Source organism: Hyphomonadaceae bacterium BL14, assembly GCA_027627705.1.
Classification (GTDB): domain Bacteria; phylum Pseudomonadota; class Alphaproteobacteria; order Caulobacterales; family Maricaulaceae; genus Oceanicaulis.
Window position 1 is genome coordinate 284,547 of sequence record CP091242.1, and the last position, 114,377, is coordinate 398,923.

Annotated in this window: 104 protein-coding genes and 2 tRNA genes (2 of these 106 cut by a window edge); 74 read left to right on the top strand and 32 right to left on the bottom strand. The window is 66.1% G+C overall.

All coding sequences use genetic code 11. The features are described from left to right. On the bottom strand, positions 1 to 115 hold the 5' end (the start) of the coding sequence (locus L2D00_01290; protein ID WBQ13333.1) for a hypothetical protein. Its footprint begins 359 nt before the window's first position; 115 of the gene's 474 nt are visible here — the first part of the coding sequence; its start codon is at positions 113 to 115; the stop codon falls past the left edge of the window. Between the two features lie 441 nt (positions 116 to 556). Here L2D00_01290 and L2D00_01295 point away from each other — a divergent pair, with 441 nt between their 5' ends. The 3 genes from L2D00_01295 (at position 557) to L2D00_01305 (ending at position 3,479) form a co-directional block, all read left to right on the top strand. Next, a complete protein-coding gene (locus L2D00_01295) occupies positions 557 to 1,084 on the top strand; it encodes a hypothetical protein (GenBank protein ID WBQ13334.1) in 528 nt (175 codons plus the stop codon). Between the two features lie 108 nt (positions 1,085 to 1,192). Next, a complete protein-coding gene (locus L2D00_01300; GenBank protein WBQ13335.1) occupies positions 1,193 to 2,116 on the top strand; it encodes an SDR family NAD(P)-dependent oxidoreductase in 924 nt (307 codons plus the stop codon). A 160-nt stretch (positions 2,117 to 2,276) separates the two neighbouring features. Next, on the top strand, positions 2,277 to 3,479 hold the full coding sequence (locus L2D00_01305) for an acetyl-CoA C-acyltransferase (protein ID WBQ13336.1): 1,203 nt from the start codon (positions 2,277 to 2,279) through the stop codon (positions 3,477 to 3,479). A gap of 104 nt (positions 3,480 to 3,583) precedes the next feature. Here L2D00_01305 and L2D00_01310 read toward each other — a convergent pair whose 3' ends face one another. Together L2D00_01310 and L2D00_01315 are read right to left on the bottom strand one after the other, a co-directional pair. Next, positions 3,584 to 3,754 carry a hypothetical protein gene (locus tag L2D00_01310; GenBank protein WBQ13337.1) on the bottom strand — a complete coding sequence of 57 codons (171 nt, stop codon included), beginning with the start codon at positions 3,752 to 3,754 and terminating at the stop codon, positions 3,584 to 3,586. Positions 3,755 to 3,847: 93 nt separating this feature from the next. Next, positions 3,848 to 4,690 carry a ferritin-like domain-containing protein gene (locus L2D00_01315; protein ID WBQ13338.1) on the bottom strand — a complete coding sequence of 281 codons (843 nt, stop codon included), beginning with the start codon at positions 4,688 to 4,690 and terminating at the stop codon, positions 3,848 to 3,850. Positions 4,691 to 4,828: 138 nt separating this feature from the next. On the opposite strand from L2D00_01315, the gene ychF reads away from it, so the two are divergent. Continuing rightward, complete coding sequence (gene ychF / locus L2D00_01320; GenBank protein ID WBQ13339.1) at positions 4,829 to 5,926, top strand: redox-regulated ATPase YchF; 1,098 nt, start codon at positions 4,829 to 4,831, stop codon at positions 5,924 to 5,926. A gap of 6 nt (positions 5,927 to 5,932) precedes the next feature. Here ychF and alr read toward each other — a convergent pair whose 3' ends face one another. After that, positions 5,933 to 7,039 carry an alanine racemase gene (gene alr / locus L2D00_01325; GenBank protein ID WBQ13340.1) on the bottom strand — a complete coding sequence of 369 codons (1,107 nt, stop codon included), beginning with the start codon at positions 7,037 to 7,039 and terminating at the stop codon, positions 5,933 to 5,935. Positions 7,040 to 7,046: 7 nt separating this feature from the next. Continuing rightward, entirely contained in the window at positions 7,047 to 8,543 is a 1,497-nt protein-coding gene (locus L2D00_01330) for a replicative DNA helicase (protein WBQ13341.1), read from the bottom strand. Between the two features lie 357 nt (positions 8,544 to 8,900). On the opposite strand from L2D00_01330, the gene L2D00_01335 reads away from it, so the two are divergent. Further along, positions 8,901 to 9,458, top strand: coding sequence for a sigma-70 family RNA polymerase sigma factor (locus tag L2D00_01335; GenBank protein WBQ13342.1), 558 nt, complete (start codon positions 8,901 to 8,903; stop codon positions 9,456 to 9,458). Then, the gene (locus L2D00_01340) at positions 9,451 to 9,828 is read left to right on the top strand and encodes a hypothetical protein (GenBank protein WBQ13343.1); all 378 of its coding nucleotides are present in this window, start codon (positions 9,451 to 9,453) and stop codon (positions 9,826 to 9,828) included. The genes L2D00_01335 and L2D00_01340 overlap by 8 nt, the downstream gene beginning before the upstream one ends. On the opposite strand, the gene L2D00_01345 is transcribed toward L2D00_01340, so the two are convergent. Both L2D00_01345 and L2D00_01350 read right to left on the bottom strand, forming a co-directional pair. Then, entirely contained in the window at positions 9,819 to 10,229 is a 411-nt protein-coding gene (locus L2D00_01345; GenBank protein WBQ13344.1) for a SufE family protein, read from the bottom strand. The genes L2D00_01340 and L2D00_01345 overlap by 10 nt on opposite strands. Before the next feature lie 74 nt (positions 10,230 to 10,303). After that, positions 10,304 to 11,521 (bottom strand): NADP-dependent isocitrate dehydrogenase, encoded by a 1,218-nt coding sequence (locus L2D00_01350; protein WBQ13345.1) that lies wholly within the window; start codon positions 11,519 to 11,521, stop codon positions 10,304 to 10,306. A 123-nt stretch (positions 11,522 to 11,644) separates the two neighbouring features. Here L2D00_01350 and L2D00_01355 point away from each other — a divergent pair, with 123 nt between their 5' ends. From L2D00_01355 to lpxB, 16 genes are all read left to right on the top strand, one after another. Next, positions 11,645 to 12,430 (top strand): RNA methyltransferase, encoded by a 786-nt coding sequence (locus L2D00_01355; protein ID WBQ13346.1) that lies wholly within the window; start codon positions 11,645 to 11,647, stop codon positions 12,428 to 12,430. Between the two features lie 195 nt (positions 12,431 to 12,625). Further along, positions 12,626 to 13,474 (top strand): 30S ribosomal protein S2, encoded by an 849-nt coding sequence (gene rpsB / locus L2D00_01360; protein WBQ13347.1) that lies wholly within the window; start codon positions 12,626 to 12,628, stop codon positions 13,472 to 13,474. 110 nt (positions 13,475 to 13,584) lie between these two features. Beyond that, positions 13,585 to 14,517, top strand: coding sequence for a translation elongation factor Ts (gene tsf, locus L2D00_01365; GenBank protein ID WBQ13348.1), 933 nt, complete (start codon positions 13,585 to 13,587; stop codon positions 14,515 to 14,517). Between the two features lie 168 nt (positions 14,518 to 14,685). Further along, positions 14,686 to 15,375, top strand: coding sequence for a UMP kinase (gene pyrH, locus L2D00_01370; protein WBQ14480.1), 690 nt, complete (start codon positions 14,686 to 14,688; stop codon positions 15,373 to 15,375). 34 nt (positions 15,376 to 15,409) lie between these two features. Then, entirely contained in the window at positions 15,410 to 15,967 is a 558-nt protein-coding gene (frr, locus tag L2D00_01375) for a ribosome recycling factor (protein WBQ13349.1), read from the top strand. 31 nt (positions 15,968 to 15,998) lie between these two features. After that, a complete protein-coding gene (gene uppS / locus L2D00_01380; protein WBQ13350.1) occupies positions 15,999 to 16,715 on the top strand; it encodes a polyprenyl diphosphate synthase in 717 nt (238 codons plus the stop codon). Next, the gene (locus tag L2D00_01385; protein ID WBQ13351.1) at positions 16,712 to 17,560 is read left to right on the top strand and encodes a phosphatidate cytidylyltransferase; all 849 of its coding nucleotides are present in this window, start codon (positions 16,712 to 16,714) and stop codon (positions 17,558 to 17,560) included. The genes uppS and L2D00_01385 overlap by 4 nt, the downstream gene beginning before the upstream one ends. Next, positions 17,557 to 18,738, top strand: coding sequence for a 1-deoxy-D-xylulose-5-phosphate reductoisomerase (dxr, locus tag L2D00_01390; protein ID WBQ13352.1), 1,182 nt, complete (start codon positions 17,557 to 17,559; stop codon positions 18,736 to 18,738). The genes L2D00_01385 and dxr overlap by 4 nt, the downstream gene beginning before the upstream one ends. A gap of 45 nt (positions 18,739 to 18,783) precedes the next feature. Then, positions 18,784 to 19,971, top strand: a complete 1,188-nt coding sequence (locus tag L2D00_01395) for a site-2 protease family protein (GenBank protein WBQ13353.1) — start codon at positions 18,784 to 18,786, stop codon at positions 19,969 to 19,971. Positions 19,972 to 20,010: 39 nt separating this feature from the next. Continuing rightward, the gene (bamA, locus tag L2D00_01400) at positions 20,011 to 22,413 is read left to right on the top strand and encodes an outer membrane protein assembly factor BamA (GenBank protein ID WBQ13354.1); all 2,403 of its coding nucleotides are present in this window, start codon (positions 20,011 to 20,013) and stop codon (positions 22,411 to 22,413) included. Positions 22,414 to 22,459: 46 nt separating this feature from the next. Beyond that, positions 22,460 to 23,014: an OmpH family outer membrane protein gene (locus tag L2D00_01405; protein ID WBQ13355.1), complete on the top strand. Its 555-nt coding sequence runs from the start codon at positions 22,460 to 22,462 to the stop codon at positions 23,012 to 23,014. A gap of 7 nt (positions 23,015 to 23,021) precedes the next feature. Continuing rightward, entirely contained in the window at positions 23,022 to 24,047 is a 1,026-nt protein-coding gene (lpxD, locus tag L2D00_01410) for a UDP-3-O-(3-hydroxymyristoyl)glucosamine N-acyltransferase (protein WBQ13356.1), read from the top strand. Next, a complete protein-coding gene (gene fabZ / locus L2D00_01415; GenBank protein WBQ13357.1) occupies positions 24,044 to 24,499 on the top strand; it encodes a 3-hydroxyacyl-ACP dehydratase FabZ in 456 nt (151 codons plus the stop codon). Before lpxD ends, fabZ begins: the two co-directional genes overlap by 4 nt. Positions 24,500 to 24,504: 5 nt before the next feature. After that, positions 24,505 to 25,293, top strand: coding sequence for an acyl-ACP--UDP-N-acetylglucosamine O-acyltransferase (gene lpxA / locus L2D00_01420; protein WBQ13358.1), 789 nt, complete (start codon positions 24,505 to 24,507; stop codon positions 25,291 to 25,293). A 1-nt stretch (position 25,294) separates the two neighbouring features. Further along, positions 25,295 to 26,167: a UDP-2,3-diacylglucosamine diphosphatase LpxI gene (gene lpxI / locus L2D00_01425; GenBank protein ID WBQ13359.1), complete on the top strand. Its 873-nt coding sequence runs from the start codon at positions 25,295 to 25,297 to the stop codon at positions 26,165 to 26,167. Beyond that, positions 26,160 to 27,341, top strand: a complete 1,182-nt coding sequence (gene lpxB / locus L2D00_01430) for a lipid-A-disaccharide synthase (protein WBQ13360.1) — start codon at positions 26,160 to 26,162, stop codon at positions 27,339 to 27,341. The genes lpxI and lpxB overlap by 8 nt, the downstream gene beginning before the upstream one ends. 42 nt (positions 27,342 to 27,383) lie before the next feature. Here the strand turns inward: lpxB and gltA are convergent, their stop codons facing one another. The 4 genes from gltA to L2D00_01450 form a co-directional block, all read right to left on the bottom strand. Then, positions 27,384 to 28,688, bottom strand: a complete 1,305-nt coding sequence (gene gltA, locus L2D00_01435; GenBank protein WBQ13361.1) for a citrate synthase — start codon at positions 28,686 to 28,688, stop codon at positions 27,384 to 27,386. A gap of 63 nt (positions 28,689 to 28,751) precedes the next feature. Beyond that, entirely contained in the window at positions 28,752 to 30,149 is a 1,398-nt protein-coding gene (gltX, locus tag L2D00_01440) for a glutamate--tRNA ligase (protein ID WBQ13362.1), read from the bottom strand. A gap of 142 nt (positions 30,150 to 30,291) precedes the next feature. Beyond that, the gene (locus L2D00_01445; GenBank protein ID WBQ13363.1) at positions 30,292 to 30,852 is read right to left on the bottom strand and encodes a YceI family protein; all 561 of its coding nucleotides are present in this window, start codon (positions 30,850 to 30,852) and stop codon (positions 30,292 to 30,294) included. A 122-nt stretch (positions 30,853 to 30,974) separates the two neighbouring features. Further along, complete coding sequence (locus tag L2D00_01450; protein WBQ13364.1) at positions 30,975 to 32,150, bottom strand: deoxyguanosinetriphosphate triphosphohydrolase; 1,176 nt, start codon at positions 32,148 to 32,150, stop codon at positions 30,975 to 30,977. Between the two features lie 89 nt (positions 32,151 to 32,239). On the opposite strand from L2D00_01450, the gene L2D00_01455 reads away from it, so the two are divergent. After that, the gene (locus L2D00_01455) at positions 32,240 to 32,569 is read left to right on the top strand and encodes an iron-sulfur cluster assembly accessory protein (GenBank protein WBQ13365.1); all 330 of its coding nucleotides are present in this window, start codon (positions 32,240 to 32,242) and stop codon (positions 32,567 to 32,569) included. Between the two features lie 17 nt (positions 32,570 to 32,586). Then, positions 32,587 to 33,258 (top strand): nitroreductase, encoded by a 672-nt coding sequence (locus tag L2D00_01460; protein ID WBQ13366.1) that lies wholly within the window; start codon positions 32,587 to 32,589, stop codon positions 33,256 to 33,258. Here the strand turns inward: L2D00_01460 and L2D00_01465 are convergent. The 4 genes from L2D00_01465 to L2D00_01480 form a co-directional block, all read right to left on the bottom strand. After that, positions 33,255 to 33,752: a hypothetical protein gene (locus L2D00_01465; protein WBQ13367.1), complete on the bottom strand. Its 498-nt coding sequence runs from the start codon at positions 33,750 to 33,752 to the stop codon at positions 33,255 to 33,257. The genes L2D00_01460 and L2D00_01465 overlap by 4 nt on opposite strands. A gap of 102 nt (positions 33,753 to 33,854) precedes the next feature. Then, a complete protein-coding gene (locus L2D00_01470; protein WBQ13368.1) occupies positions 33,855 to 35,909 on the bottom strand; it encodes a S9 family peptidase in 2,055 nt (684 codons plus the stop codon). Between the two features lie 81 nt (positions 35,910 to 35,990). Then, complete coding sequence (locus L2D00_01475; protein WBQ13369.1) at positions 35,991 to 37,178, bottom strand: hypothetical protein; 1,188 nt, start codon at positions 37,176 to 37,178, stop codon at positions 35,991 to 35,993. Between the two features lie 107 nt (positions 37,179 to 37,285). Continuing rightward, the gene (locus L2D00_01480) at positions 37,286 to 37,507 is read right to left on the bottom strand and encodes a hypothetical protein (GenBank protein WBQ13370.1); all 222 of its coding nucleotides are present in this window, start codon (positions 37,505 to 37,507) and stop codon (positions 37,286 to 37,288) included. Between L2D00_01480 and L2D00_01485 the strand changes: the two genes are divergently transcribed. Both L2D00_01485 and L2D00_01490 read left to right on the top strand, forming a co-directional pair. Beyond that, a complete protein-coding gene (locus tag L2D00_01485) occupies positions 37,502 to 39,736 on the top strand; it encodes a TonB-dependent receptor (protein ID WBQ13371.1) in 2,235 nt (744 codons plus the stop codon). The two genes, L2D00_01480 and L2D00_01485, sit on opposite strands and share 6 nt — an antisense overlap. Positions 39,737 to 40,062: 326 nt before the next feature. Next, complete coding sequence (locus tag L2D00_01490; GenBank protein WBQ13372.1) at positions 40,063 to 42,516, top strand: TonB-dependent receptor; 2,454 nt, start codon at positions 40,063 to 40,065, stop codon at positions 42,514 to 42,516. 125 nt (positions 42,517 to 42,641) lie between these two features. Here the strand turns inward: L2D00_01490 and aceB are convergent, their stop codons facing one another. Together aceB and aceA are read right to left on the bottom strand one after the other, a co-directional pair. Continuing rightward, a complete protein-coding gene (gene aceB, locus L2D00_01495) occupies positions 42,642 to 44,240 on the bottom strand; it encodes a malate synthase A (GenBank protein ID WBQ13373.1) in 1,599 nt (532 codons plus the stop codon). 90 nt (positions 44,241 to 44,330) lie between these two features. Continuing rightward, on the bottom strand, positions 44,331 to 45,626 hold the full coding sequence (gene aceA, locus L2D00_01500; protein WBQ13374.1) for an isocitrate lyase: 1,296 nt from the start codon (positions 45,624 to 45,626) through the stop codon (positions 44,331 to 44,333). A gap of 137 nt (positions 45,627 to 45,763) precedes the next feature. On the opposite strand from aceA, the gene L2D00_01505 reads away from it, so the two are divergent. The 3 genes from L2D00_01505 (at position 45,764) to L2D00_01515 (ending at position 48,844) form a co-directional block, all read left to right on the top strand. Further along, complete coding sequence (locus tag L2D00_01505) at positions 45,764 to 47,164, top strand: short-chain fatty acyl-CoA regulator family protein (protein WBQ13375.1); 1,401 nt, start codon at positions 45,764 to 45,766, stop codon at positions 47,162 to 47,164. A gap of 66 nt (positions 47,165 to 47,230) precedes the next feature. Further along, positions 47,231 to 48,367, top strand: coding sequence for a hypothetical protein (locus tag L2D00_01510; protein ID WBQ13376.1), 1,137 nt, complete (start codon positions 47,231 to 47,233; stop codon positions 48,365 to 48,367). Positions 48,368 to 48,370: 3 nt separating this feature from the next. After that, complete coding sequence (locus L2D00_01515) at positions 48,371 to 48,844, top strand: hypothetical protein (protein WBQ13377.1); 474 nt, start codon at positions 48,371 to 48,373, stop codon at positions 48,842 to 48,844. 10 nt (positions 48,845 to 48,854) lie between these two features. Here L2D00_01515 and L2D00_01520 read toward each other — a convergent pair whose 3' ends face one another. From L2D00_01520 to L2D00_01535, 4 genes are read right to left on the bottom strand one after another with little or no spacing between them, the layout of a single operon-like run. Beyond that, entirely contained in the window at positions 48,855 to 50,225 is a 1,371-nt protein-coding gene (locus L2D00_01520; protein ID WBQ13378.1) for an amidase, read from the bottom strand. Beyond that, positions 50,225 to 51,628, bottom strand: a complete 1,404-nt coding sequence (locus tag L2D00_01525) for a phenylacetate--CoA ligase family protein (GenBank protein WBQ13379.1) — start codon at positions 51,626 to 51,628, stop codon at positions 50,225 to 50,227. Before L2D00_01525 ends, L2D00_01520 begins: the two co-directional genes overlap by 1 nt. A gap of 30 nt (positions 51,629 to 51,658) precedes the next feature. Further along, the gene (locus tag L2D00_01530; GenBank protein ID WBQ13380.1) at positions 51,659 to 53,032 is read right to left on the bottom strand and encodes an MmgE/PrpD family protein; all 1,374 of its coding nucleotides are present in this window, start codon (positions 53,030 to 53,032) and stop codon (positions 51,659 to 51,661) included. Continuing rightward, a complete protein-coding gene (locus L2D00_01535) occupies positions 53,029 to 54,414 on the bottom strand; it encodes an MmgE/PrpD family protein (protein WBQ13381.1) in 1,386 nt (461 codons plus the stop codon). The genes L2D00_01530 and L2D00_01535 overlap by 4 nt, the downstream gene beginning before the upstream one ends. A 64-nt stretch (positions 54,415 to 54,478) precedes the next feature. On the opposite strand from L2D00_01535, the gene L2D00_01540 reads away from it, so the two are divergent. From L2D00_01540 to L2D00_01570, 7 genes are all read left to right on the top strand, one after another. Further along, positions 54,479 to 55,753: a hypothetical protein gene (locus tag L2D00_01540; protein ID WBQ13382.1), complete on the top strand. Its 1,275-nt coding sequence runs from the start codon at positions 54,479 to 54,481 to the stop codon at positions 55,751 to 55,753. After that, a complete protein-coding gene (locus tag L2D00_01545; GenBank protein WBQ13383.1) occupies positions 55,750 to 56,496 on the top strand; it encodes a GntR family transcriptional regulator in 747 nt (248 codons plus the stop codon). The genes L2D00_01540 and L2D00_01545 overlap by 4 nt, the downstream gene beginning before the upstream one ends. Positions 56,497 to 57,046: 550 nt before the next feature. Further along, positions 57,047 to 57,880: a hypothetical protein gene (locus tag L2D00_01550; protein ID WBQ13384.1), complete on the top strand. Its 834-nt coding sequence runs from the start codon at positions 57,047 to 57,049 to the stop codon at positions 57,878 to 57,880. Then, the gene (locus L2D00_01555; GenBank protein ID WBQ13385.1) at positions 57,810 to 59,339 is read left to right on the top strand and encodes a DNA polymerase Y family protein; all 1,530 of its coding nucleotides are present in this window, start codon (positions 57,810 to 57,812) and stop codon (positions 59,337 to 59,339) included. The genes L2D00_01550 and L2D00_01555 overlap by 71 nt, the downstream gene beginning before the upstream one ends. Continuing rightward, on the top strand, positions 59,339 to 62,620 hold the full coding sequence (locus tag L2D00_01560) for an error-prone DNA polymerase (protein WBQ13386.1): 3,282 nt from the start codon (positions 59,339 to 59,341) through the stop codon (positions 62,618 to 62,620). Before L2D00_01555 ends, L2D00_01560 begins: the two co-directional genes overlap by 1 nt. Before the next feature lie 106 nt (positions 62,621 to 62,726). Beyond that, entirely contained in the window at positions 62,727 to 63,614 is an 888-nt protein-coding gene (locus L2D00_01565; GenBank protein WBQ13387.1) for a DUF1838 domain-containing protein, read from the top strand. Between the two features lie 213 nt (positions 63,615 to 63,827). Beyond that, the gene (locus L2D00_01570) at positions 63,828 to 66,290 is read left to right on the top strand and encodes a TonB-dependent receptor (GenBank protein WBQ13388.1); all 2,463 of its coding nucleotides are present in this window, start codon (positions 63,828 to 63,830) and stop codon (positions 66,288 to 66,290) included. A gap of 121 nt (positions 66,291 to 66,411) precedes the next feature. On the opposite strand, the gene aroC is transcribed toward L2D00_01570, so the two are convergent. Together aroC and L2D00_01580 are read right to left on the bottom strand one after the other, a co-directional pair. Continuing rightward, positions 66,412 to 67,503 carry a chorismate synthase gene (gene aroC / locus L2D00_01575; protein WBQ13389.1) on the bottom strand — a complete coding sequence of 364 codons (1,092 nt, stop codon included), beginning with the start codon at positions 67,501 to 67,503 and terminating at the stop codon, positions 66,412 to 66,414. A gap of 63 nt (positions 67,504 to 67,566) precedes the next feature. Beyond that, complete coding sequence (locus tag L2D00_01580) at positions 67,567 to 68,136, bottom strand: J domain-containing protein (protein WBQ13390.1); 570 nt, start codon at positions 68,134 to 68,136, stop codon at positions 67,567 to 67,569. Positions 68,137 to 68,228: 92 nt separating this feature from the next. Here L2D00_01580 and pdxH point away from each other — a divergent pair, with 92 nt between their 5' ends. The 3 genes from pdxH (at position 68,229) to murD (ending at position 71,296) form a co-directional block, all read left to right on the top strand. After that, a complete protein-coding gene (gene pdxH, locus L2D00_01585; protein WBQ13391.1) occupies positions 68,229 to 68,897 on the top strand; it encodes a pyridoxamine 5'-phosphate oxidase in 669 nt (222 codons plus the stop codon). 63 nt (positions 68,898 to 68,960) lie between these two features. Continuing rightward, a complete protein-coding gene (locus tag L2D00_01590; protein ID WBQ13392.1) occupies positions 68,961 to 69,941 on the top strand; it encodes a DUF1499 domain-containing protein in 981 nt (326 codons plus the stop codon). Positions 69,942 to 69,967: 26 nt separating this feature from the next. Next, positions 69,968 to 71,296 (top strand): UDP-N-acetylmuramoyl-L-alanine--D-glutamate ligase, encoded by a 1,329-nt coding sequence (murD, locus tag L2D00_01595; protein WBQ13393.1) that lies wholly within the window; start codon positions 69,968 to 69,970, stop codon positions 71,294 to 71,296. On the opposite strand, the gene L2D00_01600 is transcribed toward murD, so the two are convergent. Continuing rightward, positions 71,293 to 72,522, bottom strand: coding sequence for a threonine synthase (locus tag L2D00_01600; protein WBQ13394.1), 1,230 nt, complete (start codon positions 72,520 to 72,522; stop codon positions 71,293 to 71,295). The two genes, murD and L2D00_01600, sit on opposite strands and share 4 nt — an antisense overlap. A 69-nt stretch (positions 72,523 to 72,591) precedes the next feature. Beyond that, positions 72,592 to 73,119 (bottom strand): hypothetical protein, encoded by a 528-nt coding sequence (locus L2D00_01605; protein WBQ13395.1) that lies wholly within the window; start codon positions 73,117 to 73,119, stop codon positions 72,592 to 72,594. Between the two features lie 211 nt (positions 73,120 to 73,330). Here L2D00_01605 and L2D00_01610 point away from each other — a divergent pair. Beyond that, positions 73,331 to 73,406 (top strand) — tRNA-Lys (locus L2D00_01610). Between the two features lie 69 nt (positions 73,407 to 73,475). Here L2D00_01610 and L2D00_01615 read toward each other — a convergent pair. Then, positions 73,476 to 74,174, bottom strand: a complete 699-nt coding sequence (locus L2D00_01615) for a hypothetical protein (GenBank protein WBQ13396.1) — start codon at positions 74,172 to 74,174, stop codon at positions 73,476 to 73,478. Positions 74,175 to 74,404: 230 nt separating this feature from the next. Between L2D00_01615 and L2D00_01620 the strand changes: the two genes are divergently transcribed. From L2D00_01620 to L2D00_01715, 20 genes are all read left to right on the top strand, one after another. Then, a tRNA-Met gene (locus L2D00_01620) sits at positions 74,405 to 74,481 on the top strand. A gap of 259 nt (positions 74,482 to 74,740) precedes the next feature. Beyond that, a complete protein-coding gene (locus L2D00_01625; GenBank protein ID WBQ13397.1) occupies positions 74,741 to 74,881 on the top strand; it encodes a hypothetical protein in 141 nt (46 codons plus the stop codon). Further along, positions 74,878 to 76,110 carry a TIGR03862 family flavoprotein gene (locus L2D00_01630; protein ID WBQ13398.1) on the top strand — a complete coding sequence of 411 codons (1,233 nt, stop codon included), beginning with the start codon at positions 74,878 to 74,880 and terminating at the stop codon, positions 76,108 to 76,110. The genes L2D00_01625 and L2D00_01630 overlap by 4 nt, the downstream gene beginning before the upstream one ends. A 200-nt stretch (positions 76,111 to 76,310) precedes the next feature. Then, on the top strand, positions 76,311 to 76,787 hold the full coding sequence (locus L2D00_01635; protein WBQ13399.1) for an A24 family peptidase: 477 nt from the start codon (positions 76,311 to 76,313) through the stop codon (positions 76,785 to 76,787). A 58-nt stretch (positions 76,788 to 76,845) separates the two neighbouring features. Continuing rightward, on the top strand, positions 76,846 to 77,205 hold the full coding sequence (locus L2D00_01640) for a PadR family transcriptional regulator (protein ID WBQ13400.1): 360 nt from the start codon (positions 76,846 to 76,848) through the stop codon (positions 77,203 to 77,205). After that, a complete protein-coding gene (locus L2D00_01645; GenBank protein WBQ13401.1) occupies positions 77,186 to 77,692 on the top strand; it encodes a hypothetical protein in 507 nt (168 codons plus the stop codon). Before L2D00_01640 ends, L2D00_01645 begins: the two co-directional genes overlap by 20 nt. Positions 77,693 to 77,917: 225 nt before the next feature. Beyond that, positions 77,918 to 80,701: a hypothetical protein gene (locus tag L2D00_01650; GenBank protein WBQ13402.1), complete on the top strand. Its 2,784-nt coding sequence runs from the start codon at positions 77,918 to 77,920 to the stop codon at positions 80,699 to 80,701. Positions 80,702 to 80,831: 130 nt separating this feature from the next. After that, positions 80,832 to 83,372 carry a TonB-dependent receptor gene (locus L2D00_01655; protein ID WBQ13403.1) on the top strand — a complete coding sequence of 847 codons (2,541 nt, stop codon included), beginning with the start codon at positions 80,832 to 80,834 and terminating at the stop codon, positions 83,370 to 83,372. 153 nt (positions 83,373 to 83,525) lie between these two features. Next, positions 83,526 to 84,320 carry a hypothetical protein gene (locus L2D00_01660; GenBank protein ID WBQ13404.1) on the top strand — a complete coding sequence of 265 codons (795 nt, stop codon included), beginning with the start codon at positions 83,526 to 83,528 and terminating at the stop codon, positions 84,318 to 84,320. Continuing rightward, complete coding sequence (gene gspD / locus L2D00_01665; protein WBQ13405.1) at positions 84,317 to 86,275, top strand: type II secretion system secretin GspD; 1,959 nt, start codon at positions 84,317 to 84,319, stop codon at positions 86,273 to 86,275. Before L2D00_01660 ends, gspD begins: the two co-directional genes overlap by 4 nt. Beyond that, positions 86,272 to 87,753 (top strand): type II secretion system ATPase GspE, encoded by a 1,482-nt coding sequence (gene gspE, locus L2D00_01670; GenBank protein WBQ13406.1) that lies wholly within the window; start codon positions 86,272 to 86,274, stop codon positions 87,751 to 87,753. Before gspD ends, gspE begins: the two co-directional genes overlap by 4 nt. Then, entirely contained in the window at positions 87,740 to 88,966 is a 1,227-nt protein-coding gene (locus L2D00_01675) for a type II secretion system F family protein (GenBank protein ID WBQ13407.1), read from the top strand. Before gspE ends, L2D00_01675 begins: the two co-directional genes overlap by 14 nt. A 21-nt stretch (positions 88,967 to 88,987) precedes the next feature. Continuing rightward, positions 88,988 to 89,431, top strand: a complete 444-nt coding sequence (gene gspG, locus L2D00_01680) for a type II secretion system major pseudopilin GspG (protein WBQ13408.1) — start codon at positions 88,988 to 88,990, stop codon at positions 89,429 to 89,431. Next, positions 89,428 to 89,925 (top strand): GspH/FimT family pseudopilin, encoded by a 498-nt coding sequence (locus L2D00_01685; protein WBQ13409.1) that lies wholly within the window; start codon positions 89,428 to 89,430, stop codon positions 89,923 to 89,925. Before gspG ends, L2D00_01685 begins: the two co-directional genes overlap by 4 nt. Then, positions 89,915 to 90,283, top strand: a complete 369-nt coding sequence (gene gspI / locus L2D00_01690; GenBank protein ID WBQ13410.1) for a type II secretion system minor pseudopilin GspI — start codon at positions 89,915 to 89,917, stop codon at positions 90,281 to 90,283. The genes L2D00_01685 and gspI overlap by 11 nt, the downstream gene beginning before the upstream one ends. Beyond that, entirely contained in the window at positions 90,280 to 90,912 is a 633-nt protein-coding gene (gspJ, locus tag L2D00_01695) for a type II secretion system minor pseudopilin GspJ (protein WBQ13411.1), read from the top strand. Before gspI ends, gspJ begins: the two co-directional genes overlap by 4 nt. Continuing rightward, positions 90,909 to 91,883: a type II secretion system minor pseudopilin GspK gene (gspK, locus tag L2D00_01700; GenBank protein ID WBQ13412.1), complete on the top strand. Its 975-nt coding sequence runs from the start codon at positions 90,909 to 90,911 to the stop codon at positions 91,881 to 91,883. The genes gspJ and gspK overlap by 4 nt, the downstream gene beginning before the upstream one ends. Then, positions 91,880 to 93,100: a type II secretion system protein GspL gene (gene gspL / locus L2D00_01705; protein WBQ13413.1), complete on the top strand. Its 1,221-nt coding sequence runs from the start codon at positions 91,880 to 91,882 to the stop codon at positions 93,098 to 93,100. Before gspK ends, gspL begins: the two co-directional genes overlap by 4 nt. Beyond that, positions 93,097 to 93,600 carry a type II secretion system protein M gene (locus L2D00_01710; GenBank protein WBQ13414.1) on the top strand — a complete coding sequence of 168 codons (504 nt, stop codon included), beginning with the start codon at positions 93,097 to 93,099 and terminating at the stop codon, positions 93,598 to 93,600. Before gspL ends, L2D00_01710 begins: the two co-directional genes overlap by 4 nt. Next, on the top strand, positions 93,600 to 94,349 hold the full coding sequence (locus L2D00_01715; protein WBQ13415.1) for a type II secretion system protein N: 750 nt from the start codon (positions 93,600 to 93,602) through the stop codon (positions 94,347 to 94,349). The genes L2D00_01710 and L2D00_01715 overlap by 1 nt, the downstream gene beginning before the upstream one ends. A 213-nt stretch (positions 94,350 to 94,562) precedes the next feature. Here L2D00_01715 and L2D00_01720 read toward each other — a convergent pair whose 3' ends face one another. Then, a complete protein-coding gene (locus L2D00_01720) occupies positions 94,563 to 95,039 on the bottom strand; it encodes a tryptophan-rich sensory protein (GenBank protein ID WBQ13416.1) in 477 nt (158 codons plus the stop codon). 162 nt (positions 95,040 to 95,201) lie between these two features. Here L2D00_01720 and L2D00_01725 point away from each other — a divergent pair, with 162 nt between their 5' ends. Then, positions 95,202 to 96,233 carry an endonuclease/exonuclease/phosphatase family protein gene (locus tag L2D00_01725; GenBank protein WBQ13417.1) on the top strand — a complete coding sequence of 344 codons (1,032 nt, stop codon included), beginning with the start codon at positions 95,202 to 95,204 and terminating at the stop codon, positions 96,231 to 96,233. Between the two features lie 831 nt (positions 96,234 to 97,064). Further along, positions 97,065 to 98,636, top strand: coding sequence for a hypothetical protein (locus L2D00_01730; GenBank protein ID WBQ13418.1), 1,572 nt, complete (start codon positions 97,065 to 97,067; stop codon positions 98,634 to 98,636). A 160-nt stretch (positions 98,637 to 98,796) separates the two neighbouring features. Here L2D00_01730 and L2D00_01735 read toward each other — a convergent pair whose 3' ends face one another. From L2D00_01735 to L2D00_01745, 3 genes are all read right to left on the bottom strand, one after another. After that, positions 98,797 to 100,341 (bottom strand): GNAT family N-acetyltransferase, encoded by a 1,545-nt coding sequence (locus tag L2D00_01735; protein WBQ13419.1) that lies wholly within the window; start codon positions 100,339 to 100,341, stop codon positions 98,797 to 98,799. Continuing rightward, positions 100,338 to 101,183 carry an N-carbamoylputrescine amidase gene (gene aguB, locus L2D00_01740; GenBank protein WBQ13420.1) on the bottom strand — a complete coding sequence of 282 codons (846 nt, stop codon included), beginning with the start codon at positions 101,181 to 101,183 and terminating at the stop codon, positions 100,338 to 100,340. Before aguB ends, L2D00_01735 begins: the two co-directional genes overlap by 4 nt. 122 nt (positions 101,184 to 101,305) lie before the next feature. Then, positions 101,306 to 101,899, bottom strand: a complete 594-nt coding sequence (locus tag L2D00_01745) for a tetratricopeptide repeat protein (protein ID WBQ13421.1) — start codon at positions 101,897 to 101,899, stop codon at positions 101,306 to 101,308. Positions 101,900 to 102,134: 235 nt separating this feature from the next. Here L2D00_01745 and coxB point away from each other — a divergent pair, with 235 nt between their 5' ends. From coxB to L2D00_01785, 8 genes are all read left to right on the top strand, one after another. Then, positions 102,135 to 103,001 (top strand): cytochrome c oxidase subunit II, encoded by an 867-nt coding sequence (gene coxB / locus L2D00_01750; GenBank protein ID WBQ13422.1) that lies wholly within the window; start codon positions 102,135 to 102,137, stop codon positions 102,999 to 103,001. 11 nt (positions 103,002 to 103,012) lie between these two features. Beyond that, the gene (gene ctaD, locus L2D00_01755) at positions 103,013 to 104,632 is read left to right on the top strand and encodes a cytochrome c oxidase subunit I (protein WBQ13423.1); all 1,620 of its coding nucleotides are present in this window, start codon (positions 103,013 to 103,015) and stop codon (positions 104,630 to 104,632) included. 27 nt (positions 104,633 to 104,659) lie between these two features. Then, a complete protein-coding gene (cyoE, locus tag L2D00_01760; GenBank protein ID WBQ13424.1) occupies positions 104,660 to 105,694 on the top strand; it encodes a heme o synthase in 1,035 nt (344 codons plus the stop codon). A 4-nt stretch (positions 105,695 to 105,698) separates the two neighbouring features. Further along, positions 105,699 to 105,869 (top strand): hypothetical protein, encoded by a 171-nt coding sequence (locus L2D00_01765; GenBank protein ID WBQ13425.1) that lies wholly within the window; start codon positions 105,699 to 105,701, stop codon positions 105,867 to 105,869. Further along, positions 105,866 to 106,444, top strand: coding sequence for a cytochrome c oxidase assembly protein (locus L2D00_01770; protein WBQ13426.1), 579 nt, complete (start codon positions 105,866 to 105,868; stop codon positions 106,442 to 106,444). The genes L2D00_01765 and L2D00_01770 overlap by 4 nt, the downstream gene beginning before the upstream one ends. Before the next feature lie 95 nt (positions 106,445 to 106,539). Then, on the top strand, positions 106,540 to 107,418 hold the full coding sequence (locus L2D00_01775; protein ID WBQ13427.1) for a cytochrome c oxidase subunit 3: 879 nt from the start codon (positions 106,540 to 106,542) through the stop codon (positions 107,416 to 107,418). Between the two features lie 79 nt (positions 107,419 to 107,497). Continuing rightward, a complete protein-coding gene (locus L2D00_01780; GenBank protein ID WBQ13428.1) occupies positions 107,498 to 107,824 on the top strand; it encodes a DUF983 domain-containing protein in 327 nt (108 codons plus the stop codon). Beyond that, positions 107,821 to 108,537 (top strand): SURF1 family protein, encoded by a 717-nt coding sequence (locus tag L2D00_01785; protein ID WBQ13429.1) that lies wholly within the window; start codon positions 107,821 to 107,823, stop codon positions 108,535 to 108,537. The genes L2D00_01780 and L2D00_01785 overlap by 4 nt, the downstream gene beginning before the upstream one ends. A gap of 89 nt (positions 108,538 to 108,626) precedes the next feature. On the opposite strand, the gene L2D00_01790 is transcribed toward L2D00_01785, so the two are convergent. After that, positions 108,627 to 108,836 (bottom strand): cold-shock protein, encoded by a 210-nt coding sequence (locus L2D00_01790; GenBank protein WBQ13430.1) that lies wholly within the window; start codon positions 108,834 to 108,836, stop codon positions 108,627 to 108,629. 198 nt (positions 108,837 to 109,034) lie between these two features. Here L2D00_01790 and L2D00_01795 point away from each other — a divergent pair, with 198 nt between their 5' ends. The 4 genes from L2D00_01795 (at position 109,035) to L2D00_01810 (ending at position 113,078) form a co-directional block, all read left to right on the top strand. Continuing rightward, the gene (locus tag L2D00_01795; protein ID WBQ13431.1) at positions 109,035 to 109,760 is read left to right on the top strand and encodes a TlyA family RNA methyltransferase; all 726 of its coding nucleotides are present in this window, start codon (positions 109,035 to 109,037) and stop codon (positions 109,758 to 109,760) included. Positions 109,761 to 109,850: 90 nt separating this feature from the next. Next, complete coding sequence (locus L2D00_01800; GenBank protein WBQ13432.1) at positions 109,851 to 110,795, top strand: hypothetical protein; 945 nt, start codon at positions 109,851 to 109,853, stop codon at positions 110,793 to 110,795. A 69-nt stretch (positions 110,796 to 110,864) separates the two neighbouring features. Then, positions 110,865 to 111,473: a TetR/AcrR family transcriptional regulator gene (locus L2D00_01805; protein ID WBQ13433.1), complete on the top strand. Its 609-nt coding sequence runs from the start codon at positions 110,865 to 110,867 to the stop codon at positions 111,471 to 111,473. Positions 111,474 to 111,545: 72 nt separating this feature from the next. Continuing rightward, positions 111,546 to 113,078, top strand: coding sequence for an acyl-CoA carboxylase subunit beta (locus tag L2D00_01810; protein WBQ13434.1), 1,533 nt, complete (start codon positions 111,546 to 111,548; stop codon positions 113,076 to 113,078). A gap of 134 nt (positions 113,079 to 113,212) precedes the next feature. On the opposite strand, the gene ettA is transcribed toward L2D00_01810, so the two are convergent. Beyond that, positions 113,213 to 114,377: the 3' portion of an energy-dependent translational throttle protein EttA gene (ettA, locus tag L2D00_01815; protein WBQ13435.1), read on the bottom strand. Its footprint extends 500 nt past the window's final position; 1,165 of the gene's 1,665 nt are visible here — the last part of the coding sequence; its start codon lies off the right edge, out of view; its stop codon occupies positions 113,213 to 113,215.

A 114,377-nucleotide genomic window follows, 5' to 3' on the forward strand; every position in this document is an offset into this window, starting at 1 on the left:
AATCGCCCTGGCCCAGGCTCTGGGCCTCGGCCGGCGTGCTGCTGCCTGCGGTGGCGAGACCCGCCGCAGCGATGGCTGCGGCAACGGCGAGACCGGCAGCGGTCAGTGTGTTCATCGGGCGCTCCTGTCTGTCAGCGCGTCAGAATCTGGCGGGCGCGCAGGCTTTGCGGCCGCCGGGATGAGAGCGTGCGAGCGTCAAAATGAACGCCCGGTGAACGCGCAACGCGTCTTTTGTTTGTGTGGCCCTGCCTTGCCGCGTGTGTTCGTCATCGCGAACCGTCCAGGCAGGCAGGTGCCGCCGTCCACGCCCGGGCGTGCGCCGCGCGCCTGTCATGCAGCCGACGGTCTGATCACTGCTCAGAGCGGCGGCGCTGATGGCGGTGACGCGCGCCCGCTTGCCCCTGAACTTCAATGATATCGAGCGTCGGTCTCATAGTTGCAGCCGGCTAAACTGCACGCTCTCAGAGTGAATTAGCATGTTGTTAACTCCAAGACCATTACCAGTACCTGTATATAGTGAAATACTTCACTAAACGCGTTCATGGGAGGGGTTTCCATGCTGACCACCACGGACAGATCACGCTTCGCACTCAAGAATCCGGCGGCCCTGGGGGCCTTGCTGGTTTATGACTGGCGCTCTCGCGGCCTGCTCACGGACGCCGAAGTGATGGCCGGCGCGGTATCCCATCCCGTCACCACCAGCCTGATGCGCCAGCTGCAGCGTCAGGGTCTGATCCGCGCCCTGCATGGCGTGCGCGCCCAGGGCGGCCGCATGCGGCTATGGCTGTTGTCTGACGTGATGCGGGTGCAGGCGGTGCTGGATTTGCGGACCGCCACTGAGGCACCGCTGGGTGCCTGTATCCAGGCACTGGTCACGTTCGAGGATGCTGTCAGTGCCGTGCTGGATGACTGGCGCGCGCATGTCGGGGTGCGGTCTGCTGCCACGTCGCCGCTGACGGCGCGCAAGGGCGTGCTGGCCGACCGTGACGGTCTGGCCGGCTTCGTGTCGGCCTCCATGCGCAATTTCGTCACGCGCCACGCCTTCGACAGCGTGCGCCAACCCGATTTCCTGATGCAGGCCTGATCGTCAACGATCCGGACATGGCGCGCCAAAGGTGATGTGCGCCATTGCAATACGCGCCCAAACCGGGTCGCATGCCGCCTTCTCTGACAGGTAGGCGAGGACGATTTCATGGGCGATATCCGCTTTGACGGCCGGGTGGCCATAGTCACGGGCGCAGGCACAGGGCTGGGACGCAGTCATGCGCTGGAGCTGGCGCGGCGCGGCGCGAAACTGGTGGTCAATGATCTGGGCGGGTCTGTGGATGGCACGGGCGGCTCAATCAGCGCGGCCCAGACCGTCGCGGACGAGATCACGCAAGCGGGCGGCGAGGCGATCGCCCACGGTGCCAATGTAACCAGGGCCGACGAGGTCGCCGACATGGTGGCGGCGGCGCAAGCGCGGTGGGGCCGGATCGACATTCTGGTCAATAACGCGGGCATCCTGCGCGACAAGAGCTTCTCCAAAATGACGCTGGACGATTTCCGCGCGGTGGTGGACGTCCATTTGATGGGCTCGGTCACCTGCACCAAGGCGGTGTGGGACATGATGAAAGAGGCCGGTTATGGCCGCATCGTCATGACCAGCTCGTCGTCCGGCATTTACGGCAATTTCGGCCAGTCCAATTACGGCGCGGCCAAGATGGCGCTGGTCGGCCTGATGAATGTGCTGCATCTGGAAGGTGCCAAAAACAATATCCGCGTCAACACGCTGGCCCCCACGGCCTATACCCGCATGACCGAAGGCCTGATCCCGGAAGAGGCGGGCAGGCTGATGACGCCCGAAAGCGTCACGGCGGGGCTGATCGTGCTGGCGGGCGAGGATGCCCCGAGCCGGACGATATTGTGCGCCGGAGCAGGCGGATACGCCGCCACCCGCATCTATGAAACCGACGGGATTTTCCTGGCCCCGGAAGACCAGACGCCGGAGCAGGTGGCGAAAAACCTCGACCGCATCACCGATCCCAAGGGCCAGGAGCCCTATGAGCAGGGCGGTCAGCAGACCATGAAATTCCTCACCAAGGCGGCGGCGCAGGCGGGGATCAAGCTGGGTTAGCCCCGCACTGACCAGTCATGGATCACGCCCCAGGCCAGCTTGCGCTGGTCTGCGGCGCGCCACGCCGCCCATCGAAACACTTTGATCGCAAAGCCCCACGGTCTAAGACGGGGCGAATGCCCGGCTTGCAGGCCGGCCCATCCATTCAGGGAGAGACCCCATGCGTGAAGCCCTTATCGTGTCCACCGCCCGCACCCCGATCGGCAAGGCCTATCGCGGCGCGTTCAACGACACCCAGGCCCAGGCGCTGGGCGCCCATGCCATCAGCCACGCGGTGCAGCGCGCCAAGATCGATCCGGCCGAGATCGACGATGTGGTGATCGGCGCGGCCATGCAGCAGGGCTCCACCTTCCAGAATATCGCGCGCCAGGCCGCGATCCGCGCCGGCCTGCCTACCGCCGTGTCGGGCATGAGCGTGGACCGCCAGTGCGCCAGCGGCATGATGGCCATCGCCATCGCCGCCAAGCAGATCATCTCAGACGGCATGACCGTCACCGTGGGCGGCGGGCTGGAATCCATCTCGCTGGTCCAGAACGAGCACATGAATATCCACAAGGCGTTCGACCCGTGGATCAATGAGCACCGCCCCGACCTCTATATGAGCATGCTGGAGACCGCCGAGATCGTGGCCCAGCGCTATGGCGTCAGCCGCGAGGCGCAGGACGCCTACGCCGTGCAGTCCCAGACCCGCACCGCCGAGGGGCAGGCCGCCGGGCGCTTTGACGCCGAGATCGTGCCGATGACCACGAACATGCTGGTGAAGGACAAGGCCACCGGCGAAATCTCCAGCCAGGAAGTCACCCTGTCAAAGGACGAGGGCAACCGCCCGGGCACCACGCTTGAAAACCTGCAAAGCCTGAACCCGGTCTTCGCCCACGGCCAGCAGGTCAAGGAAGGCAAGTTCATCACCGCGGGCAACGCCTCCCAGCTGTCGGACGGCGCCTCGGCGGCGGTGCTGATGGAGGCCAAAGAGGCCGAACGCCGCGGCCTCGCCCCGCTGGGCCGCTATGTGGGGATTGCCGTGGCGGGCCTGGACCCGGACGAGATGGGCATCGGGCCGGTCTACGCTGTGCCGAAACTCCTGAAAGCCAATGGTCTCAAGATGGACGATATCGGCTTGTGGGAGCTCAATGAGGCGTTCGCCGTGCAGGTGCTCTATTGCCGCGATACGCTGGGCATCCCGGACGAAAACCTCAACGTCAATGGCGGCGCCATCTCCATCGGCCACCCCTATGGCATGAGCGGCGCGCGCATGGTCGGCCACGCCCTGATCGAAGGCAAACGCCGCGGCGCCAAATACGTCGTGTGCACCATGTGTGTCGGCGGCGGCATGGGCGCGGCGGGTTTGTTTGAGGTGTTGTAGACGATAGGTTGCGCCTGACCATGAAAAAGCCGGCGAGATTCACGCCGGCTTTTTTCTTGTCCTGCGTCCGGAGGCGCTTCGAGGCGAACCGCCCTTTAAGCGTCTTAGCTGACCGCAGCAACCCCGTCTTCGCCCGCCGGTCCATCCGCTTCGGTCAGCAGATCCTCCATCACCTCGCCGGTGCGGGTGATGTCGTGGCCGATGCCCTGAATGGTGTTGCACCCCGCCAGCGCCAGCGCGGCGGCGAAGATCAGGAGAGGGGAGAGGGTTTTCATGGCGGCGGGACTCCTCAAGCGAATCGGTTCGCGCCCAGTTTATCCGCGGGTCCGGACCTGCGCAGCCTGAATTGAATGCCTGTCCCTGCCGCGTCAGTCCATCAGGCCCGCCAGCGGGGCGTACCAGTCTTCGGGCAGGTTGGCGCGGTCGCGGGCGGGGATGTTGAAGGGCGGCTTGAGGGCGCCGCGAAAGTACGTGCGTACGAGGGCGTGAAAACGTGCGCGCGGGTCATGGCCTTCGGCGGCTGCCAACGCATCGAACCAGCGCCGGCCGGCGGCGACATGGGCGACTTCTTCTGAATAGATGATCTCCAGCGCGCCTGCGCTGGCCTCGTCCCCAGCGGCGCGCAGGCGCGTGATCATGACCGGCGTCACGTCGAGCCCGCGCGCTTCGAGCACCATGGGCGCGATGGCCAGGCGCGCGGGCAGATCGTCTTTCGTGGCCTCCGCCGCGCTCCACAGCCCGTCATGGGCGTTGAGATCGCCATAGGCGCCGCCCAGCGCGGCGAGGCGATCCGTCAGCAGGCCGAAATGGCGCGCCTCGTCGTCGCCGACGCCGATCCAGTCGCTGATGAAGGCGGGGCGGTCGCATGCCGGGATGCGCGCATCGCCGCCAAAGCGCGCCACCAGATCGAAGGCGAGATCGATGGCGTTGAATTCGATATGGGCCACGGCATGCAGGAGGGCGAAGCGGCCGGCTTGCGATCCGAGCTTGCGCTTGGGCACGGAAGAGGGCGGGGCGAGGACGGGCTTGTCCGGCCGGGCGGGGCGGTCCGGCGCCAGACCCGGCGCGCCGCATGCCGGCAGAGCCAGGACGCCGGCGCGCCAATCAGCCGCCACACGCCGTGCGCAGGCGGCCTTGGTGGCGGGATCGGCTGTCATCAGCACGCTCAGGGCGGCGGTCTGGACGCAAGGGGCGGGGGCGGACGCGGTCATGCCGGGGCGTCTGTGCCACGGGGAGCGGGATACGGGCAAGGCGTGTGGTCTGCCTTCAGGGGCGCCGCGCACCCTTCCCCTTGGCGAGCGCGCAGCCTATACGGCGCGCCACAGCCGGACGGTGCGAAGGAGAGTGTCATGGGATTCAAATGCGGCATCGTGGGTCTGCCCAATGTGGGTAAATCCACCCTGTTCAATGCCCTGACCCAGACGGCGGCGGCGCAGGCGGCCAATTATCCCTTCTGCACGATCGAGCCCAATGTCGGCGAGGTCGCGGTGCCCGAGCCGCGCCTGATGAAGCTGGCCGAGATCGCCAAGTCCGCCAGCATCATCCCGGCGCGCATGAGCTTTGTGGACATTGCCGGCCTGGTAAAGGGTGCCAGCCAGGGCGAGGGGCTGGGCAATCAGTTCCTGGCCAATATCCGTGAGGTGGACGCGGTGGTGTATGTGCTGCGCTGTTTTGAGGATGACGATGTCACCCACGTGTCCGGCAAGGTCGATCCGCTGTCCGATTTCGAGGTGGTGGAGACCGAGCTGATGCTTGCCGATCTCGACAGCCTGGAAAAGCGCCGCGCGAATCTCGAGAAAAAGGCCAAGACCGGCGACAAGGACGCCAAGGAGACGCTGGTGCTGATCGAGCTGGCGCTGGCGGAACTCAATGAAGGCCGCCCGGCGCGCAAGGCCCAGGTGCCCGCCGACCAGCGCCGCCAGTGGCGCATGATGCAGCTGCTGACCGCCAAGCCGGTGCTGTTCGTGGCCAATGTGGATGAAGACAGCGCCGCCACCGGCAATGCGCATTCACGCGCCGTGGAAGCGCGGGCGACTGAGGAAAGGGCGGCCTGTGTCGTGATCTCCGCCAAGATCGAATCGGAACTGGCGCTGCTGGACGCGGACGAGCGCGGCGAATACCTCGCTGAGCTGGGCCTGGAGGAGCCGGGCCTGAACCGCCTGATCCACACCGGCTATCAGCTGCTGGACTTGCTGACCTATTTCACCGTGGGCCCGAAAGAGGCGCGCGCCTGGACCATCCGCAAGGGCTGGACCGCGCCGCGGGCGGCGGGCGTCATCCATGGCGATTTTGAGCGCGGCTTCATCCGCGCCGAAACCACCGCCTTTGCCGACTATATCGCCCATGGCGGCGAGGCCGGCGCGCGCGAGGCCGGCAAGCTGCGTCAGGAAGGCAAGGAATACGTGGTCCAGGACGGCGACGTGATGCTGTTCAAGTTCAATGTCTGAACCTGCCTAAAGCGGGCCCTCATAGACCCGCGCCGGGCGCGCGCTCAGCCCCGTGAGAAGTTCATAGGGCAGGGTGCCGGCCAGGCGCGCGGTTTCTGTGAGGTCCGCGCCGAGGAAGACCGCCGGGGCGCCGGCGCGCAGCTCGGCCTCGCAGGCGCTGACATCGAGCACCACCAGATCCATGGATACCCGGCCCAGGATGGGCGCGCGGACGTTCCCGATACGGGCAAAGCCCTGGCCTGACAGGGCGCGCGGCAGGCCGTCGCCATAGCCCACCGCCGCCGTGGCGGTAAGTGTGTCGTGTTCGGCGGTGAAACTGGCCCCGTAGCCGATGCTCTCGCCGGCCAGAACCGCGCGCACCTGCAGGATCGGCGCTTCGAGGCGCACCACTGGCGCGAACGGGTGGGATGCGTCCAGGCTGGCGCTGGCGCCATAGAGGCCGATGCCGGGGCGCACCAGGTCAAAATGATAGTCCGCGCCCAGCATCACCCCGCCGGTATTGGCCAGACTGAGGCGGGCGTTCGGCAGGCGTTCGGCCAGCGCCATGAAGCGTGTGCGCTGGGCGGCGTTCATCGGGTGGGCCGGATCTTCCGAGCACGCCAGATGGCTCATGATGAGGCGCAGATCGAGGTTTTCAAGCACGCCCGGCGCGGCGATCAGCGCGTCGAGATCGCGCGCGGGAAAGCCCAGCCGGTTCATGCCGGTGTCGAGATGCAGGGCGCACGGTCCGGTGGGGCCTTGGGCGAAGTCGCAGAGCTCGCGCGCCTGGTTCAGTACGGCGCCCAGGCGCTGGTCGACATAGAGCTGGCGCGAGGCCGGGTCATAGCCGTTGAGCACCCAGATGTCGGCCTCGCCGCCGCCCAGCGCCTGGCGCAGTTCGGCCCCTTCTTCCGGCGTGGCGACAAAAAAGGTGCGGCAACCCTCGCGCGCCAGGCGCGGCGCCATGGCGCTGGCACCCAGCCCGTAGGCGTCGGCCTTGATAGAGGCACCGGCTTCGGCACCGCCGGCCAGCTTGCGCAGGGTCTGGAAATTGCGCGCCAGCGCGTCGCGATCGATGATCAGGCGTGAGCCCAGCCCGGCGGGCGGCGCAGCGGCGGGTGTTGCATCAGCCATGGCGCGCTTACTCGAAATCGCGCCGGCCGGATGTGTCCAGATCGGAGAATTTGGTCCGGTCGGGGTCGAAATGCACTTTCACGGCACCGATGGGGCCGTGGCGCTGCTTGGCGATGATCACATCGGCCTCGTTGCGTACCTGACGCATCTCGTCTTCCCAGGCCAGATGCTGCTCGGTGCCTTCCTTGGGCTCCAGGCGTTCGAGATAATAGGACTCGCGATAGACGAACATCACCACGTCGGCGTCTTGCTCGATGGAGCCGGATTCGCGCAGGTCCGACAGCTGGGGCTTCTTGTCGTCGCGCTGCTCGACCTGGCGTGACAGCTGGGACAGGGCGATCACCGGCACATTGAGTTCCTTGGCCAGCGATTTGAGCGCCATGGTCACTTCCGACACTTCCTGCACCCGGTTGTCGCTGCGGCTGTTGGAGCCCGACACCAGCTGGAGATAGTCGACGATCACGCAATCAAGCCCGATTTGCGGATTACGCTTCAGGCGGCGCGCACGTGCGGCCAGCGCACCAATGGACAAACCGCCGGTATCGTCGATGTAGAGCGGGATGGAATTGATGTCGGCCACAGCGTCGCGCAGGTCTTCAAACTGCGCCGCGTCGATCTTGCCCTGGCGAATGTGATAGCCGGATATGCCGGTATAGTCGGCCAGAAGACGCGTCGCGAGCTGCTCGCTGGACATCTCCAGAGAGAAAAAGGCGACCACCCCGCCATCAGTGGTGCGGCGTACGCCGTCGCTGCCGGTCTCGGTGCGGTGGGCGCGGGCCATGGAGAACGCGATATTCAGCGCCAGCGAGGATTTGCCCATGGAGGGGCGGCCCGCCAGAATGATCAGATCGGAGCGGTGCATCCCGCCCAGCTTGCCGTCCAGCGATTTGAGCCCCGAGGATATGCCTGACAGCCCGCCGCCACGCTTGTAGGCGGCCTGGGCCATGGCCATGGACTGGGCGAGCGCCTCGCTGAAGGGCTGGAGCGTGCGCGAGGCGCCGCCCGATTCAGCCAGCTTGAACAGGCGCTGCTCGGCGTTTTCCAGGAGCGAGATGGCGGTGAGCGAGTCGCTGGGGCGGCTGGCGTCATAGGCCACCTCGCCGCCAAACGCGATCAGCGCGCGGCGCACGGCCAGATCATAGATGACCCTTGCATACTCCGGTGCCGAGGCGGAATCGGGTGCCTCGCTCATCAGCCGGGCGAGGTAATTGACCCCGCCCACGGCGGCCATGCCCGGCTCGCCCTCGAAATGGGAGCGCAGGGTTACCGCGTCGGCCAGCGTGCCGGCATTGATCATCTGGGCGGCGCGCCGGTAGATCGCGGCGTGCAGCGGATCGTAGAAATGCTCAGGGCGCAGCCAGTCGCTGACCCGGTTATGGGTCTCGTTGTCGTACAGCACGGCCCCGATGAAAGCCTGCTCCGCCTCGATATTACGCGGCGGACCGGCGTTCTCGGCTTGAGCGGCAAGGGCGTATGAGGGGGCGTCGGCAGCGTCAGCGGTCATGGCCCCATGCTAACGGGGCGGGGCGGCCCCGTCATGGTTTGCGTGCGGATAATCCCCCGTCAATTGGAGCGATGTGGAAAAGTCGGGGGCGCTTGAGCAGCAAAGAGACAAGTCTGACCCAAACCATTGCCTTCCCGGGCGGCGTAGGCGACCCGGGACCGATCCACAGATCCTGACCACCGTCGAGGTGGCTCAGATGTGCCGGGATGGGTCCCGGATAACCGCTTCGCGGCTTCCGGGAAAACAGGTGTGGTAAGGAGGTGGCGCGCGATGCTGTAAAAACCAGCAGCGCACATTGAACCCAATTCGCGCGGGGGGGCACCTTCCTTACATTCGCAGTCCCAAAAGGCACCTTTCATGTCCGTTTCCCAAGCCGAGCGCACGCTGGACGCGTTTCTGGCCGCCGCCGCCCGCACCGGGCAGGCGCGCGCTCAGGACGCGCTGGCCCGGCGCTGGCAGCCGCGCCTGATCGCCCATGCCTGGCGGCTGACGGGCGATACGGAGCTGGCGCGTGAGGCGGTGCAGGACGCCTGGGTGGAGATCATCACCGGGCTGCACCGGCTGCGCGAGGACCGCGCATTTGCCCTGTGGGCCTGGCGCATCACGACGCGGCGCTGCGCCAAATTGATCGGCGGGCGTCAGGCGACCCGGCGGCTACAGGCGGCGGCTTTGGCCGAACCGCCCCCGGCACCGGCCATCGACCCTGAACGCGGCGCCGACGCGGCGCGCATTGCTCAGGCCATGCAGACCCTGCCGCCGGCCCAGCGCGCGGCCATGTGGCTGTTTCATATCGAAGACTTAAGCGTTGCGGAGATCGCCGTGGCGCTGGACGTTCCGGCGGGCACGGTCAAGACCCGCCTCATGCACGCGCGGCGCACGCTGCGCGACACCCTCACAGGAGGAGACGATGTCTGACATCGACCGTCTGATCGAAGAAACCCTCGACCATGAAGACGCCGAACTGCGCCGGGCACTGGGCGAGGAGCCGGGCTTTATCGCCAGCGCCTTCGGCATGCTGCGCGGACCCGGCGCCTGGCCCCGTCAATATATGTTCGCCGCCCAGGGCGTGATGTTTTTCGTCAGCGTCTGGTTCGCCTGGGCGTTTTTTCAGGCCGAGACAGTGTTGGAGGCGCTGCGCTGGGGCTTGCCGTCAGCCGTGCTGATGCTGGGCGCGCTGGTGGTGAAGACGTCCATGGCGGCGTTTCTGACCGAGCACCGCCTGGTGATGGAAATCCGGCGCCTAGAGCTCAGGATCGAACGGATGCGCAGCTCAGGTCAGGCCTGAACCGACGCCTGGATGCGCGCGACCATGGAGGACAGCCCGTTGGAGCGCTGGGGCGAAAGGTGCTCGGCCAGGCCGATGCGTGCGAGCACGTCTTTGGGATCAATCGCTTCGGCCTCCTGCGGGCTGCGCCCGTCATAGAGGCGCACCAGAAGCGCGACCAGGCCCCGGACGATATGGGCATCGGACTCGCCACGCAGTCGCAGGCGGCCGTCGGCGTCGCGCTCCAGCACCAGCCAGACCTGGCTGACGCAGCCCTGCACCTTGGTCTGCTCGCTGCGCTCGTCCGGCGCCAGCGGCGGCAGGGCCTGGCCCAGATCGATCAGATAGCGGTAGCGCTCTTCCCAATCGTCCAGGAAGTCGAATTCCTCGACCAGGGCTTCGATGTCGTCATTCACGCTCATGGCACACAGACCTAGACCGTCCCGCCTGCGCGGCGATAGCGCCAGGCGCAGGCGGTGACGGAAAGGGCAGGTCTCTAGTCGTTCATCGCCTTGGCGAAGCGTTCGCCGACCGTGTCGAGGAAGCCTTCGGTGGACAGCCAGCCCTGCTGGTCGCCGACCAGGAGGGCGAGGTCCTTGGTCATGTAGCCGGACTCAACGGTCTTGATGACGGTCTGCTCCAGCTTGTCGGCGAAATCCATGACCGCCTGATTGCCGTCCATCTTGCCGCGGAAGTGCAGGCCGCGCGTCCAGGCGAAGATGGAGGCGATGGAGTTGGTGGAGGTCTTCTCGCCGCGCTGGTGCTGGCGGTAGTGGCGCGTCACCGTGCCGTGAGCGGCCTCGGCTTCGACGGTCTTGCCGTCCGGCGTCATCAGCACCGATGTCATCAGGCCCAGCGAGCCGAAGCCTTGCGCCACCGTGTCGGACTGCACGTCGCCATCGTAATTCTTGCACGCCCAGACGAAGCCGCCCGACCATTTGAGCGCCGAGGCGACCATGTCGTCGATCAGGCGGTGCTCATAGGTGATTTTCCTGGCTTCGAACGCGTCCTTGAATTCGGCCTGGTAGACCTCCTCGAACAAATCCTTGAAGCGGCCGTCATAGGCTTTCAGGATCGTGTTCTTGGTGGACAGATAGACCGGCCAGCCGCGCTCCAGCCCGTAACGCAGCGAGGCACGGGCAAAATCGCGGATCGAGTCGTCCAGATTATACATGCCCATGGCCACGCCCGCGGACGGGAATTTGTAGACCTCGTGGGTCACCGGCTCGGAGCCGTCTTCCGGCGTGAAGGTCAGCGTCAGCGTGCCCGGTCCGGGCACCAGCATGTCGGTGGCGCGGTACTGGTCGCCAAAGGCGTGACGGCCGATCACGATGGGGCGGGTCCAGCCGGGCACCAGGCGCGGCACGCTCTTGATCACGATGGGCTCGCGGAACACCACCCCGCCCAGAATGTTGCGGATCGTGCCGTTGGGCGAGCGCCACATTTTCTTGAGGCCGAACTCCTCCACCCGCTGCTCGTCCGGGGTGATGGTGGCGCATTTCACGCCCACGCCGTAATGCTTGATCGCCTCGGCCGATTCCACCGTGATCTTGTCGTCGGTCTCGTCGCGCTTCTCGATGGACAGGTCGTAGTATTTCAGGTCGATATCGAGATAGGGCAGGATCAGCTTGTCCTTGATCAGCGCCCAGATGATGCGGGTCATCTCGTCGCCGTCGAGTTCAACGACCGGGGTGTCGACTTTGATCTTGGCCATGGGGATCTCTTCTGCTTGGCGTGGGGCGCGCTGCGTCCGCAACGAGGCGGCGGCGCGCAATGGGGGGTGGACGAATGCTGCGGCGGTGTCTAGCACCCCGGCGCAGCCATAGAAAGGGTGCCCATGAACCCCGCCGGGCCTGAGTTTGAGACGGTCAGCGCCGAGACGGGCGCGCCCGCGCCTGTTTTCATCCTGGTCGCCCCGCAGCTGGGCGAGAATATCGGCGCGTGCGCGCGGGTGATGGGGAATTTTGCGATTCCCGACCTGCGCCTTGTGGCGCCGCGCGATGGCTGGCCGAACCCGGCGGCCCAGACCATGGCGGCGGGCTCGCCGGTGCTGGAGCGCGCGGCGGTGTTTGACACGCTCGACGACGCCGTGGCCGATTGCCAGGCGCTCTACGCCACCACGGCGCGCCCGCGCGGCATGGTCAAGCCGGTGCTGACCGGGCGCGAGGCGATGACGCGCGCGCGGACTCATATAGACTCCGGCGAGCGCGTGGGCGTTCTGTTCGGGGCGGAGAAGTCCGGCCTGCCCAATGAGGCGGTGACGCGGGCGAACGCCATTCTGACCCTGCCGGTGGACCCGGGCTTCGCCTCGCTCAATCTCGCCATGGCGTGCGGCGTGGTGGCCCATGAATGGCGCGCCGGCGAGCCGGTGCCGGCCCCGTTCGAGGCTCTGCCTGACCGCGCCTCCGCCGCCGAGATGGAAGGGCTGTACGGCCATCTGCAGGACGAGCTGGACCGGGCGGGCTTCTTCTATCCGCCGGAAAAGACGCCGCTGATGATGCAGAACCTGATCAATATCTTCGCGCGCGGCGGGCTGACCGAACAGGAAGTGCGCACGCTGCGCGGCGTTATCAAGGCGCTCACCATCGGGCGGGGCAAAGCGCGGGTGGTTCGAAAAGACTAGGCCCGGGCCGCGCAGCGCGCTTGCAGCGCCGCGCGCGGCCCCGTATAAGCGCGCGCGATCCCGCACGTGGGGCTCGGCGCGCCATGGGGTGCGTCGCTCCGGTGCCGTGACCGGGTTTTGGCTGTCCATTCAAGCGGACAGGCAGACCGGCTCGGCTCCGCCCCGCGGAGGCCAACCGGAAAAGGACCGATCACAATGGCTCTTCCTGAATTCTCCATGCGTCAGCTGCTTGAAGCCGGCGCACACTTTGGACACCAGACCCACCGCTGGAACCCGAAGATGCAATCATTCATCTTCGGCGAACGCTCGGGCATCCACATCATCGACCTGTCCCAGACCGTGCCGCTGCTGCACCAGGCTCTGGTCAAAGTGCGTGAAGTCGCCGCTGGCGGCGGCCGTGTGCTGTTCGTCGGCACCAAGCGCCAGGCGTCCGAGCCGGTGGCCCAGGCCGCGCAGCGCTGCGCACAGTACTATATGAATCACCGCTGGCTCGGTGGCACGCTGACCAACTGGGCGACGATCTCGCGCTCCATCGCGCGTCTGCGCGAACTGGAAGGTCTGCTGGACGCCGACGGCGGTCCCCAGGGCCTGACCAAGAAAGAAACGCTGATGCTGACGCGCGAGCGCGAAAAGCTCGAGCGTTCGCTGGGCGGCATCAAGCAGATGGGCGGCACGCCGAACCTGATGTTCGTGATCGACACCAACAAAGAGGCGATCGCGATCCAGGAAGCCAAGCGCCTGGGCATCCCGGTGGTGGCCATCGTCGACACCAATTCCGACCCAGACGCCATCGACTTCCCGATCCCGGGCAATGATGACGCCGCCCGCGCCATCGCGCTGTATTGCGACCTGATCGCCGACGCGGTTCTGGACGGCATCACCGACAGCCAGGCCTCGTTCGGCATGGATCTGGGTGCCAGCGAAGCGCCGAGCGCGAATGCGCTGGGCCTGGACGAAATGAAGACCGAAGCGCCTGCGGCCGAAACGGCTGAACCCGACGCCCCTGCGGCGCAAGAGGCAGAGGCCGGCGCCAAAGCCGAGTAGGCCTGGCGTCAGACCCACGACACAGCCGGCCGGGGCGATGCTCCGGCCGGTGCCACATAACAGACGTCCGCCCCCAAGGCGCGCGCAACGCGACGTAAGGAGACCTCCCCATGGCCGAGATCACCGCCGCCCTCGTCAAAGAGCTTCGCGAGAAGACTGGCGCAGGCATGATGGACTGCAAAAAAGCCCTGTCGGAAACCAATGGCGATCTGGAAGCCGCGGTTGACTGGCTGCGCACAAAAGGCCTGTCCAAGGCCGCCAAGAAAGCTGACCGCGTGGCCGCTGAAGGCCTGGTGGCCGTGACGGCGCACGCGCGCGGTGCCGGCATGTCGGCCGCTGCGGTGGAGGTGAATTCCGAAACCGACTTCGTGGCGCGCAATGCCCAGTTCCAGGCCGCCGTGGCCGAGATCGCGGGCCTGGCGGTTGACGCCAGCGACGTGGCGGGCCTGCAGGCTGCGGCCACCAAGTCGGGTGCCAGCGTGTCCGACATGCTGACCAATCTGATCGCGACCATTGGCGAGCACATGTCGGTGCGCCGCATGGCGACCCTGTCTGTGGATGCGGGCGTGGTTGCGCACTACGTGCACAACGCTGCGGCCGACAATATGGGCAAGATCGGGGTTCTGGTGGCGCTCAAATCCACCGGTGACCAGGGTGTGCTGAACGAGCTGGGCCGGAAGATCGCCATGCACGTGGCCGCGACCGCTCCGGCGGCGACCACCGAAGCGGAAGTCGACGCCGATCTGGTCGCACGCGAGCGCGAGGTTTTCGCCGCGTCTGCGCGCGAATCGGGCAAGCCGGACAACATCATTGAAAAGATGGTCGAGGGCCGCATCCGCAAGTTCTTCGAGGAAGTGGTGCTGCTCAAGCAGTCCTTCGTGCTCGATCCTGACAAGACGGTCGCCGAAGCGGTGAAAGCGGCCGAAGCGGACGCGGGTGCCCCCATCGAGCTCACGGGTTTCGTGCGCATGGTGCTGGGTGAAGGCGTCGAGAAAAAGCAGGACGACTTCGCCGCGGAAGTCGCGGCGATGACGAAAGGCTAGATGGCTTCAGGGCCCGGCGGACCGCTCCGCCGGGCCCTGATCTGTCATCGGGACGTGCAGGCGCATCAGGGAGGGCGAAACGTGAGCGAGACATGTGACGAACGGTCCCGTCCGGTTCCGCAAGGGCCCTACAAGCGCGTGCTGCTGAAAGTCTCCGGTGAAGCCCTGATGGGCGCGGAACCCTATGGCATCGACATGAACACCGCCGAACGCATCGCGCGTGAGGTTGGTGAGGCTGTTGAGGCCGGATACGAGCTGTGCCTGGTCATTGGCGGGGGCAATATCTTCCGCGGGCTGCAGGCCGCCGCCAAGGGCATGGAGCGCGCCGCTGCCGACTATATGGGCATGCTGGCCACAGTCATGAATGCGCTGGCGATGCAGACGGCACTGGAGCGTGTGGGCGTTTCAACGCGCGTCCAGTCGGCCATTCCCATGACCACGGTATGCGAGCCCTATATCCGCCGGCGCGCCGTGCGCCATATGGAGAAGGGCCGGGTGGTGATCTTTGCCGCCGGTACCGGAAACCCGTTCTTCACCACCGATACGGCTGCCGCGCTGCGCGCTGCGGAAATGGGCTGTGATGCCCTGTTCAAGGGCACCGGCGTGGACGGGGTCTATGATATGGATCCGCGCGGGCATCCTGAAGCCAAGCGGTTTGAACGGCTGGATTATATTGACGTTCTGGCCCGTGACCTCAAAGTGATGGACGCCTCGGCCGTGACGCTGATGCGCGACAACCAGATCCCCATCGTGGTGTTCAATATCCGCGAGCAGGGTGGGCTGGCCCGTGTGCTGGCTGGCGAGGGCACCTGTACGGTCGTGGGCCCGCTGGACGGCACCGCCCGCAAAAGCCGGTAGAAACGCCCGGCAGAAACGCATTTAGGAGACGAGCATGTCCGCTTTCAGCCTGAAAGATATCGAAAAGCGCATGGATGGCGCGGTCGAGGCGCTCAAGAAAGAGTATGCCGGGCTGCGCGCCGGCCGCGCCAGCGCGGGTCTGCTCGATCCGGTCAAGGTGGATGCCTATGGCTCGCTGACCCCGATCAACCAGGTCGGTACGATCGGCACGCCCGAGGCGCGCATGCTCTCGGTCCAGGTCTGGGACCGCAACCTGGCCGGTGCCGTGGACAAGGCCATCAGAAATGCGGGTCTTGGCCTCAATCCGGTCATGGAAGGCGCGATGATCCGCATTCCGATCCCGCCGCTCAACGAAGAGCGCCGGGCCGAACTGGCCAAGACGGCGGGTGCCTATGCCGAGCAGGCGCGAATCGCGGTGCGCAATGTGCGCCGCGACGGCATGGACGCGCTGAAGAAGGCGGAGAAAGACGGCGATATGAGCGAGGACGAACAGAAAAAGTTTTCCGACCTGGTTCAGAAAGCCACCGATAACCGCATCGGCGAGATCGACGCGCTGTTGTTGACCAAGCAGGAAGAAATCACGCAGGTCTGAGCCCAGCGCCAGACTCAAGGAGGCCGCCGACATGGCGCAGCCCGACGCCGCCGACCGGTCGCCGCGCCATGTGACCATTATTATGGATGGCAATGGCCGTTGGGCCGCAGCCCGCGGCAAACCGCGCGCATTCGGCCATCAGGCCGGGGTGGAGGCTGTGCGCGAAACCGTCCGCGCCGCCGGCGATCTGGGCCTGACCCATCTCACCCTGTTCAGCTTTTCCACTGAAAACTGGCGCCGTCCGCGCGCCGAGATCGACACGCTGTTCGATCTGTTGCGCCGGTTTGTGACGGCTGATCTGGAACGCCTGCATGGCGAGGGCGTGCGGATTCGCGTCATTGGGCGGCGCGACGGCCTGTCCGACGACCTGGTCAAGACCATCGACCGGGTCGAGGCGCGCACCCGTGAGAACGACCGCTTTCATCTGACCATCGCCTTCAATTATGGCGGGCGCGACGAGCTGGTGCGCGCCGCGGCGCGTGCGGCGGCGGCCTGCGGCGGGGATTTGTCGGCGCTGACGGAAGCCGACTTCGAAAAGCACCTGGACACCGCGGATCTGCCTGTTCCCGACCTGGTGATCCGCACCAGCGGCGAGCGGCGCCTGTCCAATTTCCTGCTGTGGCAGACTGCCTATGCAGAGCTGGTGTTCATGGATGTGCTGTGGCCTGATTTTGGCGAAGAGCATCTGCGGGCGGCCCTGGATGAGTTCGCGCGCCGGGAGCGCCGCTTCGGAGCTGTGCGCGCATGACCGAGCCGCCTGCCCCCCGCAGGAATGGCGCGCCGGGCGATCCGGTCTTTCTTCGGCGGGTCCTGTCGGCACTCGTCCTGGCCCCGGCCGCTCTGCTGCTTGTCTGGGCAGGCGGCACGGCCTTTTCCATCTTCATTGCTGCCTTTGCCGCCGCCATGGCGTGGGAATGGGTGCGCATGTCCGACCGGACCGCGCCGCCACGCGCTTTTGCCATCGCCACCGGCACAGCCGTGGGCGCGGCCTTGCTGGCCGGTCAGGCGGAGCCGGGCTGGACGGCGGCCTGGATTGCAGGCGGGGCCGTGTTCGCCGGGCTCGACCGGCGCCGGCGCGGGCGTGCTTATGAAGCGGTGGCGGGAGTGGCGTATATTGCACTGGCGGCGGCCGTGCTGGTCTCTCTGCGTGAGGGCGGGCAGGGCGGCCAGGGCGGGCTGATCGCCGTCCTGTTCCTGCTTGCGGTGGTGTGGGCGGCGGACACGTTCGCCTATCTGGCCGGCAGCTGGATCGGCGGCCCGAAACTCCTGCCTGCGGCCAGTCCGAACAAGACCTGGGCGGGCCTGGCCGCCGGTCTCGCCTTTGGTATCGCCGCCGGGGCCGGGGTGGCGCAGGTGCTGGGGTTTGATCCGGTCTATGCCGCGATGATCGCAGCGCCCACCGCACTGGCGGCGGTGCTTGGCGATCTTGTGATGTCGCTGGCCAAGCGGCGGTTCGGCGTGAAAGATGCCGGGACGCTTATCCCCGGTCATGGCGGTGTACTGGACCGGGTGGATGCATTGATGATGGCGGTTCTGTTTGCGGGTGCCTGGCGCGCCGCAGGACCCGATGGCTGGCCGGGGGCAGGACTATGAGCGCACGCGCGATCACGCTTCTGGGCGCGACAGGCTCGGTGGGCCGCGCGACGCTGGACCTGATCTCGCGTGCGGATGCGGGTGCCTATGAGGTCGTGGCGCTGACCGCCAATGGCAATGCTGTGGAGCTGGCCAAGCTGGCGCGCCAGTTCGGGGCGCGCTTCTGCGCCGTGGCTGATCCGCGCGCCGGCGCGGCGCTGGGCGAAGCGCTGGCCGGCAGCGGCATCCAATGGGGTGCCGGGCCGCAGGCCGTGGCGGATGCTGCCGCCATGGAGGCGGGCTGGGTGATGGCCGCGATCGTCGGCGCGGCGGGGCTGCAGCCGACGCTGGCCGCGGTGCGCCGGGGTGCCTGCGTGGCGTTTGCCAATAAGGAAGCGCTGGTTTGCGCGGGCGTGTTGATGCTGGAGGAGGCGGCGCGCAGCGGTGCGACCCTGCTGCCGGTGGATTCAGAGCACAATGCGATCTTCCAGGCCTTCGATCCGGACCAGCGCAGCCATATCCGGCGCATCATCCTGACCGCCTCGGGCGGCCCGTTCCACAATGCGAGCCTGGAGACCATGCGCGCAGCTGGACCGGCGCAGGCGGTAGCCCATCCTACCTGGACGATGGGGGCCAAAATCTCGGTGGACAGCGCCACCATGATGAACAAGGGCCTGGAGATCATCGAAGCCTGCCATCTCTTCGCCCTGCCGCAAGAGCAGGTGGATGTGCTGGTCCATCCCGAATCCATCGTGCATGGCCTGGTCGAGTACGCGGATGGCGGGCTGCTGGCCCAGCTCGGCTGCCCGGACATGCGCACCCCCATTGCGCACGCGCTGGCCTGGCCCGAGCGCATGGACACACCGGTGGACCGGCTGGATCTGGCGCGGCTGGGATCGCTGAGCTTTTTTGCGCCGGATCCCGTGCGTTTTCCCGCGCTGGGCCTGGCGCGTCAGGCGTTCATTTCAGGCGGCACAGCACCCGCCGTGCTGAATGCGGCGAACGAAGTGGCGGTCGCGGCTTTTCTTGCTGGACGGATCGGCTTTCTTGACATCGCCTCGGCGGTCTCGGAGGCTCTGGACGAGGGCGCGCGCGCCGTTGATGCCGGTACCGCGCCGGCATCCATTGATGCGGTCGTGCACGCAGACGCGCATGGACGGCGCCTTGCAGACGCAGCGGTGCGCCGTCTGGCGCGATAGCTGCACGACACGCCGGCAAACCGCCGGATAAGAGGAAAACGAACCATGACGGAGATGTTTGGCGCAGGGCTTCTGTCCATCGCGGCATTTGTTGCGGTGATTTCGTTTGTCGTGGTCATTCACGAGATGGGTCATCTCTATGCCGGGCGCCTGTTTGGCGTGCATGCCGAGGTGTTTTCCATTGGTTTTGGTCCCACCCTGCTGCGCTGGCGCGACAAGACGGGCACGGCCTGGCGCATCGCAGCGCTGCCGCTGGGTGGTTATGTGCGGTTTCGCGGTGACGAGAACGCGGCCAGCGCGCCGGACCATGAGGCGCTAGAAGCGCTGCGCGCCAGCCGTGTGGACGCGGACAGTGTGTTTCATTTCAAGCCGGTCTGGCAGCGCGCGGTTATCGTGGCCGCTGGCCCTGTAGCCAATTTTCTGCTGGCGATCGTCGTCTTCGCGGCTCTGGGCATGGCTCGCGGGGAAGTCATTACAGCGCCGGTGGTGGGCGGCGTGCAGCCGGGTTCGCCGGCTGAAGTGGCCGGGTTTGAGGTTGGCGATCAGGTGGTGTCGGTCAATGGCAGCGAAATACGCAGCTTCACCCAGATCAGCCAGGCGGTCATGGTCCGGCCCGGCCAGACGGTCCGCTTTGTGGTCGAGCGCAATGGCGAGCAGGTGATTGTGGACGCGACACCGCGCCGCGAAGTGCGGGCTGACGGACTGGGCGGCGAACGGGCCATGGGCTTTCTGGGCGTCAGCTCCGGCGTCGGGCAGCGCGAACAGGTGCGCTACTCGCTTCTGGAAGCACCGGTGTATGGCGTGACGCGGACGTGGGACACGGCGTCAATGATCGGCGAATACATGGTGCGCCTCGTCACAGGGCGCGCGTCGCTGGAAATGATTAACGGCCCCATCGGGATCGCGACCACGGCGGGGCAGGTTGCCAACGTGTCTGTTGCCGCGCCTGAGGGGGCCCAGGTGGCGTTGAACCAGCGCATCTGGGCGATGCTTTTGTCACTCGCTGCCCTTTCCGCGGTTATCTCCGTGGCACTGGGTTTAATGAATCTCCTGCCCATTCCGGTTCTCGACGGCGGCCACCTCGTGTATTACGCCTACGAAGCCGTGACCCAGCGCGCGCCGAGCCAGGCGGCGCAGGAGATCGGGTTCAAGATCGGAGTCGGCTTCGTCCTGACCTTGTTGGTCGTGGCCACCTGGAATGATTTGAGTTATTTGCGTGGCCTGTTTTTCTGATCGGGAAAGCAGGCGGCCGCCGAGGGGACGAGGCTTTTTATGAATCGAATTCTTCTCGCTATTGCGGCGTTGTGGATTGGTCTGGCCCTGACGGGTGGCGCCATGGCGCAGGACTCAGTCCAACCGGTCCCGTCGGGTGCTGAAGCGGCTGCGGCCCAGCCGGAGCTGCAGGCCACCGCCCAGCGCCCCGTGCTGCAGATTCTGGTGCGCGGCAACCAGCGGGTCGAAGCCGCCACCATCCTGTCCTATGTCCTGGTTCAGCCGGGCGAGGTGCCCAACCCACGCCTGATCAATCTGTCGATCCAGACGCTGTTCGCGACCAATCTGTTTTCCGACGTCGACATTGCGGTCGATGGCGCGACCATGGTGGTGCAGGTCGAAGAGAACGCGATCATCAATCGCGTGGTGCTGGAAGGTAACCGCGCCATTCGCGATGACCGGATCACCGACGAGATCGAGCTGCAGCCGCGCGCGATTTTCACCCGGGCCCGCGTTCAGGCCGACGTGCAACGCATTCTGGAAGTCTACCGCCGCGCCGGGCGCTTTGCCGCCAGCGTGACGCCCCAGATCGTGGAACTGCCGCAGAACCGGGTCGATCTCGTCTTTGAAATCTCCGAAGGCCCGGTCACCGGAGTGCGCAGAATCGCTTTTGTAGGCAATGAGCGCTATCCCGAGCGCCGCCTGCGCGGAGAGATCGTCACCACGGAAGCGCGCTGGTGGCGGTTCTTTTCCTCCAACGACAATTACGATCCTGACCGGATCGAGTTTGACCGCGAGCAGCTGCGCGAGTTCTATAATGATCGCGGGTATGCGGACTTCCGCGTCACCTCGGTGGTGGCCGAACTGACGCCGGATCAGCGCGACTTCTTTGTCACCTTCACTATGGACGAAGGCCAACGCTACCGGTTCGGCGAGATTGAGGTGGATACCGCCATCGAGGATCTCGACACGGACTTCCTGGCCAGCGCGGTGCCAACCCAGACTGGCGACCTGTATGTGGGCAGCCTGATCGAGGACTCGATTGAAACGCTGACCTTCGCCGCGGGTGCCTCGGGCTACGCCTTCGTCAATATCACCCCGCGCGTGAACGTGAATCGCGAGAGCCAGACCGTCGACATCACCTACTCGATCAGCGAAAGCCCGCGGGTATACATCGAGCGCATCGATATTGTGGGCAATACGCGCACGCTTGACCGCGTGATCCGCCGGGAGATGGACATTGTCGAAGGCGATGCCTTCAACCAGGCGCTTGTCAACGTGTCCCAGTCGCGTGTGCGCCGTCTGGGCTTCTTTGAAGACGTCAATATCGAGCCCTTCCAGGGCAGCCAGGCTGACCGCGCGCGCGTTCAGGTGTCGGTGACAGAGCAGCCTACCGGGGAGCTGGCGTTTGGCGCGGGCTTCTCGTCCACCGATGCGTTCCTGATCGACTTCTCGATTTCGGAGCGGAACCTGCGCGGCCGCGGACAATTCCTGCGCCTGCGCGTGTCGGCCAGCTCACGGCGCGAACAGGTGGATATCCGCTTCACCGAGCCGCGATTCCTTGACCGCAATCTCGCTGCCGGTTTTGACCTCTTCACCGTGCGCTCGGACTTCTCGCGCGAAGCGTCGTTCGAAACCCAGTCCACGGGTCTCAGCCTGCGGGCCGGCTTCCCGCTGACGCGCGCGGTGCAGGCGGGCCTGAACTACACGATCCGGACCGACGAGGTGACAACCTTCACTGGCGTGACCGAATCTATCAGCCGTGCCGCGGGTTCGCGTACGACATCCCTGCTGGGATACTCGCTGAACTGGAACCGGGTAGATGACTTCAATAACCCGAGGAACGGTTTCCAGCTCGCTTTCAACCAAGATTTCGCCGGAATTGGGGGCGATGTTCGCTATGTCCGCTCAGAGCTTCAGGGCGGCGTATACAGGAACATCTTCCGTGACGACGTGGTGCTCAGCTTCACCGGCACGGCCGGCTACCTCTATTCGTGGGGCGGCGACGTGGCCCGGATCAACGACCGTTTCTTCAAGGGCGGCAACTCGTTCCGTGGCTTCGAGACGGCAGGCATCGGCCCGCGCGTCGTACGCCGCGGACTGGACTCTGAAGGCAATGAGCGTTTGTTCGCCGGCGATGCGCTGGGGGGCAATCTCTACGCCATTGGTGCGTTTGAGCTGGCCTTCCCGCTGGGCTTGCCCGAGCAGTATGGCATCCGGTCCAGCCTGTTCACCGAGTTTGGCACCATGGGCCTGTTGCCCGACGAAGACTCGCTTGCAGACGATGGCTCGGCGACGGCGGTCTTCACGGTTGACGAATTGGCGCCGCGTGCCTCGGCCGGCCTGTCCATTTTCTGGGACTCGCCGTTCGGACCCGTGCGCTTCGACTTCGCCCACGCGTTCGTCAAGGAAGAGTACGATCGCGGGCGCTTCTTCCGCTTCAGCACAATGACAGGGTTCTAAACCTATGAAACATATTAATTTCCGCCTTTCTGGCGCCCCGCTGCGCATGGTCGCCGCGCTCGTGCTCGCCGTCGCTGCGTCTTCAGCGGCCTCTGCGCAGATCCTGGTCGTCGACCAGGAGCGCGCTCTGAACGAGAGCGCCGTGGGCCAGCACATCGCTGCCCAGCTGGAGCGCATCGGCACCGAGATGCAGGCCGAAATCCAGCCTCAGCAGGCAGCTGTGCGCGCCGAAAGCGAAGCGCTCAACACCGAAGCGTCCGCCATGACCGAGGAAGCGATCCGTCAGCGCCCCGATCTGCTCGAGCGGATCCAGCAGCTCCAGGTCGACATGCGCAACCTGGAAATCGAGGGGCGCACCCGCCAGCAAGAGCTCGCGGCCACCGAACAGGCGGCGCTGCAGCCGGTGATCCCGATCCTCCAGGAAATCATGCAGGCGGTATTGGCGGAGCGTAACGCTTTGGTTCTGCTGGACCAGTCGGTCACGGTGATGACCTCAAACAGCGTCGACATCACCGATGTCGTGATCGAGCGCCTGAACGCGCGCATTACGACGACGCCGGTCAACCGGGTCCGCGCCCCGCAGCGCAACCAGAACCAGTAGTCCGGTCGTGGGGGCCGATCCGCGCTTCTTTGAGCGGCTCGGCCCGCTGACCGCGGGCGATCTGGCAGCGAACATCGGCGCACGGTGCGCCGGAGACGCTGCTGCTTTGGTGAGCGATGTCGCCGAGCCTGCGGCGGCGGTTGCAGGCGCGCTGGTGTTTCTCACCCGTGCAATCGCCCAGCCCATTTCGGTGCCAGGGGTCGTGGTGATCGCGCCAGAGGCGGCGGCGGGTGGAACAGACGCGGCTGCAGTGCTGGTCCATGAAGCCCCGCGTGCGGCATTTGCCCGGGCCGCAGCGCTCCTTGTGATCCAGCGGCGCCATGACGGAACGGACCTGATCGCCGCGTCGGCACAGATTGATCCGGCCGCCCGAATTGCGCCGGGTGTGATCATCGGTCCTGATGCCAGTATTGGCGCTCATGCCGAGATCGGGCCCGGTGTGGTGATCGGGCCGGGCGTGGTGATTGGTGCCCATACCCGCATTGGCGCACGCGCCGCCGTGCAATGCGCGCTCATTGGTCAGCGCTGTGAAATCTCTGCGGGCGCTGTTGTGGGCGAGGCCGGATTTGGCCTGGCGTACGAAGCCGGCTCGATCGTGACGCTGCCACACCTGGGCCGCGTCATCATCGAGGATGAAGTGACCATCGGTGCCAATTCCACCATCGACCGGGGCATGCTGCGCGATACCGTGCTGGGCAAGGGCTGCCGGATCGATAATCTTTGCCATATCGGCCACAACGTCACGGTCGGCCACCATGCGGTCATGGCCGCGTTTGCCGGTGTGTCAGGCAGCGTGGATATCGGGCCGGGCGCGCAGTTCGGCGGCCGCGTGGGCATCGCAGATCATCTCACGATCGGTGCCGGCGCGCGTCTGGCGGCGGACGCGGCCGTGATGCGCGATGTGCCTGCGGGCGAGACCTGGGCCGGATCGCCGGCCCAACCGCTCAAGAGCTTTATGCGTGAAACCGCATGGCTGCGCCGCCAGAGCGGGCGCAAGGCCAAGAAGGCTGGATCGGGAGAGGGCGCACCATGAGCGCGCAAGACATGATCACGCCGGACGAGATTTTGCGCCGTCTGCCGCACCGTCACCCGTTTTTGCTGGTGGACCGGGCCGAGCGCTATGTTCCGGGTGAGTCAATTCTGGGGATCAAATGCGTTTCGGCGGCTGATCCGTATTTTCCCGGGCACTTCCCGGGCAATCCCGTGATGCCCGGCGTGCTGATCATCGAGGCCATGGCCCAGACCGGCGCGATATTGATGTCCAAGACGCTGGATGCCGATATCGCCAATACGGTGATCTATTTCATGGGTGTGGATCATGCCCGCTTCCGCAAGCCGGTGCGGCCGGGTGATCTTCTTGAGATGCCGGTGGAAGTGACCGCCAGCCGGCGCGGCGTCTTCAAGTTCAAGGGTGAGGCCCGCGTGAACGGCGTGAAATGCGCCGAGGCCGAGTTCGCGGCGACATCCGCCCCGAGGGAGGCCTGACATTCATGGCGCAAATTCACCCTACCGCCCTGATCGACCCGTCCGCCAAGATCGGTGCGGATGTGGAGATCGGCGCCTATTGCGTCATCGGACCGAATGTGGAGATCGGCGCGCGCACGCGCCTGCATTCCCATATATCGGTGCAGGGCTGGACCAGGCTGGGAGAGGACTGCGTGCTGCATCCTTTCGTGGCGCTGGGCGAGCCGCCACAGGACTTCAAATACACGGGCGGCGAGGTCCGGCTCGAGATCGGTGACCGCAATACGCTGCGCGAACAAGTGACGATGCATCTGGGTACGCCCACGGCCCGTGGAATCACGCGTGTTGGGTCCGGCGGCTATTTCATGGTGGGGGCCCATGTGGCCCATGACTGCATTGTCGGGGACAATGTGGTGTTCGCCAATAACGCGACGCTCGGCGGTGAATCCACGCTGGGCGATTTTGTCATCATGGGCGGGTTGTCGGCCCTCCACCAGAAATGCCGGATCGGCAAATACGCCTTTGTCGGCGGGGGCGCGGCGGTAACGGGCGATGTCATCCCCTATGGCATGGCGGATAATCATGGCTGGCTGGCCGGGCTGAATCTTGTGGGCCTGAAGCGCCGCGGTTTCTCGCGCGAGACCATCCATAATCTGCGCGCGGCGTACCGGCTGCTGTATGCCGAAGAGGGCGCGTTCAACGAACGCATCGAGGACGCGGCGCGCCTGTTCGCGGGCTCGCGCGAGGTGATGGACATCATTGAATTCATCAGGGCTCCGGCCGCGCGTCCGCTGTGCAGCCCGGAACCGCGCTGACATGGCGGGCGCCTGGACGCGTCTGGGCCTGATCGCAGGGGGTGGCGACCTGCCCGTTCATGTCGCCGAGGCGGCCCGGGCCGAAGGCCGGCTGGGCATCGTGGTGGCGCTGAAAGGCTTTGCCGATCCGGACCGGTTTGACGGTGCGCACACACGCGGGCTGGGCGAGCTGGGCGGGGTGATGAAGGACCTGGCGCAGGCCCGGTGTGACGCTGTGTGCTTCGCCGGGATCGTCAGGCGGCCGGACTTTTCCCAGATCAAACCCGATTTCAAGGGCCTGTCGGTTCTGCCCAGAATGATTGCGGCGGCGGCGCGCGGCGATGATGCGCTGCTGCGCACGGTGATCGGCGTGTTTGAAGCTGAAGGCCTGGCCGTGGTGGGCGCCGACGAAATCGCCAGCGACCTGACGGCGCGCGAAGGTTTCCTGGGGGCTGTGCGTCCTGACGCCGCCCAGCGGCGCGATGCGATGCGCGCGCTTCATATCGCCGGCGTGATCGGGGCTGAGGATGTGGGGCAGGGCGCGGTGGTTTGCGACGGTCTTGTGCTCGCCGTGGAGGCGCAGGAGGGCACCGATGCCATGCTCGATCGGGTCGCGGGCCTGCCTGAGACCCTTCGCGGCACATCGGATCAGCGGCGCGGCGTCCTGGCCAAACGGCCCAAGCCCGGCCAGGAACGGCGCATTGATCTGCCGGTGATCGGCGTGTCGACGGTGGAGGGTGCCGCGCGCGCCGGGCTGGCGGGCATTGCTGTGCCGGCGGGCGGTGCGCTGATCCTGGGCGGTGAGGCGGTCAGCCGCGCCGCGGAGGCTGCCGGCCTGTTCGTCTGGATCGCCGGTGATCAGGCGGCGGGTGAAGAGGCGGCGGGCGATGGCTAGGCCGGCGCGCATCTATATCGCGGCCGCTGAAGCCTCGGGCGACATGCTGGCGGCTGAGCTCATCGACGCCTTGCGCCGGGCCGACCCCAATGTCGAGATCGCCGGCATGGGCGGGCCGGAGATGGCGCGCCGGGGCATCGTCTCGCCATTTGATATATCGGACTTGTCGGTGTTCGGCCTGCTGGACGGGGTGCGAATCGTCAGGCTGGTCCATGAGCGGGCCGAGCAGGCGGCGCAGGCCGCGGCTGAATTCGGCGCCGACGCCGCGGTGCTGATCGATTCCTGGGGCTTCATGCTGCGCCTGGCCTGGAAGCTGGAGGCCCGCGCGCCGGACATCAAGCGCATCAAATATGTCGGCCCGCAGGTCTTTGCCGCGCGCCGGGGCCGGGCGAAAGTGCTGGCGCGTCATGTGGATCATCTGCTGGCGATACACCCGTTTGATGCTGAGTATTTCGAGCCCCACGGGCTGAAAACGACGTTCGTGGGCAATCCGGCGCTGGCCCGTGATCTGTCCGGTGACGGGCGTGCATTCCGAAAACGTCATGGCATCAGAGCGGATGAGGACGTCCTGCTAATGCTGCTGGGCAGCCGCCGGGGCGAGCTGGAGCGTCTTTTTGAGCCCTTCGCGACGGCGGCAGGCCGCCTGCGCGAGGCCAGGCCCCAGACCCGGCTGGTGACTGCGCTGGCACCGTCCATCGCCGTGCAGGCGCGCGAGATGATTGCCGCTGAGCCGGCGTTCTCAAATCTGGTGATTGTCGATGCGCCCGAGCGCCTCGACGCCTTTCATGCCGCCGATGCGGCGCTGGCGTGTTCGGGTACGGTGACTCTGGAGCTGGCGCGGCTGGGCGTGCCGACTATCGCCGCCTATCGCCTGGGCTGGATGAACTGGGCGCTGGCTCGCTATATCCTGATGAAGGCGAAATATATTTCGCTGGTGAACATCGCCGCTGACGAGATGCTGATCCCGGAATACGTCCAGATGGACTGCACCGGCGACCGTCTGGCCGAGGCCGCCTACGCCATGCTGGAAGATGCGCGCGGGCGCGACGCCCTGTCAGAGCGCCTGCGCGAGGTGACGGAGGTCATGGCCGGCGAGGGCGGCGACCCGGCGACGGTGGCGGCGCGGACCATTCTGGATCTGGTTCAGGCCAAAGCGGACGGCGTGCGCGCCTGAGGGTCCGCGCACGCGAACCTTCAGGCGCGCCACATTCGGTTTCTACCGCTTGTCCAGCTTCACGTATGCGCGCTCGGGCGAGCCGGTGAAGACCTGGCGCGGGCGGCCGATCTTCTGGCTGGGGTCCTCGATCATCTCGCTCCACTGGGCGATCCAGCCCACGGTGCGCGCCACGGCGAACAGCACGGTGAACATGTCGGTGGGGAAGCCCATCGCCCGCAGGGTGATACCCGAATAGAAGTCGATATTGGGGTAGAGCTTCTTCTCGACGAAATACTCGTCCTCCAGCGCAATGCGCTCCAGCTCCATGGCCACGGCCAGCAGCGGTTCGTCGCGCACGCCCAGCTCGTCCAGCACGGCGTGGCAGGTGTCGCGCATCACCTTGGCGCGCGGGTCGTAATTCTTGTAGACGCGGTGACCGAAGCCCATCAGGCGGAAAGGATCATTCTTGTCCTTGGCCTTGCGGACATATTCGGGAATGCGGTCAACCGAGCCGATCTCTTCGAGCATGGTGAGCGCGGCTTCATTGGCACCGCCATGGGCCGGACCCCACAGCGAGGCGATCCCCGACGCAATGCAGGCAAAGGGATTGGCACCCGAAGAGCCGGCCAGACGCACCGTGGAGGTGGAGGCGTTCTGCTCGTGATCGGCGTGCAGGATGAAAATCTTGTCCATGGCGCGCGCGAGGGTGGGGGACACCTCGTAATCCTCGGCCGGGACAGCAAAGCACATGCGCAGGAAATTGCCCGCATAATCGAGCTCGTTGCGCGGCGTGATGAACGGCTGGCCGATGGAGTATTTGTAGGCGCGCGCGGCGATGGTCGGCATTTTTGCAATCATGCGATGGGCCGAGATGGTGCGCGCCTGCAGATCATTGATGTCGGTGGAGTCGTGATAGAAGGCGCTGAGCGCGCCAACCGTGCCGACCATGATCGCCATCGGGTGGGCGTCGCGGCGGAAACCGCGGAAAAACTGGTCGAACTGGTCGTGCAGCATGGTGTGCCGGCGGATCGTCCAGTCGAAGCTGTGCAGCTCGTCCTTCGTGGGCAGATCGCCATGCAGCAGGAGATAGGCGGTTTCGATGAAGCTGGCATTGTCGGCCAGCTGGTCGATGGGATAGCCGCGATAGAGCAGCACGCCCTCGTCACCGTCGATATAGGTGATCTGGCTTTCACAGCTGGCGGTGGAGGTGAAGCCGGGATCGTAGGTGAACACACCGGCATCGCGGTAGAGGGTGCGGATGTCGATCACGTCCGGACCCACCGAGCCGGCCAATACCGGCAGGTCATAGGTTTTGCCGTTAATCGTCAGCTGGGCTGCGCCCTTGTTCTCAACCTTGTTTTTCATCTCATCACCCTCGCTTCTGGCGGCCGGCCGGGCGCTGAGGGGCGCCCTTGGCCGGCGCGCCGGTCAAATCACATCATCGAGCCGGGCCAGGACTTCGTCGCGTCCAAGGATGGCCAGCACGAAACTCATATCGGGCGCGGGCGCGCCCCCTGTCATCGCCGCCCGCAGCGGCTGCCCGATCTTGCCGAAACCGACCCCTTCGGCTTCGGCGAATGCTTTCAAGGCATCGCCCAGCGCCGCCTCGCTCCAGTCATTGTGACTGGCGAGCGTCAAACGCAGGCGGCCCAGACGCGCCAGCGCGTCTTCGTCCAGAGCCTTGGCGGTTTTGCCCGCCAGCGCCACAGGACGCAACTGCAGCATAAAATAGACCTGTTCTTCCAGTTCGGCGAGGGTGGCGGCGCGCTCTTTCAGCGCGTCCATGCTGGCGCGCACCCAGGCACGGCCCGTGTCGTCGAGGCGCAAGCCGGGTTTCGTCTCCAGCCGCGCCCACAGTAGATCGGTCAGGCGACCGGACTCCGCGCGCTTCATATGGAAGGCGTTGACGCTGGCCATCTTGTCAAAGTCGAGCCGGGCAGGCGCTTTGTTCAGGCCCGCCAGATCAAAGGCGGCGATCATCTCGGCATCGGTGAACAGCTCTTTGTCGCCATGCGACCAGCCCAGGCGCAGCAGATAATTGCGCAGCCCCTCGGGCAGATAGCCCATGTCGCGATAGGCCTCCACGCCCAGCGCGCCATGGCGCTTGGACAGCTTCTTGCCGTCCGGTCCGTGGATCAGCGGGATGTGGGCGAAGTGCGGGACGGTCCAGCCCAGCGCATCATAGATCTGGGTCTGGCGCCCACCATTGACCAGGTGGTCATCGCCGCGGATCACATGGGTGATGCCCATATCGTGGTCATCGACCACGACGGCCAGATTATAGGTCGGCGCGCCATCGGAGCGCAGCAGCACCAGATCATCAAATTCCTTGGCCGCCCAGCGCACTTCGCCCTGGACGCCGTCCTGGATGGCGACATCGCGTTCGGGTGCCTTGAAGCGCACGACATAGGGTGCGTCAGGGCCGTCGGACGGGTCCCGGTCGCGCCAGGGCGACCGCAGGGCGCGGCCTTCGTCGAACGCGGCCTGGCGCAGGGTTTCGACCTCGTCCGGGGTGCACCAGCAGCGAAAGGCAGCTCCGCGGGCGATCAGCGCATCGACCACTTCACGGTGGCGCTCTGCGCGCGCAAACTGGGATACCGGTTCACCGTCCCAGTCGAGGCCCAGCCAGCGCATGCCGTCGAGGATTGCGGCGACGGCGTCGTCTGTGGAGCGGGCCCGGTCCGTGTCTTCGATACGCAGCTTGAACTGTCCGCCATGGCGGCGGGCGAAGAGGGCACTGAACAGCGCCGTGCGGGCTCCGCCGATATGCAGATAACCCGTGGGCGAGGGCGCAAAGCGCGTGATGATCGTTCGTTTATTTTGCACTTGCGAAGAGGTGTTGCGCTGCGGGAGCGCAGACTTAGCATGTCAGCTGCGCGCAGTGATAGCCTCTCCCTGCCGATTGCGCCGGGCAGGGGGCGAAGCGGTCAGGCCATCCAGGAGGGATGGCGGCGCGCGCCGGGTGTGATCAGCGCGCGTCAGCCTCGATGTGCAGGGCCACGGTGACGGTTTCGCCTACATTGCCGGCACCCCAGCTGGACCCGCTGATCCCGAACGCCGAGCGGGACACCTCGAACTGACCCGCCGCGACGGCCCGGGTCCCGTCAATCTCCAGCGTGAACGCAAGCACCACCGGCTCTTCCATGTCGCGGATGGTCAGGACGCCATGGGCCTCATAGCCGCCATCCACCGCGCGCACATCGTCGGAAACGAAGCGCGCCTCAGGGTGAGCGCTGGGTGCAAGGCCTTCGCTGGACAGCATGGCCTGCTGATAATCACGCGTCGTCATGGTCGCGCTGCCGGTGCGCACCACTGCGTCGATGCGCGCGGCGGCGAGGTTGTCCGGATCGAGCGTGATCTCGGCGTCAAAATCGGTGAAGCGGGCTTCAGCCGGTGAGTTGAACACGGTGATCGTGGCGCGCACCGAGCTCGCCTCGCGGTCCAGTGCCCAGTCCTCGGCGGAGGCGGATGCTGCAAAGGCGAGAGACGCGGCCAGAGCCATGGCGAGGCGGGCGGTGAACAGGCGCATGAGGATACCTCACTGACTTGGGGCGGAGGACGGCGTGTCCGTCTGTACCCGATGAGATAAGGGACCGCCGCGCGGCAACAACGCGCACGGTGCGAAAAGCCGTGCTTCCGCGCAGGAAAGGCTCAGCGCCAGCCGTCGACGCTGAACAGCTTGCGATGCTCGTCTACGGCGTAGCGGTCGGTCATGCCGGCGATATAGTCGCACACCGCCCGCGCCGTGGCCTGACCGCCCGCGCCATCACAGGATTTCTGCCAAGTGGTGGGCAGGAGCCCTGGATCGCTCAGGAAGGCTGCGAACAGGTCGCGCACCACACGTTTGCCTTTTTCTTTCATGCGCTTGACCTTGTAGTGCAAGTACAGGTTCGCATAGAGGAAGCGGCGCACGGCGGCGAGTTTCTCGGTCATGCTTTCGGAGAAAGCCACCACCGGTTCATTCAGCGCGCGCACGGCATCCGGGCTGTCGGCGGCGCACTGCTGAAGCCGAAGGCGGGTTTCGGTCAGGACGTCGGCGACCATCAGCCCGATCAGCTCGCGCACGGCTTCGTGAATGAGAATGTCTTCTCCAATGCCGGGATAGCGCGCGCGCACGCCGCGGAACACATCGCCCACCAGCGGCAAATCGAGGAGCTGATCGAGGGTCAGTATCCCGGACCGCAGCCCGTCGTCGATGTCATGATTATTGTAGGCGATGTCGTCTGACAGCGCCGCGATCTGCGCCTCTACCCCGGCATGGGTATGCAGCTCCAGCGCGCGCCAGCCTTCATAGGCGGTGAACCCCCAGGCCAGCCCTTCTGGCCCGGCGCCCGGGGCCAGCAGGGGGCCGTTGTGCTTGACCACGCCTTCCAGCGTCTCCCACGAGAGATTGAGGCCTTCGAACTGCGGATAGCGATGTTCCAGCTTGGTGATCACCCGCAGGGTCTGGGCGTTGTGGTCGAACCCGCCAAAGTCGGACATGGCGTCCTGCAGCGCATCCTCGCCGGAATGCCCGAACGGCGGATGGCCCAGATCATGGGCGAGCGCGGCGGCCTCGGCGAGGTCTTCGTCAACGTACAGCGCGCGCGCCAGGGTGCGGGCGATCTGGGCGACTTCCAGTGAGTGGGTGAGGCGGGTGCGGTAGGCGTCGCCTTCATGGGCGACGAAAACCTGGGTCTTCTCTTTCAGGCGCCGGAACGCGCTGGAATGGATGATGCGGTCGCGGTCGCGCTGAAACGCGGTGCGCATGGCGCTTTCAGGCTGCGCGAACGCGCGCCCCCGGCTGCGGGCCGGATCACAGGCATAGGGGGCGCGGGCGTGTGTCATCGGGAGCAGGGTCTTCCATGGCGGGCTGTAGCGGTCCATATACTGTGCTGCGCCGGCAAACGGAAACCAGAGTACGGACGGACACTGCCATGAGCGAACCTCAGATCACGCTATCGGCCTCGGCGGCCCGCCAGATCAAGGCGATCACCCAGAGCCAGAACGCCGCCTTCCTGCGGGTGTCGGTGGTGGGCGGGGGCTGTTCGGGCTTTTCCTACAAGTATGATCTGGAGAACGAGGCGGCCGGGGATGATCTGCGCATCGAGCGCGATGGCGCGGTAGTGCTGGTCGATCCCATGAGCGTGGAGTTTCTGGACAAATCCGAGATCGACTATGTCGACGAGCTGATCGGCGCCAGCTTCCAGATCCGCAATCCCAACGCGGTGGCCGCCTGCGGCTGCGGCGTCAGCTTCGCTGTCTGATTTCCAAGGGGCATCCCATGACCGTTTCCGAGGCGCTCAAAGCGCGCATTTCCACGCGCGCGTTTCTCGACACGCCGGTTTCGAAAGCCGAGATCGAGGCGATCCTGGAGGAGGCGCGCTGGGCGGCGTCGGGCGGCAATCTTCAGCCCTGGCATGTGATTGCAGTGGCCGGCGAGGCGCGCCAGCGCGTCATGGACGCGGTGCAGGAGAAGCTCAAAACCGATCCCTTCGCCAATGAGGCCGATTTCCCGGTGTACCCTGAGAGCCTGTGGGAGCCCTTTCGCTCGCGCCGCTTCCAGGTGGGCGAGGACATGTATGCTCTGCTGGGCGTGCCGCGCGAGGACAAGGGCGCGCGCTTTGCCCATCTGATGGAGAATTACCGCTTTTTCGGCGCGCCCCAGGCGCTGTTCTTCGCCATCGACGCGCGCATGAACCCGAACCAGTGGGCGCATCTGGGGATGTTCATGATGTGCGTGTGCCTGGCGGCGCAGGCGCGGGGCCTCGCCACCTGCATGCAGGAAGCCTGGACGCCCCATTGCCGCACGGTGGGGAAGGCGCTGGGCGTGGAGGTGCCGCTGCAAATCTATTGCGGCTTGGCCATCGGCCATGCCGACCCGGACGCGGTGGTGAACCGGCTGCGATCGCGCCGCGCCGAGGTGGATGAGTTCACCCGGTTTGAGGGGTTTTAGGCGGCCGGGACAGTCTCTCTTGAAGCACGCGCTGGCTGGTGGCGGCTGATGAGACGGAACCAGAAATAGAAGATCCCGCTGAACAGAAAGACACAGAAGAATATCACTTCCGGCATGCTGATCCTGACATCTTCCCTGGCCAAACCATCATGAAGCGAGATTGCGCTTAGGCCGGTCAGCCCTACCAGGCTCAGAACCCAGACCCAGATCAATGCATCCAGAGAAGACGGGGCGGTCCAGCCCTCAATATGGGGGATTTGATTTGAAAAGACCAGTATTTGATAGGCGGCAAACGCGGAAAAGAGAATTCGGGATGGGAATTTGAAGCCCTTGAGACCGAACAGTTCCACAGAATAGGCAAAAAACGCCACATAGTAAGTCGCCGTGATTGCGATCAGGGCCTGGCTAGCGATCGGGTTATCAATAAAAATTGCGGCGATTACGCCAGCGAAGACGCCGGGCGTGAATAGCCACGGGTTGAAAAATTGCTTCACGGTGCCCTCCGCATTCTGGCGGACTGACCGCCGGACAGAGGGCGATACTCGCCTCTGGGGAGGTGTTGGTCAATCTAGTGTTTTGCGCCGGTTTATGGCAGTTCAGTCTCCGTCTGCCTCCTGCCCGCCATGCTGGTTGAACCAGGCGATGATGTGGCCGGTCTTGTACAACAAGCGCGAAGGGCGGGAATCGGCGATGCCGTGGAAAGTGTCCGGGATGCGCACCAGCCGGCTCTCGATCCCGCGGATCTGCAGGGCGTTGTAATACTGCTCGGCCTCGGCCACGGGCGTGCGCCGGTCCTCGGCGCCGACAAACACCATGGTGGGGGCGCTCACATTGCCAACCAGCGACAGCGGCGAGCGGCGCCAGTATTCCTCAGGCTCGTCCCAGGGCGTCACGCCGAACCAGTAGCGATGGATCACCGGACCGATATCGGAGGCCAGCGCAAAGCTGGTCCAGTTGATCACCGGCTTGCCCACGGCTGCCGCGCGCCAGCGCTCGTTCGTCCCGATCAGCCATGCGGTGAGCACACCGCCGCCGGATCCGCCAGTGACATAGAGCCGGTCTTCATCAATGAAACCGCGCGCGATCAGGGCGTCGACGCCCGATTCCAGATCATCCACATCGCGACCGGGATAGTCCTTGTCGATGAGATTGGCGAAGTCCTGGCCGTAGGAGGTTGAGCCGCGCGGATTGGTGTAGAACACCACATAACCTGCGGCGGCCATCAATTGGACCTGACCGGAGAATTGCGGGCCGTAAGCCGTGTGTGGGCCGCCATGAATTTCCAGGATCATCGGCCATTGGCGGTCAGCGTCGAAGCCCGGCGGATAGGCGATCCAGCCCTCTATCTCGCGCCCGTCGGCCGAGCTCTCCCAGATGAAACGCTCCACGCGCGCCAGATCGCGCGCGCCCAGAACCCCGGCATTGAGGTCGGTGAGAGTGCGTGCCGCGCCCCGGCGCTGGCCCGCGCCCACATTGGCGAGGTCCTGCGCGCTGGCCAGCGGGGCGGCCCAGCGGCCATTGGTGGAGACCGAGAACATGCCCGATGTGTAGGGCCGTCCGATGGTCAGCCCCCCGATGCGGTCCGTGATCCGGTCCAGCCCGCCACTGAGCCCGGCATAGCCCAGCACCGTATGGCCCACATCGTCAAAGCGCACCCACAGGCCGCGCCCGGTCCCGTCCCACTCGGCCTGGGCGATGCCCCGGTCGAGATCGGACAGCAGGCGGCTTGGTTCGCCGCCCGACAGGGGCATGGTGTAGAGCCGGTTGTCCTGATGGGAGAAGGTCTCGCGGTCCGTGCGCAGGAAGGCCAGTGTGCGCCCGTCCGGGCTCAGGCGCGGCGCGCGTTCAGCGCCGGGCAGGTCGGTGATCTGGCGCGTCTCGCCGTCCGCGGCGCGCACCGCCCAGATGTCGGATTCGCGAAAATCGAACCCGTCCTGTGCGCGGCCACCATGGCTGAAGAGGATTTCGGCGCTGTCGGCTGTCCAGGTCAGCCCGCTGATCGACCCGCTTGCGATGCGCGTGAGCTGGCGCGGCGCACCGCCATCGGACGCCATGACATGAATCTGCGCCGCGCCCGGCGGCAGATCACCGATGCCGTCGGCCTGATAGGCGATGGTCTCGTCCACGCGCGGCGCGGCTGCCCATTCAGCGCCCTGGGGCCGCTCGGGCAAACCGATATCCACCTGTACGCCTTGTCCCGGCACAAACATGGTGAAGGCGATCAGGGTGCCGTCGGGCGAGATGCTGATCTGCGAGGCGCCGCGGGGCAGGCGGGCCAGGCGCGCGCTGCGCGCATCACTGGTCCAGGCCATGCGCAGTTCGGTCTGTCCATCTTCGTTGGAGAGATAGACCAGACGGCTGGAATCCGGGGTCCAGACGGGGCTGGCGTAATCGCCGGAACCGGTGACCAGGGGGCGGTGCCCGGTCCCGTCGAAATTGACCACCCAGATCGACCCGCGCGCGCGGTCCGTCATGATGTCATTGGAGCGGCGCTGATAGGCGATGGTGCGCCCGTCGGGGCTGATCTGCACGTCCGCAGCCATTTCCAGGCTGAACACATCGGCGAACTGCAGCGGGTTCGTCGTGCCCTGGGCAGACGCGGCGGACGAGACGGCCAGGACGGCCCCTGCAGTGAACGCAAGCAGTTTCATGAACGTAACCCCTCCCTCGGCAGTGGGCTGCAGGGTAGGGCGGCATGTGCGGCTAAGGCAAGGAGTGCGCGCTGGCCGGGTTCAGGCGGCGCTGGCCAGCAATCCGGCGCGGGTCACGCGATAGGGGGCACGTGGCGCGGGCAAGACGCCGATGGATGGACCGGCCAGCAGGCGGGCGGGCGAGCGCACGCCAAGCCGCACCGCCTCCCAGCTCTCCAGATTGTCCAGATAAGCCCCTGCACCCGCCCGGCGCACCAGCGCCATGAAGCGGTCCAGATCGGTACGGATGGCGGCGTCCGAGCCAGTGGGAAAATCCGCGCCGATCAGGGCCGGGCGTAGCTCCGAGAATGGATCAAGGGTCATGGTATCGGCAGGCGCATGCACGAAGAGACGCCCGGCATGCTGGGCGATCATTCGCCCGGTTTCGGCCAGCGCGGCGCGCGGCGCATCCAGCGGTGTGCCCTCCAGCCGCACCCAGATCATGGCCTTGAGCATGGGGCCGAGTGCCGTCAGGCGGGTAATATAGGCCGACCGGCATCGTGGCTGGGACAAGCTGTCATACCCGGCCGGTACAATGAGGGCGCAGCGTGATCCGGCCTTGATCAGGGTTTCCAGAGCGTCGGCGGCCCGGTCCAGCACCAGCAGATCCAGGGCCAGGCGCGCTTCAGCCTTGCGTGCGCCGTGTACAATTGCGCCATTGATCAGCCACCCGCGTCCATCCGTCGCCAGGCGCCGGGCGCGCATGAAGAAGCCGCCCACGGCTTCATTGCGGGCATCCCATGCGGGCAGGTAATCAAGGGCGTCGATTCGCAGCCCGTCTGCAGGACCCGCCTCCGGCGTGCCGCGCCTCGGGCCAGGGGCCCGGGGCGCGGCCTCTGGCTGCGAGCGCGCCAGAGCCGCTTCAAACTCCGACAGGGTCAGGCGCTCGCTCTTGCCTTCAACTTTCAGAGTGCTGAATTCCTCATCACCCATGAAGAAGGCTTCCATTTCGCCGCGAATTGTCTCGGTGAGGCGCAAGGCCGGGTCACCGCTCAACGCCCTGAAAACGACCAGAAATCCGGTGGCGCACGGGATGATCAGGTCTTCTTCTGCAACGCGCCGCTCGATAATGGTGCGCGAGGCAAGGAAGGCCCGCTCGCGCAGCTGCGGCCACAAGGCACCCGCCGCATCGCGGATCGGATCAAGATTGACGAACTGGTAGCGGCCCAGGTCGACATGGTCGACGCTGGCCAGATGGCTTTTGAGCAGCCGCATAACGGCGTCCTGCATGACCGGCTCCCATGTTCCAGACGGTGCAGCATCGCGCGGATGTATTGTTACTTGGTAAGCGTGCTGGCGCTGGCGGCCCCTTCGCACGCGCAGCAAGTTTCAGTAAATCAAGAAGCATGTGCAGCATATTTTTTGCGTGTTGAGTCTGCAACAGTTTCATAAAAAGCGACTTGTTCGGCTAATAAAAGCCGATCTTTTAAAGCGCCCGGCCCAGCAAAGGTTTGATTTTTGTTATCCCGCAGCCAGAATGCCGCCAAGCGGCCGGTGTGCTGCGACAAGGGCCGGGCGGGGATGCTTCGGCTGCCATAGGGGAGAACAGACCAATGCATTCACGTCTTTCACGGGCGGCGATCCTGCTCGGTGCGGCCTCTACGCTTTGCCTTGGTGCCGCAGCCGCCTCTGCATCTCAGGAAACCGGCGGTCAAGCCCAGAGCGCGCAGCAAGTGCTGCGCGATGTCGTCACCATCACCGGCACCAAACGGCCCGGTGGGGTGGATGTCCAGGACGCGCCGGTGGCGGTCACCGCCTATTCCGGCGCACAGCTTGAGGCGCTCCAGTTCCAGGACCTGGCATCGCTGAGCTATCTGATGCCGAACGTGCAGCTGGAAGACATCGGCACGGCACCGGGTATCGCGAACTTCACAATCCGCGGCATCGGCATCAACAGCTCCATTCCCAGCGTTGACCCCACTGTGGGCGTGTTCATCGACGGGGTCTATCAGGGCATCAATGCCGGGCTGGTCTTCGACAATTTCGATCTGGAAGGGATCGAAGTCCTGCGCGGACCACAAGGCATTCTGTTCGGACGCAACGTCACGGGGGGTGCGGTGCTTATCCGCACGACCACCCCGAGCCAGGACCCGAGCCTCAATCTGAGCGCCGGAGTGGAGACAGGGCTGCGCTACACGGTGTCAGGGGTGGCGAACGGACCGCTGGGGCCGACCCTGTCAGCCAAGCTGGCGCTTTACTACAGTGACGACGAAGGCTGGTTCACCAATGAATTCGACGGGTCCGACCATGGCGCGTCGGAAACCTTCATCGTTCGCCCCGCGGCCGCCTGGCGCCCGAATGACGATTTCGAATTGATCGTGCGCGGTCAGTATTCGGATATCAGCGGCGATGGCCCGTCCGGGCAGAACCACTTGAACGGGTCGGGCGTGGGGGGATTGTTCCCGCGCGACAGCTTCCGCTTCTCCATCAACGAGCCGGGCAGTTCTGAGACCATCACCAAGAGTGTCACGGTGGAGGCGAACTGGCGGGTTGGCTTTGGCGACGGCACGATAACCAATATCTATGGATGGCGGGATGTCGAAGGCCTGTCCACCAGCGATATTGATGCCACGCCCGGCTTCCTGTTCCATGCCGATGCATCGAACTTGCAGGACCAGTGGTCGAACGAGCTGCGCTATGCCGGCACGTTCAACAGTGTCGATGTGACGGCGGGCCTGTTCTATTTTGACCAGACCATCAACTATGTCGAGCGCCGCCGCCTGCTGGGCGGAGCGCTGGTCCCCATTGGTGGCGGCTTTATCGACCACAGCACCTGGGGGGCCTTCGCACAGGCCGATGCGCGTGCCAGTGACCGGCTGACGGTGAGTGTCGGCGGGCGTTATTCCCATGAAACCAAGGATGCCCGCATTCAGGCGCTGCTGCCGGGCGCGCCCTGTGTCTTTGGCACCGGATGCACCGTGCCGGCTGGCGGGCCGGGTGTGTTCGTTGACAGCGATTCCTGGAGCTCCTTTGCGCCGCGGATCGGCCTCCAATACCAGCTTGAAGACGACCGTCAGGTCTATGCGTCCTGGACCCGCGGGTTCCGGTCGGGCGGATACAATCTGCGCAATACGGACCCGACCACCCCGCCGGGGCCTTTTGATGAGGAGCAGGTGGACAGCTACGAAGTCGGGTTCAAGGCTGATTTCGCCGACGGGGCGTTCCGCCTGAACGCTGCGGCGTTCTGGAACGAAATCGAAGACATGCAGCGAGAAGTGAACCTGCCCAGTGCAGCCACCGGCGTGGTCCAGCTGATCCAGAATACGGCGGACGCCCGCATCCGGGGTTTTGAGGTGGAAGCGCGCGCCTTCCTGTCTGACAGCTTCATGCTCCATGGCCAGATCGGTTATGTGGATGGGGAGTATAAGTCGGTCCTGTTCGACCTGAACGGTGACGGGGCGATCAACGCTGCCGATCTGGCGCTGGATATTCCGCGGCTGGCACCGTGGACCTGGGGCGTCGGGGCGATTTTCGACACGCCGCTGGCGGCCTGGAGCGGAACCAGTCTGACGGCCTCGGTCAGCTATAACTTCCGCGACGCGAACGCCTATACAGACAATAATCTGGGTTTCTTCGACTCCGCGCAGATACTGGACGCTTCGGTGGGGCTTGGTTTCCATGAGGGAAGGGCGACGCTGTCGCTGTACGGAAAGAACCTCACCGACGAGGTGACGTTCGGCGGCGACACCCAATTGCCTGCCATGCTTGGCCCCGTTCCGCTGGGCGGCACCTTTTCGCCACTCAACAGAGGCCGTGTCATCGGTCTGGAATTGCGCGTGCGGCGCTGATACAACCCACGTATGACCTGACACCGGCCAAGACCGGTCAGGGAGGACGCAAAGGCCCGGTCTCCCGCTGAGGAGGCCGGGCCTTTCGCGTTCGGGCCGGGACCGCGATGGCGCGCGCCGTGGCACCCTTGCAACAGTTTTACAAAAGCCGCCCCTGATTCTGGACAGGCGTGTGTTGAAAGCGCTCTGGCAACTGCGAGCGGCGGTTCTATTCTGTCCGCAAATCAGACATTCTGAGAGTATACGGGCATGCTGCACTGCAGCAATGCTCTGATCGGCCGCAAACAACAATCAAGCGGCGATATCACCGAGGAGGACACCACAGCATGACCACCCGTTTCACCCGCACCGCGCTGTACGCAGCGGTCTCGTCGCTTGCCTTGACCGGCACCGCTTATGCCCAGGCGTCCGATGAGCCTGTTGCCGGCGAACGCCGCACCATCGACGTCGTCACCGTGACGGCTCAGCAGCGTGAGCAGTCGGCCCAGGACGTGCCGATTTCGCTTGGTGCCTATGGGGCTGCGGAACTGCGTGCCGCGGGCGTACAGGACATCAAGGACCTGATTTCCATCGCGCCGGGCCTCATGGTCACGTCGACCCAGTCTGAAACCATTACGACGGCGCGTATTCGCGGCATCGGCACGGTGGGCGATAATTACGGCCTCGAGAGCTCGGTCGGCGTCTACATTGACGGCGTATTCCGGGCGCGCAACGGGGTTGGCTTCTCCGATTTGGGCGAGATCGAGCGCATTGAAGTGCTGCGCGGGCCCCAGGGCACGCTGTTCGGCAAGAACACGTCTGCAGGCGTGCTCAATGTCGTGACCGCCTCGCCCGAGTTTGAGTATGGCGGGTCGCTGCAGGGCGAGGTTGGCAATTTCGACTATCGCCGGGTCTCCGGTCACCTGACCGGCCCGATCGGCGGGGACACGCTGGCGGTGCGCCTGTTTGGTGCCATTGGCGAGCGCGACGGCTTTACCGATATGACGCTGCGTCAGCCGGGCGGCACGCGCCAGGTCGAGTCTGAAACCAGCAGCTACTACACATTCCGCGCTCAGGCGCTGTGGGTGCCTAACGATCAGGTGGAAGGGCGCTTCATCGCCGACTACACCGAGCGGGACGAATTCTGCTGCTCGGCGGTGCAATGGCAGACAGCGCCCGGACCGGCCGCGCTGGTCGGTGCCGTGGGCGGACAGGTGTTGAACCCGTCTGACCCGGACGCGCGCCGCGCCTTCGCTAACCGCGAATACCAGCAGGATGTGACGGATTATGGTGTCTCGGCGGAGTTTGACTTCGAACTGCCGGTTGGCACGCTGACCACCATCACCTCCTGGCGCAACTGGGAGAACCAGCGCACCCAGGACATCGATTTCTCGTCAGCCGATATCGCGTACCGGGCTGACGGCAACTCGACCGATCTGACGCGCTTCGATCAGGAAGTGCGCCTGACCGGCGTTTCGGGCAATCTCGACTGGCTGATCGGCGGGATCTACTCTCACGAAGAGCTCGACCTGAACGATGCCATCCGCTTCGGCTCGGATTGGGAGATTTATCTGGGCCTGGCCGCCTCCGGCGGGACCAATCCGTTGTTCATCTCCCAAACGCTGAATGCAGTGGCCGGTGCGCCGCTCTTCGCGCCGGGCCAGGCATTGCCGGCGGGTTCGGGCGTCAACCAGGATGTCTACAATCAGACCGGCCGCAGCTGGGCGCTGTTCACCCACAACACCTATCAGCTCACCGACCAGTTCGCGATCACGGGCGGTCTGCGTTACACGCGTGAGACCAAGGATGTGGTGGCCAGCTTCTCCACCAATCCGACCCCGGGTTGCGCCTTCCTTGAAACAGTGTTCGGCCCCGATCCGATCGCCGGCGCAGCGGGCACCCCGCTGGCGGGCCTGGTTCCGCTGGTCTGCCTGCCCTATGCGCGGACCGGTCTGGATGCCAATGGCTATGACCGTGAACGCACCGACGAGGAAGTCTCGGGCACCATTCGCGCCACCTTCGACGTGAATGATGACATGATGCTCTACGCGGGCTTCTCGCGCGGCTTCAAGGCAGGCGGTTTCAACCTCGACCGCGAGTTCAATGGTCCGGTTGCCGGCGGTTCGTTCACCAATTCCGACAGCTCATTCCGCCCGGAGCTGATTGACGCCTGGGAAATCGGCTTCAAGTCGCAGCTGTTCGACAATGTGCTGCAGCTGAACGGCAACCTCTTCTACCAGGAAGTCACCGACTTCCAGCTTAACACCTTCACCGGTCTGGCCTTTGTTGTTCAGAACATCCCCGAGGTGGAGTCCTATGGTGCCGAGTTTGACTTCAACTGGGCGACCCCGATCGACGGCCTCGATATCACCGGCGGTTACGCATACGTGAATGCGACTTACGGCGACAATCTGGGCGTCCTGCCGGCGGCGCTTGCCCGCCTGCCGGGCCAGCAGATCTCGCTCTCGCCGGAGCACTTCATCACGGGTCAGGCGATCTACCAGCAGCCGGTGAGCGACACGTTGCTCTTCCTGGCCGCGCTCGATGCGCGTTGGGTGTCCGAATACAACACCGGATCCGACCTCGCGCCGGGCAAGGAGCAGGACGCGTTCATGACGCTCAATGGCCGCCTTGGCCTTGGCTCGATGGACGGGCGCTGGAATGTGGAGCTCTGGGGCCGCAATCTGACCGACGAGACCTATGTCCAGGTCGCGTTCGACCAGTTCGCCCAGACCGGCACGTTCGGCGGGTTCCTGGCCGCCCCGCGCACCTGGGGCGTCACCTTGCGCACCGAGTGGTAAGCACGGCGTACTGACCCGGGCCGCAAGGCCCGGGTACAGCCATTGAAAAAGGCCGGGTCCCGTAACGGGCCCGGCCTTTTTTGTGTCGTGGCGTGCCGCTGTCCGAACGGCAGACGCGAGGGTGGTCAGGCCTCTCTGACCTTTTCGTAGGCCGGCAGGGTGAGAAATTCCTCAAACGTGTCAGCAAGCGCCAGATCCTGCAGGATCGTCTGGGCTTCTCCGAAGCGGCCCGCGGTCCAGGCATTCTCGCCCAGTTCAGCGCGAATGGCCTGGCCGGCACCGGTGATGGCGGCGCTGACGCGGGCCGCGTCAATTACCTGGCCGTCATCGGTTTTCGCGCCGTGAACGCGCCATTGCCAGAGCTGGGCCCGGCTGATCTCGGCGGTGGCAGCGTCCTCCATGAGGTTGTGGATCGGCGCGGCACCGCGGCCCTGAAGCCAGGAGGCGATATAGCGGATCGCCACATCGGCGTTGCCCGCAAGGCCCGCCTCGGTGATCGTGCCATCCACGGGTGTCAGCAAGGCTTCGCGATCCTCAATGAGCTCACCCTGTCTGGTCAGCTGATTGGGTCCATTCATTACAGCATCGAAGGCCGCTTTCGCCACCGGTGCCAGCGCCGGGTGGGCTACCCAGGCGCCGTCATGACCCAGCCCCGCTTCGCGGGTCTTGTCGGCCTTGACCCGCTCCATGGCGGCGGTGTTGGCGGCATCGTCACCCTTGACCGGAATGAAAGCGCTCATCCCGCCCATGGCGTGGGCACCGCGCCGGTGACACACCGCGATCAGACGCTTGGCATAGGACGCCATGAAGGGCGCGGCCATGGTCACCTGTCCGCGATCGGGCAGGATGCGGCCTGAATCGGATTTCTGGCGTTTGATATAGCTGAAGATATAGTCCCAGCGCCCGGCATTGAGCCCGGTGATGGACTGGCGCAGTTCCCACAGAATTTCGTCCATCTCGAACACGGCCGTGATGGTCTCGATCAGAACCGTGACGCGTACCGTGCCAGGCGTGATGCCCAGCGCGGTTTCGCAATGACGGATGACCAGCGCCCACAGGCGCGCCTCGAACCGGGTTTCCAGCTTGGGCAGATAGAAATACGGGCCTGTGCCACGCCGGGCAAGCTCGGCGTGGTTATGGGTCAGGTACAGAACGAAATCGAAAAACGCTCCCGCCACCGGCGCGCCGTCGACGCTCACATGGGCTTCATCGAGATGCAGGCCGCGTGCGCGCACGATCAGAACGGCCGGGTCCTCTTTCAGGGCGTAGGATTTGCCGCTGGCCTCATCGGTAAAGGCGATGGTGCGATGGACGGCGTCGCGCAGATTGATCTGGCCCTCCATCATATTGGTCCAGCTGGGCGTGGAGGCGTCCTCGAAATCGGCCATGAAGCATTTCACGTCCGCATTCAGGGCGTTGATCACCATCTTGCGGTCCACCGGCCCGGTGATCTCGACGCGCCGGTCCTGAAGATCGGCCGGGGCGGGCGGGACCGTCCAGTCGCCAGCGCGGATCGCGGCGGTCTCGGCAGGAAAATCCAGCTGCTCCTCGCCGGCGTCCAGACGGGCCTGGCGCGCGTGGCGCTCTGCCAGCAGGCGCTGGCGTTCGGCATCAAAGCGCCGGTGCACGTCCGCCAGCAGGGAAAGCGCCTCCGGCGTGAGGATCGTGTCGAATCCGGGGTGCATCGCGCCGTGAATGGCGACGCCTTCGGGCAAAGTGTTCATGGCTTCATCCAGTCTTTCGGCTGCGTATAAGAGCAGCGCCCGGACCTGGTGCCAAACCAGATCCGGGCGCATTCGGCGTCCCCTTGGTGCCTACTCGGCCGCGTCGGGCTTGAACTGCGCGGTTTCGGTGCTTTCGCCCATGGCAGTGGTGGAGGCCGCGCCGCCCGACAGGGTCATATTGACCAGGTCGAAATAGCCGGTGCCCACTTCGCGCTGGTGGCGGGTGGCGGTGTAGCCGTCTTTTTCGGCGGCGAACTCGGCCTGCTGGAGCTCGGAATAGGCACCCATGCCGCGGTCGCGGTAGCCACGGGCCAGCTCGAACATGCCGAAATTGAGCTGGTGGAAACCGGCAAGCGTCACGAACTGGAATTTATAGCCCATGGCACCCAGCTCACGCTGGTAGGTCTCAATGGTGGCCTTGTCGAGGTTCTTCTCCCAGTTAAACGAAGGCGAGCAGTTATACGCCATCATCTTGCCCGGGTGGGCTTTCTGAACCGCCTCGGCGAAGCGGCGCGCCTCGTCCAGATTGGGCTTGGAGGTTTCCCACCAGAGCAGGTCGGCCACATTGGCGTAGGCGAGGCCCCGCTTGATGCAGTGTTCGACGCCGACGCCCTGCTTGAGGCGGTAGAAGCCTTCCGGCGTGCGTCCGGCGTCATAGTCGATGAATTCGTGGTCGCGCTCGTCAATGTCGGAATTGATCAGCGTGGCTGATTCGGCGTCTGTGCGCGCGACCGTCAGGGTGGGAACGCCCATGACGTCGGCGGCCAGACGCGCACCGTTCAGATTGCGCTCGTGCTGGCTGGTGGGAATCAGCACCTTGCCGCCCAGATGCCCGCACTTCTTTTCAGCAGCGACCTGGTCTTCGAAGTGGACGCCCGATGCGCCGGCCTCGATGAAGGCGCGCATGATCTCGTAGCAGTTCAGCGTGCCTCCAAACCCGGCTTCGGCGTCGGCCACGATAGGAGCGAACCAGTCACGCGTGGCCTTGCCGTTTTCGGCGACCTCGATCTGGTCGGCGCGCTGGAGCGTGCGGTTGATCTTGCGCGCCAGTTCCGGCGCGGAATTGGCCGGATAGAGCGACTGGTCAGGATACATGGCGCCGGCGGTGTTGGCGTCGGCGGCGACCTGCCAGCCCGAAAGATAGATTGCTTTGAGGCCCGCGCGCACCATCTGCATGGCCTGATTGCCCGACAGGGCACCCAGCGCATTGATGTAGGGCTCGGTCTTCAAAAGCTCCCAGAGCTTTGCCGCGCCGCGCTCGGCGAGCGTGTTGGCGATCAGCACCGAGCCGCGCAGGCGCACGACATCCTCGGGCGTGTAGTTGCGGGTGATGCCATCAAAGCGCCCGGGGGCGGCGGCGGGCACGAGATCGTAAAAGGTGGTCATGGGTGTGTCTCTCCGGTCGAATTTGTGCGGATAAAGACAGACTGCGCGCGCCGGGTCGACAGGCCTTTGCAGAAAAAGGGGAAACAACGTATACCGCTGACACTTGTCAGCATGTCGTGTTGTAAAGGCTATGACAAATGGCAGAAGCGCAGGAAAAGCTGTTCGCCGGGGCGCGCCTGCGGCGGATGCGCCGGGATATGGGGCAGAGCCAGGCGCAATTTGCCGACAGTCTGTCGGTATCGGCCAGCTATCTCAATCTGCTCGAACGCAATCAGCGTCCAGTCACCGCGCGCGTCCTGCTGGCGCTGGCCGAAGTGTACGACATCGATGTGCGCGCCTTCGCCGCTGACAGCGACCGACAATTGCTCGCGGACCTGAAAGAGGCCGCCGCCGACCCGGTCCTCAAGGGGGCTGATCTCGACCAGCGCGACTTGAGCGATCTGGCGGACGCCCATCCACGCGCGGCCGAGGCGATGGCGCGGCTGTACCAGGCCTATCGCGACACCAGCGCGGCGGCCGCAGACCTGGCGCTGCGCGCCGAAGAGGGCGGACCCGGGTCCGGGCGGTCGGCACTGGAAGAGGTGCGCGATGCGCTGGACGCGGCGCAAAACCATTTCCCGGCGCTTGAGATCGCAGCCGATGGCCTGCGCGCGGCGCTGCCGGAGGCTGTGTCGCTGGAGGCCGCCCTTGCGGCGCGCCTGATGGCGGCTCACGGCGCGGCGGTGCGGGTCTATGATGACAGCGTCATGGCAGGCGCGCTGCGCCGGTTCGATTTTCACGCCCGCAAACTCCTGCTCAGTGATCTGCTGACCCCGTCGGCGCGCGCTTTTCATATCGCAGTGACTCTGGCCCAGCTGGAACTGGGCGAGGCACTGGACGCAGAAGCCGATCGCCCCGCAGCGCTGGGCGGTGATGCGCGTGCGCTCTACCGGGCGAGCCTGGCCAATTACGCCGCCGCGGCGATGCTGATGCCCTACGACGCCTTCTACCGGGCCGCCGAGACCGCGCGCTATGACATTGATGCCCTGCGCCGGCGCTTTTCAGTGAGCTTCGAACAGGTCTGCCACCGGCTGACCACGTTGAACCGGCCGGGCGCACGGGGCATTGCCTTCTTCATGATCCGCGTTGATCCGGCGGGCAATGTGTCGAAACGCTTTGGTGGCGGCGTGCTGGCTTTCGCCCGGTCTGGCGGCGGTTGTGCGCGCTGGCGGGTGTATGACGCGTTCCGCGCGCCGGAGCGTATTCATGTTCAGGGGCTGGAACTGCCGGACGGGGCCCGCTTCATCTCGGTCGCCCGTGCCGTGACGCGCGCCTTGCCATCGGGTGGTGCAGCGCTGGCAGCCATCGCGTTGGGATGCGAGGCGAAGGAGGCCGGGCGTATTGCCTACGCGCCGGTTGATTTTACGCCGGTGGGTCTGTCGTGCCGCCTGTGCGAACGGGCCGATTGCGCCGAGCGCGCCTTTCCGCCGCTGCAGCGCCCGCTGCGGGTCGATCCGCACTTTCACGGCGCTGCGCCCTTCGCATTTGCACACGACTAGCCTTCGCCCAAAGGGCCCAGGCGTGTATGGTCAGGCATCTTCGGGTTCGAATCTGGATTGCGTCCCATGCTGTCACCCCGCCGCAAGGCTGCCCTGATTGCATTCGCCGGTTTCATTGTGCTGGGTGCCCTGTCGATTCACGCCAGTCCCATGTCTGCCAGCAATCTGCAGGCGCGGCTTCAGAGTGACGCCCAGGCGGCCCTGGTGCGCGTGCGCGCGGACAGCTGGGCTGATGTCAGCATGAATGGTCAGGTGGCCACAGTGACCGGCCGGGCACCGAGTCGGGAGGCGCGCGACCGGGCGCTTACGGCGGTGTCGCGCGCGGCCTGGGCCGGCGGCGTTGTGGCGGGTGGCGTGACGCGGGTCATCGACGAGACCCATCTGGCCAGCCAGGACGATGAATTCGGCCTGCGCGCCGACAAGGTACGCGGCCGCCTGATCGTACGCGGTCAGGCACCGGACGCAGACGCTGAAGCGCGCCTGCGCGACCTGGTCGCAGAGCTGTCTCCCGGCGGGGCGGTCGTGGAGCTGACCCTGGCACCGGGCTCGGCGCCAGAAGGTTGGGAGCGCGCGGCCCGCCTGCTGCTGCAGGAGCTGGCGCGCATGGATAATGGTGCCGGAATGATCCGCCGAGACCGGCTGGCGATCACGGGCCTCGCGCCCAACGCACCGACGGTCAACGCCATCCGAGCCGCATTCAGCGTGCCGCCTGGCGATTTCCGCACCGCGGCGCTGGTGCGCACGGATGGCGGCGGATTTGATGTGGCCGTGCGTGACGCCCGCCTGTGTGAGATGCTGGCCGCCAGCGCGCTGGGCGCTGATGCGCTGTCCTTTGCGCCGGGTACGTCCCGCTTCACCTCCGGCAGCCGCAGTCAAGCCGCCGCCAGCCGGGCGGGCCGCGCGTTTGCTGCGTGCGAGGATGTGGCGATGTCGGTGGCCGTGCGCGCCGAGGCTGATGCGGACACCGCCGAAGGTCTGGCCTTGTCCCAGGCTGAAACGGTGATTGCGGCCATGGTGGCAGGCGGTGCCGATGCAGCGCGGCTGAGCGCACTGGCCTTGCCGTCCGATGCGCCCGAGCAGTTGCGCTTTCTGGCGACGTCCGTCGGGCCGGATGGCGAGCCGTTGGCGGCTGAGACGGATGACGACCAAGATCTGGACGATGAGACCGACGGCGCTGACGCCGCGCAGACACAAGGAATATAAGCCATGCTCTGGCTGATCTGGGAAATGTGGATCGTACTGGCGCTGTTTTTCGTCGGGGGCGTGATCGCCGGCTGGGTGGTGCGCGGCCGTTCAGATATGGATGACGCACCGGTGGCCAAACAACTCGGGTTCGCCACACGTATGGATCCCCGGCACCAGTCTGAGCCAGAACCTGAGCCGGCCCCCGAGCCGATGCCGTCGCCTGAACCGGCGAAGGGCGATGACACGGATGCCCGGCCTGATCCCGGCCGCGCAGCGCCAAAAGTTCCCGCCGCCGCATCCGGCGACGATCTGACCGCCATCAAGGGTTTGGGTCCCAAGGCGGCCGAGAAGCTTCAGGCCATGGGCGTCACGCGCTACGCTGAGATCGCCGCCTGGAGCGAGGCCGACATGGCGCGCTTTGACGAGGCTCTGAACGCGCGCGGGCGCGTCATGCGCGATGACTGGGTCGCGCAGGCCAGCGCGCTCGCGAGGTAATGTCTGACGATCAGTAGCCCGGCGGAATGAGTGGCCCGCCCGCCATCATCTCGAACTGGGTGGCAGCGCGCAAAGACAAACCGTCACGGCCATGCGGTGCCAGAAACTGGATCGAGACTGGCAGCCCCGCTTTGGTCAGACCCATCGGAACGGCAGTGGCGGGGATGCCTGCCATGTCCGCGAAGGCCGTGAGGTCGGCCTGTCCGGCTGGCGCAGGCTCTGCGAACGGGAAGGCTGGCTCCAGTGCTGTAGGCGCGGCGACGAGATCGCAGTCGCCAAACCAGATTTCGGCGTCGGTTTCAGCCGCGCGCACAAGGGCGTAGGCCGCCTCGATCTTCTCCGCGCTTTGCTGCGCGCCCCAACCCAGCAGATTGCGCAGGCCCTCGGAAAAGCCCTCGGGGTTCTTTTGAAGCTGGGGGCCATGAATGTGCAGCGCCTCGATCTCGCTCACCAACAGGCCCGCGCGGCGTGACTGGCCGTAGGCATAGTGTTCGGGCCGCACATCTATGACGCGTGCCCCCGCCGCATCCAGCCGTGCCAGCGCGGTCTCGAACGCCGCCATGACCTCCGGGTCGCAGTCTAGCGCATCTTCAAACCGCCAGCGCCCGATGGTCAGGCCGGTCAGGCCTCTTTGCGGGCGCTGGGGTTGGCCGGACAAGGCGGCGGTGAAGGCTGACAGGTCGCGCGCTGAGCGCGCCAGCGGGCCGACATGGTCGAGCGTCGAGGACAGGGCAACCACACCGCCGGTGTCGATCAGGTGGCGGCTCGGCTTGTGCCCGGCCACGCCGCAATAAGCTGCCGGTATACGCACCGACCCCATGGTGTCAGTGCCCAGCGCCATGATGCATAGCCCGGCCGCCACCGCCGAGCCCGATCCGCCGGATGATCCGCCTGGGGTGATGGCGTCGTCCTCGTCCCCCCAGGGGTTCAGCGTGCGTCCGAACCAGGGATTGTCAGTGACGGCGCCCAGCGCCGCCTCTTCCATATTCACCGTGCCGGCGATCACCGCGCCCGCGGCTTTCAGGCGCGCCACGCAAACCGCGTCCTCGCGCGCGATGCGCCGTTCATAGGCTTTGATCCCGGCGTGCCAGGGCAGGCCCTCCACGGCGATATTGGCTTTGACCAGCACGACCGCGCCGTCGATCTCCGAAAGGGGCGCGCCGCGCGCCCAGCGGTCGGCGCTGGAGGCGGCCTCTTCGCGCGCGGCCGTAAAGCGGGTGTCGAGCACGGCGTTGAGAACAGGGTTCAGGCTGGCGATGCGCCGCGCATAGGCATCAAATACTTCCAGCGGGCTCCAGCGGCCCAACGCAAACGCCGCCGCCTGAGCCGCCCAGGTGCGTTGAGAGGCTTTGAGCGGCAGGTCTGCACTACTGGATTTCATCAGAAGCGTTCGTCTATGAGGCGGATGGGTTTCTGGCGCACTTCAGTCTGGGTGAGGTTCGCCAGTTCGCCCGGTTTGGCAAGTGTCACAGCGACCTCGATACCCAGCTTGCGCTTGAGCAGGTCTGCAAACTCGGCCTGCAGCGTCGGGCTGGATTCGCGCGCCTCGGCCATCACGATGAACTCGTCGCGCCCGCTGGCGTCGCGCACCGCCTTGCAGATGAAGTCGCCGGCGAAGGCGGCATGCTCTTCCAGGAGTGGCCCCATGGCTTGCGGGAAAATGTTTATGCCGCGGATCTTCACCATGTTGTCGGACCGGCCGAGGAAGCCCTCGATGCGCCGGAAGGCAAGGCCCAGCGGGCTCTTGTCGGTATGGAAGCGCGTCACGTCATGAGTGTTGAAGCGGATGATCGGATACACGTCGTCCTTGTAAAGGCACGTGCAGATCATATCGCCCTCGGCCCCGCCGGCGACGGGTTTGCCGGTTTCGATATCGGCGACTTCAAGATACTGCGCATCCTCCATCACATAGAGGCCGGCGCGGTCCGGGCCTTCCCCGGCAATGATGCCGGTATCGCCCACGCCATACCAGTCAAAGCATTCCGCCCCGCCCCAGGCCTTGGACAGGGATTGCCTGTCCTCGCGCCCCAGATGGCCGGAAATCATGCGGATATTGAGATCGCGCACCGGGTCGATGCCCATCTCGTCGGCCACGCGGGCGAGCTTCTTGATGTAGTCGGCAAAGCCCACGATCACCGTGGCACCAAAATCGCGCATCAGCTCCACCTGGCGCGCCGAGCGGGTCTCGACCCCGGTGCCCGCCGACATGAAGATGGCGCTGGTCCAGTGGATCACGGCCTCGCGCACATAATGGCCGCCATTGATCATGCCGTGGCCATAGACAGAGTGGACCACGTCGTCCGCTTTCAGTCCCTGGAACCGGTACATGCGCGCCAGCAGAAGGTTCTGCACCTCGCGCGACTTGGCACCAAACAGCAGCACTTGGGGTATGCCGGTGGTGCCGGACGTGGTGTGCATCACCACATTTGGCGGGCCGCCCGCATGGCTGTCGCGCGCGTCGAAATCCCCAAAGGGCGGCTTGCGCGCGATCGACTCCATGATGTCGGACTTGTCGAAGCTGGGCAGGTTGGCGATCATTTCCAGCCCTGTGATATCGCCCGGCTCCACCCCGGCATCGCCCCAGAGCTTGCGGTAAAACGGCGTCTGCCAGGCGCGCGCTATGCAGCTGAGGAACAACGCGTTCTGGCGCGCGAACAGCTCGTCGCGGCTGATGGATTTGGCGAAGTTAACAAAGTCGGCCCCGATGGGGTGCTGGCGCTGGACCGCGCCCCAGTCGGCGGCGTCGAAATAGCTGCTGTGTCCGTCGGCATTGGCTGCGCTCATGATGCGCTCCCCTTGTTTTTCAGTAGGCGGTCAGGCGGTTCGCCCCGACATCAGGGCGGTCAGCGTCGCGGTTGAGGTGGCGCGCGGCAGGGCGCCGACGGCTTCTTGCAGGGACGCGTCGAGACATGATTGCGGTGCGATGAGTCCAAAAGCGAGGCATTCGGCACGTTTGGCGGCGATATCGGCACCGCGCATCGGATCGGCCGGCGACCCGTAGAGTGCGTCGAGCGTCAGGGTCCGGGTCTCGCCGCTCACGAGGCGCGCTTCCAGCGTCTGGGGCGCGAAGGCGGCGGGGTTGTCCGTCCCGTCGCTGACCACCTCGATGCGCGCGGCGAGCGCCAGCGTGTCGCGGTTCGTCAGCGCGCCCGGCGTGAAGCCGTCGAGGCGGACATGCCCTTCGCGCAAGGCCAGGGCGCCGCAGTAGGCAAAGCACAGACGGGTGTAGTTGACCTGCATGTCTGCACGCGCCGGGCGCCCGACCAGGCGTTCGATCAGGGGCGGGGCGATAAGGCGGACGGCGGCGATGTCTCGCGCGCGCACGCCGCTATCGCGCAGACGCTGCATCAGCACGATGCCGCCCTGGGCCGCGCGCCCGGTGGGGAAGGGTTTGTAGGAGACTTCGGCGATGCGGAAGGTCCGGCCCAGCGAGGCGATGACCGGTGCCAGATCGCTGCGTTCCTCAAACAGGGAGAGATAGCCGTACGGCCCTTCGAAGACGTCATGCGGGCCGGGTATCCCGGCAGCGGCCAGATCATTGGCGACCAGGGCGGCCCGCGCTGCGCCTGCGATCTGCAAGGGCAGGGCCGGCTTGCCTTCCACATGGGCCTGCATGGTGCCGGCGGCCTGGGCCAGGGCGTAGCCCAGAGCGTCCAGCGCCTGATCGAGGCTCGCCCCGCGCAAGCGCGCAATGCCCAGCGTGGCGCCGAACAGCCCGGCTGTGGCGGGCCGGAAGAACCGGATCGGGCTCAAGGCTGCGACGCCCAGTCCCGCAGCCACATCCACCGCGCCGGTCAGCGCGGCCAGAAAATCCGCACCCGAAACCGGGCGCGCCTCGGCCTCGGCCATCAGGGCCGCGCCGATCACCGCCATGGGATGGACGACCGCCGGTTCATGCACGCAGTCATATTCCTGACAATGGATCTGGAAGCCGTTGACGAAGGCGGCAGACGGCGCAGGCAGGTGCGGTCCGCCGCCGAAGACATGGGCCCCGGGCGTTTGCGCATCGGCGCTGCCCCAGCTGCGCGCCACGTCCAGCACCTTGTCAGCCAGCCAGGCTCGGCGGCCGGCGATTCCCACCGCCAGCGTGTCCAGAAGGAAAGCCTGCGCTGCGGCCCGGGCCGGTGCCGGAATGGCACCCCAGTCCTGTCGCAGCACATGACGGACGAAGGCTTCTGGGGCGCTCACGGGGCGGCTCCCGCCTGGACCGGGCGCGCCAGCGCCGCACTGAAATCCGCCAGCGATCCGCCCTTGGCCAGCGCGAGGGCGGCGTTGATGAGGGTGCCGGCGGCGGCATCGTCATGCCCACCATGGACGGCGAGGCGGCGCGCCTTGGCCGCCAGCTGGTCCGGAGACAGGGGATTTTCCGGATCGCCCAGCGCGTCGGGGTGATCAAACATGCACACCGCGCCGCCCGTGAGGGTCAGGCTGAGCCCGGCGCCATAGCGGGCCGGATAGGCGCTTGAATAAGGGTCGCCCGCACGCACACGCACCCGCGCTGCGAAGGTGCGCACGGCGGCGTCGTTGAAGGCCTCGGCTTCGAAATCGGACAATTGCGGCTCGCCGCGCATCAGGGTGATGGCGAGGGCATGCTGGAGCGAGAATTTTGCCTCTATGACGCTGGCTGGCTGAGGCCGGTCGCAGAATGTGAGGGCGTCCCCATAGGTGACCAGCTCCGCGGTCTTGATCTGGTCGGGCGTGATCCCGGCGGCGCGCGCTGCCAGCGCGGCATCAATCGCGGCATGGGCGTGGCGGCAGGCAGGCCAGGGCTTGAAGCTGACCTGTTCGATCAGCCAGTGCGCGCCGTGATCGGCCATCATGTCTTCAGGGTTTGCGCCGGGGCACGTGGCGGCGAAGAAGCCCTGCGGGCCTTCCAGGATCGCCAGCGGTCCGTCAAAGCCCTGCGCTGACAACTGCGCGGCGGCGAGCCCGGCATGGGCGGCGCGCGCGGTGTGCAGCTGCTTGCCCATGGAGGCGGGCTCATGACGGGTTTGCCAGAAGCCGGAGGCCTGGGTGGCCGCCAGGCCCAGCGCATGGGCAGTGCGCCATTCATCCAGGCCCAGCACGCTGGCCGCGGCCGCCGCGGCGCCGAACGGCCCGCACGTGCCGGTATTGTGCCAGAAGGCATAATGGCCGGGACCAACCGCGCGGCCCAGCGCGATGACGGCCTCATAGCCGCGCACCACGGCGTCAAGGAAGGTTGCAGCGTCCGCGCCTGACGCCTCGCAGGCGGCCAGGGCGGCGGGAATGACGCTGGGGCCAGGATGGAGGATGGCGCGCTTGTCCACATCATCCATCTCCAGCACATTGCCCAGCGCGCCATTGACCATGGCGGCCGTGAGGGATGACGCACCGCGCCCGGCACCGACCAGCGTACAGGCCCCTGTGCCGTCACCGGCCAGTGCCGCTGTCATCGCCTGTCCCGCCGCGCTCGGCGCACCGGCCACCGCACAGCCCGCCCAGTCCAGCACATGCAGTGCCGCACGCGCCCGCATCCTCGCATCCACAGGGCGGGCAAGGCGCGCGGCCAGGCGCCGGGTCAGGGTGAGTGTGTCGCTTTGTCCGGACATAATCTGCTAGTAGCATGTGCCAGCGCGCGGCGTGAAGCCCGCGCGTCAAGCTGGGGGGATACCCATGACAGCGCGCCCGCCCGTGCTCTCGCCCGACGCGCTTGTGGCGCGCCTGCGCGCCCGCCTGCGCGCCCGCCTGCCCGGGGCGGCGCGGGTCTATGTGCCCGGCGTGGCGGCGGAACCCTATGTCCTCGCTGAAGCGTTCGCGCGCGATCCGGAGACGGCGCGCGGGCTGACATTCTTTGGCGTATGGATCCCCGGCGTGAACCGCACCGACTGGAGCGCGCTGCACCAGACCGCCCGGTTCGAGACGATCTTTCTGGCGCCTGAGCTGCGCGAAGGGTTCGAAGCCGGACGCATCGCCTTCCTGCCGCTGACCTACACCAAGGCCTGGCGCTGGCTGGAGACGTGTCCGGTGGACGCCGCGATCCTGCAGGTCTCGCCCCCCGATGCGAACGGCGAGTGCTCCTTGTCGCTGGGCTGTGATTTCACGCCGGCCATCTGGGCGCGCGCGCCGGTGCGCATCGCCCAGATCAACCCGGCTTTGCCCGTGATGCCTGGCGCGCCGTCCATACCCATCAGCGCCTTTGACGCCGTGTGCGAGGTGGAGAGCGAGCCGCGCGGCTATGAGGCCGGCGATCTGCCAGACGCATTCGCACACATTGCGCGCCATGTCGCCGGACTGGTGGAGGATCGCGCGGCGGTGCAATTCGGCCTGGGCAAGGTGCAGCTGGCGGTGCTGCCTGCGCTCAAAGATCACACGGCGCTGACCATCCATTCGGGCATGGTGTCTGATCCGTTGCTTGAGCTGCTCGATGGCGATGCGGTGGCCGCGATCCGCACCGGGGCGGTGCTGGGCTCGCGCGCGCTGGCGGACCGTCTGACAGGCGAAAAGCGCCTGACCATGACGCCGGTCAGCGGAACCCATAGCGGCGGGGTGCTGGCGGGTCTGGCGCGCTTCACGGCCATCAACTCGGTGATCGAGGTGGATCTGTTCGGTCAGGCCAATGCCGAGTTTGTCGGCGGGCGCCAGGTGTCCGGCGGCGGCGGGCTGGCGGACTTCCTGCGCGGTGCCCAGGCCAGTCCCGGCGGCAAGGCGATTGTGGCGCTGGCCTCTACCGCCAGAGGCGGAACGCTGTCGCGCATCGTGCCGCGCCTGACCGCGCCGGCGGTGAGCCTGAGCCGGGCCGATATCGACATCGTGGTCACCGAGCATGGCGCGGCCGATCTGCGCGGGCTCGACCTGGAGGCGCGCGCGGGTGCCCTGATACAGAGCGCTCACCCTGAACACCGCGCTATGCTAGACAGCGCATGGCAAGACATTCGGAGGTCGCTATGACCGCTATGCTCGAAAATGCTTCAGGCGCACCGCGCTATATGGCGCTGGCCGAGGCCCTGCGCGCGCGAATCGCGGGCGGCGACCCGGCCATCGGGGAGCTTCTGCCCACCGAGCACGCCCTGTGCGAGACCTATGGCGTGTCGCGCCATACCGTGCGTGAGGCGCTGCGTCTGCTGGCCGAGTCCGGGCTGATTGCCCGCCGGCGCGGGGCGGGCACTGTGGTGGTGGCCAATCAGACCCATGACCACTTCACCCAGCGCCTGGGCGGGGTGGATGATCTGATGCAGTATGCGCGCGATGCCAAGCTGCAGCCCCGGGCCACGCGCAGCGGTCCCTTGGACGGGGCGGTGGCGCGCGCCTTTGGCGTAGCGGCGGGGGGCGAGTATTTCCATGTGTTTGGCGTGCGCGGGCGCCCCGGCGAGACCCCGATCGCGCTGACTGATGTCTATATCCGCGCTGATATCGCCCCGCCGGTGGAGACCATCGTGGAGATGGGCGGCTCGGTCACCGACTGGATCGCGCGCGAGCGCGGCGTGCCCACCGCGCGCATCGAACAATCGATCAGCGCCGGCGCCCTGACCGAGCGCGAAGCGGGGCCGCTGGACGCCGAAGCCGGCGAGGCGGCGCTGCGCACCCGCCGGCGCTATTACGACAAGGGCGGGCGCATCATCGCCCTGTCCGACAGCGTCCATCCGGGCGAACGCTTCACCTACGACATGGTGCTCCTGCGCGAGGCGGAGTAGGGTTCCATTTGGGATGCTGACGAGCTATCAAGACTGCCTGCGCCAGGGAATGGATCACTGCCTGACCGGCATATCCGCCTTGGACAAGGAATAGGGCGGGGCTTTCGGGCCGCCGCCCGATTTTTTCCAGAACTTCCTGCTGGCGGTGGGTGAGTACGGCCCGGGTTCGAGCGACATGCGACCCCGTCTCTGCGTCGTTCCTTGCTGAGCCATTTTCGCAAGCATCGCAGGCTGTCAAGGACGACCGAGCCTTCGCTCGGTCGCCGCACGGCGGCGGCCCGGAGGGCCGTCCTTGACAGCCTGCGATCGCCTTGCGTGATCTTCCAGCATGGAGCGATGGGGAGAAATTGACCCCCAGGGCCTTCCAATGGAGTTTCAGCGTCCGGGGTCACCCGTCACCCACCCCAACCCTCCCCTCAAGGGGAGGGAGCCAGCGCGCAACGCACCCCCGCCGCTGAGGGGGCGTTCTTGACTCTGACCGGGTGAAGAACAAAAATAGAACATCACAGACGCCCGGCGGATGGCCGGGCCTGGCGGCAGAGTGCAGGACATGAGCAGGGATTGTCACGACGGCGCGCCGCAGGCGGGCGCCGCACAGATGGATTGCGTCGCGCGGCCTGAGCGTCTGGCGGCGCTGCGGGCGCGCATCGCGGCGCTGGAGACGGCGGGCGGGCGCAGCGTGGCGGCCCGTGCGCGCCTGTCGCCGCGCGCGGCTGTGCCGTCCGGCGAGGATGACGCTCTGGCCACGTTCCGGGCGCGTGCAGGCCTGCATGACATCCGCCCGGAGAGCTATTTCGACGCGCCGGCGGCCTATGCCTTTGCGGTGCGCTGGCTGGCGGGCCTGCCCGATGACCGGCTGGTGGTGTGGGTGCGCGGGGCGGGTGATCCCCGCCTTGATTTTGGCGCGCCGTGCCCGGACGGGCTGGCCGCCTGCGGGCTGGACCCTGCGCGGCTTTTACTGGTGCGCGCACGCGCCGGGGCGGATGCGCTGTGGGCGATGGAGGAGGCGCTCAATGCCGGCGCGCTGGTGTTGGGTGAGGCGGGCGCCCAGCGCGCCTATGACCTGACCGCCTCGCGCCGGTTGCAGGCGCGCGCGGCGGCGGCGGGCAGCTGCGTGCTGGCGCTGGCCTCTCACGACGCCAACGCAACCAGCGCAGGGCTGACCCGCTGGCGCATCGCCGCGGCGCCGGGTCCGGCTGCGCCCTGGCGCGGGGCAGGGGGGCTCGCCGGGCTCGGCGCCCTGCGCGTGCGCGCGGTGCTGGAGCGCCAGCGTGGCGGTCCGCCGGGCCGGTTTGATCTGGAATGGAGCGATCATGCGCTATGCAGCCCTGAGCCTGCCGGACTGGCCGGTGGAGCGCGCCCGCCGCGCCGCGCCGCGGGATAATAGCCGCCCCTTTGCCCTGATCGCGCCGGGTGCCGGCGGCGAGCGTCTCTACGCTGTCTGCCCGGTGGCGGCGCGCGCCGGCCTCGCCCTGTCCATGCGTGTGGCGGATGCGCGCGCGCTGGTGCCTGAGCTGGGCGTCAGCGCTGCCGATCCCGATGGTGACCGGGCGGCGCTGAACGACCTGGCACGCTGGTGCGGGCGGGTCTCGCCCTGGACGGCACCGGACCCGGGCGCAGCGGCACCCCTGTCGGGCGTACTGATGGACATTACCGGCTGCGCGCGCGTGTTCGGGGGTGAGGAGCGGCTGCTGGACGGACTCATTCGCGATGTGCGTGCGCTGGGCTTTACCGCCCGCGCCGCCGCCGCGCCGACCCTGGGCCTGGCCTGGGCTTTGGCGCGTTATGGCGATACCGGGCAGCGTGGCTGGTGCGCGGTGGAGGATGCCCATGCCGCGCTGGTGCCCCTGCCGGTGGAGGCGTTGCGACTGACGCCGGACATGTGCGCCGCGCTGCGCCGGTTCGGGCTGGGCACGGTGGGTGCCCTGACGGGTCTGCCGCGCCGGGCGCTGGTGCGGCGCTTCGGACCGGATCTGGCGCGCCGGCTGGATCAGGCGCTGGGCGGAGTGCGCGAGACGCTGTCGCCGCTGCGCGCCGCGCCGGCCCTGCGCGCGCGGGTGCGCTTTGCCGAGCCGCTGACCACGCTGGGCAGCGTGGGCGAGGCGTTCGCCCATGCCCTGACACGCCTGTGCGCCCTGCTGGAGCGCGAGGGTCTGGGGGCCCAGCGCGTGCGCCTGACCCTGTACCGGGCTGATGGCGGGGTGGGCGAGATGATGCTGGCCGCCGCCGCGCCGGTGCGCGACAGCGCCCATCTGATCCGTCTGATGCGCCACCGGCTGGAGCGCGCCGGTCTCGACGCCGGGTTCGGCGTGGACCTGGTGGAGGCTGCCGCCCTGCTGACCCGTCCGCTGGACGCCGGCCAGACCAGCCTCGATCCCGATGCGGGCGCGGAGCGTCTGGCGGCGGCGTGCCTGATGGACCGGCTGGACGCCCGGCTGGGCGCCGGGGCGGCGGCGTGTGCCGAGGCTCTCGACAGCCATGTGCCTGAACGCGCCGGGCAGTGGCGGTCTGGCGCGGCGGCGCCCGCATCCTGGCCGCGCCGGCCGGAACGGCGCCCGCTCCTGATCCTTGATCCGCCTGAACCGGCCGAAGCTGTGGCGGAAATTCCCGACGGGCCACCGCGCCGCTTCACCTGGCGCCGGGTCGCCCACACGGTGGCGCGCGCTGAAGGGCCCGAGCGCATTGCGCCGGAATGGTGGCATCTGACCCCCGGGGCAGCGGCGCGCACGCGTGATTATTTCCGCGTCGAGACCGGGGAGGGGCGCCGGTTCTGGCTGTATCGCGAGGGCCTCTATGGCCGGGAGACGCAACAGCCGGGCTGGTTCGTCCACGGGGCGGGGTGATGGGGGGCGGGGTGATGGCGTGCTTTGCCGAGCTGTGCGCGGCCAGCAACTTCTCCTTCCTGCGCGGAGCGAGCCATCCCCACGAGATGGTCGAAACCGCCGCCGCCCTGGGGCTGGAGGCGGTGGCTGTTGCGGATCGCAACACGCTGGCGGGCGCGGTGCGCGCCTTCCTGGCCGGGCGCGAGCAGGACGTGCGCGTGCTCACAGCTGCGCGTCTGGTGGCTGAAACAGGGGTGGAGCTGGTGTGTATCCCGCGTACCCGTGCCGCCTATGGCCGGCTGTGCCGGGCTTTGTCCGACGCCCATGAAACCGGTGAGCCCGGCGCGCCGCATATCGATCTGCCCGCCATGGCGCACGCGCTGGGCGAGGCGCAGATCCTGATCCTGATGCCCCCGCCCGAGGCGGATGACGCCTGGCGCGCGCAGGCGCAAATCGTACTGGCGCGCGCGGTGTCGCCCGTGCATCTGGCGCTGGTGCGCCGCTTTGATGGCCGCGACGGCGCGCGCTTGCATGGTCTGGCCGCGCTGGCGCGCGCCTGGGGCTTGCAGACTGTGGCCAGCAGCGATGCGCTCTATCACGCGCCCGAACGCCGGGCGCTGCAGGACGTGCTGACCTGTATCCGCGAGCATGTGCGCATTGATGCGGCGGGACGGCGCCTGGAGGCCAACGCCGAACGCCATCTGAAAGACGCCGCCGAGATGGCACGCCTGTTCGCAGACCATACCGAAGCGGTGACGCGCACGGCGCAGCTGGCGCGCACGGTGACATTCTCCCTCGACCAGCTGGTCTACGCCTATCCTGACGAGACGATCGGGGCGGGCGAAACGCCCATGGAGACGCTGCGCCGGCTGACCCGCGAGGGCGCGGCGCGGCGCTGGCCCGGCGGTGCGCCAGTGGCGGTGCAAAAGGCGCTCGATCACGAGCTGGAGCTAATCGCATCGCTCGATTACGCCAGCTATTTCCTGACCGTGGAGGATCTGGTGCGGTTTGCCCGCTCGAGGGGCATTCTGTGTCAGGGGCGGGGCTCGGCGGCCAATTCAGCCGTGTGCTACGCCATTGGCGTGACCGAGGTGGATCCGGCGCGGATTGATCTTCTGTTCGAACGTTTCATCTCGGCCGAGCGGGGCGAACCGCCTGATATCGATGTCGATTTCGAGCATGAACGCCGCGAGGAGGTGATCCAGTACGTCTATGAAAAATATGGCCGCCGGCGCGCGGCCATGACGGCGGTGGTCCATTGTTACCGCCCGCGCGGCGCGCTGCGCGAGGCGGGCAAGGTATTCGGCCTGTCCGGCGATGTGATCGCGGCCCTGTCCAAAGCGGTGTGGGGCTGGCGTGATCCGGTGTCGCCGCAGACGATCCGCGATGAGCTGGGGCTGGACCCCGATGCGCCGGCCCTGCGCCGCACGCTGGCGGCGGCCCGCGCCCTGCAGGGGTTTCCGCGGCACCTGTCCCAGCACCCGGGCGGATTTGTGATGACGCTGGACCGGCTGGACGAGATGGTGCCGGTGCGCAAGGCCGCCATGCCCGAGCGCACGGCCATCGAGTGGGACAAGGAGGATATCGACGCGCTGGGCCTGATGAAGGTGGATGTGCTGGGGCTGGGCATGCTGAGCTGCGTGTCGCGGGCGCTGGCCATGATCGGCGAGGCCTATGGCCGGCCGATGCAGGTGCAGGACATCCCGGCCGAGGACCCGGCTGTCTACGACATGATCTGCAAGGCCGACACGGTGGGCGTGTTCCAGATCGAGAGCCGGGCGCAGATGAGCATGTTGCCGCGCCTGAAGCCGCGCTGCTTCTATGATCTGGTGATCGAGGTGGCCATTGTGCGCCCCGGACCGATCCAGGGCGATATGGTGCATCCCTATTTGCGCCGGCGCGAGGGGCGCGAGGCAGTCAATTACCCGTCCGAGGCGCTGCGTGCTGTGCTGGGCAAGACGCTGGGCGTGCCCCTGTTCCAGGAGCAGGCGATGAAGATCGCCATCGTGGCGGCCGGCTTCACCCCGGCGCAGGCTGACCGGTTGCGCCGGTCCATGGCCGCGTTCCGCCGGGCCGGGACCATTCAGGAGATGGGCGAGAAATTGGTCGCGGGCATGATCGCCAACGGCTATGAGCCCGATTTCGCCGAGCGCTGTTTCCGCCAGCTGGAGGGCTTTGGCGAATACGGTTTCCCGGAAAGCCATGCGGCCAGCTTTGCGTTGATCGTCTATGTCTCGTGCTGGCTCAAGCGCCATTACCCGGATGTGTTCCTGGCCGCCATGCTGAACGCCCAGCCGCTGGGCTTCTACGCCCCGGCCCAGCTGGTGCGTGATGCGCGCCAGCATGGCGTGGTGGTGCGCGCGCCTGATGTGAACGCCTCGCACTGGGACAGCACGCTGGAGACGCTGGCATCGGGTGAGGCGGCACGCACAACGCCTGAGGGCGGGGCACAGCGGGCCGTGCGCCTGGGCCTGCGCCAGATCAAGGGCCTGGCGCAAAGCGCGGCGGCGCGTGTGATTGCCGCGCGCGAGCACGGACCCTTTGTCAGCCTCGAGGATGCTGCCCGGCGCGCCGGGCTGGGGCGCGGGGTGCTGGACGTGCTGGCGCGCGCCGACGCCTTCGCCTCGCTGGGCGAGACGCGCCGGGCGGCGGGCTGGCGCGCGCGGGCGGTGGCCGGTCCGGACCTGCCGCTGTTCGCCGCTGCCGGGGGCGAGGGGGTCATCGCCGACTATTCCGGCACCGCCTTGCCGGCGCTGAAAGCCTCTGAAGACGTGGTGCAGGATTATGCGAGACTGTCTCTGTCGCTCAAAGGTCATCCCATGGCGTTCCTGCGCGGGCATTTTCACCGCCTGGGCTATCAGCCCTGCGCCGAACTGGCCCGGCTGCGCCCCGGCGCGCGCACCGGGGTTGCCGGGCTGGTGCTGGTGCGCCAGCGCCCCGGCTCGGCCAAGGGGGTGATCTTCGCCACGCTGGAGGACGAGACGGGCACGGCCAATGTGATCATTTGGCCGCACGTGTTTGCGCGTTTCCGCCGGGCGGTGATCGGGGCGAAGCTTCTGGGCGTGACCGGCGTGCTGCAGCGCGAGGGCGAGGTGATCCATCTGGTCGCCGCGCAGGCCCGCGACTGGAGCCACGCGCTGGACGCCCTGACCGAGACTGACGATGCGGGCGGCTTCCACAGCGCGCTGGCCCGTGCCGACGAGGTGGCCCGCCCTGGTGCCGACGCGCGCGACCGCCCCAAACGCCGCCTCGTCCTGTCGGAGGCTGTGAGCATTATCCCGAACAGCCGGGATTTCCGGTGAGGCTCAGCGATCACGCGAGGTTTTCACTTGATCCTCTGCCCGTTTCGAAATGATATATCATTTCGAGGACCGGACCTCACCGGCTCCGTGCGGAGGAGACACACCCATGAGAACCCTGCTTGCTGCGCTGGGCCTGAGCGCCGTCACGGCGGCTGCGGCCTGCGCCCAGGAGCGCCTCAGCTTCGACAATCCCGACGACGTCATCACCATGAACCGCAAGATCGGTTGTTCAACGGTGGATGGCGAGCCGATTACCTACTATTGGCACGGCTATGCCTTCTCGCGCCGGGCCGGGGAACCGGACCGCCGCCTGTTCCGCGTGGAGGGCATGAATGTGCGCGCCTGCGTCACGGTGGAGCATCCTGAATACGGGACCGGCTACCGGCTCGTGTCGCGCGAGCTTCTGCTCTATCTCGATCCCGATACACACGAAATCCTGTCCACCTGGGACAATCCCTGGACGGGTGAGACCGTAGACGTGCTGCATGTGGCCAATGACCCGGTCAATTCACGCGGCAGCTTCCCGCAAGGTCCCAACGGTCCGGCCCGGTGGCGCGGATCATCCATGGGCAATGATTTCTGGCAGACCACCACGGTGCCGCTCTTCTACTCCAACCCGCTTGCGGGCGAGTTCCAGGACGAGATCGGCGGCGTCTATCACGCCACCGAGATGTTCAATTTCTTTGGCCGCATCGATGACATCACCGACCCGCAGACCACGACGGCCGACGCGGAAGTGGGCTGGGTGCGCATGTCTGACTGGCTGCCCTGGATGCAGATGCGCGGACGTGACGGACTGATCTATTTCCACACTGCCGGTACCAAGCTGGACAGTTGGGATGAGCTGCCGGACTTCTTCAAGGACGAGATTGCCCGCCACTATCCCGAGTATACCGAGCCCCCTGCGCTCGATGATGACCGGCCGAATGTGACAAGCTGGACTTACTATCGCGACATTGCTGCCGGCCTTGTGACCGCGCCGGAGCGCAACTGATCCGTACTCAACCCGGCTGCCGTCCCGGTGGCCGGGTTTTGTCACTGAAATGCAACACTAGGCCTCATTTGTTCGGACAAGCCCAACATGACAGCGGCCTGACAGAATGAAATGGTATATCAATTAAAACAGGCCTGCGCTGGCGCCTGACTCGCGTTGGTCCGGGACCATGACTCACAAGGCGGAAAAAGCCGCGCAAGGGGAGACTAAAGCGTGAGAAAGCAAATCCTGTTGACTACGGCCGCCGCGATCGCCGCGACCAGCCTGGCGGTCATACCCGCCGCCGCTGCCCAGGAGGAGGGTGCCCAGACGCAATCGCGCGATGTCATCACCGTGACCGCTCGCCGCCGCGAAGAGACCATTCTGGACGCGCCGGTCGCCGTGACCGCGTTCGGCGAAGATGACATCCTCGATCTCGGCCTCCAGTCGGTGGACGATGTGGCGCGCTTCACGCCCGGCCTGTCTTTCTCGGCCGCTTTCGGGCGCTCGTCGGAACGCCCGGTGATCCGGGGCCAGGCCAACGTGCTGGCCGGCGTTCAGTTCGGTGTGGAATCGGGCACCGCCTACTTTATCGACGGCGTCTACTATCCCGGCTCGATCCAGAATCTGGACACCAATGATCTGGCCCGGGTCGAGGTGATCCGCGGCCCCCAGAGCGCGCTCTACGGACGTAACACCTATGCCGGCGCTATCAATTTCGTCACGCGGGGTGCGACGGACACGGTCGAAGGCCAGCTGCGTGCCCGCGGCGGCAGCCACGGCGAATACGAACTGTCGGCCGGCATCTCCGGCCCCCTCGGCGACAGGGCCGGCTTCCGCCTGTCCGTGCGTGACTATAATTACGATGGCGAGTGGACCAACCAGGTGACCGGACAGACGGTCGGGTCACAGTCCACTACGTCGTTCTCCGGTGTGCTCGACTTCAACCCGACGGACAATCTCGATATCCGCCTGCGCGCCCAGTATTCAGACTCCGTAGACGGCACTCTGCCACTCTTCCTGCAGCCTGCCGCCAGCAATAACTGCTCGCCGGGCTATCGCTCTTTGAACTACTGGTCGCGGTCTGGCAGCACGAACAACAACCAGTATTTCTGCGGTGTGATCCAGCCCCAGCAAGTGGCGCTGAACACCGGTCCGGCTGTGCCGGGCCAGCCGGCCATTGTGCCGGGCGTGCCGGCCAACGCCCTGAACCCGTTCCTGCCGTTCCAGATGTACTCGACCGCCGATGGCACAGCTTTCGACGGGATTACCAACGAAGCGGTTCTGTTGTCCGGCATCATGAACTGGGATGTTGGCGGCTCTGGCTATGTGTTCACACTGTCGGGTGCGTACCGCGACGAAGAGCGCCGGTTCGGGTCTGACTCCGACCACAGCTCGATCAACTTCGTGCTGCAGCCGGTGGGCATGGCCAACACGGGTGCCTTCTTCGCCAACACCACCCGCAATCTGGTTGAAGACTACTCGTTCGAGGCGCGGCTGGCCTCGCCGGTCAATGAACCGTTCCGCTGGATGGTCGGCGCGTATTACTATGACCAGGTCAATGACGGGTTCTCCATCACCTTCTCCAACCCGGCGGGCAATCCGTCCAGCCAGCTGACTACGACCAACCAGGCGCTGTTTGGCCTTGTAGAGTACGACTTCACGGACAATCTGACCGTCACACTGGAAGGCCGCTACGCCGAAGAAGAAAAGACCACGCTGGACGGCATCAGCACGGCGACCCCGTTCAACCGGTCTGACACCTTCACCAACTTCACCCCGCGTCTGACGGTCAACTGGTCGCTCAGCCCGGAAACCACGGTGTTTGCGGTCTATGCCCGCGGCGTGAAGCCGGGCGGTCAGAACGGCCAGATCGGCGAGACCACCGGCAACCCGATCTATGATCAGGAAACGTCGGAGAACTTTGAAATCGGCGTGAAGCGCTCCGTGTTCGGCGGTGCCGGCTACTTCGCCGCCTCGGCCTACTTCATCGAGGCGACCGACGTGCAGCTGACGACCGCTGTGTCCAATCCGTCCGGCGCGATCAACTCGGTGGCGACCAATCAGGGTGCCGCCGAAATCCTTGGCCTCGAGCTGGAATACCGCCAGCGAGTCAATGACATGCTGTCGATCGGCGCGACCTATGCCTGGACCCAGCCGGAATTCACGTCGGGCTGTGATGACGGTCAGTGGGAGCTGACCTCGGGCGGTGGCGTGATCGCAGGCAATGCAACGGCACCGGGGACGGGCACGGAGTTCTTCGGCCAGACCGGCAATTGCTCCATCGCGGGCAATCGCGTTCCGCTGACCTCCGAGCACCAGCTGTCGTTTAACGGCGAACTGCGTGCGCCGATGGGGTCGACGGGCCGCCTCGAATGGTTCGCGCGTGCCGATTATACGTACGAGTCCTCGAAATACGTCCAGGTGCACAATCTGGCCGAGACCGGCTCGGCCGCCATTCTCGGTGCCCAGCTGGGCATTGAGAGCGGCAACTGGACGATCATGGCCTACGGCCGCAACATCCTCGATGAAGATTCCATCGTGATGGCGACCCGCTGGCTGCAGACGCCGTATCTCAGCCCCGCCTTCTCGCCGAACACCGCGCCGGTTAACGCTGCGCGCGGTGCGCCGCGCGCCTTCTTCGGCACGCTGCGCCGGGGTGCCACTTATGGCGTGGAGGCCCGCTACCGCTTCTAGGACCGTCCTTCACGGCCAGTCCTATGGGGCTTGGGGTAAAGAGCGGCCGGACCTGTCACGGGTCCGGCCGTTTTTGTTGTGTGACCCTGTTTGAACGCCGCGTGTCTGGCGGCGAGGGCGTTCAGCCCTGATAGGCCTGCGCGCGCAGCTTGTGGTCGGCCAGTACAAGCGCCGCCATGGCTTCGGCCACCGGCACGGCGCGAATGCCCACGCACGGGTCGTGGCGGCCTTGCGTGGCGATGGCGGTTTCGGTGAGGTCCTTCGTCAGGGTCTGCCGCTCGATCCGGATCGAGCTGGTCGGTTTGATTGCCACCCGGATCACCAGATCCTGACCGGTGGAGATGCCGCCCAGCACCCCGCCATTGAAGTTCGAGGTGAACGCGGGCTGGCCGTCAGGGCCGAGGCGCATTTCATCGGCCGCATCCTCGCCGCGCAGGCCCGCGGCTGCCATGCCGGCTCCGATTTCAACGCCCTTGGCGGCGTTGATCGACATCATGGCGCTGGCGAGATCCTGATCGAGCTTGCCATAGACCGGCGCACCCCAGCCGGCCGGGACACCGCTGACGACCACCTCCACCAGCGCGCCCACAGAGCTGCCGGCGCGGCGGATCGCGTCCATGTCATCAGCCCAGAGGGCGGCGGTGTCTGCATCCGGGCAAAAGAAGTCATTGCGCGCGGTCTCGTCCCAGTCCCAGCGGGACCGGTCGATGGCGCGCGGGCCGATCTGAACCAGCGCGCCGCGAATGGTCACGCCCTCGCCCAGCACCTTGCGGGCCACTGCGCCGCCCGCCACTCGCGCCGCCGTCTCGCGCGCCGAGGACCGGCCTCCGCCGCGGTAATCGCGCACGCCGTATTTGACGTCATAGGTATAGTCGGCATGGCCCGGCCGCCAGGCGTCGCGAATGCCCGAATAATCCTTGGAGCGCTGGTCGACATTGTCGATCTGAAGCGCGATCGGTGCGCCGGTGGTCAGCTGCTGCGCCATGCGTTCGTCCTGGAACACGCCTGACAGAATACGCACCTGGTCGGGTTCACGGCGCTGGGTGACGTGACGCGACTGGCCGGGGCGGCGCTGATCCAGCCAGGGCTGGATGTCCGCCTCGGTCAAGGACAGGCCCGCCGGACACCCGTCCACAACGCATCCCAGAGCCGGCCCGTGGCTTTCGCCCCAGGTGGTGATGCGGAACAGATGACCGAAGGTGTTGTGGGACATGGGAGGGGGGGACTCAGTTCGCCAGGACGCTGCGCCGCACCATAGGCTTGAAACGCACCAGCGTCACGCCGCGCCTTTGCGCGCCCAACGCGCCAGCCGAGCGGCCGGAGACGCTTTGACGAAGGCGTCATAGAAGCCGCGCAGGATACCCGCCGATTCTTCTGCTTCTTCGCGTGCAGCGGCTTCTGCGAACGCTTGTGCGCGATGTTCGCGTGCTTGACGTTCCGCCTCGCCCACCGACAAGTCCGGATTGACCATTTTGTCGCGCACATGGATGTGCACGCGCCAGTGCGGGTCACCGATAGGGATCAGGACAGTGCCCGTTTTCACCGCCACAGGCAGGCGCACCAGCGCTTCGCGCTCTTCGATCTTGATCGTGCGGATGCCGCCCTTGCGCGCATCCTCCGGTGTGATCTCCAGATCATGACGGCGCGGGGCGTGGATTTGCAGCACCTCATACGCCTTGAGCAGGCGCTGCAGCTTCGCGATGGTCTGGGGCGTGCCTGGCGTCACGTCCGGGTGTACAGTCTTTATGAGCGCGCGAAAGCGCGCACGGACTTCACCGAAGTCCTCGTCGCCGGTCAGGCCGAAGGCCCGGTAGGCGGCCAACAATGGGTCAGGTTTAGCGCTCATGGGCGCGAAACTACGTCGCGACAGGTTGTCAAACAGTTGACCACATGCTGCCACGCGCTAAGTCAGCGAAACTCAACAGCCAAGGAGCCCTCATGAGTGGCCGCGACGCCATCCCGCCCAGCCCGAGCGATGCCGAATACGCAAGCGAGGCCGACGCGGCACCCGAGGACATCTTCGCGCGCGAGGACCCTGTGGCGTTGTTTGGGGACTGGCTGGCCGAAGCGCGCAAGCGCGAGCCCAATGATCCCAACGCCATGGCGCTGGGTACCGCAGATGGTGACGGCCTGCCCGATGTGCGCATGGTGCTCTTGAAGGATGTCGATGCGCGCGGCTTCACATTCTATACCAATACGCAGAGTGCCAAGGGCCTGCAGCTTGAGACCAACAGCAAAGCGGCTTTGTGCTTCCACTGGAAATCCCTGCGCCGTCAGGTGCGCGTGCGTGGCGCGGTGGAGCCGGTCAGCGATGCCGAGGCCGATGCGTATTTCGCCAGCCGGGCGCGTGACAGCCGCATCGGCGCCTGGGCCAGCAAGCAGTCTCGCCCGCTGGAAAGCCGGTTTGCGCTGGAGAAAGCCGTGGCCGCCCACGCGGCCAAATTCCATATCGGCGATATCCCGCGCCCGGACTTCTGGACCGGATATCGCGTCGTTCCCGTGCGCATCGAGTTCTGGCGTGACCGCGCCTTCCGCCTGCATGACCGGATGGTGTTCGAGCGTGACCGCAAGGACACGCCCTGGCGTGTGATGCGCCTCTACCCGTGAATAACTGTATGAGCCCGCCGCCAGGGCGTATACTTCAGCCGCTGGAATAAGAGGGCGACCGCCATGATGACCATCCTGCGTACCATTCGGCATCTGATTGTCGGACTGGCGGCGTTTGCCGCGATTGCAACGCCGCTCTGGTTCGTCATTGCGGCATTCGGTGGCAAGTTCGGCTTCTGGGAGCCGATCGACGGCTTCCGCCATGTGCTGGGGCTGGCGGGCTTCAATGCGTTGAACTGGTTTGGCTTGCCCGGTGCCATCGGGCGCGGGTTCATCCTGCCGCTGACCGCTGGGCTCGGCCTGCTGGCGCTGATCGTGGCCATCGGCTTCCGGCTAATCTTCGGGCAGGCCAATGCGCCGGGTGCGGGGGGCTATGTCGCGGGCGTGCTCGCCCTTGTCGTGGGGGTGGCGCCGCTGGCGCTGGTGACCAGCGCGTCCGGCGATCGCGCGGCCATCCCGCCCATCCATGACATCACCACCGATTTCGAAACTCCGCCGCAATTCACCGGCGCGTTGATCGAGCGCCGCGGCGCCAATGCCAATTCAGTGGACTACCACGCCAAGACCGATCCGCGCTCGCAGCGCCCGCTGCCCGAGGTCCAGGCCGAGGCCTATCCCGATGTGGCGCCTCTGATCACCACCGCCGAACCGGCGCTGGCCTACAGGGCCGCCCATGCCACGGCGCGTGATCTGGGCTGGCGGATCTCCACCGCGTCCGAGGGTGCGATGATGTTCGAGGCCCAAGACGTGACCTTCTGGTTCGGGTTCATCGATGATGTGGTGGTGCGGGTCACGCCGCTGGACAATGGCGGATCGCGTGTGGATGCGCGTTCGGTGTCGCGTGTGGGCATGTCCGATCTCGGTGCCAACGCGGCGCGCCTGCGCACTTTCTTCGCGGCGCTGGAGAGCAGTCTGGGTGATGGCGTGGCCATGGCACCTGCGCCGGAACCCGTGTCTCAGCCTGATCCTGCGCCCGAAGCCGGCGACGGCGCGGCTGACCGGCTCAGCCCGCTTGCGCGTGCGGGCGAAACACGCTTGCCTTGACGCGGGTTGATACAGGATCATCGCGCATGCGGGCCGGGCGGATTGCCGATTATGACACGCTCCTGATCTGGGGCTATGGCAAGGAAGGCCGCGCGGTGCTGGCGCTGGCGCGCGCCGAGGCACCGGGCATCAAGCTGGCGGTGGTGGACCGCGCACCGCCGGAGGATTTGCCCGGCGGCGTCGCGCACCTCGACGAGGACGCGCTGGAGGCGGCGGTCCGGGCCGGCGGCCGCACGCTGATCGTCAAAAGCCCCGGCGTTTCGCTTTATGATCCGCGCCTGTCAGCGGCCTTGCGCGCGGGCGCGCGCCTGACCAGCCAGACCAATCTCTGGTTCGAGCGCAAACCGGCCGCTCAGCGCGTGATCGGAATTACCGGCACCAAGGGCAAGTCCACCAGCTCGGCGCTCCTGCATCACATGCTGCGCGCGCTGGGCGAGGACGCGGTGCTGGCGGGCAATATCGGCGAGCCGGTCATCGAAACGCCGCCGGGCGCCAGCACAGTGGTGGCCGAGCTGTCCAGCTATCAATGCGCGGATCTCATTCACGGGCCGGACTATGGCGTGATGGTCAATCTGATGCGCGAGCATATCCCCTGGCACCGCTCGCTGGAGGCCTATCAGCGTGACAAGGCGCGCCTGGTCAGCCTCGATCCCAATACCCGCGCCGTGCTCAATGCCGGGGATTCCAATCTCGCCCGCCTGTTCGCTCACCGGCCCAATACGCTCTGGTACAACACGCCGGACAGCTTCCATGCGCCCGGCGGCGTGGTGCATCTCGGCGGTGAGGTCTGGGGGCCGATCCCCAGCGTGCCAGGGCCGCACAATGCGGTGAACGCCTGCGCGGGTCTCAGCGTGATCGCGGATATGGGGCTCGATGCGCGCGCGGCGTTCGACAGCCTGTCCGATTTCCACGGCCTGCCTCACCGGCTCCAGACCGTGGCCGTGAAGGGGAATGTGCGTTTCGTGGACGACTCGCTCGCCACCACGCCAGAAGCCCTCTTGCTGGCGCTGGAGGCGTTTCCCGGCGAGGACGTGGCGCTGATCCTGGGCGGGGAGGAGCGCGAGCAGGATTATGAGGCGCTCGCTGCCGCGCTGGAGCGCCATGACCGCATCCGCGCCATCATCACCCTGCCCGAGAACGGCGCGCGTATCGGCGCAGCGCTGGCGGGCGGGCGCCATGGCGCGGTCTGCGTCCATGAGGATGATTTCGAAAGGGCCGTCGCACGCGCCGCTGCGGCGCTCACCTCCGGCGTGGTGCTGCTGTCGCCCGCCGCGCCGCGCGGGCTCCAGTTCACGGTGTTCGGCGCGCGCGGGCGCGCCTTCGCGGCGGCGGCTCAGGCGCTCGCGTCCGCCTAGCCCTCCAGCATTGCCCGGGTCACCGGCTTTGTGCGGTCAAGATCGCGTGCGCGGTCGGGCAGGGCGTATTTCAGACCCGATCCGCAATTGAACAGCACGCAGCGCGCATCGGCGCCGATCAGCCCGGCGGCGCGGGCGTTTCGCGCGGCGGCCAGCGTGGCGGCGCCTTCCGGGCAGAGCAGCAGCCCGTCAGCCGCGCCGCACAGCGCGCGCGCCTCTTCAATCTCGGCCTCGCTCACCGCCAGCGCCGCGCCGCCGCTGGCGCGCACCGCGCGCAGGATCAGGAAATCGCCAATCGCCTTGGGCACACGGATGCCGGCCGCGCTGGTCGCCGCATCCAGCCATTCGGTCGCGTGCTCCTCGCCCGCCTCGAACGCGCGCACGATGGGCGCGCAGCCATCGGCCTGGACGGCGAACATTTTCGGGCGCTCCGGGCCGATCCAGCCCAGCGCCTCCATCTCGTCGAACGCCTTCCACATACCGATCAGGCCGGTGCCGCCGCCGGTGGGGTAGAAGATCGCGTCAGGCAGGGTCCAGCCCAGCTGCCAGGCGAGCTCGATGCCCATCGTCTTTTTGCCCTCGATCCGGTAGGGCTCTTTCAGCGTCGAAACATCAAACCAGCCCATCTCCTCTTTGAGGGCACCCACCAGCGCCCCGCACTGGTGGATCAGGCCGTTGACCCGGTAGACATGCCCGCCCTGGGCGGCGATCTCGCGCACATTCACCTCGGGCGTATCGGCCGGGCAGAAGGACCAGGTCTCCATGCCCGCCCGCGCGCCATAGGCCGACAGCGCCGCGCCGGCATTGCCATTGGTGGGCATGGCCATCGCCCTGATCCCGAACTGGCGCGCCATGGAGACGGCCAGCGCCAGCCCGCGCGCCTTGAAACTGCCCGTGGGCAGGCGGCCTTCATCCTTGATGAGCAGCGGGCCTTTGAGGCCTATGGCCCGCGCGGTGGCGGGCGTATCAATCAGCGGCGTGTCCACCTCGCCAAGGCTCGTGACATAGGCGTCATCGGCCACGGGCAGCAGCTCGCGCCATTTCCAGAAGCCGGGATGGGTGTGGGCGGGGCGCGCCGCGATGGCGTCGCGGTCGGCGGTGCGTTTGAGCGCCGCCAGATCATAGCGCGCCAGCAGCGGCCAGCCCTCGGGCGATAGATTATGGGCGATGTCGGCGGCCACGCGCGCGCCGGTCATGGAACAGTGAAGGTGGGTGAAATGATGCATGAAGGCTCCGGATCGCCAGTGAGCCTCGAGCCTATGGCGCGCCGTCTTTGATGCAAGCCCGGCGCTGCGCTATTGCGCTTCGAGCAGCCCGTAGGCCTCGAATGCGCGCTGCATATAGTGCGGCCCGCAGCCGAAGCCCGCATGCAGGCCGCGCAGATATGCGCGGCGCTTCATGGCCAGCTCGCGCTCGGTGCGCGCGGCGCGTTCAATCTCGCCGGCGCGTCCGACAAAGCGGACCACGGGACGGATCGGGTTCAGCCCGACAATCAGCGAGCGGTACTGGTCGCGGGCCAGATCCGGCGCGTCGGCCGCCAGATCCCGCCCGCGCTCCATCATGGTGGGGTCATCGTCTTGGTCCGCACCATCATCAGCGTCACCGTGCTCTGGCGGCGGCGCTTCGCGGTCCGGACCCAGCACCACGGTGAGGCGGGCGATATCGCGGGCCGTGGTCGAACAGGTACGCCGCGCGCCCTCGCCGCCATAGGGGGTGGGCACGGTGTCATCGCCCTCATCCACCCGGATGCGCCCCGGGCGCTCGCGCGGCAGGCCGATGGCGTCGGCCCCGGCCTCGCGCGTGTCGGTGACCATGGCGTCCATGCCGTTCCCGGTGCCGCCCGCACAACCAGCCGCCGCCAAAAAGGCGGGAACAACCAGACAGAGGGAAAGCGTGCGGGTGATCATGGCAGCAGTGTACCGCCTTGAATCGGGCGAGAGAATGGCGCGCGAAACCCTGCTGCGCCTGCGGCGCCGCAGCGCTTGACCGCGGCAGGGGCCGACTATAGTTTCCGCGCCTCTCCCGAAAGGGTCAGAGCCGATAGCTCAGCTGGTAGAGCAACTGACTTTTAATCAGTAGGTCCCGGGTTCGAGCCCCGGTCGGCTCACCAAGTCCAGGAGGCTTGGGAGGCACGCGCCGGTTGGCGCGAAACCCGTTCATCAATCCAAGTGTGCCGACATCACCACCGCGCGCGCAGGGCCACGCCGGCATAGTGCTCGTCTTCTTTCCACTCGCGCATGCCCGAGCGGTAGCGGCGTTGTTCACGTACATAGCCCAGTGTGGCGTAGACATCCGAGCCCAGCTCCACGCCGACGCCGAAATGCGCGTCGCCCACGCTCGCCTCGACGCCGGCGGGTGCCAGCGTGTAGCTGAGCGGGCCGCCGGGCGCGATCATATAGCTCTCGCGCCCCGCCCCGCCGACCAGGAAGACCGGGGGGAGATCGGTCAGCGTGCGTGTGCTGGCCGAAACCTGCAATCCCAGCGCCGAACCGGACCAGCCATGCCCTTGAGGCGTTGCCGCGCGGGCGCGCACGGTGACGTCCGGGGTCAGCGCGACGGCGGCTGTTGATGTCTCTCCGGTGTGGCGGGTATGGCCGGGCTCAATGGCGAAGCGCAGCGCTGTCCCAGACCCGGACAGGGCCGCGGCCACCGCAGCGCGGCTGCCTTCAGCGGCGTCCGTGAGGGCGAAGTCGTCTGGATTGAATGCCGGTGCCGGCCAGCCGTCAGACAGCGCGCTTTGAGGTGACGCGTCCGTAACGAAGGCGCAAAACAGCGCGCCCCCCGCTACCAGGGCCGCCAGAACCAGCTCCGTTGCGCGGTGCGGCGTTCGCTGAGCGGATACGCGCGCGGCTGCCGCCGCGCCACGGTTCTGACGCATCAGGTCTCGCATGCAGGGTCCCCAACCTGTTTTAACACTGTGCCGGGCTGTCCCTCCCGTCACAGGGCCGCGTTAACAAGAGTTAAGATAGTTCAGGCGCGCGCGCTTGGGCAAGCGCTGATTGGCCATTTGTTGGCGGCCCGGCACGCAGTGCAGATGTTGACGGCACCGCGCGGGCGTCATACACAGCGCGTCCCTTGAACGCGGCCCGGCCGCGGACACAGGTTTGACGCGGGGTGGAGCAGCCCGGTAGCTCGTCAGGCTCATAACCTGAAGGTCGTAGGTTCAAATCCTACCCCCGCACCCAAATCTCTTAATAAAATCAGTGAACCAGGCGCGGCACTGGTGGCAGTGCCGACGGTGTTGCCACCGATTGAAACCCTGGGGACGCACGAGGAGCTGAAGGTCTCTGTCCGGCGTGGCAAATCGGTGCCGCATCGGGCTCACCGGGGCGGACCTAGCCGGCCACCTCGACCCGGCGTGCCGGGCCGAGGCTTTCGCGACAGCTCCGGCTCTGATAGCCCTCTGCCTCTGCCGCTCTGCGGTGTGGGGGCACGAGGCGAGCCATGACCATCCGCTATGAAACCCGTGCCTGCGCCGCCTTCGTCGCGATTGACCGGCCGGAGCGGCGCAAGGCGATGGCCGGCACCGCATGGTTCGCCAGCCGGGAGGGCCGGGGCTGGCGTTTTGGCACGCCCGAAGCATGACCCGGCGCATCGCCATTATCGGGGCCGGCCCTGCAGGCCTGATTGCGGCAGAGCGCCTCGCGGGCGAGGGTTTTGCCGTCAGCGTTTATGAGCGCATGCCGAGCGTGGCGCGTAAATTCCTGATGGCGGGCAGGGGTGGGCTCAACCTGACCCATCGCGAAGCGCTGGACGCCTTCCTTGACCGCTATGGCGCAGCGCGTGACTGGCTGGAACCGGCCATCCGGGCCTTCGCGCCGGATGACCTGATCGCGTGGTGCGAGGGGCTGGGGCAGCCCGTGTTCACCGGCTCCAGCGGACGGGTATTTCCCAAGGCCATGAAGGCCTCGCCGCTTTTGCGCGCCTGGCTGGCCAGACTGGATGCCCTGGGCGTCACGATCCATGTCCGCCATACTTTCCGGGGCTTTGACGATGCGGGCCGTGTACTGATCGCCGGGCCGGACGGACGCGAGCGGCCTGTGGAGGCCGCTGCGGTCATTCTTGCGCAGGGCGGGGCGAGCTGGCCGCGTCTTGGGTCAACGGGCGACTGGGCCGGCCGGCTGGCGGCGCGCGGCGTCGAGATCACGCCGTTCAAGCCTGCCAATGCCGGCTTCGATGTCCGCTGGTCGGCCCTGTTCAAGGCGCGTTTTGCCGGGGTGCCGCTCAAGGCCGCACGCTTCAGTCATGACGGCCGGGCGATCCGCGGGGAAGCCATGATCACGGCCTATGGCATGGAGGGCGGGGCGATCTATGCCTTGGGTGCGGGTTTGCGCAATGCGATCGAGCGTGACGGCCAGGCGGTGCTGACGCTCGATCTGGCGCCCGATACCGCCGGGGACGCCCTGACAAAGCGGCTTTCGGCGGCCAAGCCCGGCCAGTCCCTGTCCAGCACGCTGCGCAAGCAGGCCCGGCTCGCGCCGCTCGGTGCGGCGCTCGTGCGCGAAGCGGGCGAGATACCGCGCGAACCGCAAGAACTGGCCGTGCGCATCAAGGCGTTGCCCATTGCGCTGACGGGCGTCCAGGGCCTTGAGCGGGCGATATCGAGCGCAGGCGGCATCGCGCGCGCATCAGTCGATGAGCGCTTCATGCTGAAGCGATTGCCTGGCGTGTTCGTGGCCGGAGAAATGCTCGACTGGGAAGCGCCGACGGGCGGGTATCTGTTGCAGGCGAGCTTTGCCAGTGGCGTCGCGGCGGCGAGGGGGGTGGCGGACTGGCTGGTTGACACGCGCGCGCTGAACACAGGGTGCGAATAGGATCGCCCTGCAAACGGCGCAGGATCGCACCCATTGACCTGCGGCCCAGCGGCCACCGGCGAGGCGCGCGCACCCGCCGGGCGGGCCGGGCGCATGACGAGCGCATGCCTGTGTGAGCCGGATGAAACGCGGTGGCTACGGGAAGCCGCGGCGCTTGCTGCTACCTTGCCTGCGCGGGCTATCCGGGACATTCAGGCAGAATGGAAAGTCTCGCCCTGACCCTTGTTCTGTTTGTATCTCTGGCCGCGCTGGCGGTGATTGATGCACGCACGATGCGCCTGCCGGACTGGCTGACCCTGCCGTTGATTGCGGCGGGGCTGGTGATGGCCTGGCTGACACAGGCGTCCCTGATCAGTCACGCCGCCGGGGCACTGATCGGCTATGGCGGACTGGTGGCACTCGAGATTGCCTACCGCCGCCTGCGCGGCCGCGACGGGATCGGGCGTGGCGATGCCAAGCTTCTGGCGGCCGGCGGCGCGTGGTGCGGGGTTTGGGCGCTGCCTCTGATCCTGCTGGCTGCGAGTGTAAGCGCGCTGACTGTGGTGCTGGTGTCATCCCTGATCATGAGGCGGGGGCCGGACCCCTCGGCGCGTCTTGCGTTCGGGCCCTATCTGGCGCTTGCAATCGCGCTGGTCTGGGCGGCGTCGCAGGCCGGTCTGACGCCCGTACTCTCCTGAACGCAGATTGCGTGCGAAAATGCGCGACAATCGCCCGATCAGCATGTAGACACAGGGTATGAGCGAGCATGACGAGTTGATTGCCGCGTGGCAGGCACAGCTGCGGAAAGGCGCAGCGGAACTGGCGGTGCTTTCGCTTCTGACATCCGGCGAGAAATACGGGATCGAGTTGCTGGACGCCTTGTCCGGCGCAGACGGCCTGGGCATTTCCGACGGGACGATCTATCCGCTTCTCAAGCGTCTGGAGCGTGACGGCCGGATCGAAGCGCGCTGGCAGCAGAGCGTCACAGGACCGCCAAGAAAATACTATAAGCTCTCATCCGATGGTGAGGCCGTGCTGGCGGCCATGAAGATAGCCTGGCGTGAATTCCGCGGCCAGCTTGATCGGATTACAGGGCATGACGAGCAGGGCGATTGATCAATATCTCCTGACGCTTGGAAGCGCGCTTGGCGCGCTGCCCGCACCCGAGCGTGCCGATATTCTGGCCGAAACCCGCGCCCATCTGGCTGACCGCGCTACGCAGCTGGGAGAGCGAGTCGCAATTGACCGTCTTGGGCCGGCTCACGCGCTGGCCAGCGGCCATCTGGTCAGCCTGGGGTATGCACCCGTCGACGCCCCGCCGGGCGCGCGCATCTGGGTATGGCCGGCAGCGGCGATCCTGTGGGCCTGCTCTGTATTCGCGACGGGGCTGCTGGCGCTGGAAATCGTCTCGCCCAGCGTCACCGGGCTGTGGATGAATGTCCAGACCGGCAGCATGTATCTGGGTGCTGCCAGCATCGAAACGCCGGGCCAGTTGATCGACCTTGCAGGGCCCTTTCTGGCCCCGGCGGCGGCAGTGATTTCCGCGCTGGCGGCCCTGTGCGGCTGGCGGGTCTTGCGACTGCGCACGCGCCTCGCGGTCTGATCCCCGCAGACTTTTTCCTCAAAAACGCTGTTGCAAAACAATCGCCTGGGTGCGCTTGCAGCCGCCAGAGACCGGTAACGTGCAAAGCCTGTCACTGGCGTGACATGAATCTTGTTTAACAGGGAACCGTGTCAGCTGGGGTGGTCTATCCGTCCCGCTGGACAGAAATTTTATTTTCCAGCTGCAGGGAGTCCGGACAGGCCCCTGCATCAGAGGGGGTTCCTCATGTCCTTGCGCAAATACATTGTCTGTCTGACGATGGGCCTGGCGGTTGCCGCCTGCACCCAGGGCTCCGACATCGCCGCTCCGGGTGCCACCAATCCCGGCACACCTCCGGGCGGTGGCGGTGGCGGTGGCGGTGGCGGTGGCGGTGGTGGTGGCGGCGGCGGCGGCGGTGCCGCGGCCTGCCCGAGCGGCTTCACGACCGGAACGGCCGTTGGCGGCCTGACGGCATGTATCCTCTCCGGGGACATCCTCACCAACCTCACCCTGCCGTTTGTCGAAGGTACCGCGTACCGCATTGACGGCCGCGTGAACGTGGGCGTGGACGTCGGCGCGGACGGCAACGCGGCTGGCGGCGTCTCGGCGCGCCTGACCATCGAGCCGGGCGTGACGATTTTCGGCGCTGACGGCGCGGACTACATCGTGGTGAACCGCGGATCGCAGATCGAGGCCGTGGGCACCGCCGCGTCGCCGATCACCATGACCTCTGATGAAGACCTGATCCGCCGCGCAGCCAATCCGACTGATTTTGGCGGCGAAAATATCGGCGAATGGGGCGGCATCGTCGTTAACGGACGCGCTCCGATCAACCGGTGCCGCGATGCGGCCACGCCGGGCAGCATCGACTGTGAAAACATCGTGGAAGGCGTGTCCAACCCGGACGCCCGCTATGGCGGCGCAAACCCGGAAGACAATTCGGGCATCATGCGCTATGTGCGCGTGCTGTTCGCCGGCTTTGAAATTGCGCCGGGCAACGAGCTGAACGGCATCACCCTGGCCGGCGTCGGCCGCGGCACCACGTTTGAAAACATCCAGGTCCACAATGGCTCGGATGACGGTATCGAATGGTTCGGCGGCACGGTGAATGGCCGCTTTCTGGTCGTGACCGGCGCGGACGATGACTCGCTCGACACCGACAACGGCTATAATGGCCTGAACCAGTTCGTGGTGGCCATCCAGCGCACGGGCGGCGGCGACAATATCGTTGAAGCCTCCAGCTCGGCCCCGGGCGTCACCCCGCTGTCAAACGCCACCTTCTCCAACTTCACCTTTGTGGGTGATCGCACCAACGCCTTCCGTCTGAACACCGGCACGGTGGGCCGCTATGTCAACGGCGTGGTCGATTACGGCAAGCAGTGCTTCCGCTGGGAAAGCTCGGCCGGTAACGGCACAGCGGGCTATCAGGGCGTGGGCGTGGACCCATCCTTCAACTCGGTCCTGTTTGATTGCAACGCCGGTCTTGCGACGGGCAACTCTGATGCTGCGGCGGCTTCGGCGGCTGTAGCGGCGGACGCCAACAACGTTCAGGGCCCGAGCTCGCTCGCCTCGCGTATCTTCCCCGGACCGGAAGAGCAGGCCATGACCGCGTTCGACGCCACCACCCTGGGCTCGTATTTCCAGAATGCGGCCTATGTCGGCGCGTTCAGCTCGACTGAAACCGAAACCAATAACTGGGCGGCGGGCTGGACCTTCGGCCTGTTCCCGGAGCCCGATTGCCCGGTCGGCACCACCGATACCGGTGCGGACCGTAATGGCCAGAACATCTGCCGCCTGACCGGTGTCATCACCGGTGATATCCGACTGACCCGCGGCAACTTCTACGAACTGGACGGCGATGTGCGGATCGGCCGCGATGTCGGGGCGGACGGCAATGCCGCGGGCGGCTTGGCTGCGTCGCTCACCATCGAATCGGGCGTGACCCTCTATGGCCGCTCGGGCGCTGACTACCTGCTCGTGAACCGCGGCTCGCAGCTGTTTGCCAACGGCACCCGCGAGAATCCGGTCATCATGACGTCGGAAAACGACATCACGAACACCGGTGACCGCGCCAGTGCGATCGGCGAATGGGGCGGCCTCGTGCTGCTTGGCCGCGCGCCGATCAACCGCTGCCGCGACGCGGCCACACCGGGCTCGGTCCAGTGTGAAAACCTCGTGGAAGGCGTCACCAATCCGGACGGTCTCTATGGCGGCATCTTGGCGGATGACAGCACCGGCTCCATGACCTTCCTGCAGGTCAAGTATGCCGGCTTCGAGATTGCGCCGGGCAATGAGCTCAACGGCATCACGCTGGCGGGCGTCGGTCGCGGCACCACGTTCGAGAACATCCAGGTCCATAACGGCTCTGACGACGGCATCGAATGGTTCGGTGGCACGGTGAACGGCCGTTATCTGGTCGTGACCGGCGCGGACGATGACTCGCTGGACACCGACAACGGCTATAACGGGTTCAATCAGTTCGTGATCGCCATTCAGCGGGCCGGCGGCGGCGACAATATCGTCGAGGCCTCCAGCTCGGCGCCGGGCGTCACCCCGCTGTCGAATGCGACCTTCTCCAACTTCACCTTCATCGGCAACCGCACCAATGCCTTCCGCCTGAACACCGGTACGGTCGGCCGTTATCTCAACGGTGTGGTCGATTACGGCCAGGCCTGCTTCCGCTGGGAAGGCTCTGCCGGCAACGGCACGGCTGGCTACCAGGGCGTGGGTGTCGATCCGAGCTTTGACTCGGTGCTGTTCAACTGCGCCGGTGGCCTGTCGACGGGCAACTCCGACGCTGCGGCAGCCTCTTCGGCGGTCTCGACCGGTTCGAACAACACCACCAACGTGGCGACCACGCTGAACAACACGTTCATCAACGGCGCCAACGAGAATGCCCGCACGGCATTCGATGTCACCACGCTCAATCCGTACTTCACGCCGGTTACCCATATCGGCGCGGTGCGTGACTCCAGCGACCGTTGGTGGGCTGACTGGACCTGTGGTCTGGAAACCGGAAGCACCTGCTAGCGCGGGATTACCGGGCGCGCCAGGCCGAGGGTCTGGCGCGCCTCATCCCGTCCAAGGACGCACTCAAGATCAAAGGTCACATCCGATGAAACCCGTTTCAATTTTCAGCGGGGCCCTGATGGCGACGAGCATGCTCGTCGCGCCAGCCGCCCTCGCCCAACAGCCCGAGCCGGCGCCGCAGGCGCAGCCCCAGGCTGAAGACGTGGTGACGGTGCGCGGGCAGTTTATCCCTGAGCCCCAGCGCCGTACCGCCCAGGTGGCCAGCTTCGTCACCCTGGAAGATCTCGATCGCGCCGGCGACGGCGACGCCGCCCTTGCTCTGGCCCGGGTCAGCGGCCTGAGCATCGTGCGCGGCCAGTACGCCTATGTTCGCGGACTGGGCGACCGGTACTCGGCGGCCCTGCTGAACGGGTCTCCGCTGCCGAGCCCCGAGCCGCTGCGCCGGATCGTGCCGCTCGACCTCTTCCCGTCCGAGATTCTGGACGGCATCGCGGTCCAGAAAACATATTCGGCCAATTATCCCGGCGAGTTCGGCGGCGGCGTCATCGACCTGCGCACCCTGCGCCGGCCCGAAGAATCGTTTCTGAACCTGTCGGTTGGCACCAGCTACAACACGGTGACCACCGGCCGGAACGGCATTTTCCATCGCGGCTCGTCTGACGACTGGTCGAGCTGGGACGGCGGATACCGTGACCAGCCGGACCCGCTGCGGACGATCATCGCCAATCAGACGCCGCTCAATGATCTGACCACAGGCCAGCTTGAAACACTGTCCGAAAGTCTGGTGATCCCCAACCTGCTCGTCCATCAGGACGGCACGGTCGGTGCCGATTTCAATGCGGCAGTCGATGGCGGCTTTGCCTTTGAGGCTGGCGGCATCAATTTTGGCTTCATCGCGGCGGGTGGCTATGACAGCGGCTGGACGACCCAGGAATCCGAGCGTCAGCGCGTGCGTGGCGATGTGATCGGTTCCCAGTTCGACGTGTTCACCACGGCCCTCGACACCCAGGTCAATGCCCTGGCGTCGCTGACCGGTGAAGTGGATGCGCACGCCGTGTCGCTGACCACCTTCTTCGTGCGGTCGGTGCGCAAGGACACGCAGCTGACACGCGGTGAAGACTTCAATGCCCCCGGCGGGCGGCCCCTCTATGAGGAGTCGACCGGCTGGTACGAGCGTGAACTGGGCATGGTTCAGCTGGCCGGCGAGCACAGCTTCGGCAATCTGAACGCCAACTGGCGCGGCTCCTTCGCCCGCGCCACGCGCGACACGCCGTTCCTGCAGCGTCTGCGCCGTTTCGAAGACGCTACCGGAACGCCGATCTACTCGACGTCCAACCAGTACACGATCGAATTCACCGAACTGACGGACGATCTGTACAATTTCGGCGGCGATCTGAGCTACGCGTTCACCCTCCCGGGTGCCCGCGAGCTTCTGCTCACCGTCGGTGGTGACCGGTCGCGGACCGAGCGGACCTTCGAGACCCTGTTCTTCCGCATGGCGGGCGGCAACTCCCTGCCGGCGGATGTGCAGCGCGCGCGTCCGGACTTCCTGTTCTCGGTGGACAATATCGCACCGGGCCGCTTCCTGCTGGCCGAGGTCCAGAACACCCAGTCGAACTATACCGGTGATCTGGAAGTTGACGCCCTGTTCGCCCAGGCCGATCTCGACATCACGCCCTATATCCGTGGCACGTTCGGTGTGCGCTACGAAGATGCCGTGCAATCGGTCCAGACCTTCAGCCGCTTTGGCGTGCTGGGGCGCGGCGCGGTGCTGGCGAACGACTACATCCTGCCGTCCGCGACAGTGACGTGGAACTTTGCGGACGATCTGCAGCTGCGTGTCGGCTACTCTGAAACCATCGGCCGTCCGCAGTTCCGCGAACTGGCCAATTCGAGCTTCTTCGATCCGGAGAGCCAGCGCAGCTTCCGCGGTTTCGACGGCCTGGTCGACACCACGATGCGTAACTATGACGCCCGCCTGGAATACTATCTCGGCCGCAATCAGTTCGTGACGGGGGCGGTCTTCTTCAAGCAGATCGAGAACCCGATCGAAGAAGTGCAGTTCGAGACGGCGTCCTTCGTGACCGAGACAACCTTCTTCAACTCTCCGGAAGCCGAACTGACCGGCGTGGAGCTGGAATACCGCCAGACCTTCGCCTTCCCGCTCGATATGGCCTGGTTCCGGGATCGCGACTGGCGCTTTGGCGTCAACTACACCTACACCCGGTCGGAAATCATCGCGCCGGCCGGTACGCTTGTGCTCGATCCGATCTCGGACTCGCTGCGTGATGCGGCCTTCTTCAACCTGGATGGGGCCAAGCTCCAGGGTACACCGGAGAATGTCGTCAATGCGCAGTTCGGCTGGGAGACCGACACCGCCCAGCTCACCTTGCTTCTCAACTGGGTGGACGAGCGCATCCTGCAGCGCGGCTTTGACTCGCCGTCGGGCGTTCTGCCGGACGTCATCGAAGAGCCGGGTGTCCAGCTGGACCTTGTGTACCGGCGCTCGTTCAACGTCATGGGGCGTGAAGTGCGCCTGGGCCTGAGCGGACGCAATCTGCTCGACGAGCAGAGCCGCGAGTTCCAGCGTAACAACGCGATCGGTGAGACCGAGTTCAACACGTATGAGCGCGGCCGCACCTTCTCTGTGAGCCTTTCGACCGGCTTCTAGCCGGCTGTCTATGCAACAGGCCGCCCGGACACTAGACTGTCCGGGCGGCCTGAGTGTGTCTGGCCAGCGGTCTCTGCAATGGCCAGTAACCGGTATTGCACGATTGTCATGAACCTGCGTTAAAGCCGTCTGTCTGCAGCGGGTGGCGCCATCATGACAGCGCATAATCGGGGCTTTCTTGTTACAAATCTGACCGGCGCACCGGCGCAGGCTGTGCGTATTGCGGTGGAGCTGGCCCTGGCGGCGCTGGTGGGCTGGCTGCTGGCCGGTGCGATCTGGCTGGCCGCGTTCGGCGCATACAGGGCCCAGCTGCCTGCGCCGCAGCCCATGACAGCGTCGGACGTGCGTGCCCCGCAATCGGTCGCCGCGACCGAATTGAGGGGTCTGTTCTCCGCGCCCGGTGCCGGCGCTGCGCCAACGGACATCGCGTCGCTGCCCGAAACCCGGCTCAGCCTGAACCTGTTTGGCGTGCGCACCGAAGGCGGCGGCACGGGCTCGGCGATCCTGGAGGCGGGGGCCTCGGGACAACGCAGCATTCTCGTCGGCAGCGAGATCGAGCCGGGCGTGGTGCTGCACTCGGTGCATGAGGATTATGTGGTCATCACCCGGCGCGGGGCGCGCGAAGTGCTTTATCTCGATGAGCGCAGCCGCCAGCGCGCCCGCGCCGCCCCGCAGACAGCGGCGCAGATCACGCTGGCGGGCGTGCGCTTCACCCTGGTGGAGAGCGGCGGCTGGCGCCTCGAGGGCGGACCCGGCCCCCTGGCGGCATTCGGCCTGGGCCAGGGCGATGTGGTGACCCACGTGGATGGCACCGCGCTCGACCGGGACAGCGCATCACGCATTGAAGCCGCCCTTGCGGGTGGAAGGCCACCCCGCACGCTGACCATAGAGCGTCAGGGCGCACGCATTGTTCTTGAAACCGACATGACGGAAGGGCGCGTCCCATGAATCGATTTATCCCGGCCTTGCGCCTTGTTGCGCTGATGTGCGCAGCCTGCCTGGTCACGGCACCCGGCGAGGCGCGTCAGGACGGCAGCGCGACGCTGAACTTCCGCAATGCAGAAATCCAGGCCTTCATCGAGGATATCTCGCAGTTGACCGGCTACACTTTCGTGACCGACCCCCAGCTGCGCGGGGTGGTCAATATCGCCTCCCAGGGACCGCTGGACCGGGAGGAAATCTTCCAGGTGTTCCAGGCGACCTTGCGGGTGCACGGCTATGTGGCCGTGCCCACCTCGCCCGGCGTCTACCAGATACGGCCCGAACGCGAGGGTGCCCGCTCCGGCGCGCCGCTGGTTCGCGCCGACACCAGCGGGTTCGTCACGTCCGTTGTGCGCCTGAACGCGGCCAGCGCCCGCGAGGCTGCCCGCACTCTGGCCTCCATGAGCAGCGCTGTAGGCACCATCACGGCCCTGGAAAGCGGCAATGCCGTTGTGATCGTCGATTTCGCCTCGAACGTGTCTGCAATCCGCGATGCGCTGGGCGCGCTGGACCGCGACAGCACGCTGATCGAACTGGTGGCCCTGGAGAATGTCGCCGCGGCCGACATGGCCCAGGTGGTGGACCGTCTGCGCGCACCGGCGTTTCAGGGTGAGGATAATCGCCGCCTGGCGCTGGTTGCCGCACCCATCCCCGCGTCCAACACCTTGTTGCTGCGCGGTGAAGCCAGCGCTGTGCGCGAGATGATGGCGCTGATCCAGCGGGTTGATGCGGCCAGCCGGTCCAATCAGAGCTTCCGGGCGATCCCGCTCAGTCACGCTGACGGGGCCGGGCTTCTGCCAATCCTGGAACAGGTGTCGGCGCGCCTCGGGCCCACTTCGGAAGCAGGCGGACAGGGCGTCCGGCGCGCGGCCATCGCTCACCATCCGGCGACCAACACGCTGGTGCTGAACGCCGATCCGGACCATTTGCGCGAGCTGGAGCTGGTCATCCGACAGCTGGACATCCGCCGGCCGCAGGTGATGGTCGAGGCGATCATCGTGGAAATGTCTGATCAGGCGGCGCGGGATCTGGGCGTGCAGCTGCTTTTATCAGGTAATCAGGACAGCGCCGTTCCCTTCTTTGCAACGCGCTATGGCGGGCCGGATATCCTGGCCATTGCGGGCGCGCTCACCGCACGCGGCGATGACGAACTGAGCGAAACCCTGCGCCAGGGCGCGGCGACGTCTTTGCTGGGCGCGCGCGGCGCTCTGGCGGGCGTGGGCGGGCAGAATAATTCGGGCACCACGTTCGGCCTGATCCTCAGCGCGCTGGAACAGGACGGGGAATCGAACATTCTGTCCAAGCCCTCGATCGTCACGCTGGACAATGAGGAAGCGTCCATCATTGTCGGCCAGCAAATCCCGATCACCACGGGCGAGGTGCTGGGCTCGGCAAATACGAATCCGTTCCGCACCATCGAGCGCCAGGATGTCGGCGTGCAGCTGCGCGTGCGCCCGCAGATCAGTGATGGCGACACGATCAGGCTCTATCTGCGCCAGGAAGTCTCATCGGTGGCGGGACCGGTCAGCGCGAACTTCGCCGAGCTGATCACCAATAACCGGGCGATCGAGACCACGGTGCTGGCCGATGATGGCGAGATCATCGTGCTGGGCGGGCTTATGGAGCGCGATGAGCAGGTGGGCGAAAGCCGCGTGCCCGTGCTGGGCTCGATCCCGCTGCTGGGCCGCGCCTTCCGCAGCGAGTCCCGGTCGGGCGGGCGCACCAATCTGGTGGTGTTCATCCGTCCGGTCATCGTGCGCAGCCCGCAGGACATGCGCGATCTGGCCCTGCGCGCTTATGCCGGGATGCATTCAGGGACCACCGGCGCGCCGTCGGCAGGACTTGAGGAGCTGGCTGCGCTGCTGAGCAACGCACCGCCCCCGCGCCGTGAAGAAGCCAGCAGCGAGGTGCCTGGCGAATGACGCTGCTCACCTACGGCTTCGCGCGCGAGCAGGGCGTTGCGCTTCAGCCCGGTGAACCGCCGGTCATGCTGATGCGCGAAGGTGCGCGCGCGCTCAGCCTGGCCGAGGCGATCCGCGCCGCCGGCCCGGACGGGCGCGCAGCCGTGGTGCGCCAGCTGGATGGTGCCGCCTATGACCGGGCCTTGTCGGACATTTACGCCAGCGCCGCGTTGGCCGGCGACGCGGCGGCCGGGGCGGATGACGCCGACAGCCTGTCGCGCCTGATCGAGGACATGCCGGCGGCCGAAGACCTGCTGGCGTCGGATTCCGATGCGCCGGTGATCCGGCTGATCAACGGGCTGATCGCCGAGGCGATCCAGGCCGGGGCGTCGGATATTCATGTCGAGCCGTTTGAAGACCGCGTCTCCGTGCGCTTTCGCCTGGACGGCATTCTGTCGGAGCGCATCAGCCTGGCACCGCGACTGGCACCGGGCGTGGTGTCGCGCATCAAGGTGATGGCGCGGCTCGATATTGCCGAGCGCCGCGTGCCCCAGGATGGCCGGGTGACCCTGTCGCTGGCCGGGCGCGGTGTGGATGTGCGTGTGTCCACCCTGCCGGCGCGCCATGGCGAGCGGGTGGTACTGCGCCTGCTGGACAAGTCTACCGCGCTGTTGAGCCTCGACGCGCTGGCCATGCCGGACGCCGTGCGCACCGCCTACGAGACGGGTCTGGCCCAGCCCAACGGAATTGTTCTGGTCACCGGACCGACCGGGTCGGGCAAGACGACCACGCTCTATGCCGGACTGACCCGGCTCAATGACCGCACGCGCAATATCCTGACCGTGGAAGACCCGGTCGAATACGCCCTGGACGGCGTGGGCCAGACCCAGGTCAATGCGCGCGTCGGGATGACGTTCGCCGCCGGGCTGCGCGCGATCCTGCGCCAGGACCCCGACGTGGTGATGGTGGGCGAAATCCGCGACGCCGAGACGGCGCGGATCGCGGTGCAGGCCAGCCTGACAGGGCATCTGGTGTTGTCCACCGTGCATACCAATTCGGCGGCGGCGGCGATTGCGCGTCTGCGCGATATGGGTGTTGAGAGCTATCTTCTGGCCAGCACGCTGTCGGTGGTGCTGGCCCAGCGGCTGGTGCGCAAGCTGTGCACCCATTGCCGCGAGCCGTATGAGGCGGACGCGCGCGAGCGCGCCCTGGCCGGCGTGTCCGGACCCCTGACGCTGTACCGCGCGCGCGGTTGTCCGGCGTGCCGCCATCAGGGTTATGCCGGGCGCCAGGGCGTCTATGAAGTCATAACTATCGACGACACCCTGCGCGCCCTGATCCATGAGGACGCCCGCGAAAGTGCGCTGGCTGCCCATGCTCACGGACAGGGCGGCGGCCTGTTCGACGCCGGTCTGGAGATGGCGCGCGAGGGTGTGACGACCTTGTCTGAAGTCCTGCGCGTCTGCCGCGAGGAGGGCGAGCGCCATGCCGGCGTTTGAGTATCTTGCCCTCGACCCGGCCGGAAAGCGCAAGCGCGGGCTGATTTCAGCCGATAGCGGGGCGGCTGCGCGGCGCGCCTTGCGCCAGCGTGATCTGGCACCACTGGAAGTCGTGCAGGCGGACGCACGCCAGCGCGCCGGCACACCAGCCCGGCTGCACCGGGCCACGCGGTCGCGCCTGAGCAAGCGTGAGCGCCTGCTGGTGACGCGCCAGCTGGCAACCCTCATCGAGGCGGGCCTGCCCGTAGCGGAAGCGCTGGGCGCGGTCGCGGGACAGGCCGGGTCGCCCGCCGCGCGGCGGCTGGTTCTGGGCCTGCGCGCGCGCGTCAATGAAGGTGAGCGCCTGTCGGCGGCGCTGGCGGGGTTTGAGGACAGTTTCTCCCCGGTGTTCATTGCGACGATCGCGGCGGGCGAGGCCAGCGGGGCACTGGGCCAGGTGCTCGACCGGCTCGCGGCTCATCTGGAGGCGTCCGAGGCCCTGTCGCGGCGCCTGACCGCGGCGCTGGTCTATCCGATCGTACTGGCGATCACGGCCCTCACCGTGTGTGGCGTGCTGATGGTGGCCATTGTGCCGCGCCTGGCTGAGCAGTTCACCTCCATGGGGGTCGGTCTGCCGGTTCTGACCCGGGCGGTGATCGCCGTTTCCGAAACGCTTCAGGCGGGCTGGCCCTTCATTCTGGCAGGGATCGCCGCGCTGGTCTTGGGGCTGCGGTATCTGACCTCGCGGCCCGCCGTGAAGGCGCGCCTCGACCGGCTGTGGCTGCGCGCGCCGGGTATCGGGGCCATGATCCGGGAAGTGGAGGCGGCACGCTTTGCGCGCACGGCGGCCATTATTCTGGGCGCGGGCGGCGTGCTGCCCGATGCGCTGCGCGCGGCGCGCGACGCCACCTCCAATAGCGCCGTGCGCGATGCGGTGAGATCCGTGATCGAAGCGGTGGAGACCGGCCGCAATCTGACCGATGCCCTGTCCGCAGCGAACATCATGCCGCCGCTGGCGCTGAGCATGATCGCGGCGGGCGAGCGGTCGGGCGCGCTGGAGCCGATGATGCTGCGCGCGGCGGCCCGGCTGGAGGCCGATATCGACGCCGCCGCCAGCGTGGCGCTGAGCCTTCTGGAGCCGGGGATCATTATCGTGATGGGCGGCCTAGTGGCGCTCATCGTTCTGTCTGTGCTGCTGCCCATTCTCCAGCTCAACACGCTGGCGCTGGGCTGAGGACAAGGAGGGACTGAACCCATGCAACAGGCTGCGAACACAGACCGCGAGGCCGGTTTCACCCTGGTGGAGATCATGGTCGTCGTCGTCATCATCGGCCTTCTGGCCACCGTGGTGGTGCTCAATGTGCTGCCCAGCCAGGACCGGGCGCGGATCGAGAAGGCGCGTGCCGATATCGGACGGATAGAGCAGGCGATTGAAATGTTCCGCCTGGACATGGGGCGATACCCCACGACGGATGAGGGGCTGGAGGTGCTGGTGACCGCGCCGGGCGATCCCCGTCTGGCGGCGCGCTATCCCGATGGCGGGTACATCAATCGGCTGCCCGAAGACCCGTGGGGCGGTGCCTATGAATACCTTTTTCCGGGTGAGAACGGCCGGTACGATATCTGGACCCTGGGCGCTGACGGCCGTCCGGGCGGCGAGGACGCCAACGCCGATATCGGGAACTGGTCGAACGGATGATGCCGTCGCGCCAGCCTGCCCGTGAAGATGCCGGGTTCTCCCTGATCGAGGTCCTGGCGGCGCTCGCAATCATGGCGATGGTCAGCGTCATGGCGGTGGCCATGCTGCCTGCACGCCTGTCGCCTGAGGCGCAGGAGGCCGACCGCCTGATCCTGCGCCTGGAGACCGCACGGCGCGAGGCGGAGACCTCAGGCGGCGTGATCGGGTTCGCGGCGGACGCTGATGGCGGCGGCTATGTGTTCTTCGACTGGACGGGCGAAGGCTGGCGCGTGCGCCGGCAGGACCGTGCGCTGGGCCCTTACCGGTTCACAGGCGATGTCCGGCTGGCGGGCCATGTCAGGCCCGATGCAGCCCCTGGCGGCGAGGGGCCTGATCTCTGGTTTGATGCCGCTGGCGGCGAGGGGGATAGGGTCTACCGCCTGACGGGGCCGGGCGGTGTGCGGCGCATCCAGATCGCGCCCGGCGGCGATATCGGAGCCGATGATGGCGCGTGATGGCGGGTTTTCCCTGATCGAGGTGCTGGCGGCGTTGAGCGTGCTGGCCATCGCCGGGCTGGCGCTGGTCAGCGCCCTGACCCATTCGGCGCGTGCGGCCGTGTTTGCCGAGACCCGCACGCTGGCGGCGCTGGGCGCTGAAACCGTGCTGGTCGAAGCGCGCCTCGATCATCCCGACGGGGTTCCCTCCGGTCAGGGGCGCATCGAGATGGCGGGGCGGGCCTATGACTGGCGTCTTGAGCTGATGGCCACGGCGGACCCGGATCTGCAGCGCATCGACATCACACTGACCGAAGCAGACGCGTCCGGCGCGGCACCGGTCTACACCCTGACCGCATTCCAGAGGCGTCCATCATGACGCGCGAGGCCGGGTTCACGCTGGTCGAGGCATTGGCCGCCCTGTTGGTGTTCGCCATCGCCGGTGCCCTGTCGACGGGCCTGATCATCTCCGCTCTGGATGGCCGCGCCCGGCAGGAGGCGGCGGCCGAGCGCCTCGCCTCCATGCAGATCGTGCGCACCCTGCTGCGAGAGGACGCCAGCCAGCTGGTGATGCGGCCCTATCGCACCGAAGATGGTGCCCTGCGCGGCCCGGCGCTGGATCAGGCGCGCGCGGCAGGGCTCGGGCGCGGCGAGAGGCACGAGTTGGTGTCCCTGACCCGCCGCGGCCGCGCCAATCCCGATGGCGCGCCGCGTTCCAGCCTGCACCGCGTTGCCTGGCGGGTTGAAGGCGGTGCGCTGGTGCGCGCGGTCTGGACCGATCCGGATGCACACGATGGCCCGCCGGCGCGGCGCGTGCTGGCCGAGGCGGTGAGCGATGTGGAGATCGCCTTTCTCTATGGCCGCGCCTGGCGGCCTGATCCGGTACAGGGCCGTCCGGGCGAGACCGGCTATCCGGCACCGCGCGCGGTGCGCCTGCGCTATCTCGATGATCTGGGCCGTGCGGTGGAGCATGTGGCGGTGATCCCGGCTGGAGCGGCCCCGTCATGACCTGGCGCGGCGATACAGGCGGCGCGCTGATCACGGCGCTTCTGGCGGTGGCGCTGATGTCGGCGGTGTCGCTGTCGCTGGTGGAGCACATGCGCGCCGGGCTGTTGCGCGCAGGTGTGCTGGACGACCGGCTTCAGGCGGAGGCGTTTCTCGATGGCGCTGCGGCGTTCAGCGAAGCGATGCTGATCCGCGCGCGCGGGCCGGCGGGCCAGGCCGCCACGCCCGACGGGCCGTGGGATGGCCGGGCGCGGGTGTTTGACGTTGATGGCGGGCACCTGGCCGGTGCCATTCTGGATCGCCACAACTGCCTGAATGTGAACGCGCTGTACTCCGGCGCTGATCAGCGCGACGCGGATGAGGCGGCGGCGGAGCGGTTCCGCGTGCTCTTCAGCGCGCTTGATCTGCCGCTTGCGGACAGTGAAAGCCTGATCGCCCAGGCTGCCGACTGGATCGACCCCGACGCCGGCGTCCGGCCCGGCGGCACAGAGGATTACATGACCCGGGACGGCCAGCGCCGGCGCGCGGCCAATCAGCCGCTCACCGAGCTGGCCGAGCTGCGCGCCTTGCCGGTGATGACCCCTGCGCTGTTCGCCCGCATCGAGCCTTTCGTGTGCGTATTGCCGACACCGGACCAGCCGCCGCTGAACCTCAATACGCTGCGTAGCGAGCAGAGCGTCCTGATCACGGCGATGACGGACGGGGCCATCAGTCCGGCGGCGGCGGCGGGCGTGGTTTTCCGGCGGCCAAGCTCGGGCTTTTCCAACATGGACCAGGTCTGGCGCGACCCGGCCTTTGCAGCGCTTGAGGAAGAGGCGCGGCCCGCAACGCGGGTGGCCCTACGCTCGGACTGGTTTGAGCTGCATCTCGACGTCCGGCTGGACCGGGCGGCCTTGTCGCGGCGCCAGTTGATCCGCATCGAAACCGGCGGCGCGGTGGCGCGCTTCCCGGCCATACAGGGAGCGGTTTTGTGACCCAAACCCTTGTGCTGTTTCTGCCCGGACCGGAGGCCCTGCCCGAGGATCCGGTGCACTGGGTGCTGACGGACGCCGACGGACGCCGCCTGCGCGAGGGATGGGCGCGCGCGGGGGATGCGCTTGCCTGGACAGCCGGGGAGCACCCCGCGCGCACGCTGGCCCTGATCCCGGCCCATACGGTCTTTGCTGCCCGCCTGACCGCGCCTGCGCGCAGCGAGCGTGAGGCGCAACAGGCCGCGCCCTACATGATCGAGGATGCGCTGGCCTCGCCGCTGGATACGCAGACGATCGCCTGCGGGCCGGCGGACGCGGGCGGGCTGCGCCTGATCGTGGCGGCGGATGCGGCGCTGGTGGCGCGCTGGGCGGCTCTGGCCGCGCATCTGGGCGTGCGTCCGGTTCACGTCCTGCCCGACGCTGCGCTGCTGACACCGCAGGAGGGGATCGCCCTGCATCTGGACGCCGAGCGGATCGTCTGGGCCCGGGCCGGGCAAGGGCCGATGATGGCCGGTGCGGCGCCGGCGTTGCTGGCGCGAGATGTGATCGGTGACCTGGCGCAGGGCCACGAGGCCCTGCTGGCCAGCCCCGCGGCGCTGGATATATGCCGGCAGGCCGGGCTGGACGCGCGGCCTGTGCCCGAGCCCGATTTCGCCCGTCTGGCAGGTCTGATCACCACCGCCGAAGCCCGCGCCTGGCCGCGCCTGCTGGGCGATGCGCTGTCCGCGCGGATCGACTGGACCGCCATGGCCCGGCCCTGGGCGCGCGCGGCCGTTCTGGCGGTGAGTGCAGGTGCGCTCGCCCTGGCGATCCTGGGCGGGCAGGCCTACTGGCTGGACCGCCGGGCCGCAGCCTATGACAGCGCAGCGGCTGATGTTTTCACGCAGGCCTTCCCCGAGGTGCGCCGCGTGGTCAATCCGCGTGCCCAGATCCAGCAGCGTCTGCGGGCGCTGGAGGGCGCATCGGGCGCGGACCGGTTTGTATCGCTGAGCGCCCGCCTGGCCAGCCTGCTGCAGGGCCTGCCGGAGATGCAGGTCGAGGCGCTGCGTTTCGAGGCCGAACGCGGCGTCCTGTCGGTCACCGCGCGCTATCGCGAGTTCAGCGATTTTGAACGCCTGCGCGCCGCCGCAGCCGAGCTGGGGCTCAGCGTGGAAGACACCGGCGCGCGCCAGGTGGACGGCGGCGTCGTGGGCGATTTCCAGATCGGAGAGCAGTCATGATGCGCGCGGCGAAGACCCAGGCGGCGGCGATGTGGGCCGGGCGCACCGCCCGCGAACAGGTTCTGCTGGCGGCCGGTGCCGCCGTGAGCCTGGCGCTGGTGGCCTGGTTTGCGGTGATTGATCCGGTCATGGGCTGGCGTGATGCAGCCGGTGCGCGCCATGCCGTGGCGGTCGCCCAGTACGAAGCAGTGGCGCAGGGCGTGGCGCGATACCGGGTGCTGGCCGTCGAAGCGCCCGCCACAACAGTGCAAGACGAAACGATCCGGTCGGTGGTCGCCGGTGCCGCCGCGCGCTCGGGACTGGTGCTGTCGCGGGTACTGCCCGACGAGTCAGGCCGGCTCAATGTGTGGATAGATGCCGCGGACCCTGATCTGGTGATGGTCTGGCTGGGCGAACTGGCCGCGCGTGACCGGATCGCCGTGCGCCGTGCGGCGCTGGAGCGCCTGCCCGGCGGACAGGTCCGCACGCAGGTCCTGCTGGCGCGCGAAGGGGCTGCGTGATGCGCCGCGGGCTGATCATCGCCGTCCTCGCGGCCGGTTTTGTCACCGGTCTCGTGGCGCTCGCCCCGGCGGCGCTGGTGCACCAGATCTGGCTGACAGGTCAGGGCGTGAGTGCGCGCGAGGTGACGGGCACGATCTGGCGCAGCCAGTGGCGCGATGTGCAGATCGCGGGCGTGACACTGGGCCATGTGGAGGCGCGCCTGTCCCCGTGGGCCTTGCTCACAGGGGCGGTGGACGCGCGCTGGCACGTGTCTGATTCCAGTGTGACCGGTTCGGGCCGTGCGCATCTGCGCGGCGATGCATGGCGGATCGAGGCCGGCATGGTCCGGGTGAACCCTGCGGGCGGCGGCACGCTGGGGCCATCGGTGCCGCACGTCTGGCGCATTCTGGCCTCAGCCCCCGTCCAGATCGCGGATCTGACGCTGGCAGGGCGCGGTGGCGACTGTGTCTCGGCTGAGGGCCAGGTGCGGATCGCCGGCCTGGCCGATGCCGCCGCGGCGCAGGGCCTGGACGCCCCGGTGCTCAGTGGCCCGGTGCGCTGCGCCGGAGCCGGGCTGGCCGCTGAACTGGGTGGCACCAGCAGCGCGCTGACCGTGTCCGGGGATGTGCGCATCAGCGCCGCCGCGGCGGGCTGGCATCTGGTTCTGGTGCCACAAAGCCCGGCCATGACGACGATCCTGACGGCTGCCGGGATCGGGCCGCAGGACGATGGACGCCATATTGCCGAAGGGGTTCACGCCTGGCGGTGAAACGGGCCGCAGGCCGGGCTGGCATCCGCCGGTTATCCTCCCCCTGGTCCGGCCGGCGGCCACACGCCTATCCCCGCCCTGGCACCGGCGTCTGTCCCCGCTTCGGCCCGGAGATCTATCCCCGCTTCGGAGGGGTCGTGCCCCTGTGTTTATGAGTTCAGGATGGCGCTCTACGGAGTTCAAACCTGCCGGTTTGGAGGTCAAGGTGCCGGTTCAGCGTGCGAACGGCTTTGGCTGCGGTGCGCGATTGCGCCGCCAGACCGACAGGTTGAGGGCAAACGCATAGGTGCCCCAGATCAGGTACGGGACGAGCAGGGCGGCGGCCAGCAGCTCGTGGGTCGCAAACGCGATCACGGTGGCCACGACCGCTACCCAGAGCAGGGCGATGATGATCACGCCGGTGAGGATGCGGTGCAGGCCGAAGAACACCGCCGACCACAGCGTATTGATGCCGATCTGCAGGCCCCACAGCGCGATCGCCGGCACGGCCCCGTCATACGTCCCGACCCGCGCCGCCGCGACGGACATGGAGAGGTAGAGGATCGCCCAGATGATCGGGAAGAGCAGGTTGGGCGGCGTCCAGGCCGGCTTGTCGAGCCCGCGATACCACTCGCCCGGCTTGAACAGCGCGCCGGCCGCCGCCGGCACGGCGCAGGTGGCCAGAAAAATCGCAAACAGAAAATAGTCCAAAGCCTTGCCTCCGGGAGTGCCTCAGCGCCAGCGTAGAGCGCGGGGGCCGGGGCGGCAATGCAAGGGGCGGGGGGGAGAGGTCCCACTACCCATTCCCCCTCCCCCTCCCGTTCCGCCGCTTTTGCGTGTAAACTCTTCGCGTGAGATGGCGGGGAGGCGGGCATGAGTGGATTGCCGGACTGGCGCAAGGCGGCGTCGCAGGACGAGGCCGAAAGCCGCTCCATTACGGCCATGCGCGAGGAGATGGCGGTCCTGCGCGCCGCGCTGGACCGGCAGATCCCGGCCAAGCGGGCCGTGGGGCGCAATCTTCTGCTGGCGACGTGGAATGTGCGCGCCTTCGGCGGGCTGACGCAGGCCTGGCGCTCGGATGAGAATGACAGCCCCAAGCGCAACTGGCGCGGCCTTGCTTACATTGCCGAGATCGTGTCGCGCTTTGACGTGATTGCGCTGCAGGAGGTGCGCGGCGAGTTCAAAAGCCTGCGCGAGCTGATGAAGACGCTGGGGCCGGGCTGGCAATTCCTGATGACCGACGTCAATCGCGGCGCGGCGGGCAATAATGAGCGCATGGCCTATGTGTTCGACGCGGCGCGCGTGCGGCTGTCGGGCCTGGCCGGCGAGCTGACGGTGCCGGACGATGACAAGGTCCTGGCCAGGCTGGGCGTGGAGCCCGGATCACCCTTCCGGCAATTTGCCCGCAGCCCCTATGCGGTGAGTTTCCAGTCGGGGCGGGAAACCTTCATCCTGGTGACCATGCACGTGCTCTACGGCAAGGGCTATGCCGACCGGACGCCGGAGCTCAAGGCCATCGCCGCCTGGCTGAAAGACTGGGCCAAGGATACCGCCAGCTGGGGCCATTCGCTGATGGTGCTGGGCGATTTCAATATCGACCAGCAGGGCGATGTGAATGATCTGGCCTTCCGCTCCACCGGCCTCTACGTGCCGCCCGAGCTTGATGGCCTGCCGCGGACGGTCAGCTTCAAAGCCGATGGCAAGCCGCCGAAATATTACGATCAGATCGCCTGGTTCTGCGAAGAGGCCGGCGCGTTTGCGCTGGGCATGGAATTTCTCAGCGCAGGCGGCTTCAATTTCAGGGACATGGTGTTCCAGGCCGAGCCCAGGCTGACGCCGCAATCCATGAGCTGGCGCGTGAGCGATCATCTGCCGCTCTGGTGCGAGTTCGCGGCGCGGCAGTAGGCGTGGTCATCGGTTGGCAGGTGGGGGGCTAAATCTAAAAGAAGGTGATCGGATCGATTAACTCTCGGATTGATGTTGGCTCGGGATCACCCGGTGGCTGTGTTGGCGAACTGCAGCGCTCCCCTGCAGTTCTTCAATTGAATACCGTTGCCATCTGCCTGAAGATGATCAGCCCGAACGAATTTTCAGTGCTTATGGGATGGCGCGGCCTGCCAGCAGAAGAGGTATGCATCTTTTCCAGCACTAGTGGCTCGTCCGTTACGTGGTCGAGCACGCCTGAAGCGACTTTGGCCGGACCGCAGTCGAAACCGGAAGCCGACTGGTTATAGTGGCCCGCGATGCTTTTCCATGTGTTCCGCCTTTGCTTTGAGCGTTTCCCAATTCCAAAGCGGTTGTGGACCCATGTGTCGCTGACCCAAAATTGAACCCGCAGACCTGTTGAGAAAATATTCAGTGAAAAATATATTTGATCAAATATTTATAAAATCGCATTTTTCGAAATACGGTCTTATTTATATATCGTTTGCTGTAGCTATATTATTTTTGGCTAATGCGCTCTATTTATCCAGTAGCATTACGCGACATCTGATTGATGAAGAAATTGTAGTTTCCGTGCTAGAAAATATGAATGAGCAAAATTCATATGGCACCAACTGGGCCAATGTAGAAGATGTCGCAAGATACTACCCATCGAATCAGTACAACTTTTCATCGGCAATAATGCTATATAAATTAATTGGATTTTTTGATGAAAGATTATTCAATGAAAATGCGATTTAATTTAGATACATTCCTAATATAATGGCGTCAATATCTCTGATAGTATTTTTTATGGCTTTCCAAAAGATGGCAAGCCCAGTTATTTCAATCTCTTCAATTATATTAACGGCACTGTCGTATCAATTTTTATCAGAAGCAATATCGATAAGGCCTGAAGCATTTATTTATTTATTATACTCTTTAATAATTTACATTTCGCTGCAAAATAAGATAGGGGTTTTATTGAGGGCGCTTGCTATCGGTGTGCTGGGCGGGCTGTTAATATCATCAAAATTTTCCCTAATTTTTATCTGGATTCAGTCATTCTTAATAATGTGCCTCGTCCACTATGAAGTTAAAGCAGACTTTAAAAAGTTAATCCGTTACATGCCTTCAGCATTTTGGTTGTTTTGTTGCTCTGTTTTGGGCTGTATTGCCGGTATTGCAATAGGCGCCCCTGAGGCGCTAGCTGATCCGGCTGGCACATTTGATGGTATTCGAGCGCTGATGCAGCAGTATTCTGGCGCACACTATCCTTTTGGTAGACCGGACGGCAATGCCAGTGTGAGAATCTTGCACTCATTCAACCAAACGCAAAGCCATATAGGTTTCATAACGATTGTTTTATCGGCATTCTCGCTATTTTTCGCCATTAAAAAGCAATCATGGGCTATTGCCTTCATAGCTGCTTCAAGTTTCCTATTTTTAATATACTTTTCAATAAAGCCAGTATTTTTTGCGCGCAATTTTTCATTTTTGATACCAATAATAGCTTTCCTGGCGCTGTATACAGCTTCCAATTTAATTGAATTGTTAAAAATAAAACGAGATCGTATATTTTTTATATCTTTCGTTGCGATCATGTGCGTACAGCCGGGAATATCGGCTCTCGATTTTAGTCGGGCGGCTTTGTCTTTTGAAAGTCGGCGTGATGAATTTGTGGCGCAGCGCGAATTTTATGAAGTACTTATTGGCCTCAATGCCGAAGCTGTTGACGGTTGGGATGAGTATCATAATCCGGTTGAATTCATTGGGAGGGTTATGCGAGAGGACAGAGCGCTTATTGAATTTAGAAGTTTAAACGATCGATATTCAATGGAAATCGTTAATTTGATTGGCCGAAGTACGGGCATGGAAATAATTGGTCATTCATTTGCTTCTTTGAGTCATTTTCCCATGTCGATGGTTCATTTCAATTTCGACATCAATAATGTAATGATGTTGAGGGACGAGTTTTCGGCGTCCGATCCAGTTCAAATCGTGCCCAAATCAGAATGGTGTGCCGAGCCGCTTTCTGCCTCTGTGTCTGGAACATTTTCCAGTGAGGGCTTCCATAGCTCCGTATTGGCCGAGTTCGAGGCTTTTGGTAGCTGGCTTGGTGGAGATGAAGCGACAGCGCGCTCCGTTATACATTTGTCGAGCGTACCCGATGGCGCAATCTTGCCGGTGTTTACTGGTCCAGGACGTCAAGGGATAACTTTATCGGTAGGCGACTCTCCTGAGATTCGCATTTTCACCGCGAGCCACTGGCTTGGCGTATCCTTGCCAGCGACGAATGAAGGCTTGGATATTGTGATTAGTGACAATGGCACAGGCTGGGGGGAGTGGGCTGCTTTTGGGCTGCCTCGATTGAGATGCCGATGACTTCCTTAGGTGTGCCATTGGGCATTACACTGTCAGGCCGCCATGTGGTCGTTAAAGCAAAGCAAAGTGATTATTCGGATATCTAGGGCTTTTCTAACGGGACAGGTCAAGCTGAGCGGATTGCGGCAGACCGGTTACCCGCGAACCTCGAACGAGCAGCCTACCCCCGGTCCGTCCACACGATCCGGTACAAATCAAACCGCCGGTCGCGCAAATTCCTGACCGTGCCGGAGCGGCGCGCTTCGGCGAGCGAATCCATGTGCAGATCGGCCACGGCGATGGTTTCGACGTTTTCGCTGGCTTCGGCGGCCAGGCCGTCGCGGGCGAAGGGGAAGTCGCACGGGGTGATGATGGCCGACTGGGCGTAGTTCACGTCCATATTGGCCACGCCGGGCAGATTGCCCACATTGCCGGCGGTGACGACATAGAGCTGGTTCTCGATGGCGCGGGCATGGGCGCAATAGCGCACCCGCAAATGGCCCGGCCGGTCGTCCGTGGCGTAGGGCACGAAGATGATCTTGGCGCCTTCGTCGGCAAGGCGGCGGGCCAGTTCAGGAAACTCGCTGTCATAACAGATCAGCACGCCGATGGGCCCGCAATCGGTGGGGATGGCGGCCACCGTGTCGCCGCCGCGGATATTCCACCAGAAGCGCTCATTGGGCGTGGGGTGGATTTTCTCCTGGGTGTGGATCGAGCCGTCGCGCAGGAAGACATAGGCGACGTTCTGGATATCCCCGTCATCGGTTTCGGTGGGGTGGGAGCCGCCGATGATGTTGATATTGTAGCGCACGGCCAGCGCGCTCATGAAATTGACGAAGCGCCGGGTGTGGCGCGTCAGCGTGGCGATGCTGTCTTCGGCGTTGAGTTTGCGCTTTTCCAGCGCCAGCAGGGGCACGGTGAACATTTCAGGGAAGACGCAGAAATCGGCGTCATACTCGGCGCAGGTGTCGACGAAGAACTCCACCGTGCGTTCAAACTCGGCGACGCTCTCCACCGCGCGGGTTTTCAGCTGCACCGCCGCCACGCGCACCGTGTTGGGCGAGGGCAGGCGGCCCGGGCCCTGCCCCTCGGTATAGGACGGGTTGCGCCAGACCATCAGGGCGGCGTGCCCGCCCGCATCGGTGTCTTCGGGATAGTAATTGTGCAGGACGCCGGCGGGCTCATAGCCCATGCGCATCTGGAAATTCAGGACGCCGTCGCGCAGCTCGCGCGCCTCGATGGCGGCCAGATAGGCTTCGGGCGTGTCATACAGGCGCCGCTTGCGCTTGTAGCCCGAGAGCCGCCCGCCAAACACCACGCCCTTGAGGCCCCAGTCCTCGCACAGGGCGTGGCGCGCCACATAGAGCCGCTCGCCAATGCGCAGCCGGCGCCGGGCGGGGTCCACCGCCACCTCCATGCCATAGACCCACTCGCCGTCAGGATCGTGGCGCGCGGCGAAACCGCCCCCGGTGATGCCCGCCCAGTCATGGGGCGCAAAGGCCGCGGCCTCGTCGATGACGAAGCTGGCGCACCAGCCCACCACCTCGCCATCAAACTCCACGATGAACTGACCCTCGGGGAAGGTGGAGATCTGGCCACGGATCATCGAGGGCGGATCGGGCGTCATGGTGGGATAGGCGCGCGCCTGCAGCCCCAGGATCGCATCCACATCCTCCAGCGTGGCATTGCGCAGGGTCAGCTTGGCGGTGCGTTGGTTCAGGGTCATGAAAAATGGGGTCCGTACAGATCCGTCCGCCGATCGCGGAAAAAGCCCCACGCGGCGCGGTGGGTGTCGAGGAAGCGGCGGTCGAAGCGGGCGCTGAGCACGCCGGTCTCGGTGCGGCCGAGCTCGGCCTGGACCTCGCCGGTATGGTCGCAGATGAAGCTGGTGCCGTAGAAGACCTGGCCGTTTTCGTCGCCGATGCGGTTGGCAGCACCCACGGGGATGACATTGCACACCGCATGGCCCTGCATGGCGCGGCGCCAGCGCGCGGCGGTGTCGAGGCTGCCGTCATGCGGCTCTGACCCGATGGCGGTGGGGTAGAGCAGGACCTCAGCACCCATCAGCGTCATGGCCCGCGCGCATTCGGGGAACCACTGGTCCCAGCAAATGCCCACGCCGACACGGCCGAAGGCGGTGTCCCAGACCTTGAAGCCGGTATCGCCGGGGCGGAAGTAGTACTTCTCCTGATAGCCCGGCCCGTCGGGGATATGGCTCTTGCGGTAGACGCCCAGCGCCTTGCCGCCCGCGTCCAGCATGACCAGCGAATTATAATAGCGCGGCCCCTCGCGCTCGAAGATGGAGACCGGGATGGCGACATTGAGCTCGGCGGCGAGGGTTTGCATGGCCGTGACGCACGGATGCTCCATGGCCGGGTAGGCATGGGCGAACCAGCGCTCTTCCTGGCTAGTGCAGAAATAATGGGTCTGGAACAGCTCGGGCGGCAGGATCACCTGCGCGCCGCCTGCCGCCGCCTCACGCACCAGGGCGGAGACGGTCTTGATGTTCTCGTCCATGTCCAGGCTGAAGGCGCTTTGCAGGACGGCGATATGGATCGTGTCGCTCATGGGCGGGGCGAGGTCCCTTGCGATGGGTTGAGCCGGGCGGAAACGCGCGCAGCGATGGGCGCACGCCTACCATGCGCCCGCGCCGGGGTCATCCCGGGTGGCGGGCGGCCTAACAGCCCCGTTCAGCCCTGATGGCGGACGAACCGGGCGGGCTGGGCGGAGAGCAGCCGGTTATCAGGATCCAGCCGCGCAGCCTCCACATAGGCGTCGTAGGCGTCGTCATAACGGCCGGCGCGTTCCAGCGCGATGGCGATATTGAAGCGTGCCAGCGCCGGATCGGCGCCGCGCTCTGCGGCCTCGCGCGCGGCCTCGATGGCCGCGTCGTTGGCACCGGCGCGGATGCGCGCTGCGGACAGGCTGAGCCAGGCCTCGGCCAGGCCGGAATCCTCGCGCACGGCGTCTTCCAGATCGGTTCGGGCTGCCATCACGTCATTGCGCTTGAGCGCGATGACGCCGCGATTGGTCAGGGCGCGGGCACGGTCGGCGGGCATCATGCCGTCCGCGCGCAATACCAGATCGCAGGCACCGAGCGCACGGGCGGGCGGGGCGCTGGCGCGGGCCGCTGATTCGCATTCGGCTTTGGCCGTGTCGAGCACCGGATCACCGCCACTGCGCGCCTGGGCAAGCGCACCGGGGGCGGCCGCCATGGCGGCCAGGGCGGCGGCGGTCATCCGTGCGGCCACCGTTTTCAGGCGCGTTGCGGGCGATGGGAACATGGCGGCTTCCTCAAGCGGTCCGGGGCGGGGCAGGTGCTGTGCACGGTAGCAAACCCAGGTGCCGGCGGCCAGCTTGCGAAAGGTGCCATCGGGGTGAAAAAACCTAAAGCGTTGCGACAAAAAGGCGCTTATACCGCCCCTGACAGCGTAACCATGGCGGCGTATATACCGTGCTGCCCACGAGTGCCCGGTCACCGGGTCTGCGTCTTAAACCGTTCAAATCCCTGGGGGAACGATGCGTTTCTCGACCGTTCTGACCGCCCTTGCCGCCTTGATCAGCTTCGCCGCCGCGGCGTCGGGGACGCCTGTGGGCATCCCCACCGATGGCGATCTGGGCTTCCAGCCGTCGGCCTCGCCGATCATGGACCAGATCTACAGCTTCCACACGCTTCTGCTGATCATCATTTTCGGCATCTCCTTGTTTGTGCTTGCCCTTCTGGTCTGGGCGATGGTGCGCTACAGCCATAAGCGCAATCCCGAGCCGAAGAAATTCAGCCACAATATGACGGTGGAAGTGCTCTGGACGGTCGTGCCGATCCTGATTCTCGTGCTGATCGCCGTGCCATCCTTCCGGCTCCTGTATGATCAGGATGTGATTCCCGAAGCGGACTTCACGATCAAGACCACGGGCAATCAGTGGAACTGGACCTATGAATACCCCGACCATGGCGGTTTCGAGTTCGTGTCCAGCATGGTGGATGACGAGTTTCTGGGCGAGCACCCCTTCACCGCGCACCGCAATCTGACCACGGACGTGCCCGTCGTGGTGCCGGTCAACGCGGTCGTGCGCATGCAGGTGACCGCGTCTGACGTGATCCATTCGTGGACCATCCCGTCGTTCGGGATCAAGATGGACGGTATTCCCGGCCGCCTGAACGAGACCTGGTTCCAGGCCACCCGCGAGGGCATTTTCTACGGCCAGTGCTCGGAAATCTGTGGCATCCGCCACGCCTTCATGCCGATTGAAGTGCATGTGGTGCCGCAGCCGGTTTTCGATGCCTGGACCGAGGCCGCCCAGGCCGACCCCTATGGGGCCATCGACGTCCTCACCGCCTATTATGACTCGCTGCGCGGTGACGCGCAGCTGGCCTCCGCCCGCTAAGGAGAGCGAATATGTCGTCTTCTGCCGCCGCCGATCACGCTGATCACACCCCCAGCCTCTGGGACTGGAAGCGCTGGGTCTATTCCACAAACCACAAGGACATCGGCACGATGTACCTGATCTTCGCGATCATCGCGGGGGTTATCGGGGGCGTGATGTCGGGCCTGATCCGCTGGGAGCTGGCCGAGCCGGGTCTCCAGGTCTTCAATGGCGGTTTCTGGGGCAATGAGCATAACTACAACGTCATCGTGACGATGCACGGCCTGATCATGATCTTCTTCATGGTCATGCCTGCGATGATCGGCGGGTTCGGCAACTGGTTCGTGCCGCTGATGATCGGCGCGCCGGACATGGCCTTCCCGCGCATGAACAACATCTCGTTCTGGCTGCTGCCGTTCTCGCTCATGCTGCTGATCATCAGCATGTTCGTGCCGGGCGTGGGCGGCGAGGACGGGTTTGGCGGCGGCTGGGTGATGTATCCACCCCTGTCGACATCGGGCCATAACGGGCCGGCCTTCGATCTGGTGATCCTGTCGCTGCATATCGCGGGCGCCAGCTCGATCCTGGGCGCGATCAATTTCATCACCACGATCTTCAACATGCGTGCGCCGGGCATGACCCTGCACAAGATGCCGCTGTTCGTGTGGTCGATGCTGGTGACGACCTTCCTCTTGCTGCTGGCCGTGCCGGTCCTGGCGGGCGCGCTGACCATGCTGCTCACCGACCGCAATTTCGGGACGACCTTCTTCGATCCCGCCGGTGGCGGCGACCCGGTCATGTTCCAGCACCTGTTCTGGTTCTTCGGCCACCCCGAAGTGTACATCCTGATCCTGCCGGGCTTCGGCATGATCTCCCACATCGTGTCCACCTTCTCCAAGAAGCCGGTATTCGGCTATCTGGGCATGGCGTACGCCATGGTGGCCATTGGCTTCATCGGCTTCATCGTGTGGGCCCACCACATGTACACCGTGGGCATGGACGTGAACCTGAAGGCCTATTTCGTGGCTGCGACGATGATCATCGCGGTGCCCACGGGTATCAAGATCTTCTCCTGGATCGCGACCATGTGGGGCGGGTCGATCACGCTGCGCACGCCCATGCTGTGGGCCATCGGCTTCATCTTCCTGTTCACCGTGGGCGGCGTGACGGGCGTGGTTCTGGCCAATGCCGGTATCGATGCGTCCTTGCACGACACCTATTACGTGGTGGCGCACTTCCACTACGTGCTGAGCCTGGGTGCGGTGTTCTCGATCTTCGCGGGCTTCTACTACTGGTTCGAGAAAATCTGGGGTGTGAAGTACAGCTCGATCCTGGCCAAAACCCAGTTCTGGCTGTTCTTCATCGGTGCCAACGTGATCTTCTTCCCGCAGCACTTCCTGGGTCTGCAGGGCATGCCGCGGCGCTATGTGGACTTCGCCGACGGTCACACGTTCTGGAACCAGGTCTCGTCGGTGGGCTATGTGATCATGGCCGCGGGCATGATCGTGTTCTTCGTTCTGCTGATCGAAGCCGCGATCCGGCGCCGCCCGGCGGAAGCCAATCCCTGGGGTGAGGGCGCAACGACGCTGGAGTGGACCCTGTCCTCTCCGCCGCCCTTCCACCAGTTCAACGAATTGCCGCGGATCAAATAGGCCCAGGGCCTGATCGGAACGCCTCCCGTGACGACAACACCGTCGATATCCCTCGATCAGGGCGGCGCTGCACACGCAGCGCCGCCCGAAGCCATCGACACCGCCGCCGCTTCCGCGCCGGCTGTGGGTTCGGGCGTGGGCGATTACATCGCCCTGATGAAGCCGCGCGTCATGGCGCTGGTGGTGTTCACGGGCCTGGCCGGCCTGGTGGCCGCGCCGGTGGCCATGAATCCGCTATCGGCTGCCATTGCGATCTTGTGCATCGCCGTGGGTGCGGGTGCGGCGGGCGCGTTCAACATGGCCTATGACGCCGATATCGATGCGGTGATGAAGCGCACGCGCCGCCGCCCGGTGCCCACAGGCCGCGTGCCGCGCCCGGAAGCCTATACGTTTGCCGGTGTGATGAGCCTGGCCTCGGTCCTGCTGATGGGCATGGCCACCAATTACGTGGCGGCGGGCCTTCTGGCCTTCTCCATCGCCTTCTACTGCGTGATCTACACCATGTGGCTGAAGCGCCTGACGCCGCAGAACATCGTCATCGGCGGTGCGGCCGGTGCCTTCCCGCCCGTGATCGGCTGGGCGGCAGCGACCGGTTCGGTCAGCGTGGATGCGGTCATCCTGTTCGCCATCATCTTCCTGTGGACCCCGCCCCATTCCTGGGCGCTGGCGCTGTACAAGTCGGGCGATTACGCGGCGGCGGGCGTGCCCATGATGCCGGTGGCGCGCGGTGCCAAATCCACCCGCATCCAGATCCTCGTCTATACGGGCCTGTATCTCGCAGCCACGGCCGGGCCGTTGGTCACGGGCCTGGGCGGCTGGATGTATGCGATTGCGGCGGGCCTTGGCGGCGCATTGTTCGCGCTGCTGGCGCTGCGGGTCCATGCCTCGCGGGCGGGCGATATGCCGGGTGCCGAGGACGCGCTGTACGCGGTGCGCGCGGGCGACAAGTCGGCGCGCGACCTGTTCGCCTATTCGATAGCCCACCTGGCACTCCTGTTCGCGGCCCTGCTGGCCGAACATGGCGCGGGCGTGCACTGGCCCCTGCCGGGCGGGGCGGGATAGCGCCATGAACCAGGACGAGTACAAGCCCACGGTCAAGCTGACGCCCGAGCAGGAAGCGGCGCGCAACAAACGCAATGGCGCGATTGCCTTCGGACTGGTGGCGTTCGTGGTCCTGATCTTCCTGACCACGGTCGTCCAGATGACCTCCAACTGGAATGCGGGAGCGGCGGGATGAGGATTGCCAGCTGGTTCAACGGTTTGCAGCGCAATACGCGCGTCGTGGTGATCTGCGCCTCGTTGGTCGCGGGCATGGTGGGCATGGCCTATGCCGCGGTGCCGATCTACGATCTGTTCTGCCGGGTAACGGGCTATGGCGGCACGACCCAGGTGGCCCAGTATGATCCCGGCCAGATCATTGACCGCGAAGTGACGGTGCGCTTTGACGCCTCGCTGGCGCGCGGTGTGCCGCTGGAGTTCACACCCCTGCAGCGCTCCATGCGCGTGCGCCTGGGCGAAACGGCACTGGCCTTCTACCGCGTCACCAATACCTCGTCCGAGCCGGTGACGGGCGTGGCCAGCTATAATGTCGCCCCGTTCAAGACCGGCACGTATTTCGCCAAGCTGGAATGCTTCTGCTTCCTCGAGCAGACGATCGCGGCGGGCGAAACCGTTGACATGCCGGTGATCTTCTTTGTCGACCCGCAAATGGATGAGGATCGGCAGCTCAATGACGTGCAGACGATCACCCTGTCCTATACGTTCTGGCGCGCGGGCGACTCGCGCGCTCTGGAAGTCGCCGGGGCGTCCTGATACGGGGCGCCGCAGACTGATTGATGACCGGCATTGCCGGGGCTATACACCGCGCGCATAGCGCGTTCGCGTGAACAGACTGGTTGGAGATGAGCATGGCTGGCGGCGCCGTCAAACACGACTATCACCTGGTGGATCCGAGCCCGTGGCCCTTCGTGGGATCGCTGGGCGCGTTCGTGCTGGCCATCGGCTTTGTCGTGCTGACCAAGGGCCTGGTCACGGATACCTCCAGCTGGGCGCATTTCTTCCTGGGCGCAGGTCAGCCCTGGATCATGGTGCTGGGCTTCCTGATCGTGGGCTGGACCATGATCGGCTGGTGGGGCGATGTGATCAAGGAATCACGCAAGGGCGATCACACGCCGGTCGTCGATCTGGGCCTGCGCTACGGCATGATCCTGTTCATCGTGTCCGAAGTGATGTTCTTCGCTGCGTGGTTCTGGGTGTTCTTCGAGATGGCCCTGTTCCACGAGGTGCGGGCCGGAGCGAGCTGGGATGGCGGGCCGATCGGCGCGGACTTCGCGGGCTGGGAAACCTGGCCGCCTCCGGGCGTTCAGACGTTCGATCCCTTCCACCTGCCGCTGATCAACACGCTGATCCTTTTGCTGTCGGGCACCACGGTCACCTGGGCGCACCACGCCCTGCAGCACGGCGACCGGAAGGGCGCGCGGCTGGGCCTGGCGCTGACCGTGGGTCTGGGCCTCCTGTTCACCTGCGTGCAGGTGTACGAATACACCCACGCCTATTTCGACTTCTCCGGCAATCTCTACGGCGCGACCTTCTTCATGGCCACGGGCTTCCATGGCGCCCACGTGATCATCGGGACGATCTTCCTGGCGGTCTGCCTGTTGCGCCTGATGGCCGGGCAGTTCAGCGCCCAGAAGCATTTCGGCTTTGAGGCGGCGGCCTGGTACTGGCACTTCGTCGACGTGGTCTGGCTGTTCCTGTTCGTATTCATCTACGTCGCCTATCAATAGGCCGCCGCGCCAGGTGACACAGGCAAACCCCTTTCTCGCAGGCTTCCGCGGACGCTGTCCGCGCTGCGGGGAAGGGGAGTTGTTTGCGGGTTTTCTCAAATTCGCGGATCACTGCGCGTCCTGCGGCCTCGACTTTTCGGGCGAGGATGCGGGTGACGGCCCGGCCGTATTCATCATGTTCGCCGTCGGCTTCATCGTGGTGCCCATGGCCCTGGTGGCCGAGGTCGTGTTCAGCCCGCCGCTCTGGCTTCATTTCGGGCTCTGGCTGCCGCTGACGGCGGGGCTGAGCCTGGCGCTGATGCGCCCGTTTCGCGCCGTCATGTTCGCCCTGCAACACCAGCACGCAGCGGCGGAAGGGCGGATCGATGCCGGCGATGACGGCAGTGATGGCACGGGCGCGCCATGATCATCTTCCGCCCCTATCCGGTCCTGACCCTGCTGACCGTCATGGCGCTGGCGCTTTTGCTGGCGCTGGGCGGTTGGCAGCTGGACCGGCGCAGCTGGAAGCAGGGCCTGCTGGCCGAGCATGCCGCCATCACCAATGCGCCACCCGCCAGCCTGGACGCCATCTGCGCCGCGCCGCGCGCCGGTCAACCGGTTTCAGGGGCGCAGCCTGATGGCGCGCGTGTGGTGCGGGTGTTTGGCCGCAGCGCCGCCGGAGCTCCGGGCTGGCGGTTGTTTGCGCCCGCGCCGTTGCCCGACTGTGCAGACGCAGGTTTCATCCTGATCGAGGCCGGGTTTGCGCCCCTGAGCGCCGCGACCGCCGCGACTGAAGCCGCCACGGCACCCGGCGTTCGCGCGGCGCGCGCGGGGCTGCGGCTGGAGCCACCCTTGCGCCGGGGCCTGTTCGGCGCGGCGGATACGCCTGAGCGTGATGAGTTTTACGCGTTCGACGCTGCCACGATGGAGACATCGCTGGAGCTCGCCCCCGGATCGCTCATGGCGGACTGGTGGCTGGCGGTGGATGACGGCCGTCCGCCCGACTGGATTACCGCCACGCCGCCCGAACGCCACGGCGCCTATGCGCTGACCTGGTATCTGATGGCGGTGGCGCTTCTGGGGGTCTGGATCGCGCTCAATGTCACGCGCGGGCGGATCGGCTGGCGCCGGCGCGGTTAGCCTCATAGCTTTGACTTGCGCGCAAAGAAAAACCCCCGGATCCGCTTGGATCCGGGGGCTTTTGCCCAACCGTTAGGTCAGTTAGCGGTTCAAGCCGCCACAAGGTTCGCAGCGGCAGTTTTGCCGGTGCGCTGGTCGCGCGCTTCTTCGTACTGAAGGCGCTGACCTTCTTGAAGCGGGCCCATGCCAGCACGCTCGACAGCGCTGGCGTGGACGAACACGTCCTTGCCGCCGTCGTCAGGCTGGATGAAGCCGTAGCCTTTGGTGGTGTTGAACCACTTAACCGTTCCCGTAGCCATGGGGTATTCCTTATATACAGAGTAACAAACGCCCCCGAGAGGGCAGGTGACATCGGATTTCGGGGGATCGTTCGGGAAGCGCGTAACTACGCGGCCAAAGTAACCGGCCAAAAATCGACTGACAGCCTATACACCGGCGGCTTCACAAAAGCAATGCATTCCCTGACCATGCCGGCGATCTCGTGGTAGAGACCGCCGATGCGCGCCGATCAGTATCTCGTCCGACATGGATATTTCGACACCCGCGCCCGCGCCCAGGCCGCGATCGCGGCGGGCTGCGTGCGCGTGGACGGGCAGACGATCGACAAGCCCTCGCGCACCATTCCTGACGGCGCGCGGGTGGAGGCCGAGCCGGCCCACCCGTATGTCAGCCGCGCCGCGCTGAAGCTTGTGGCCGGCCTGGATGCCTTCGCCGTCGACCCGGCGGGGCGGGTGTGCCTCGATGTCGGTGCCAGCACCGGGGGCTTCAGCCAGGTCCTGCTGGCGCGCGGCGCGCGTCATGTGACCGCCGTGGATGTGGGCCACGGCCAGCTTCACCCGAACCTGAAGGCTGCCCCCCGCCTGACCAGCCTGGAGGGGCTGGACGCCAGGGCGCTGACGCTTGCCCATTTGCCTGAAGCCCCCAGCCTGATCGTGTGCGACGCCAGCTTTATCGGCCTGATGAAGGTACTGCCGGCCGCCCTGGCGCTGGCCGCGCCGGGCGCGCATCTGGTGGCGCTGTTCAAGCCGCAATTCGAAGTCGGGCGCGCGTTTGTGGGCAAGGGCGGGGTGGTGCGCGATGAAGAGGCTGCCGCGCGGGCGCTGGATGATGTGGGGGCCGGGCTGCAAGCAGCGGGCTGGATCGTGGCGGGCCGCGCGCCAAGCCCGGTGACCGGGTCGGACGGCAATCAGGAGACGCTGGTGCACGCCGGAAAATCGGCCTGAGCGGGCATGGCCGCATTCGAAAAGGGGGCGATTTTGTGGCGGGCTTGCGCTATACCGTGCGCCAGCCTGAGGGCTAACAGGAGAATAATCATGAAATCGATCTGGATGACGACTATCGCCGCTGCGGCTTTGCTGGCTGCCTGCGCCGACCCGGCGCAGGACAATCAGGACAGCGCCGGTGCCATGGAAGAGGGCGCACAAGACGCCGCGACGGCCATGGAAGACGGTGCCGAAACGATGCAGGACGCGGCTGAGGACGCCGGTGACGCCATGGCGGATGCTGCCGGCGCAACCAGCCTGGACGATGTTCTGGCCGATGCGCGCCGCGATGGCGACCGCGCCCGCGACGAGTGGCGCAACCCGGGTGAAACGCTCGCCTTCTTCGATGTGCAGCCGAACCATACCGTGGTCGAGGCCCTGCCGGGCGGCGGCTGGTACACGCGCATCCTGCTGCCCTACACCGAAACCTCTGGCCGCTATATGGCCATCAACTATCCCATGCCGGTGCTGGAAGCGCTCTTTGGCGACCGCATGACGGACGAGCGCCGGGCGGCCGCCGCCGGGCTGGAGCAGTCCTTCCCGGTTCAGGCCGCGGCCTGGGGCGGCGAAGTGGATGGCATGACGCGCTTTGGCGAGGTCTCTGATGATCTGGCCGGAACCGCCGACCGGGTGCTGTATATCCGCGCCCTGCACAACATGGCCCGCACCGGCAATCTGGAGATGGCGGTCAATGACGCCTGGACGCTGCTGGCGCCGGGCGGCATTGCGGGCGTGGTGCAGCATCGCGCCCCGGCGGACGAGGCCGATGACCGCGCCAATGGCAGCCGCGGCTATATGCGCCAGGCCGACCTGATCGCTGCGTTCGAAGCGCGCGGCTTCGTGTTTGAGGGCGCGTCCGAGGTCAACGCCAATCCCAACGATCCGGCTGACGCCGATGGCGGGGTGTGGACGCGCATGCCCAGCAGCGACAGCGAAGAAGCCCGTGCGATCGGCGAAACTGACCGCATGACGCTGCGTTTCCGCAAACCGGAATAGTCTGGACAGGGCGGGACCCGGCGCGCCGGGTCCCGCCTTATGTCTGTGGTTCCGGGGCGGGGGACTCCCATGACAGCATTGGCCGGCGGCGCCCAGAGGGCGCAGGGACGATCACTCGACGCGGATGAGCGCGAGCAGGCGCGCGCCGCGATTCTCGGGCTGATGAGCCAGGGACCGCTGGAGCGCCTGGGCATGCGCGAAGCCGCCAAGGCGGCGGGGTTAAGCCTTGCCACCCTCTATAAATATTTCGGCGGCAAGGAGGCCTTGCCCGGTGCCGTGCTGGCGCCTGATCTTGAGGCGCTGGTGGCCGCCATGGACGCGGCATCGCGCACCGCGGTGGGCGTGAAGGCCCGCCTGCAGGGCGTGCTGGGGGTGTTGTGCGACTTCGCCCGGACCCACCCCGATGCGGCCAGTGCGTTGTGGCTGCACCTGCCGCCCAGCACGTGGGAGTCCGGCGATGGCGGCTGGCGCGCCCAGCGATTGCGCATCGTCTCTCACATATTGCGCAATGGTCAGCGCGACGGATCAGTGCGGGCCGATGTGGATGACACGCCTCTGGCTCAGCTGATGCTGGGTGCGGCGGACCGGGCGATCGAGGTGGCGCTGGCGGACCCCGGCGCAGAAGCCCCTGCCGGCGAGCGCCTGTTCGCCCGATTGTGGCCGCTCGCGGCGGCCTGACCATTTGCCCAGGCAGGCGCGCCGGTGCTAGCTAACGCCGGACACCGGTTCTGTGCGGGAGACACCTGATTCATGAAAGCCGTCATTGATGAGCTCGAGCGCAAGCGCGCGGCAGCGCGCCTGGGCGGAGGCGAGGCGCGCATCAAGGCCCAGCACGACAAGGGCAAGCTGAGCGCGCGCGAGCGTCTGGATGTCATGCTGGATCCGGGCTCTTTTGAAGAGTTCGACATGTTTGTCGAGCATGACTGCACCGAGTTCGGCATGGCGGACAAGAAAATCCCCGGCGATGGCGTGGTCACCGGGTCCGGGACCATCAATGGCCGCCTCGTTTACGTGTTCGCCAAGGATTTCACGGTGTTCGGCGGCTCGCTCTCGCTGGCCCATGCGCGCAAGATCTGCAAGGTGCAGGACGCGGCGCTGAAAAACGGCGCGCCGATCATCGGCCTGTTCGACGCGGGCGGGGCGCGCATCCAGGAAGGCGTTGATGCGCTGGGCGGTTACGCGGAAATCTTCCAGCGCAATGTGCTGGCCTCGGGCGTCATTCCGCAGATCAGCGTGATCATGGGCCCGTGCGCGGGCGGGGACGTGTATTCGCCGGCCATGACCGACTTCATCTTCATGGTGAAGGACACCTCCTACATGTATGTGACCGGGCCGGACGTGGTGAAAACCGTCACCAATGAGGTGGTGACCCACGAAGAGCTGGGCGGCGCGTCCGTCCACGCCAAGAAATCCGGTGTCGCCGACGCGGCGTTCGAGAATGATATCGAGGCGCTGGTCCAGGTGCGCCGGATGATCGACTTCCTGCCCCTGAATAATCGCGAGAAGCCCCCCGTGCGCGCCGTGGCCGACCGGCCCGACCGCGTCGAGCACAGCCTCGATACGCTGGTCCCGCCCAACCCCAACAAGCCCTATGATATCCGCGAGCTGATCGTGAAGACCGCCGACGAGGGCGATTTCTTCGAGATCGCGCCGTCCTACGCCGCCAATATCGTCATCGGGTTCGGGCGCCTGGAAGGCCAGACCGTGGGCTTTGTCGCCAACCAGCCGCTGGTGCTGGCGGGCGTGCTCGACATTGACGCCTCCAAGAAGGCCGCGCGCTTCGTGCGCTTTTGCGATGCGTTTGAAATCCCCATCATCACCTTTGTCGACGTGCCCGGCTTCCTGCCCGGCACGCGCCAGGAATATGGCGGGCTGATCAAGCACGGCGCCAAGCTGTTGTTCGCCTATGCCGAGGCCACGGTGCCCAAGCTCACGGTGATCACGCGCAAGGCCTATGGCGGCGCCTATGACGTGATGGCGTCCAAGCATTTGCGCGGCGACATCAACTATGCCTGGCCCTCAGCCGAGATCGCGGTGATGGGCGCCAAGGGCGCCGCGGAAATCATCCACCGGGCCGATCTGGGGGATGCGGACAAGATGGCCGCCCACACGAAAGAATACGAAGACCGCTTCGCCAACCCCTTCGTGGCGGCCGCGCGCGGCTATCTCGACGACGTCATCCTGCCGCGCAACACCCGCCTGCGCCTGATCAGCGCCCTGCGCACCCTGCGCAACAAGCAACTGACCAATCCGTGGAAAAAGCACGATAATATTCCGTTGTGAGGGGGGACTAGCGCCAACTTGCCGCGTGGCAGTGATACCCTCACGCCGGGGGACAGCAAGCTAATTCACGCCACCCCTGCCGTCCCGGCTCGCCCCGGCTGAATGCCGGGGCGTCCGGGAAGGCAATGTGATGGCTACCGTGCGAACTTCTGGAATTTCACGCGGCTGGGCACCAGCGAGTCGGTGCCGAGGCGGCGCTTCTTGTCTTCGAGATAGTCGGAGAAGGCGCCCTCGAACCATTCCACATGGCTGTCGCCTTCGAACGCGAGGATGTGGGTGGCGATGCGGTCGAGGAAGAAGCGGTCGTGGGAGATGACCACGGCGCAGCCGGGGAAATCCTCCAGCGCCACTTCCAGCGCCGACAGGGTCTCCACGTCGAGATCGTTGGTCGGTTCGTCGAGCAGGAGGAGATTGCCGCCTTCCTTGAGCATCTTGGCCAGATGCACCCGGTTGCGCTCACCGCCAGACAGCACGCCGACCTTCTTCTGCTGGTCGCCGCCCTTGAAGTTGAACGCGCCGACATAGGCGCGGCTGGGCACCTCGCGGCCGCCCAGGTCGAGCATGTCATTGCCGCCGGAAATCTCTTCCCAGACGTTCTTCTTCGGGTCCAGCGCGTCGCGGCTCTGGTTCACATAGCCGAGCTTGACCGTCTCGCCGAGGGTGACGGAGCCGGTATCGGGCGTCTCCTCGCCGATGATCATCTTGAACAGCGTGGTCTTGCCCGCGCCGTTGGGGCCAATCACACCCACCACGCCGCCCGGCGGCAGCTTGAAGGTCAGGTCCTTGATCAGCAGCTTGTCTTCAAAGCCTTTGGAGACGTTTTCAAACGCCACCACATTGCCGCCCAGGCGCGGGCCCGGCGGGATGCGGATGATGGCTGTGGAGACCTTGTCGCGATCAGCCTCGTCGCGCATCTGCTCATAGGATTTGATACGCGCCTTGGATTTGGCCTGGCGGGCTTTCGGGCTGGCCCGGATCCATTCCAGCTCGCGGCTGAGGGCGCGCTGCTTGGCGCTTTCCTCGCGCGACTCTTGCGCCAGGCGCTTGGATTTCTGTTCCAGCCAGCGGGTATAGCCGCCCTCATAGGGGACGCCCTGGCCGCGATCGAGTTCCAGCGTCCAGGTGGTGATGGCGTCGAGGAAATAGCGGTCGTGGGTGACGATCAGCACGGCACCGGGATAATTCTCCAGATGGTGCTGGAGCCAGGCCACGCTTTCGGCGTCGAGGTGGTTGGTCGGTTCGTCCAGCAGCAGCATGTCGGGCTTGGACAGGAGAAGCTGGCAGATCGCCACGCGCCGC

Bases quoted from the DNA above. Each gene is read 5' to 3' on its own strand.
- L2D00_01775 (WBQ13427.1), top strand. From the start codon at position 106,540: ATGGCTGGCGGCGCCGTCAAACACGACTATCACCTGGTGGATCCGAGC.
- dxr (WBQ13352.1), top strand. From the start codon at position 17,557: ATGAGCGCACGCGCGATCACGCTTCTGGGCGCGACAGGCTCGGTGGGC.
- L2D00_01405 (WBQ13355.1), top strand. From the start codon at position 22,460: ATGGTCGCCGCGCTCGTGCTCGCCGTCGCTGCGTCTTCAGCGGCCTCT.
- gspD (WBQ13405.1), top strand. From the start codon at position 84,317: ATGAATCGATTTATCCCGGCCTTGCGCCTTGTTGCGCTGATGTGCGCA.
- L2D00_01485 (WBQ13371.1), top strand. From the start codon at position 37,502: ATGCATTCACGTCTTTCACGGGCGGCGATCCTGCTCGGTGCGGCCTCT.
- L2D00_01600 (WBQ13394.1), bottom strand. From the start codon at position 72,522: ATGCATCATTTCACCCACCTTCACTGTTCCATGACCGGCGCGCGCGTG.
- ctaD (WBQ13423.1), top strand. From the start codon at position 103,013: ATGTCGTCTTCTGCCGCCGCCGATCACGCTGATCACACCCCCAGCCTC.
- L2D00_01445 (WBQ13363.1), bottom strand. From the start codon at position 30,852: ATGCGCCTGTTCACCGCCCGCCTCGCCATGGCTCTGGCCGCGTCTCTC.
- L2D00_01490 (WBQ13372.1), top strand. From the start codon at position 40,063: ATGACCACCCGTTTCACCCGCACCGCGCTGTACGCAGCGGTCTCGTCG.
- fabZ (WBQ13357.1), top strand. From the start codon at position 24,044: ATGAGCGCGCAAGACATGATCACGCCGGACGAGATTTTGCGCCGTCTG.
- L2D00_01350 (WBQ13345.1), bottom strand. From the start codon at position 11,521: ATGGCCAAGATCAAAGTCGACACCCCGGTCGTTGAACTCGACGGCGAC.
- L2D00_01470 (WBQ13368.1), bottom strand. From the start codon at position 35,909: ATGAAACTGCTTGCGTTCACTGCAGGGGCCGTCCTGGCCGTCTCGTCC.
- L2D00_01640 (WBQ13400.1), top strand. From the start codon at position 76,846: ATGAGCGAGCATGACGAGTTGATTGCCGCGTGGCAGGCACAGCTGCGG.
- gltA (WBQ13361.1), bottom strand. From the start codon at position 28,688: ATGAAAAACAAGGTTGAGAACAAGGGCGCAGCCCAGCTGACGATTAAC.
- L2D00_01635 (WBQ13399.1), top strand. From the start codon at position 76,311: ATGGAAAGTCTCGCCCTGACCCTTGTTCTGTTTGTATCTCTGGCCGCG.
- L2D00_01745 (WBQ13421.1), bottom strand. From the start codon at position 101,899: ATGTTCCCATCGCCCGCAACGCGCCTGAAAACGGTGGCCGCACGGATG.
- L2D00_01800 (WBQ13432.1), top strand. From the start codon at position 109,851: ATGAAATCGATCTGGATGACGACTATCGCCGCTGCGGCTTTGCTGGCT.
- L2D00_01510 (WBQ13376.1), top strand. From the start codon at position 47,231: ATGCTGTCACCCCGCCGCAAGGCTGCCCTGATTGCATTCGCCGGTTTC.
- L2D00_01335 (WBQ13342.1), top strand. From the start codon at position 8,901: ATGTCCGTTTCCCAAGCCGAGCGCACGCTGGACGCGTTTCTGGCCGCC.
- L2D00_01790 (WBQ13430.1), bottom strand. From the start codon at position 108,836: ATGGCTACGGGAACGGTTAAGTGGTTCAACACCACCAAAGGCTACGGC.
- L2D00_01580 (WBQ13390.1), bottom strand. From the start codon at position 68,136: ATGAGCGCTAAACCTGACCCATTGTTGGCCGCCTACCGGGCCTTCGGC.
- L2D00_01685 (WBQ13409.1), top strand. From the start codon at position 89,428: ATGATGCCGTCGCGCCAGCCTGCCCGTGAAGATGCCGGGTTCTCCCTG.
- L2D00_01675 (WBQ13407.1), top strand. From the start codon at position 87,740: ATGCCGGCGTTTGAGTATCTTGCCCTCGACCCGGCCGGAAAGCGCAAG.
- L2D00_01615 (WBQ13396.1), bottom strand. From the start codon at position 74,174: ATGCGTCAGAACCGTGGCGCGGCGGCAGCCGCGCGCGTATCCGCTCAG.
- bamA (WBQ13354.1), top strand. From the start codon at position 20,011: ATGAATCGAATTCTTCTCGCTATTGCGGCGTTGTGGATTGGTCTGGCC.
- coxB (WBQ13422.1), top strand. From the start codon at position 102,135: ATGCGTTTCTCGACCGTTCTGACCGCCCTTGCCGCCTTGATCAGCTTC.
- L2D00_01560 (WBQ13386.1), top strand. From the start codon at position 59,339: ATGGGGGGCGGGGTGATGGCGTGCTTTGCCGAGCTGTGCGCGGCCAGC.
- L2D00_01655 (WBQ13403.1), top strand. From the start codon at position 80,832: ATGCTCGTCGCGCCAGCCGCCCTCGCCCAACAGCCCGAGCCGGCGCCG.
- L2D00_01625 (WBQ13397.1), top strand. From the start codon at position 74,741: ATGACCATCCGCTATGAAACCCGTGCCTGCGCCGCCTTCGTCGCGATT.
- L2D00_01565 (WBQ13387.1), top strand. From the start codon at position 62,727: ATGAGAACCCTGCTTGCTGCGCTGGGCCTGAGCGCCGTCACGGCGGCT.
- L2D00_01330 (WBQ13341.1), bottom strand. From the start codon at position 8,543: ATGACCGCTGACGCTGCCGACGCCCCCTCATACGCCCTTGCCGCTCAA.
- L2D00_01315 (WBQ13338.1), bottom strand. From the start codon at position 4,690: ATGACCGCGTCCGCCCCCGCCCCTTGCGTCCAGACCGCCGCCCTGAGC.
- L2D00_01590 (WBQ13392.1), top strand. From the start codon at position 68,961: ATGATGACCATCCTGCGTACCATTCGGCATCTGATTGTCGGACTGGCG.
- L2D00_01455 (WBQ13365.1), top strand. From the start codon at position 32,240: ATGAGCGAACCTCAGATCACGCTATCGGCCTCGGCGGCCCGCCAGATC.
- L2D00_01540 (WBQ13382.1), top strand. From the start codon at position 54,479: ATGACAGCGCGCCCGCCCGTGCTCTCGCCCGACGCGCTTGTGGCGCGC.
- aceB (WBQ13373.1), bottom strand. From the start codon at position 44,240: ATGAACACTTTGCCCGAAGGCGTCGCCATTCACGGCGCGATGCACCCC.
- L2D00_01340 (WBQ13343.1), top strand. From the start codon at position 9,451: ATGTCTGACATCGACCGTCTGATCGAAGAAACCCTCGACCATGAAGAC.
- L2D00_01805 (WBQ13433.1), top strand. From the start codon at position 110,865: ATGACAGCATTGGCCGGCGGCGCCCAGAGGGCGCAGGGACGATCACTC.
- L2D00_01310 (WBQ13337.1), bottom strand. From the start codon at position 3,754: ATGAAAACCCTCTCCCCTCTCCTGATCTTCGCCGCCGCGCTGGCGCTG.
- aroC (WBQ13389.1), bottom strand. From the start codon at position 67,503: ATGTCCCACAACACCTTCGGTCATCTGTTCCGCATCACCACCTGGGGC.
- L2D00_01795 (WBQ13431.1), top strand. From the start codon at position 109,035: ATGCGCGCCGATCAGTATCTCGTCCGACATGGATATTTCGACACCCGC.
- L2D00_01295 (WBQ13334.1), top strand. From the start codon at position 557: ATGCTGACCACCACGGACAGATCACGCTTCGCACTCAAGAATCCGGCG.
- L2D00_01660 (WBQ13404.1), top strand. From the start codon at position 83,526: ATGACAGCGCATAATCGGGGCTTTCTTGTTACAAATCTGACCGGCGCA.
- L2D00_01630 (WBQ13398.1), top strand. From the start codon at position 74,878: ATGACCCGGCGCATCGCCATTATCGGGGCCGGCCCTGCAGGCCTGATT.
- L2D00_01345 (WBQ13344.1), bottom strand. From the start codon at position 10,229: ATGAGCGTGAATGACGACATCGAAGCCCTGGTCGAGGAATTCGACTTC.
- L2D00_01355 (WBQ13346.1), top strand. From the start codon at position 11,645: ATGAACCCCGCCGGGCCTGAGTTTGAGACGGTCAGCGCCGAGACGGGC.
- L2D00_01305 (WBQ13336.1), top strand. From the start codon at position 2,277: ATGCGTGAAGCCCTTATCGTGTCCACCGCCCGCACCCCGATCGGCAAG.
- L2D00_01550 (WBQ13384.1), top strand. From the start codon at position 57,047: ATGAGCAGGGATTGTCACGACGGCGCGCCGCAGGCGGGCGCCGCACAG.
- pdxH (WBQ13391.1), top strand. From the start codon at position 68,229: ATGAGTGGCCGCGACGCCATCCCGCCCAGCCCGAGCGATGCCGAATAC.
- L2D00_01725 (WBQ13417.1), top strand. From the start codon at position 95,202: ATGAGTGGATTGCCGGACTGGCGCAAGGCGGCGTCGCAGGACGAGGCC.
- L2D00_01525 (WBQ13379.1), bottom strand. From the start codon at position 51,628: ATGAGCGCAGCCAATGCCGACGGACACAGCAGCTATTTCGACGCCGCC.
- L2D00_01710 (WBQ13414.1), top strand. From the start codon at position 93,097: ATGATGCGCGCGGCGAAGACCCAGGCGGCGGCGATGTGGGCCGGGCGC.
- alr (WBQ13340.1), bottom strand. From the start codon at position 7,039: ATGGCTGATGCAACACCCGCCGCTGCGCCGCCCGCCGGGCTGGGCTCA.
- L2D00_01730 (WBQ13418.1), top strand. From the start codon at position 97,065: ATGGCTTTCCAAAAGATGGCAAGCCCAGTTATTTCAATCTCTTCAATT.
- gspG (WBQ13408.1), top strand. From the start codon at position 88,988: ATGCAACAGGCTGCGAACACAGACCGCGAGGCCGGTTTCACCCTGGTG.
- L2D00_01650 (WBQ13402.1), top strand. From the start codon at position 77,918: ATGTCCTTGCGCAAATACATTGTCTGTCTGACGATGGGCCTGGCGGTT.
- rpsB (WBQ13347.1), top strand. From the start codon at position 12,626: ATGGCTCTTCCTGAATTCTCCATGCGTCAGCTGCTTGAAGCCGGCGCA.
- frr (WBQ13349.1), top strand. From the start codon at position 15,410: ATGTCCGCTTTCAGCCTGAAAGATATCGAAAAGCGCATGGATGGCGCG.
- tsf (WBQ13348.1), top strand. From the start codon at position 13,585: ATGGCCGAGATCACCGCCGCCCTCGTCAAAGAGCTTCGCGAGAAGACT.
- lpxB (WBQ13360.1), top strand. From the start codon at position 26,160: ATGGCTAGGCCGGCGCGCATCTATATCGCGGCCGCTGAAGCCTCGGGC.
- L2D00_01385 (WBQ13351.1), top strand. From the start codon at position 16,712: ATGACCGAGCCGCCTGCCCCCCGCAGGAATGGCGCGCCGGGCGATCCG.
- L2D00_01785 (WBQ13429.1), top strand. From the start codon at position 107,821: ATGATCATCTTCCGCCCCTATCCGGTCCTGACCCTGCTGACCGTCATG.
- uppS (WBQ13350.1), top strand. From the start codon at position 15,999: ATGGCGCAGCCCGACGCCGCCGACCGGTCGCCGCGCCATGTGACCATT.
- gspI (WBQ13410.1), top strand. From the start codon at position 89,915: ATGGCGCGTGATGGCGGGTTTTCCCTGATCGAGGTGCTGGCGGCGTTG.
- L2D00_01765 (WBQ13425.1), top strand. From the start codon at position 105,699: ATGAACCAGGACGAGTACAAGCCCACGGTCAAGCTGACGCCCGAGCAG.
- gspK (WBQ13412.1), top strand. From the start codon at position 90,909: ATGACCTGGCGCGGCGATACAGGCGGCGCGCTGATCACGGCGCTTCTG.
- L2D00_01480 (WBQ13370.1), bottom strand. From the start codon at position 37,507: ATGCATTGGTCTGTTCTCCCCTATGGCAGCCGAAGCATCCCCGCCCGG.
- L2D00_01545 (WBQ13383.1), top strand. From the start codon at position 55,750: ATGACCGCTATGCTCGAAAATGCTTCAGGCGCACCGCGCTATATGGCG.
- gspE (WBQ13406.1), top strand. From the start codon at position 86,272: ATGACGCTGCTCACCTACGGCTTCGCGCGCGAGCAGGGCGTTGCGCTT.
- aguB (WBQ13420.1), bottom strand. From the start codon at position 101,183: ATGAGCGACACGATCCATATCGCCGTCCTGCAAAGCGCCTTCAGCCTG.
- pyrH (WBQ14480.1), top strand. From the start codon at position 14,686: ATGGGCGCGGAACCCTATGGCATCGACATGAACACCGCCGAACGCATC.
- L2D00_01770 (WBQ13426.1), top strand. From the start codon at position 105,866: ATGAGGATTGCCAGCTGGTTCAACGGTTTGCAGCGCAATACGCGCGTC.
- L2D00_01605 (WBQ13395.1), bottom strand. From the start codon at position 73,119: ATGGACGCCATGGTCACCGACACGCGCGAGGCCGGGGCCGACGCCATC.
- L2D00_01300 (WBQ13335.1), top strand. From the start codon at position 1,193: ATGGGCGATATCCGCTTTGACGGCCGGGTGGCCATAGTCACGGGCGCA.
- murD (WBQ13393.1), top strand. From the start codon at position 69,968: ATGCGGGCCGGGCGGATTGCCGATTATGACACGCTCCTGATCTGGGGC.
- aceA (WBQ13374.1), bottom strand. From the start codon at position 45,626: ATGACCACCTTTTACGATCTCGTGCCCGCCGCCGCCCCCGGGCGCTTT.
- L2D00_01450 (WBQ13364.1), bottom strand. From the start codon at position 32,150: ATGACACACGCCCGCGCCCCCTATGCCTGTGATCCGGCCCGCAGCCGG.
- L2D00_01645 (WBQ13401.1), top strand. From the start codon at position 77,186: ATGACGAGCAGGGCGATTGATCAATATCTCCTGACGCTTGGAAGCGCG.
- L2D00_01395 (WBQ13353.1), top strand. From the start codon at position 18,784: ATGACGGAGATGTTTGGCGCAGGGCTTCTGTCCATCGCGGCATTTGTT.
- L2D00_01535 (WBQ13381.1), bottom strand. From the start codon at position 54,414: ATGTCCGGACAAAGCGACACACTCACCCTGACCCGGCGCCTGGCCGCG.
- L2D00_01555 (WBQ13385.1), top strand. From the start codon at position 57,810: ATGCGCTATGCAGCCCTGAGCCTGCCGGACTGGCCGGTGGAGCGCGCC.
- L2D00_01515 (WBQ13377.1), top strand. From the start codon at position 48,371: ATGCTCTGGCTGATCTGGGAAATGTGGATCGTACTGGCGCTGTTTTTC.
- L2D00_01715 (WBQ13415.1), top strand. From the start codon at position 93,600: ATGCGCCGCGGGCTGATCATCGCCGTCCTCGCGGCCGGTTTTGTCACC.
- L2D00_01505 (WBQ13375.1), top strand. From the start codon at position 45,764: ATGGCAGAAGCGCAGGAAAAGCTGTTCGCCGGGGCGCGCCTGCGGCGG.
- lpxI (WBQ13359.1), top strand. From the start codon at position 25,295: ATGGCGGGCGCCTGGACGCGTCTGGGCCTGATCGCAGGGGGTGGCGAC.
- L2D00_01460 (WBQ13366.1), top strand. From the start codon at position 32,587: ATGACCGTTTCCGAGGCGCTCAAAGCGCGCATTTCCACGCGCGCGTTT.
- L2D00_01475 (WBQ13369.1), bottom strand. From the start codon at position 37,178: ATGCAGGACGCCGTTATGCGGCTGCTCAAAAGCCATCTGGCCAGCGTC.
- L2D00_01810 (WBQ13434.1), top strand. From the start codon at position 111,546: ATGAAAGCCGTCATTGATGAGCTCGAGCGCAAGCGCGCGGCAGCGCGC.
- L2D00_01520 (WBQ13378.1), bottom strand. From the start codon at position 50,225: ATGAAATCCAGTAGTGCAGACCTGCCGCTCAAAGCCTCTCAACGCACC.
- ychF (WBQ13339.1), top strand. From the start codon at position 4,829: ATGGGATTCAAATGCGGCATCGTGGGTCTGCCCAATGTGGGTAAATCC.
- lpxA (WBQ13358.1), top strand. From the start codon at position 24,505: ATGGCGCAAATTCACCCTACCGCCCTGATCGACCCGTCCGCCAAGATC.
- gspJ (WBQ13411.1), top strand. From the start codon at position 90,280: ATGACGCGCGAGGCCGGGTTCACGCTGGTCGAGGCATTGGCCGCCCTG.
- L2D00_01735 (WBQ13419.1), bottom strand. From the start codon at position 100,341: ATGACCCTGAACCAACGCACCGCCAAGCTGACCCTGCGCAATGCCACG.